The following is a 114,192-nucleotide window of genomic DNA, read 5'->3' on the forward strand; positions in this document are numbered from 1 at the left end:
CGGTCGATCTCCTCGGGGTGCTCGGCAAAGCCCACCAGCAGGATCACGTAGTCCGGCTTGATCTCGGCAAAGCCGGCGCCCACGGCGGCGGGCTCCCACTTGTCGTTGGCCTTGTACCGCAGCTCGCCGGGCTCGATGGCGGTGACCACCGGCTCATGGCCGGGGTAGATCCCCATTTCGCCGTCCACCGCCGGCAGGATCAGGGCCTGGGCCGGGCCGATGTAGAACTGGCGCTCGGGGGTGATGATCTCCAGGGTAAAGATGCCGGGCTCCGCCATTTATACCGCCCCCATCTTCTTGGCCTTGGCGATGACCTCATCCACGTTGCCCACGTTGCTGAAGGCGGCCTCGGGATATTTGTCCAGCTCGCCGCCCAGGATGGTCTCGAAGGAGCGGAGGGTGTCCTCCAGCTTCACGTAGCGGCCCTCCAGGCCGGTGAACTGCTCGGCCACCGAGAAGGGCTGGGAGAAGAACTGCTGGATGCGGCGGGCCCGCTCCACGGTGCGGCGGTCCTCCTCACTCAGCTCCTCCATACCCAGGATAGCGATGATGTCCTGGAGCTCCCGGTACCGCTGGAGCAGCTCCTGGGTGCCCCGGGCGATCTTGTAATGGCGCTCGCCCACCACGTCGGGCTCCAGGATGCGGGAGGTGGACTCCAGGGGGTCCACGGCGGGGTAGATGCCCTGCTCCACGATCTTACGGGAGAGGACGGTGGTGGCGTCCAGGTGGGCGAAGGTGGTGTCGGGGGCGGGGTCGGTCAGGTCGTCGGCGGGGACGTACACCGCCTGGACGGAGGTGATGGACCCGTCCTTGGTGGAGGTGATGCGCTCCTGCAGAGCGCCCATCTCGTTGGCCAGGGTGGGCTGGTAGCCCACGGCGGAGGGCATGCGGCCCATCAGGGCAGACACCTCGGAGCCGGCCTGGACGTAGCGGAAGATGTTGTCGATAAAGAGCAGCACGTTCTGCTTCTCCTGATCCCGGAAGTACTCGGCCATGGTCAGGCCGGTAAGGGCCACCCTCATACGGGCTCCCGGGGGCTCGTTCATCTGGCCGAAGACCAGGGCGGTCTTTTCAATGACGCCGGACTCGGTCATCTCACGCCACAGGTCGTTGCCCTCACGGGTACGCTCGCCCACGCCGGTGAAGATGGAGTAGCCGCCGTGCTCGGTGGCAATGTTGTGGATCAGTTCCTGGATCAGCACGGTCTTGCCCACGCCGGCGCCGCCGAACAGGCCGATCTTGCCGCCCTTGGCGTAGGGGGCCAGCAGGTCGATGACCTTGATGCCGGTCTCGAAGATGTCCACCACGGGGCGCTGGTTCTCAAACGTGGGGGGCTGGCGGTGGATGGACCAGGTCTCCTTGGTGTCCACCGGGCCCTTTTCATCAATGGCGTCGCCCAGCACGTTGAACATGCGGCCCAGCACGCCGTCGCCCACGGGGACGGAGATGGGGGCGCCGGTGGCGGTCACCTCCATGCCCCGGCCCAGCCCCTCGCTGGGGGAGAGCATGATGCAGCGGACCGTGTCGCCGCCGGTATGCTGGGCCACCTCCATGACCTGGCGCTGGCCGTTCAGCCGGACCTCCAGGGCCTCCTTGATCTCCGGCAGCTCGCCGTGCTCAAAGGACACGTCTACCACAGGTCCCATGACCTGTACAATGGTTCCTTTATTCTCACTCATATACGATCTTATCCCCTTTCGGGCGTTCATCATCGAAAAAATGGAATCCGTGCGGAGCAGGACATGCGCCTGCGCAGCACACCTTAACCTGCGGCCGCGGCGGCCGCAGCCACCCACGCCGGGCGTGGGTGAGGGGGGTATCAAAACCGTTGTGCTGTCTTAGACAGCGCGGCGGTTTTGTATCTAGGGGGGACAAGGTCCCCCCTGGACCGTTACAGCGCGGCCTGGGCGCCGCCCACCACCTCGGTGATCTCCTGGGTGATGGCGGCCTGCCGGGCGCGGTTATAGGACAGATTCAGGTTCTGGAGCATGCTGCGGGCGTTGTCGCTGGAGGACTTCATGGCGGTCATCCGGGCATTCTGCTCCGAGCAGTAGGATTCCACCAGGGCGCCGAACAGGTCGCCCTTCAAGTAGCCGGGCACCAGCCGGTCCATGACCGCCTTGACGGAGGGGACATAGGTCACGTCCCGGTTGTACTTGTCCCGGTTCTCCTCATATTCGGGGAACACGTCCGGGTCCAGGGGCAGCAGCTTGTGGACGGTGGGCTCCATCTGGAAGGAAGTCACCATCTTGGTGAAGAGAATGTACACCTCGTCCAGCTGCCGGTTCAGATAGAGGTCAATGATCAGCTCCGATATGTCCCGGGCCCGGGCCACGGTGGGATTCTGGGCGGTGTAGAGAAACTCCACATCGATGGGGATGCCGTGCTCCTGGAAGTAAGAGCGGCCCACCTGGCCCACCACGAACAGGCTGGGAGTGGCCGTCCTGGCCAGCTTTTCCTCCGCCAGCTTCAGAATGTTGTGGTTATAGGCTCCCGCCAGTCCCTTGTCGCCGGTGACCACGATGTAGCCCACTTTTCGCTTTTCCGCCGGGATCTCCGGCCGCTTGTCGAAGAAGGGGTGGGTGATCTTGGAGGAGTGGTGGAGGATATCGGAGATGGTGGTCTCGATCTTCTGGAAATAGGGCTCCACATCATTGAGCTGCTTGCGGGCCTTCCGCAGGTTGGAGGAGGAGATCAGATACATGGCGTTGGTGTTCTTCAGGGTCTGCTCCACGCTCTTGATGTGGGTGCGGATCTCTTTTATGCTTGCCATGTGGCGCTCACCCGCTTTTTGGCGTCCTCCAGCACCGAGCGGATGGTCTCGATGGCGGGACCGCTCAGATTGCCGGTGGACTGGATCTCATCGGTCACGTCGGCGTGCTCATTCTCCATCTCCTGGGCGAAGTCCAGCAGGAAGTCCCGCACCTTGTCCAGGGGCACATCGTCCACCAGACCGCTGGTGGCGGCATACAGGATGATGGCCTGACGGCTCACCGGCATGGGGTGGTACAGAGGCTGCTTCAGGATCTCCAGCAGCCGCCGGCCGTGGTCCAGGGTCTGCTGGGTGGCCGGGTCCAGATCGGAGGCGAACTGGGTGAACACCTCCAGCTCCCGGAACCGGGCCAGGTCGATCCGCAGGGTGCCGGCGGTCTTTTTGATGGCCCGGGTCTGGGCGGAACCGCCTACACGGGACACAGAGAGGCCCACGTTGACGGCGGGCCGCTGGCCGGCGAAGAACAGGTCGCTCTCCAGGTAGATCTGGCCGTCGGTGATGGAGATAACGTTGGTGGGGATGTAGGCCGACACGTCGCCGGCCTGGGTCTCGATGATGGGCAGGGCGGTCATGGAGCCGCCGCCGTATTCGCGGGTCAGGCGGCAGGCCCGCTCAAGCAGCCGGGAGTGGAGGTAGAACACATCGCCGGGGTAGGCCTCACGGCCGGGGGACCGCTTGAGGAGCAGGGACAGGGTCCGGTAGGCCACCGCGTGCTTGCTCAGGTCGTCGTACACGATGAGCACATCCTTGCCCTTGCTCATAAAGTACTCGCCCATGGCGGCGCCGGAGTAGGGGGCGATGTACTGCAGGGGGGCGGACTCGCTGGCGGTGGAGGACACGATGATGGAGTAGTCCATGGCGCCGTGTTTTTTCAGGGTATCCTGGATGCGGGCCACGGTGGAGGCCTTCTGGCCGATGGCCACGTAAATGCAGATCACGTCCTGGCCCTTCTGGTTCAGGATGGTGTCCACGGCGATGGCGGTCTTGCCGGTCTGGCGGTCGCCGATGATCAGCTCACGCTGGCCCCGGCCGATAGGCACCATGGCGTCGATGGCCAGAATGCCGGTCTGCAGGGGCACGTTTACCGGCTCCCGGCTGACCACGCCGCTGGCCTCATGCTCGATAGGGCGGGTCTCGGTGGTCTCGATGGGGCCCAGTCCGTCAATGGGCTGGCCCAGCACGTCCACCACACGGCCGATGAGGCCGTCGCCCACAGGCACGTCGGCGGCACGGCCGGTGCGCTTGACCACGGTGCCCTCTTTCACGCCGGCGTCGCTGCCCAGCAGCACCACACCCACGCTGTCCCGGGCCAGGTTCATCACCATGCCCTTGACGCCGGTGTCCAGCTCCACCAGCTCGCCGTACACCGCCTTGTCCAGGCCGTAGACGGTGGCGATGCCGTCGCCTACCTCCAGCACGGTGCCGGTCTCATCCCGCCGCACGCGGGTATCATATCCCTGGATCTCCTCCTTCAGGATGGAGACGATCTCTTCCGGGTTGCTTTTCATGCCATTCGCCTCTCTTCCAGTTGCCGGGTCAGGCCGGCCAGCGCCCCGCGGACGCTCTTGTCATAGGTCACGCCCTCGATCTCCAGCGTGAAGCCCCCCAGCAGGGACGGGTCGGTGCGGATCTCAAAGACCACGTCCTTTTTGTGGTGGAGCCGGCACAGGGCCTTTTTCAGCTGTTCCAGCTGGCCCGCATCCGGCGTCCGGACGCAGGTCAGGCGGCACCGGGCCGCCCGCCGCTGGGCCAGGGCCTGATCGTGATAGGCCTCCAGAATGTCGGGCAGCAGGGCCATGCGGCCCTTTTCCGCCAACAGGCGGTAAAAATTCAGCAGCAGGCCGTGGCCGTCCAGCAGAGGCAGCCGGGTCAGCACCCGGTCCTTCTCCCAGGCCTGGACGGCGGGGGAACACAGGCTCTCCCACAGGGGAGCGTCGTCCATGATGGCCTGGGCGGTGGTCCTCAGGGTCTCCTCGTCGGGGGAGACGGCATAGAGAGCCGCCGCGTAACGGCGGGCCAGCTCGCTCATGCCTGCTCACCCACTTCCGACAGGAACGAATCCACCAGGGCCTTGTCGCCGGCCTGATCCATGGAGCGCTGGGCCACCTTGGCGGCGGCCAGCAGGGCCAGAGAGGCCACCTCGTTCCGGGCGCCCCGCAGCATGGCGTCCCGCTCGGACGCGATCTGGGCCTCTGCCTCGCCCCGCAGCCGCTTGGCGTCGGTCTCGGCCGCGGCCATCTTGCCCTCATACACCCGCTGGGCCCGGTTCTGGGCGTCGGCCACGATCTTGGCCGCCTCCTGACGGGCGTCGGTCAGCTTGTCCTCATACTGGGTCTTCAGCTCCTGGGCCTGGCGGTTGTTGTCCTCGGCGGAAGCGATCTCGCCCTGGACCAGGGCGGCCCGCTGCTCCAGCACGGCGTTGACCCGGCCGAACAGGAACTTTCTCAGAATGAAATAGAGCACCAGCAGGTTGATGATGGTGAACACAATGGTGGAAAGATGGAACTCCAGCATCGGGGACGCCCCCTTTAACCCACGAAGATGATCAGCAGAGCGGTAATGAAGCCGAAGATGGCGGTACCTTCTGCCAGAGCGCAGCCCAGCAGCAGCGCGCTGTTGATCTTGCCGGAGGCCTCGGGCTGACGGGCAATGGCCTCGCTGGCCTTGCCGGTGGCAAAGCCGATGCCGATTCCGGCGCCGATACCGGTGAACACTGCGACAGCAGCAGCAATGATAGCCATAGACATGATAATTTCCTCCTGTAAATCAAGTGTTTTGGGTTACTCTTCCTCTTTGATGCCCTCACCGGTGAACAGGGTGGTCAGGAACACAAAGACGACAGTCTGAATGAGCCCGTCAAACAGGTCGAAATAGATGCTGAACACCGCCGGCAGCACCACCGGAACGATGAACTTGAGCATCTCCATGATGATGAATGCGCCCAGCACATTGCCGAACAGACGCATACACAGGGCCAGGGGCCGGATGACCACCTCCATCAGGTTGATGGGGAGCAGCAGCGGCATGGGTGCGGCGAACCGCTTCAGTCCGCCCAGCAGTCCGTTGTAGCGGAACTGGGCGCCGTAGATGAGCAGCATACTCATCAGGGCCAGGGCCGCGGTCACGCTGATGTCCTTGGTGGGGGGCGTCAGGCCGAAGATGCCGATGATATTGGCAAGGCCTATGTACAGCGCCACCGTGCCCAGCCAGGGGGCAAAGGGCTTCCAGTGCCTGCCGATGTTGGTCTTGACGAAGCCGTTGAGGAACTGCACGGCGCTCTCCAGGGCGATCTGCACCTTGCCGGGGCTGCGCACGCTCAGATTCCGGGTCAGCAGCAGAGCGGCCGCCAGCAGCACCGCCATGACGATCCACGTCACCACCACCGATTCCGACACCGGGATGCCGCCGAACAGCGGAATGGTGAACACGGTGTGGGTCCCCAGCTCATCCACCAGGGCTTCCTTGAATGCATCCAAACACATCACCTCGTTTTCGCGTGGACCATCTTACTCCCGCCCCCCGCCTTTGGGTAACCCTTTCGAAAGTAAAAAAAGTATTGAAAATCCGCCGGCTCCTTTTGTTTGACAGTGCCGGGGATTTTTCCTATACTGAATACGAATAAAAAGGAGGCGGGTATCCATGCCCACACGGCCCAAACGCTCCATCCGCGCCCAACTGATGCGGCTCAGTCTGACCATCGTCCTGGTGTCCATTGCCCTCTCTCTGGCCGGGACGCTGTATTTTACCCTCAACAGCGAGCAGGATGCCCTGGACAACAACCTGCTCAACTCCGCCTCCATCCTGTCCCAGGCCCCCCTGATCCAGGAGGCCCTGCTGGGTGAGCGTTCGGAAGCGGAACTGGCGGATTACCTGGACCAGACCACCAGGCAGACCTCGGACATCGATCTGATCCTGGTGGGGGACACCAGCTCCACCCTGCTCTACGTGCCCGACCGGGACCTGATCGGCACCTCCTACTCGGGCACCGCCCAGGCGGGTGCCCTGGCGGGCCACGCCCCCTACACCTCCAATGAGACCGGCCCCATGGGCTCCGACCACTCGGCCTACGCCCCGGTGCGGGACGGGGAGGGCAGGGTGATCGGCTTCGTCATCGTGGGGGTGTACTTCCGCAGCATGGCCCGGGTGTTGGTGCGCATGGTGGTGCGTCTGGTGGTGGTGGGCCTGGTGGCGGCGGCCCTGGGCTCCCTGCTGGCCCTGCGGCTGAGCCAGCGCATCAAGCAGTCCCTGATGGGGTACGAGCCCGATGTCTTTGCCCGCCAGTTCCACCAGCGGGAGGACATCCTGGACGCCCTGGAGGAGGGCATCCTGGCCATCGACAGTGAAAAGAACGTGATCTTTCTGAACAACTCGGCGGCGGAGATGCTGTCCATGGACCGGCAGGCCGTGCTGGGCCGCCCCCTCCATGAGGTCTACCCCCGCTCCACCCTGGACCGGATCCTGGAAACCGGCCAACCGGAGTACAACGTGCCCATGAAGTCCCTCCAGGACATCCGGGCCCTGGCCAACCGCCTGCCCCTGTATGAAAACGGCAAGCTGGCAGGCGCTGTGGGCATCTTCCGCAACCGCACCGAGCTGACCCGGATGGCGGACGACCTGACCGGCGTACAGCACCTGGTGGACGCCATGCGGGCCTACACCCACGAATTCATGAACAAGCTCCACGTGATCCTGGGCCTGCTCCAGATCGGGGAGCCGGAAAAGGCCCAGCAGTACATCATGGACACCACCCAGACCCAGCGGGTGGCGGTGAGCCGGATCATGAACCAGATCCACCAGCCCTCGGTGGCCGCCCTGCTGGTGGGCAAGACCAGCCGGGCCAACGAGCTGGGCATCCGCCTGCGGCTGGACCGAGAGAGCTTTCTCAGCGAGGAGAGCCCCTGGATGCCCCCCGACGCCTACGTCACTGTGCTGGGCAACCTGATCGAAAACGCCATAGAGGTGCTCAACCAGTCCCGCAGCGCCACCAAGGAGATCTCGGTCAGTATCCGGGACAACGAGGACGGCCTACTGCTCTGCGTGGAGGACACCGGCCCCGGTATCTCCGCCGCCCTCCGCCGGACCATGTTCCAGCGGGACGTCTCCACCAAGGGGCGGGGCCGGGGCACCGGCCTGGCCCTGGTCCAGGAGGTGGTGGAGGCCTACCACGGAGAGATCCGGGTGGAGTCGGAGAGCGGCGTGGGCACGTCGTTTTTCCTCAGCTTTTGCCGGGAGGATGACCCGGAGGACAAGGAGTGATGGCTTTGTACCGTGTTGTGATTGTGGAGGACGACCCTATGGTCTCCCTGCTGGACCGCACCTTTACCGAGAAGGACCCCCGCTTCCGGGTGGTCCAGACCTTCCAGGACGGCCGAGCCGCTCTGGAGTGGCTGGCCCAGAACCCCGCCGACCTGGTGGTGCTGGACGTATACATGCCCCTGTTCACCGGCGTGGAGCTGCTCCACGCCCTCCGGGCCCAGGCCATCCCGGTGGACGCCATCATGGTCACCGCCGCCAATGACGCCCCCACGGTGGATGAGCTGCTGAAAATGGGGGTGGTGGACTACCTGGTGAAGCCCTTTACCTTTGAGCGCTTTCAGCAGGCGCTGGATACCTTCTGCCGCCACCGGGACGCCGTCACCGGCAGCGAGGTCTCCCAGGGAGCCCTGGACCAGCTGTTCGCTCCGCCGGACGCCAGCGACCACAGCACCCCCAAGGGGCTTCAGGAGAATACCCTGGGCCTCATTCTGGACTGTCTTCGCTCCGCCCCGCCCCAGGGCCTGCCCAGCGAGGCCATCTCCCGTCAGACCGGCCTGTCGGTGGTGACGGTGCGCCGCTACGTCAACTACCTGGTGGAGCGGGGGCAGGCCTCCAGCACGGTGAACTACGACACCGGCGGCCGGCCCTGCCGGCTGTATAAATTGCAAGTTTGATTGCATTTTTATGAATTGTAAACAAGTGTACTTCTCTTTTATTTTTATTTTTTAAGTAAAATGTACATATTCCTCTTGCCCTTTTGGGTTTTATACGCTAGAATATAGTTAGCGTGCACAAAACATTTCAGGATGATCGTGCACGAACTATTTTTGCGGCAGAGGAGGTGACATGCTTTCGCATTCCCCAACAATAAATAGAGAGGTTGTGTTGCACAATGACTGAGCAAAAGACGAAGGCAGCCAGACTGCCCAACAAAGTGGAAGCGCTGATCCCCATCGTGTTCCTGCTGGCCATCATGATCTCCAACTATGCCCTGGGCTGGGGGCAGGATCCCCACATCCCGGTGCTGCTGGCCTGCGCGGTGGCCATGCTCGTGGGCAAGCTTTGCGGCCATTCCTACGCTGAAATGCTCAAGGGCGCTCTGGACGCGGTAAGTCAGTCCCTGGAAGCCATCATCATCATCCTGTGTGTGGGATGTCTGATCGGCTCCTTCGAGTGGTCCGGCACCATCCCCGCGGTGGTGTACTACGGCCTGAAAACGCTGTCGCCTCAGCTCTTCCTGCCTATCGCCTGCATCCTGTGTGCTGTGGTGGCCATCTCCCTGGGCTCCGCCTGGACGGTGTCCGCCACGCTTGGTATTGCCTTCATGGCCATCGGTGAGACCATGGGCATCAACCCCGCCCTCACCGCCGGCATGGTGCTCTCCGGCGCCTGCTGCGGCGATAAGTTCTCGCCCCTGTCCGACTCTACCAACCTGGCGGCCGGCGCCGCCCAGACCGGACTGTTTGACCACGTGAAGGCCATGGTGACCACCACCTTCCCCAGCCTGGTGATCGCCATTATCCTCTATACCATCATCGGCCTGCGGGGCAATGCGGGTTACGATCCCCAGATTGCCACCGATCTGTCCAACGCCATTGTGAATCACTACAACTTTATGAGCCCCGTGCTGCTCATCCCCATCCTGCTCATCGTGGTGGTGTCGGTAGCCAAGATGCCCGCCCTGCCCGCGGTGCTGCTCATCTCCCTGGTGGGCTGCGTATTTGCCGTGATCTTCCAGGGGGCCACCCTGCCCGACTGCCTCACCATGCTTCACTACGGCTACTCCGCCGAGACCGGCAACGAGCTGTGCGACACCCTGCTGAACAAGGGCGGCATGGACAGTATGCTGTGGACAAACAACCTGGTCATTGTGGCGGTGGCCTTCGGCGGTATCCTGCAGAAGATCGGCGCCGTAGAGTCCGTACTGGGCGGCCTGATCAAGAAGGTCAAGACCCCCTTCCAGCTGGTGCTGGTGACCATGGTCACCTCGGTGTTCTGCATCACCACCATGTGCGACCAGTATCTTGGCCTTATCATCCCCGCCTCCATGTATAAGGATAAATACGACGAGATGGGCCTGGGCCGCAACATGCTCTCCCGCACCCTGGAGGACAGCGGTACCCTGTGGTCCCCCCTGGTGCCCTGGTCCTCCTGCGGCGCCTACCACACCGCCACTCTGGGTGTGCCCACCCTGCAGTACCTGCCCTTCTGCTTCATGAATATCATCAACCCCATTCTGGCCCTGATCACCGTCAGCTACGGCGCCAACCTGCTGTACGCCGACGGCTCCCGCACCACCATCTTCCGCCACCTGAAGAAGGGCAACGGCCCCGCCGGCGCGCCTCCCGAGGCCCACGAGAAGGCCATGGCCGCCCTGGAGCGGATCCGCGCACAGAAGAAGTAAGTTTAACGTGACAAGGAAGTGTCTGCCATGCCCATCAAAGGAATCCAGAAGGCCCGGGCCCGCTGGGTGAAGCCGGTGGCCGCCATCCTGGCGGCGGCCATCGTGGTCTACGAGATCACCCGCCGGCAGTGGTTCTATGTGCCCATCGGCCTGCTGGTGATCCTGGCCTGCTTCTTCAGCAAGGAGCACCTGGTCTCCGACGAGGGTGTGGACATCCAGTACACCCTGTTCGGCGTGGTCTCCCACAACCTGTGGCGGTGGGACGAGGTCACGGCCATCCATGTGGACCGGAAGCGGGCCATGCCCGACGTAGCCCTCCACATCGGGAAGGACGTGGCCACCCGCCTGTTCGTCTTCTCTGCCCGGGACGCCGACGCCGTGCTGGCCCTGGCCAAGGAAAAGAATCCCGCCATCCGGCTGGGCCGTGTGGCCGGCTCCTGAACCATAAAAAAGCAGACGCCCCGCGGGGCGTCTGCTTTTTTATGGCCAGAGGGAGGTGTAGCTGCTGTATCTATCGGTTAGCTTTGAAAACTCCGCCAGGGGGCACACATACTCCACCCCATCCCGGACAAAGCCTGCCGACAGGGTGAATTGAGAGAGCAGAGTAAGGTCGGCGTCCTCCACCCGGGCGGTGTACACCCCGGGGGCCTCCGGGACCATGACGGCCTCCGCCCGCCGGGACTCCTGCCTTTCGTTGACGATCAGGAAGAATACCTCCATCTCCTCCGCCGGGTCATACCGGGCGGTGGTCACCTGAAACTCCACCGTCCGCCCCGCCGAGGAGAAGGAGAGGACCTCAGCTCCCCAGTCGGCCACCAGCTCCGCGGGGTCCAGCTCCTGCGCCTGGCTTTGGAGGGCGGCCACCTGCTCCTCCAGCGCCCCCACCCGGAAGGTGAGCCAGAGGTTCAGCCCCGCCAGCAGCACCAGCGCCGCCGCCAGTGCCGCCGGGAGGATCACGCGCCGCCGGGAACGGCGGGCAGGTACGGGGGCCTCCGGCTGAACCGGCCCCTCTACCTGGAGCAGTTCATTCAAGGTGATGCCGAACAGTTTGGACAGGGCGATCAGCTTGTCGGTATCGGGCACTGCCCCGTCGGCCTCCCACTTGCTCACCGCCTGGCGGGATACCCCCAGCTTGACCCCCAGCCCCTCCTGAGACAGCCCCAGTCTGGTTCTGTGGGTCTGGATCCGCTGGCCCAATGTCATACGCACCGCCTCCTTTTCTGCCTCTATCCTAACTCATTTCCCTCCGGGCGGCAAGATTTGCCCCCTTCCATTTCGTCAACCGCCGGTTGACAGGGAGGATCTCCCTGTTTTGGGGAACAAATCATCACAAATCCTTACAATTTCCGTTTTTCCATTTACGGTTTGGCTATCCGATGTTAAAATGAAAGCACGGGCCGGGTATGCTCCGGCCTTCCATCCCGCCCCATGAAAAGGAGTTTTCTATGAAAAAACGTATGCTGTCCGGGCTGCTGGCCGCAGCGCTGATCTTCAGTCTGAGCGCCTGCGCCAAAGACGACCCGACACCTTCCGGCTCCCCCTCGGCGGAGCCCGACCCGTCCGCCACTCCCTCCGCTGAGCCGGTGGTGACCGCCACCCCCACTCCCTCCCAGCCGCCGGTGTGGGGGGATCAGGCCTTCGCCCGCACCTTTACCGCCGGGGACGGCACCACGGTGCTGTCGGTGAACTACGTGCTGCCCATGGTGCAGAATACCGACACCTGCCCCGCCGGCGCCGCCATCAACGACTGGTACAAGCAGGAGGGCTCCGACCTTCTGACCAGCGCGGAGGACAACTACGAGGCCGCCGTCTCCGACTACGAGGTATCCAAGACCGCCGGTTATTCCTTTACCCCCACCACGGAGGAGATGAGCTACGAGGTCACCTATACCGACAGCATGGTGTACAGCATCCGCCGGACCTGGAACGTCACCGGCGGCATGCCCTACCCCAGTACCTTCGCGGTGGCCGAGCAGTTTGACGCCCGGACCGGCATCAAGCTGGGCTTTGCCGACCTGTTCTCCGACTCCGACAAGGTGCAGGAGCGGGTGGTGGCCGCCTTCCTGAAGCAGGACGAGATCGTGGCCGGGCAGTTTACCGAGGCCCAGATCATCGCCGTCTATCAGCCGGAGAACTTCTGTCTGACGGAAGACGGGTACACCTTCTGGATCCAGGGCAACGACCTGCCCGCCCTCCACAGCCCGGTGGAGGTCACTCTGCCCTACGACAGCATGAAGGATGTGAGCCTGCGTGGATAAACCCGCCGAACAGCAGATCCACCGTCTGACCATCGAGGGCTATTCCAGCGACGGCTCCGGCGTGGCCCGGCTGGAGGGCATGGTGGTCTTTGTCCAGGGAGGCATCTGGGGCGAGGTGTGCGACGTGCGCCTGACCCATGTGGGCCGCAGCGCCCTGTGGGGCAAGGTGGCAAAGGTCATCACCCCCGCCCCGTCCCGCATCGTTCCCGACTGTCCCCATTACGCCCGGTGCGGCGGCTGCCAGTTCCGGCACATGGACTATGGCCAGGAGCTGGAGGCCAAGCACACCCGGGTATATGACGCCCTAACCCGGCTGGGCGGGGTGGAAAACCTGGAGCTGCCTCCGGTGCTGGGCTCCCCGAAGGTGGACCGCTACCGGAACAAGGCCCAGTTCCCCGTGTCCAAAGGACCCCGCATCGGCTTTTACCAGCTGCGCACCCACCGGGTGGTGGACGTGCCCGACTGCCTGCTCCAGAGCGGGGCTGCCGGCCGGCTGCGGCAGGCGGTGAAGGAGTGGATGACCGCCTGGAGCATCCCCGCCTACGACGAAAAGAGCCGCCTGGGCCTGGTGCGCCACCTGTATGTGCGCACCAACCGCCGGGGGGAGAGCCTGTGCTGCCTGCTGGTCAACGGCAGGGGAATCCCCCGGGAGCATGAGCTGGTGTCCGCCCTCCGGGCGGCAGAGCCCCGTCTCACCGGCGTGGTGCTGGGGATCAACCGGAGCCACAGCAACGTGATTTTAGGGGAGAGCTACCGCACCCTGTGGGGACAGGACTTCCTGTCCGACCAGCTGTGCGGCTACACCTTCCAGCTGTCCGTGCCCTCCTTCTACCAGGTCAATCCCGACCAGGCGGAGGTGCTGTACAACAAGGCCCTGGAGTTCGCCCAACTGGCCAAGGAGGACACCGCCCTGGACCTGTACTGCGGCATCGGCACCATCTCCCTGGTGCTGGCCCGGCAGGCCGGGATGGTATGGGGGGCCGAAGTGGTTCCCCAGGCGGTGGACGATGCGGTGGAAAACGCCCGCCGGAACGGGGTGACCAACGCCCGGTTCCTGTGCGGCGACGCGGGGGAGGCAGCCCGACGGCTGGCCGCGGAGGGAATCAATCCCGCCGTGGTGTGCGTGGACCCGCCCCGGAAGGGGCTGGCGGAGGACGTGGTGGACACGGTGGCCGCCATGGCGCCACGCCGGGTGGTCTACGTCTCCTGCGACCCGGGCACCCTGGGCCGGGATGTAAAACGCTTTGCGCAGCACGGCTATGACCTGACCCGGGCGGCGGCGGTGGATCTGTTCCCCCGCACCGCCCATGTGGAGACGGTGGTTTTGCTGTCCCGGCAGACAGCCGAATAAAACGCGGCAGGGAGAGAAATTCTCCCTGCCGCTCCTTATTGCGCATGATACAGGAGCGAGAACTTTATGCCTATCATACTCGATTACCAACTGCGGGAACAAATCCCGCACAACGCAGCAGCATTTCCTGTCAGCTATTATCACGATGAGTTGGCTGACTTGCCAAATTGGGCAGGGCCTGTCCATTGGCATCCAGACTTTGAACTGGCGACTGCTGCAAGACATGTTTTGGAGTACCAGGTCGGGCAGCAGCATATCACTCTGGAGCCGGGCGACAGCATATTTGTCAACGGAAATGTGCTGCACAGAGTGAGGCAGCTGTCCGGCGACAGTCCCGATCCCATCCCCATTATTCTCTTTTCCGGTGCCGCCATCGCTCCCGAACACAGTGCAATTTATCAAAAATATATTCAGCCCCTTGCCCAGTGTGATTCATTGCCCTTTCTCGTATTCCGGCGGGAAAATCCTGCTCACAGTGAAGTGAACGGGCTGATCCAGGATACCTGCCGCTGTCTGAGTGAACAAACGCAATGTTATGAACTGGCGGTACAGCGCAGTATAAGCCGCATATTTGAGTATCTATTTTGTAATCTTGATCGTTTCCCAAAATCTGAAGCCACACGGATACAGATGAAAAGTCAGATACGGCTCCAAAAAATGCTCACTTACATCTATGCGCATTATACGGAAACCGTTACCCTGGAAGAGATTGCGCAGGCGGCTCATATCAGCCGCAGCGAAGCGGGGCGCTGCTTCCATGCCTATATGGGGTGTTCCCCTGTTGAGGCGCTGATCCAATACCGGCTTCAGACTGCCCGCAGATTGCTGAGCGAAAAAACGCTTACCCTTCAGGAGATCAGCTCTGCCTGCGGATTTCATTCCGTCAACTATTTCAGCCGCAAATTTAAGAACGCCTATGGACATGCACCCAGTCAGGACTGCAGTTCGGGTAAATAGTGCTTTCTTCTGACGGTTTTGTGGCTTTGCTTTGCCATAGCACGATGATATAATGCAAACCCGAATGATTCGTTTGGGTTTGAAGGAGATCATCATGACAAAGCAAAAAAACTACAAGAAAACACTGATAGCCTGCTACCTCGGCTTTGTAACACAGGCCATTGCCGCAAACTTTGCCCCGCTCTTATTTTTGACATTCAAGAGCGCTTACGGGATAACCCTGGAACAAATCGCAATGATTCCCATGGTTTTTTATCTCGCCCAATTGCTTATTGACTTTGCGGCTACCAGATTTGCCGACAAAATCGGATACCGCACCTGTGTGGTGGCATCCCAGGTATTGTCAGCAGCAGGTCTTGCATCCATGGCATTCCTGCCGGAGCTGCTGCCCATCCCCTTTGCGGGGATTCTGATCTCAGTCGTACTTTATGCTATAGGCAGCGGCCTGATCGAGGTTTTGGTGAGCCCTATCGTGGAAGCCTGTCCCTTTGAGCATAAGGACGGCGTGATGAGCCTTCTGCACTCCTTCTACTGCTGGGGCGCGGTGGGGGTCGTTTCAGGCTCCACCCTCTTTTTCGCCGTCTTTGGCGTGGAGAACTGGAAGATCCTCACGATCATCTGGGCGTTGGTGCCGCTCTGTAATACATTAAACTTTATAACCTGCCCCATTGAGCGCCTGGTGGAAGAGGGCAAGAGCATGGGCATCGGTCAGCTGCTCAGGTTGCCGCTTTTTTGGCTCATTATTATCCTTATGATCTGCTCCGGTGCATCGGAAGCAACGATGGCTCAATGGGCGTCTGCTTTTACCGAGTCCGCGCTGGGCGTTTCCAAAACGGCGGGCGACCTGGCAGGCCCGGGCCTGTTTGCCATGTTTATGGGGATATCCCGTATGCTGTACGGTAAATTCAGTGAGAAGCTGGATCTGACCAGGGTCATGCTGATCTGCGGCGTACTGTGCGCCGGTTGTTATCTGCTGGCTTCCCTGTCTGCATCCCCCATTCTAGGACTTGCAGGCTGCGCCCTTTGCGGTCTGGCTGTGGGCATTATGTGGCCGGGTTCCATCAGTATCTCTTCTCAGGAATGCCCAAGGGGCGGTACCGCCATGTTTGCATTCCTGGCCCTGGCCGGAGATCTGGGCGCTACAGTAAGTCCTGCTATGGTGGGCAGTCTTTCCCAACTGGCAGGCGGTAACCTGAAAACAGGCCTGTTTGCTGCAACGGCATTTCCCGTGGTGCTCGTATTCGGATTGCTGATTCTGAAAAAGAAGGTTAATAAAGTGGCAAGAAGAAAATAGCAGGCTATGAAAGGATCATGATTGCTTCGTTTATCAAAAATTTCTTAGCACATTTAAGCATATTCTGATATACTACAAAAGGACGGCTTTTATGCTGCGCCATATCATCTAACGGTTGCCGCCGGAGCGGCATAAGGCCTGACGATCCATTAAACTACAAGGAGCAAAACAGACCCTATGAAACTGATCTTAAGCGACAAGCCGCTTAACCTCACTGTCAACGACCCACAGCAGATCAAAGTGATTGATCTCTCAGCCCTGAACATCCACAACTGCGTGGGCTGCTTCGGCTGCTGGACCAAGACGCCGGGCCGGTGCGTCATCCGGGACGACGCGGTCACGGTGTATCCTCTGATCGCCCGGAGCGACGCCGTGGTCTACGTCAGCCGGATCAAGTACGGCGGCTACGACACGGTGATGAAAACCATGCTGGAGCGGGCCATTCCCGTCCAGCAGGCCTTTATCCGTCTGGTGGACGGGGAGACCCACCACGTCCAGCGGGCCGTGGTCCCCAAGGACGCCCTGATCCTGGCCTACGGGACAACTTCCCCGGAGGAGCAGGAGCTGTTCCGGCAGCTGGTGGCCCGGAACGCCCGCAACATGAGCTTCAAGAGCTACAAGATCCTGTTCCCCGCCGAAGCGGCGCTGGACAATCTGGTACAGAGCGAGGTGGCAAAATGGGAAGCATCCTGATTCTGAACGGGAGCCCCAGGCCCCCCCGCTCCAACTCCAAGCGGTACGCCAAGCTGTTTATGGACTGCTGCAAGGCGGACTACTGCGACATCACGAAGGCCAACCACCAGGCCCTGTGCGCCAAAATGGAAGGCTATTCCGACCTGGTCTTTGTGTTCCCCCTGTACGCCGACGGCCTGCCCGTCACCCTGCTGAACTTTCTCAAGGCGCTGGAGGCTCACCCGCCCCGGCACAAGCCCACCGTATCCGTCCTTATCAACTGCGGTTTCCTGGAGTACACCCAGAACGACGCGGCGGTGAGCATGATGGCTTTGTTCTGTAAACAGAACGGCTATCGCCTGGGCTCCGTGCTGAAGATCGGCAGCGGCGAGGCCATTCTGGACTCCCCCTTCCGCTTTCTGGCGGCGGGGAGCATCAAAAAATTCGCCAGGTCTGTGGAACGGGGCCGGTACGCCTCCTTCCACACCACCATGCCTCTCCCCAAGTCCCTGTTCCTGAAGGCGTCCACAACCTACTGGACCAACTACGGAAAGCGGAACGGGGTCACCAAAGAGGAGATGGAGACCTTGAAAATCGAATAAGCAGGCTTTCGCCCGCAACTGGAGACGGTGGCCCGGCCGCCAGGCTCCCCTCCGCCCCCAAATTTTATGCCCCTGTTCGGGGAAGGAGGTTCTTTCTGTTGTCCGGCACTACTATTTCCAACCTGAAACACATTCCCGCCCGGTGTGTCTGCCTGGCGGTGGGTCTGGCCATTATGGCCTTCGGAGTGGCCTTCTCCATTACCGCCGCCCTGGGCACCTCGCCCATCTCCAGCGTGCCCTATGTGACCAGCTGTATCTCCGGGCTGAGCGTGGGTACCACCACCATTATCATGAACTGCATCTTCGTGCTCATTCAGATCCTGATTCTGCGCAAACGCTACCAGTGGTTCCAGCTGCTCCAGATCCCCGCCGCCGTCCTGTTCGGCCTGATGATCGACGTGGGGGAGTGGGTGCTCCGGGGCATCTCCTACTCCAATTACATCCAGCAGTGGGTGCTCTGCGTCATCGGCATCGTGCTGGTGGCTCTGGGGGTGAGCATCGAGGTCATGGCCAAGCTGATCACCACCGCCGGAGAGGGGATCGTGCTGGCCATCTGCCAGGTGACGCCCCTGAAATTTGGCAACATGAAGGTGGCCTTCGACGTGACCCTGGTGTGCATCTCCATTGTCACCGGCCTGATTTTCCTGGGCCGGGTGGAAGGCGTCCGGGAGGGCACCGTGGCCGCCGCCATCTGCGTGGGGCTCATCACCAAGCAGTTCAAAAAGCCGGTGGGCAGGTTTGAGGAAAAGTTCCTGCTGTGATCCCAGCGCCGTGTACCCGTGAGGTACACGGCGTTTTTTCTTGACGGCGCATACCCCCCAGGGTATAATGTACCTATACCCCCATTGGTATAAGGAGGCATGGTTATGGCGCGTCTGGAATCTCTGCTGGCGTGGGGCGGCATCAAGCGGGACGTCCTCTTCCTGGTCCTGTCCGGTCTGGCCCTGGCGGCCAGCATCTTTGATCTGCTCCCCCTCCCCTTTGATCCGGCCTGGGTGGCCATTGTGCTGTGCGGCATTCCCATCCTGCTGGAGGCCTTCATCGGCCTGGTCACCGCCTTTGACATCAAGGCCGACCTGCTGGTGTCCATTGCCCTGGTGGCCTCGGTGTGCATCGGGGAGGACTTTGCCGCCGGAGAGGTGGCCTTTATCATGCAGCTGGGGGCTCTGCTGGAGGAGCTGACGGTGGCCCGTGCCCGGGCGGGCATCGAGAAGCTGGTCAAACTCACCCCCCGCACCGCCCGGCGGATCACGGCGGCGGGAGAGGAGATCATCCCCGCCCAGCAGGTGCGGGTGGGGGACCTGCTGCGGGTGCTTCCGGGGGAGACAGTGCCGGTGGACGGCGTGGTGCGGGCCGGACAGACCGCCATTGACCAGGCGGTGATGACCGGGGAATCCCTGCCGGTGGACAAGGGCCCCGGGGACCCGGTGTCTAGCGGCACGGTGAACCAGTTCGGCTCCTTTGACATGACGGCGGAAAAGGTGGGGGAGGACAGCTCCATCCAGCGGATGATCCGGCTGGTCCAGTCCGCCGACGCGGGCAAGGCCAAGATCGTGGGGCTGGCCGACCGGTGGGCCACCTGGATCGTGGTCATCGCCCTGTCGGCCGCCGCCCTCACCTGGCTGTTCACCGGGGAGATTATCCGGGCGGTGACCATTCTGGTGGTGTTCTGCCCCTGCGCCCTGGTGCTGGCCACCCCCACCGCCATTATGGCGGCCATCGGCAATGCCACCCGCCGCGGCTTTCTGGTGCGGGAGGGGGACGCCCTGGAGCGGCTGGCCCTGGTGGGGCGGGCGGCCTTTGACAAGACGGGCACCCTGACCCAGGGTGTGCCTCGGGTGACCCGGATTATCTCTTGCCACCCCCAGTGGCCGGAGGATAAGCTCTTTGCCGCCGCCGCGGGAGCGGAGGAGCGCTCAGAGCACCCTCTGGGCAAAGCGGTGGTGCGCTACTGTAAGGAACGAGGGCTGGCGATTCCGGAGGCGACGGACTTCCGGATGCGCCCCGGCCGGGGCGTGGAGGCCTGGGTAAACGGCGCGCATCTGCTGGCGGGCAACGCCGCCCTGCTGGAAGAGGCGGGGGTGCCCCTGACCCCGGCGGCGGAGCAGGCCGCCCGGACCTGTCAGGAGGAGGGATGCACTGTCATCTATCTGGCCTCCGGCGGAGCGGTGGCGGGCCTGCTGGCCCTGGCAGACACCCTGCGCGCTGACGCCGCCGAAACGGTGGCCCGGGTGCGGCAGGCGGGGGTGGAGCCGGTGCTCCTCACCGGCGACCATGAGAACGCCGCCCGGCACATCGCGGCCCAGCTGGGCATCACCCAGGTACAGGCGGGCTGTCTGCCGGAGGACAAGCTGGACTGGATTTCCCGCAGCCAGGCGGAGGGGGTGCCGGTGTGCATGGTGGGGGACGGGGTAAACGACGCACCCGCCCTGAAAAAGGCCATGGTGGGCATTGCCATGGGGGGCGTGGGCAGCGACATCGCCGTGGATGCCGCCGACATCGCCCTGGTCAGCGACGACATCAGCCAGCTGCCCCACCTGCTGGGCCTGGCCCGGCGGATGATGACCACCATCAAGGTCAACCTGACCTTCTCCATGGCGCTGAACTTTGCTGCTATCGCCCTGGCCATCACCGGGGTGCTGAACCCGGTGGTGGGCGCCCTGGTCCACAACGCCGGCTCGGTGGCTGTTATCGTCAACTCCGCCCTGCTGCTGGCCTGGCGCCGGAAGTGACAAAGGACAGGGGTGTTTTTTGGCCGGATTTTGGTATCGTATTCGAAGAAGTTGTGTGATATAATAACCGCGGAGCGGGCCTGCGGGACCGCTCCGCAGGTGCTCTGACCGCAGTTATGAGACTGCCGCCCTGCGCGGCGGTCTTTTTTATTCCGATTTTTTATTTTCGCCGATTTTACGTCAACTTTTTCACCGGCCCTTCCGTCTGTGGGATAGCTCCCCGCCCGCTGCCCGGAAAGGAGGCCGTTTTGTGGGTTCGGAAAGGGTGTGCTCTGTTTGGAGCTTGACTATAACAAGCTGCTTTGCCTGGTCAGCGAAATGGGCTACCGGCTGATGGAGAGCGGCGCGGAGATCTACCGGGTGGAGGAATCCATCCGCCGGCTGCTCCAGGCCTATGGGGTGGATCAGGGAGAAGTCTTTGCCATCCCCAACTGCATCATCATCAGCCTGACCTCCCCCAAGGGGGAACCTCTGACCCAGATCCGGCGGATGCCCGCCCACGGCACCGACATCTACCTGTTGGAGCAGTATAACGGCCTGTGCCGCTCCCTGTGCAGGCAGGCGCCTCCCTTTGACGAGGCGCTGGAGCAGATGGAGCAGATCCAGCGGAATCACCGGGTGTATCCGCTGTGGATCCAGCTGCTGGCCTATTTCCTGGGCTGCGGCATGTTCTCCCTGTTTTACGGCGGCTCTCCGCTGGACGGCGTGTGCGGCGGAGTGTGCGGAGTGGTCATCGGGCTGTGCCTCACCATCACCTCCCGGCTGGGGGCCAACCTGTTCTTCAAGACCGTGGCGGGCGGAGCCGCCTCCGCCCTGGCGGCAGTGATCCTCACCAGCCTGGGCGTGGGGGAGAAAATAGACCTTATCATCATCGGCGCCCTGATGGCCCTGGTGCCCGGCATCGCCATCACCAACGCCATGCGGGACATCATGGCCGGCGACATGGTGGCGGGCATCAGCAAGGGGGCGGAGGCCCTGCTCATCGGGGCGGCCATCGCCCTGGGCACCGCCCTGTCCCTGGGCCTGACCCGGATGTTTATGGGAGGTTAAGATGGACGAGCTGACCTATTACCTTCCCTGCATCTGGGCCTTCCTGGCCTGCATCGGGTTCTCCCTGCTGTTCAACATCCACGGCGTGGGCATGTTCATCTGCGCCGGCGGCGGGGCCCTGGGCTGGCTGTGCTACCTGCTCACCGCCCCTCTGGTCCACAGCGATATCATCCAGTCCTTTTTTGCCGCTCTGGTCATCTCCGCCTGGTCGGAGCTGATGGCCCGGCTGCGGAAATGTCCGGTGACCAGCTATCTGCTGGTGGCGCTCTTCCCCCTGGTACCTGGCGGCGGCATCTACTACACCATGGAGTACGCCATGAGCGGAGAGACCTCTCTGTTCCTCTCCTCCCTGCTCCACACTCTGGGCCTGGCGGGCGCGCTGGCCACCGGAGTGCTGATGGTATCCTCCCTGATGCGGCTGTTTACCGTCTCTCAGGAGAAGCACCGCGCCCAAGAGGAGAAACCGCATGGCAAACTTTGATTTTATTTTGTTTGACGCGGACAACACGCTGTTCGACTTTGACAGGGCGGAGCATGAGGCTCTTCGGGGCGTGCTGGAGGCCAGAGGCTACCCCTTCAACAACCATACCCGGGACCTGTACCTGTCCATCAACCGGGAGCTGTGGGCCCGGCTGGACCGGGGCGAGGTCACCCAGTCCTGGCTGGTGGTGGAGCGGTTCGCCGCCTTCACCCGGGCCATGGGCGGCTCCGACGACCCGGTGGAATTCAACCGGGACTACCTGGACCGGCTGGCTCAGGGCTCCTTCCTGCTGCCCGGCGCGGAGGAGCTGTGCCGCCATCTGGCGCCCCACTGTACTTTGGCCATCATCACCAACGGCGTGGCCCGCGCCCAGCGGGGCCGGTTTGCCCGCTCCCCCCTGGCCGGGGTCATCCCCCATCTGTTCATCTCTGAAGAGGTAGGTGCCTCCAAGCCCTCCCCCGCCTTTTTTGAGCCGGTGCTCCGGCAGCTGGGAAGCCCTTCCAGGGCGCGTGTCCTGGTGGTGGGGGACAACGTGGCCACCGACATCCGGGGCGGGCTGGACTGCGGCCTGCCCACCGCCTGGTACAACCCCGGCCATCTGCCCAACGCCACCCCCTGGACCCCCAGGTGGGAAGTGGCATCCTATCCTCAGCTGGAGGACCTGATCCTGGGTCCTGCCTCTCCATGATACATAGAATATAGAAAAACGAGGTGTCTTACCCTTGTCCTCTTCTCAATACCGACCCAAACGGGTATATCAGGAGCGGCGGAAGCGGCGTCCGCCCCTTCTTCCCCTGATCGTCGCCGCCATCGCGGTGTGCCTGGCCCTTATCATCATTCCCACTCTGGGTCAGTCGCCGGAGGAATCTCCCGCGGCGGACAACCGGTCCGCCCCTCCTGCGGCCGAGACAGCCACGCCTGCTCCCACCCCCACGCCTACTCCCACACCTACCCCTACGCCCACACCTACTCCGGAGCCCACCCCCGTGGCCTTTGACTTTACCCAGCCCGCTCCCGCCGGCGAGGCGGTGGAGATGGACTACTTCTCCGACGCGCTGTTCATCGGCGATTCCCGCACCGACGGCCTGCGGCTGTACAGCGGCATCAAGGGGGCCAGCTTCTACTGCTACAAGGGCCTGACCATCTTCGAGATGGACACCAAGAAGGTCATTGAGCTGAACGGCGGCAAATATACCGTGTCGGAGGCCCTGGCCAAGGGTCCCCAGTACAAGAAGATCTATGTCTCCCTGGGCGTCAACGAGCTGGGCTACTACAACGACGATTCCTTCCACAAGACCTTTGGCGCTTTTCTGGAAAAAATCCGGGAGCTGCAGCCCGATGCCATCATCTATCTGGAGAATCTGGTGCCGGTGAATCCGGAGAAGTGCAAGGCCAATGATCAGGCCTATTATGTCAATAATGACCGGGTGGCGGCCTACAACGCCATCTACCCCCAGCTGGCCCAGGAGGAACATGTGGTACTCCTGGACGTGGCCGGGGCCCTCAGCGATGAAAACGGCATCCTGCCCGCCGACGCCACGGTGGACGGGGTCCATTTCACAAAAGCCTGGTATCAAAAATGGCTGGCCTTCCTGATGGAGCACACCGTGGATCCGGAGGTGTACCAAGCCGGGATCGCCGCCGCGGAAGGAGCAAATACATAATGATGAAACACGTTCTCACCCGCATGGTCCCCGCCGTTCTGGTGCTCTGTCTGGCCCTCACTGCCTGCGGCAGCAAGGATACCGGCAGCACCGGCTATGACCCCGCCGCCACCGCCCAGGCCCTGCTGGACAGCGGCGCCTTTACCGACACCCTGGAGGAGGTGGACAAGGACACCGCCGCCATGCTCTACGGTGTGGAGGCCGACAGCATCACCGACTGCGCCTGCTATACCTCCCTGTCCGCCGGCGCCGAGGAGATCGCGGTGCTCACCATGGCGGACGCCGACAGCGCCAAGGCCGCCATGGACGGTCTGGAGGCCCGGGTGGCTGACCAGAAGGCGGTGCTGGAGAGCTATCAGCCCGACGAGGTGAGCAAGCTGGACAAGGCCATTCTCACCCAGTCCGGCAGCACGGTGGTGCTGGTGGTGGCCGCCGATGCGGACAAGGCCCAGTCCACTCTGGACAGTCTGAGCAAGTAAATACCCCGGCGGGACCCGCAAGGTCCCGCCGATTTCTTCTCCCCATCAACTTTTTGCCTTTCCCATCCGTCTAAGAATCAGAACCAGGAAGGAGCGCTCCCATCTTGGACCAGACCACCCACCAGCGGCTCACCGAGTATATCGTGGCCCACCAGGAGGATTTTTACCGCCTGGCGTACAGCTATGTCAAAAATCGGGATGCCGCCCTGGATGTGGTGCAGGAGAGCATCGTGAAGGCCCTGTCCAAGTCGGACTCCCTCCGCAATCCGGAGTTTCTGAAAACCTGGTTCTACCGGATTTTGCTCAATGAGAGCATGAACTACTACCGGCACAACCGGCGGCTGGTGTCTCTGGAGGACAGCGGCCTGCCGGACACCCCTGCGCCCCAGGGTGACCACGCCGCCCGGCTGGACCTCCGGGCCGCCATCGACCGGCTGGAGCCCCGGGAGCAGGCCATCATCCGCCTGCGCTTCTTCCAGGACATGAAGCTGGAGGAGATCGCTCAGGTGACCGAAACCAACCTGAACACCGTGAAATCCCGGCTGTACAAGAGCCTGCGCCGGCTGCGGGAGCTGACGGGAGAGGAGTATTCCTATGAATGACCCATGGAAAGAGGCACGGACCGCCTATGAACAGACCCCCATTCCGGAGGAACTGGAATTTGCGGTGGCCAGCGCCATACGCTCGGGCAACCGGCGGCGGAACCGCCGGCGGGCCGTCCGCCGGAGCCTGACCGCCGCTCTGGCAAGCTGCGCCTGCTTTGTGCTGCTGGTCAACGCCAGTCCCACCTTTGCCCAGGCGGTGTCCAACGTGCCGGTGCTGGGCAGTCTGGCCCGGGTGTTCACCGTGACGGAGTACACCGTGGAGGACCGGGAGCACCTCATCGACGTGCGCCTGCCCGCCCTGGAGCTGGAGGGGGCCACCGATCTGGAGCAGCGGATCAACACCGAGATCCAGAGCCGCATCGACCAGGTGCTTCAGGAGGCGGAGGACCGGGCCCGGGAGACCAAGGCCGCCTTTGTGGCCACCGGCGGGGACCCGGACGAGTTCATGCCCATTATGATCAGCGTGGACTATGAGATCAAGTGCCAGACCGACCAGTACCTCTCCTTCATTATTACCAAGACCGAGACCCTGGCCAGCGCCTATACCGAGTACTACGCCTACAACATCGACCTGCAGGCTGGGAAGGAGCTGACCCTGAAAGACGTGCTGGGCCCCGACTATATGGAGATCGCCAATGAGGCGGTGCGGGAGGGGATCGCCCAGCGCTCCCAGGACCCGGACAACGTCTATTTTGAGCCGGGTGAGGGGGGCTTTGAATCCATCTCGGAGGATCAGACCTTCTACCTGAACCAGGCGGGCAACGCCGTGGTGGTCTTTGAGAAATATGAGATCGCCCCCGGCTATATGGGCATGCAGGAATTTGAGATCCCGCTGCCCGAAGCGCAGTGACGGACACACAAAAAAGGAGACGGCTGACGCCGTCTCCTTTTTCATATTCAGCTCTGCCGGGGCACCAGCAGCCACCCGCTGAGGGGGGGCAGCAGCCGCCGGCCGGGGGCGATCTCCCTGCCGGTCATCCAGTCCACGGCAGGCCAGGGCACCTCCACCGCCGCCGCCTTCCGGCCGGCGTTGACGGCGGCCAGCACCGGCTCTCCCTCCCCCTGGCGGAAGAAGGTGAGCAGCCGGCCCTGGGTCTGGCCCCAGCGCAGGTCGCCCCGGCGCAGGGCGGGCAGCTCCCGCCGGGCCTTGCCCAGGGAGGTGTACCACTCCAGCAGGGCCTGGTCCTCGCTGCCCCAGGGGTAGGTGCGGCGGTTGAAGGGGTCCTCAAACCCCTCCATGCCCACCTCGTCCCCGTAGTACACCGTGGGAGAGCCGGGGAAGGCAAAGAGCACCAGGGCCCCCAGCATCAGCTTGGTGCGGCCCAGCAGGTACTGGCTCTCGGTCATGCGGTAGGCCGCCCGCCAGTCCTTGTCATGGTCCTGGCCGTCCCCGCCGTAGCCCAGCAGGGTGAGGATGCGGGGGGTATCGTGGGTGCCCAGGAAATTCATGGCGGTGCGCCAGGCGAAGGGGGGATAGTTCTCCCGGATAGTCTCCATGGCGTCCCGGAAGTCCTCCGCGTTGCCCCCCATCAGATAGGCCAGCAGGGAGTTGCGGAAGGGGTAGTTCATCAGCCCGTCGCAGTGGCCTCCCAGGATGTGCTTGCGGCGGACGCCGTAGGCGATCTTCGTGGAGCCGTCCTCCCACACCTCGCCGATGATGGTGGCGTTGGGGTCGGTCTCCCGGGCGGCCTGGTGGATGCCGTGGACGAAGTCGTCGGGCAGTTCGTCGGCCACATCCAGCCGCCAGGCGTCGGCGCCCGCCTTCAGCCAGCGGCGGACAATGCTGTTTTCCCCGCCGAAGATGTACTCCCGGTAGGAGGGCTCGGACTCGTTGACGGCGGGCAGGGAGTAGATCCCCCACCAGGAGTCGTACTTGTCCGGCCAGTGGGAGAAGTTGTACCACTTGTAGTAGGGGCTGTCCTGGGACTGGCAGGCCCCCGGCTCCGGATAGGAGCCGTCCCCGTTGAAATAGCGGCTGACGAAGCCCTGGTGGTTGAACACCCCGTCCAGCATCACCTTCATCCCCAGCCGGTGGGCGGATTCACACAGGACCTTGAAGTCCTCCTCGGTGCCCAGCATGGGGTCGATCTTCTCATAGTCCCCGGTGCCGTAGCGGTGGTTCTCCGGGGCCTCAAACACGGGGCAGAAGTAGATGGTCTCCACCCCCAGGTCCTGGAGGTAGGGCAGCTTCTCCAGCACCCCCCGCAGGTCGCCGCCGAAGAAGTCCCGGTTGCGCACCTCTCCCTTGGCATCGGGGCGGTACTCGGGGGCGTCGTTCCAGTCCTGGTGGACGGTGCGCCCCCCCACCATGCCGGTGGGGTCCGGGATGCGGGAGCGGCGGAAGCGGTCGGGGAAAATCTGGTAGGTCATGCCCTCCCCGAACCAGCCGGGCACCCGGTCGGTGCCGTCGTACACGGTGAGCTGATAGGGACCCAGCTCCTCCTGGCGGCCGTCCAGGCCCATGAGCCGGAAGGAGTACCACACCAGGCCCACATAGTCCCCGGTGGGCAGCACCACGCCGAACACGTCCCGGTCCCCGTCCATGCCCTTCCACTCCATGGGGATCTCCAGCCGCTCCTCATTGCGGCTCTCAAAATAGGCGATGAGCAGCCCCTCGGAAAAGCCGCAGGTCCGCAGGGGCCGCAGGGCCAGATTCACCCGGGTGCCGGCTGGCACCGCGCCGTAGGGCTGTTTATACCGGATATCCCGGCTGTCAAAGGTCTGTGCGTCCAACAAATGGAAGACTCCCTTCAATGGAGTAGTGTATTCTCGGTCCCCACCGATTCCATGGTATTCTCGGCGCTGAAATAGTAATCCACGATCTCCGCGGTGGCCTGGGCCAGGTTGCTGCCCGAGGCGCCCCGCTCCACCACCATGGAGATGACGATCTGGGGATCGTCATAGGGGGCGAAGCAGACGAACAGGGCGTTGGCCTCCACATTGGAGGCCACCTGGGCGGAGCCGGTCTTGGCGCCCACCTCCACCGGCAGGTCCTTGAAGTAGGCGGAGGAGCTGCTCTTGGGGTCGTTGGCCACCTCCCACATGCCCTTCTTCACCGCCTCCACGTTTGCCGGGTCCAGGTCCAGGGTATTGAGCAGCTTGGGCTCATACTCGTAGACGGTGGAGGAGTAATCGCTGGACTTGACGGTCTTCAGCAGGTGGGTGGCGTAGTGATTGCCCCCGTTCACCAGGGTGGCGATATAGTTGGACAGCTGCAGGGGGGTGACCATGTTGTTGTCCTGGCCGATGGCGGCGTTCAGCAGGTTGCCGCCGTACCACTCCATGCCCAGGGCCTCGCTGGTTGCCGGACCGGCCACCCAGCCCTTCTCCTCCCCCAGCTCCAGGCCGGTGGTCTGGCCCAGGCCGAACTGGGCGGCGTACTGGTCGATCCGGTCGATACCCAGCCGGTGGCCCAGGGTAAAGAAGTAGATGTTGCAGGAGTCCCGCAGGGCGTCGGCCAGGTTCTCCCAGCCGTGGGTGCCCCGGTACTGACGGTAGTACCAGCACTGGGGATGCCAGTCGCCGTAGGGGTAGTGGTCCTCCTCCGGCAGCTGGAAGGTGCCGGTGTCCTGGATCTTCTCCCCCGGGGTGACCAGTCCCTCCTGCAGGGCGGCAATGGCCACCAGTGGCTTGAAGGTAGAGCCGGGGGGATAGGTGCCGTTGGTAGCCCGGTTGTTGAATGGCTTCAGGGGGTCGTTGAGGGCGGCGTTATAGGCCTCGGTGTCCTGATAGATGGTGGACAGGTCAAAGGTAGGGTAGGAGGCCATGGCCAGCACGCTGCCGTCGTTGACGCTCTGCACCACCACGGCGCCGCCCTGGGTGTCCTCCGACTTCAGGTTCTCGATGGTGGAGGCCAGCACCTCCTCCACCTTCTCCTGCAGCCGCAGGTCCAGGGTGAGCATCACGTTGTCTCCCGGCTTGGGCTCCAGGGCCTCGCCGGTCTCGCTGTCCGTCTTCCAGTACTCGCTGACCACCTTGCCGCTGGTGGACAGTTCCTGGACCAGGGTGCCCGACTCGCCCCGCAGATAGTCCTCAAAGGCCCCCTCCACGCCGCCGATGCCCACCTTGTCGTTCATGTTGTAGCCCTTGTTCTTGTAGTTGTCCCAGTTTTCAGCCTGGATCACGCTCACCCGGCCCAGCAGATGGGCGGCGCTGGTGGTATTGTACTGCCGGACGGTGGTGGCGCTCACCGTCACGCCGGTGAGGCTGTGTTCTTTAATGCCGGAAATAGCGTCGATATTCACGTCTTGCGCAAAGACATACTCCGTCTGGCGGATGTCCCGGCTGCGCAGGTTCACCTCGTAGAGCACCCCGATGAGGGCACGGGCGTCGGTGTCGGACAGGGACTCGTCAATGAGGAAGTACTGCCGCAGGCCGTCGATGACCTCTTCCGCCGTCAGGCCCGTCCCCAGGTCCGCCACGGAGGAGGCGCTGTCCAGATCCTTCTGGCTCCAGCGGCCGGGCAGGATGTCCTTGCCCAGGGGCAGGGCGTCCAGCAGGGCCCCCAGATAATTGAACTGCACCTTGCCCTCACTGTCGGTATACACCAGCGGGCTGTCGCTGGTGTAGGTGAAGGGGGCGTCCTCCGAGATGGGCAGGGTGTCCGTCCAGGTGATGCCGGTGTCCTGACAGATGTGGATCAGCTCCAGCAGGATGGCGTTGCGCTCCGCCTCCTCCCCCATGACGGAGGTGTTCAGGGTGATCTCATAGGTGGCCCGGTTGCCCACCAGGCTGCGGCCGTACCGGTCCACGATCTCTCCGCGGGCGGCCTCCACCGTCTCCGTGTTGGCGATCTTCACCGTGGAGGCGGCCCGGTAGTCCTCCCAGTGGAGGACCTGCAGCTGGTAAAGCGCGCCGGCAAAGACCAGCAGCAGCAGGGCCAGGATGCCGGCCACCACCAGAGTGCGGATGTGAAACTGTTTTCCTTCCATGGATCTTTCCCTCCTCGGGGGTCACTGGGACAGGGAGACGCTGTCCTTATGGTAAAACATACGCATCAGATTGTTCCGCCAGTCCGCCGGGTCGGCGGTGATGTCGGAATTGTACAGCAGGGGCGGACGGGACCGGATGGGGTCAAACACCGGGTCGGTGACCTCGGGGTCCAGCAGATCGTCCATGCGGGCGGTCTGCTCCTGGTAGAAGGCGGCGGCGGAGCCGTCGGCCAGGGATCGACAGGCCCGGACGCAGGTGAGGGAACCCCAGCACCGGCCCAGGCCCACCACCACCAGCAGCACCAGCACCACCGGGATCAGCCGCCGGCACCGGCGCAGCAGCTGTTCCGGCTCCCTGATCCGGGGCAGCACCGCCCGGCGGAGCCAGCCCAGCCAGTACCACAGGTTGAGTACGATGAGCCAGTAAAAGGAATAGTACACGATGCTCCGCAGCCGCTCGGGGCCCGCCTGGGACAGGGCGTAGTAGTGGGGGGCGTTCTGGGCGGCGAAGAGCAGGAAGGTGAACACGGAAAAAATCAGAGGCAGGGGGAAAGAGAACTTCACCTTGCCGGTGAGGCCCCACACCGCGGGGATGAGCAGCAGCAGGGCGAAAATATCCACCCAGTTGGGCCAGGTCAGGCAGTCCTTTCCCGCCTGGAGAATGGACATGACCACCGCCCCCACCGCGCCCAGGGGCTCGGCGGCGGAATCCTGCCGCACCTGGTTGCCGGGGGCCAGGAAGCTGACGGCAAAGGGGATCACCAGGGCGAGGAAGAGTACCAGGCCGGGGAAAAACTTCCCCCGCTCCTTCCACAGGAACCACAGCAGGAACAGCCCGCCGATGAGGGTGGCCAGCAGGGCGGAGACGTAGTTGCTCCCCCCCACCAGGATGCCCGCCAGGATGCCGGGGAGCACCGCCCACAGGGTCTGCCGCCGGGTCTTTGCCAGCCTGAGGGCGGCAAACCGCTCAACCAGCAGCAGCATGATGCCGTAGGTAAAGGTATAGTACACCGCCCCGTTCCACCAGTAGAGGCTGTCCTTGGGGGAGGGGATGAACTGGATGGAGAGGAGCAGCATGGGAGCAGCCACAAACACCGTCTGCCGCCAGGTGCCCCCCAGGCCCCGGCGCACCAGGGTGTCGGCGAGCTTGAAGGTGCCGATGCACAGGGAGGCCAGCATCACCACCGGGGTGAGCCAGTAGAGGTACTCAGAGAAGGCGAGGGGAGTGACCGACATGAGCCCCAGGGCCATGAAGGTGCCCTGCCAGCTCTTGTAGTAGCCCCACATGGTGTGCCACACCTCGCCCCAGAAGCTGCCTCCCTGGAGCAGCGCCTCGTGGGGCAGGTAGGCGTAGCAGTAGTCGTCGGAGGAGGGCCAGTCATACCGGCCCAGCAGCAGGATGGGAATCAGGCTGGCAATGAGCAGGGCCAGCAGCAGCCAGGGCCCGTACTTCTGCCAGCATGTACGGATGGTATCCATGGTTCTCTCTCTTTCTACAAAACGGTTTTCTTGGGCACCCGATGGTATACCCACAGGAACAGGGCGTACACCGGGAACACAAAAATCATGGAGATCAGGATCTCCCGTCCGGCCAGGGAGAGCATGGCGCCCAGTTCCCCTTTTCCCAGGAGCAGCCGGACCAGAATACGCACGCCGTCGATGGCAGCCAGAGCCAGCAGGGAGCACAGCAGGCAGCCCAGCAGGTTCTGCCGCAGCAGGTTCTGGGCCAGCGCACCGGCCAGCATGCCCGCCACGCAGATGCCGATGGTCATGGCGCCGTTGGTGCCGAAATATACCGCGTCGCACAAAATGCCCACCGCCAGGCCAAAGCCGGCGCCGGCCACCGTCCCCTCCAGCACCGCCACGGCCACGGCGGCCAGTGGGAGCAGCATGGGGATCACCCCCAGGATGGGGATCCGGTTGAGCAGAAAGCACTCGCAGAACCACACCGGCAGCAGCGCCAGGCCGTATACCCCCCATTTGATGAAAAAGTCCTGGGTCGTCACGGAACGCTGTCCCTCCTTACGGGCTCACTCCACAATGGTGAAGTCCTTGATGATAAAGACCTGCTTCAGATTGTCCAGGTCGGTCTCGGGCACGATGACGGCGTACTGGCCGATGCCGGAGGCGTCGGTGCGCACTTCCTCCACATGGCCGGCCACAATGCCGGAGGGGTAGACGCCGCCCCGGCCGGAGGTGGTCACCAGGTCGCCTGACATGAGCTGGCTGTTCTCCGGCAGGAAGGTCAGCTTCAGCTTGCCCTCGCCCATCAGGGCCAGATCCCCTTCCAGAATGGCGGCGCCGCCGGTGCGGGAGATGAGCCCGCCCATCTCGGTGTCCGAGTCGATGAGGGTGCGCACGGTGCACCAGTTTTCCCCCACCGTGGCCACCACACCCACCAGGTTCCAGTACTCGTCCACCACGCAGTCGTCCACCGCCACTCCCTGGGCGGAGCCCTTGCTCAGGGTGAGGGTGGAGGCCCAGTTGGAGGTCTCCCGGGCGGTGACCATGGCGGATTCCAGCTCGTCAAAGCTGCGCTCCTTGGGGCGCAGCTCCAGCACGTTGCGCAGCCGTTCGTTCTCCTGGAGGGCGGCCTCGTACTCCCGCTCCTTCTCCTCCAGCTCGGAAACCCGCTGCTTCAGCTCCTCGTTCTCCTGCTTGAGCTGCTCCTGCTCAAAGGCGTCGGAGTACTTCTCCTCCGTCCAGTTTACCAGGGCGTTGATGCCGCCCCGCACCGGGGTGGTGAGGATGTTGGCCAGATTGGAGAAGGGCGCCGCCGTCCCGCCCAGCAGGGCGGACACCACCGCCGTCACCAGGGCCAGCAGGATGGCTGCGATGAGGATGAGCAATCCGTTGCGCCGGAAAAAGTCTTTCACAATTCTGTCCCCTTATCCCTGCCCGGCGGCCAGGGACAGGCAGTCCACCCCCAGCTGACGCAGCAGGCAGCCCAGCCGGCACACCGGCAGGCCCATCACGTTGTAATAATCGCCCTGGATGCCCTCCACCAGCAGGGCGCCGTAGCCCTGGATGCCGTAGGCCCCGGCCTTGTCCATGGGCTCCCCCGTGGCGATATAGCGGTCTATCTCCTCAGAACTCAACTCCCGGAAGGTGACGGTGGTCTCCTCGCTGACGGTGTGGCGCTCCTCGCCCCAGAGCACCGTCATACCGGTGTACACCTGATGGCGGCAGCCGGACAGGGTGGAGAGCATCTTGAAGGCCTCCAGCTGGTCCGCCGGCTTGCCCAGCACCGCCCCGTCCAGGGCCACCACCGTGTCGGCGGCGATGATGATGGGGCCGTTTCCCTCCTGGGCCTGTACCGCCAGGGCTTTCTCCAGGGAAATGCGGCGCACCAGCTCCTCGGGCGGCAGGTTCCGGTCCATATGCTCGTCTATGTTGGGGGTCACAATGCGGAAATCCCGCACCCCCATGCGCTCCAGAAGCTCCCGCCGCCGGGGGCTCTGGGAGGCCAAAATGATATCCATGTGACTGTTATTCCTTTCTGCACCGCCTTGACGGCGGCGGGCGGCCACAAAGGCCGCCCCTACATGATTTTGCCGGGGGCGCTTACCGTCCGGTGGAACCGAACCCGCCGGCCCCCCGGCCGGTGTCCTCCAACTCCTCCACGACCTCCAGCTCCGGGGTCACCACCGGAGTCACCACCAGCTGGGCGATCCGGTCCCCGGGCTGGACGGTATAGAGGGTGTCGGACAGGTTGGTGAGCCCCACCTGGATCTCCCCCCGGTAGTCGCTGTCGATGACCCCCACCCCGTTGGACAGGGAGATGCCGTGTTTGATGCCCAGCCCCGACCGGGCGAACACCAGGGCCACGTACTCCGGCCCCGGCAGGGCGACGGCGATGCCGGTGGGGATGCGCACCAGCTGCCGGGGGGCGATGCTCACCGGCTCGTCCAGGCAGGCCCGCAGGTCCAGCCCGGCGGAGCCTTCCGTGCCCCGGCTGGGCAGCGGGATCTCGGTCCCCACCTTGGGGGACACCGCTTTGATCTTCAATCTCATAGGTAAAATTACTCCACGTCTCGATAATACAGACCTCTGGTGTACTCGTTGGGGCTCCAGCCCCCCTGATCCAGATACCGCTGGGCCACCTGGACGCACTCCCGGGGATTTTCGGTGGTGAACAGCAGCCGCTGCGCCCACAGGCCCAGCCGCTTATAGTCGGCGGTCTTGTCCGCCAGAAACAGCTTTTGGGAATTCAAAAGCTCGTTGCGGCAGCCGGGGGCCTTCACCACCGGGAACCGGGCGCCCTTCCGGTCGGTGAGGATGTTGGTGTTCTGACAGTTGCAGGAGCCGGTGCGGTTCTTGATGATGCAGTTCTCCATGATCATCAGGGGCAACCGGCCGTAGGTAATGAGTTCGGTATCCAGGCTCTTGGAGATGTCCCGGATCTGGGGGAATTTCAGCTCAAAGGACAGGGTGAGGGAGGAGAGGCCCAGTCTCTTATATTCTTTCACCGCCTGGGAATTATAGACCTCCAGGCCGAAATCTCCCCGGAGGGTGAAGCCCAGCTCCTTTGCTACGGGCAGCATCCCCAGGTTGCCGATGAGGGCGTCGGTCACCCCCAGGTCCTTCACCTGCCGCAGCTGCTCCTCCACCCGCCCCATCTCCCGGTCCCAGGCGATCCGGGGCAGGATGACCCCGATTTTCGTGCCCGCCGGGGCCTGGGCCTTCTCCGGGTGGGCGGCCAGCTCCTCCAGGGGGATATACACCATGGCCGGACCCAGGTCCAGCAGCTCCTTTGTCACCTGTTCCGCCGTGCGCACCGAGACGGTGAGCACCGGCGGCTCCTTCTGATTTTCATACCGGGCGCCGGGGTGATACTCCCCGTGCCGGCGCTTGGGGGGCTCCTCCCGCTGCTTCGTCAGGCCGTCCAGGGCCTGCCGCCGCAGGGCATTGAGGGCCGCCAGGGGGAGGGACAGGTCGTCCTCCACCAAAGCCCGCACCTTAGCGCAGCGGTAGGGGGTGCCGCCGGTGCGGGAGAGCTGGGTCTCCACCGCCTCAGGCGTCAGGGGCCGGGTGCGGGCGGCCTCGGGCACCTGGCCCTCCACCGTCACCACGCGCCCCTGGGGGTCCTCCACCCCCACGTGGGCGGGCTCGCCGGGGCGGATCATGGCGTAGAAGGTCACCGGCACCCGCTGGGCCTCCCCGCTCTGGTAGGTGTTGCGGGCGGCGGCAAAGAGCTCGCGGGGCTCCTTCTCCTCCTCCCGGACGCCGAACATGTCGGGACCCTGCTGGTCCAGGTAGTAGCCCTGGGTGAAGCCCTGCCGGGAGAAGGCGGCCCGCAGCTGCTCCAGCTCCTCCGCCGTGGGCTCCCGGTCCTCCTTGATGGCTCTGGAATAAATCCCGGTGACCACCGCCACATACTCCGGCCGCTTCATCCGGCCCTCCAGCTTGACGCAGGCCACCCCCATCTTCCGCAGCTCCCGCAGATGGCCCGCCAGGGACAGGTCCTTCAGGGACAGGGGGTTGCCGTCGGCCTTGTCCATCCAGCCGTACTTCAGCCGGCAGGGCTGGGCGCACAGGCCCCGGTTGCCGGAGCGGCCCCCGATGACGGAGGACAGGAAGCACTGGCCGGAATAGCACATGCACAGGGCCCCGTGGGCGAACACCTCGATCTCGATGGGGGAGCGCTCACAGATATACTCGATCTGGTCCCGGCTCAGCTCCCGGGAGAGCACCGCCCGGCTCATACCCAGGTCGGCCGCCATCTTCACCCCGTCCAGGTTGTGAATGGTCATCTGGGTGGAGGCGTGGACGGGCAGGTCGGGGGCCGCCTGCCGCAGCATACGCACCACGCCCATGTCCTGCACCAGCACCGCGTCGGCCCCGATCTGGCTGGCCCGGACGGCAAACTCCGCCGCCTTCGGCAGCTCCCGGTCGGTGAGCAGGGTGTTGAGGGTCAGGTACACCTTGGCCCCCCGCACATGGCAATAAGAAACCGCCGCCGCAAACTCCTCCTCCGAGAAATTTTTCGCGTTGCGGCGGGCATTGAAGTCCCCATATCCCAGATAGACGGCGTCAGCGCCGTTCTGTACGGCCGCCGCCACGGCCTCCATGGACCCGGCGGGGGCGAGCAGTTCCAGCATGGTATCCCTCCCAAAAAGGGGGCACAGGCCCCCTTTTTACTGTTTCTTGTTCTGCAGCTTGAAGATCTCCCGCTTGGCCTCGGACAGCTCCAGCTTCATCTTGGTGGCTTCCTCCAGGTACTCCTTCAGCTGGCGGCGCAGGTTCTCCGCCGTCTCCACCTCTTTGAAGTACTCATCGGCGATGTTGACCGCCGCCAGCACCGCTCCGTCCACCAGGGATACTCTGGACCCATCCAGGACCTCCTGCACCTTGGCGTCCACATGGGCGGCCACCTTCTCGGTATAGCTGGGCTCCTCGCTGCCCACCAGGGTGTATTCCTGACCGGCGATGGTGACGGTGACGCGGTTTTTCATGGTACCCCTCCTGACCATAGTCATAATAAGTTACCCTATTATATCACACATACAGGGAGATGAAAAATAAATTCTTCGTGAATTTTCGGGGGATGCAGGAAGCCCGCGGACAGAATGACCTCTCATTCCGCCTGCGGGCTTCTGTCGTCCGGAACCGCCCCTTATGGGCTAACCGGCGCCGTTGTAATAAGTGATCTCTTCCCGGGCCTGGGCAAACAGGTCGGCCACGTAGGTTTCCTGGGCCTGCAGCAGTTCCGGCGGCGGGTTGACTTTCGTAAAGGTCAGCCCGTTTTCTTCGCAGAACTCCTCCCCCACCGCGTTCAGGAGCTTCTGCCGCGCGATGGTGCTGGATGCCTGGGCCTCCAGCTCCACAAAGTACTCGTCCACCGTGATGCCGGCCCACTGGCAGTACTCCTCCAGCAGGGCTTTGCCTTCGGGGAGCGCATAGCCCTGTTTCGCATTCTCCACCATGGCGTCGATCTCGTCCTGGGTGGCAGCGTATCCAAGCCGCTGGGCTTCCTCCAGCAGAACCGTGTTTTGCAGGAGCTCCGTCAGAATCTCCCGCTCGGTTGGAAGCTCGGCGCCCTCCCCGGCAAGAAACCGGGCCGTGTCGGAATAGGTCTCCACGTCCGCCTGGTACACCTTTTTCCCGTGATATTCGGCCAAAAGACCGGGTTCATCTGCTGCCGTCCCATCCCCGTGAGACCCGCGGCCTCCGAGGAGAAGGGCGGCAAGCAGACAGACGCAAACGGCAGCCGCAAGGAAAAGAGATCTCTTTTTCATATTAGCGCCTCGCTTTCCAGTCGCACAGCACTTTCTCACCATCATTGTATCCTATTTGCTCTGTCCCCGCAATCCTGTTCTGCCGGAAATGTCTGCTGTGGGATTGTGCCCTCCCCCCGGCATGTGGTATGATATAAAATACGATATTATGGGGAAAGGGGGATGCCCTATGCCGGAGCTGCTGCTGCCGGGCAATATCATATCCATGGACCGCCGGGCGGCCGACCGGCTCATCGCCGCCGGCAGCGGGGACGGGGCGCTGCTCTATCTGTGGCTGTTGGGCCACGGAGGGGAGCTGGTGCCCTCCGCCGCCCGGAAGGCCTTGAAGTGGGACGAGATCCGGCTGGAGGAGGCGGTGGCCGCCCTCAAGTCCCTGGGTCTGTCCGACGGCAGCGCCCGACAGGAGGCGCCGCCCCCCGCCGCTCCCGACGGGCCCCCGGACTACACCGCCGCCGACATCACCCGGGAGCTGGAGCAGGCGGATTCCTCCTTCCCCAGCCTGGTGAATGAGGTGCAGCGGCGGCTGGGCAAGATTCTGTCCACCTCCGACCTGAAGAGCCTGTACACCCTGTACGACTATTTGGCCCTCCCCGCCGAGGTGATCTGCCTGCTGGTGAGCTGGTGCGTGGAGGAGTTTGAGCGGAAATACGGCGCCGGCCGGAAGCCCCGCATGTCCCAGATCCAGAAGGAGGGCTTCGTGTGGAAGCGGCTGGGGGTGGACACTGCCCAGGCCGCCGAAGCCCACCTGAAGCGGCAGGCCCTCTACCGCACCCGGGAGGGGGAGATCCTCAAGCTGCTGGACCTGCCTCCCCGGCCCCTGGTGGAGGGGGAGCGGAAGAAGGTGGCCGCCTGGACGGACATGGGCTTCGAGGACGGAGCCCTCCGGATGGCCTACGAAAAGACGGTGTACAAGAAGCAGAAGATGGACTGGGACTATATGAACGGCATCCTGGTCCGGTGGCACCGGAACAACCTGCACACCCCGGCGGAGATCGAGGCGGGGGACAAGCCCCGCCGGAAGGCCGCCGCCCCCGCCATGCAGGATCAGCCCGCCGTCCCCGGCGATGCCGACCGCCGGGTGCGGGAGGACCTGGCGCGGATGCGGGAATTCATGCGCAAGCAGAACAGACAGGAGGGGAAGTAAGCCATGGGATACGAACCTGCCGTCCTCCGGCGGGCCACCCGGCGGCTGGAGGAGCAGCGCAAGCTCCGGGCCGTCCGGCAGGAGCAGACCCGGCGGGAGATCTACGCCCGGCTGCCCCGGGTGGCGGAGATCGACAAGGAGCTGAAGGGCACCATCTACCAGATCATTGCCGCCTCCCTGAAGGAGGGGCGGGACCCGGTGCCCGCCATCGGGGTTATCAAAGACCGGAACCTGGACCTGCAGGCGGAGCGGACCCGCTTGCTCACCGACCACGGCTATTCCCCCGACGCCCTGGACGACCGCCCCGCCTGTCCCAAGTGCAGCGACACCGGCTGGGTGGGCAGCCAGATGTGCTCCTGCCTCCGGGCCCTGTGCACCCAGGAGCAGATCAAGGAGCTGTCCAAGCTGCTGGACCTGGGGGAGCAGTCCTTTGACAGCTTCTCCCTGGACTGCTACTCCCCCCTGCCCTGGCCGGGGGAGAGCGTGCCGCCCCGGGAGAACATGGAGTTCATCTACGAGGTGTGTTTGAACTACGCCCAGAAATTCGGCAAGTTCTACTTCCGCAACCTGTTCCTCACCGGGGCCCCGGGGCTGGGCAAGACCTTCCTGTCCGCCTGCATCGCCCGCACGGTGTCGGAGCTTGGCTTTTCGGTGGTGTACGACACGGCGGTGAACATCTTTACCCAGTTTGAGGAGCAGAAGTTCGCCCGGGACCGGCTGGAGGCGGGGGAGGCCAGGGACGAGACCAAGCGCTACCTGGGCTGCGACCTGCTGATCCTGGACGATCTGGGCAGCGAGCTTACCACGCCTTTTGTCCAGTCCGCCCTGTACACCCTGGTCAACTCCCGGCTGTCGGCAGACAAGCGGACGGTGATCTCCTCCAACCTGAGCATGGATCAGGTCCGCCAGCGGTACACCCCCCAGATCGCCTCCCGGCTGGAAGGCGAGTACCGGGTGCTTCCCTTCTACGGGGAGGACATCCGCCTGCTGCGGAAAAAACAGCTGTGACCCCGGGAGGCGGCCGCCGGAGGGCGGCCGCCTCCTTTTATCTTGCTTTCCGGGGAATTTATGATATACTATTTGGGCTTATCTTTCACCTTTTTGTTTTTATAAGGAGTTCTACATGATCACAGTTTCCGATTTGACGCTGGCCTACAGCGGCCAGCCCCTTTTTTCCCACGTGGATCTGCAGTTCACCAAGGGCAACTGCTACGGCATCATCGGCGCCAACGGCGCGGGCAAGTCCACTTTTCTGAAAATCCTCTCCGGCCAGCTGGAGCCCACCTCCGGCGAGGTGTCCATCCTGCCCAACACCCGCATGTCGGTGCTCAAGCAGGACCAGAACGCCTATAACGCCTACTCCGTCATGGACACCGTCATCATGGGCAACAAGCGTCTGTACGACATCGGCAAGGAGAAGGACGCCCTCTATGAGAAAGAGGAGATGACCGAGGAGGACGGCATCCGGGCCTGCGAGCTGGAGGAGGAGTTTGCCGAGCTGGGCGGCTGGGAGGCCGAGAGCGACGCCTCCCGCATCCTCCAGGGCCTGGGGGTGGGCACCGAGTTCCACCAGACCTCCATGGAGACCCTGGATCCCCGGCTGAAGGTGAAGGTGCTGCTGGCTCAGGCCCTGTTCGGCAACCCGGACATCCTGATGATGGACGAGCCCACCAACAACCTGGACATCGCCGCCACCAACTGGCTGGAGGACTTTTTGCTGGACTTTGAGGGCACCGTCATCGTGGTGAGCCACGACCGGCACTTCCTCAACACCATCTGCACCCACATCGTGGACATCGACTACAACAAGATCAAGCTCTACGTGGGCAACTACGACTTCTGGTACGACGCATCCCAGCTGATGCAGAACCTGATGAAGAACCAGAACAAGAAGAACGAGGAGAAGGCCCAGGAGCTGAAGGAGTTCATCTCCCGGTTCTCCGCCAACAAGTCCAAGAGCAAGCAGGCCACCGCCCGGCGCAAGCTGCTGGAAAAGATCACTCTGGAGGAGATCCCCGCCTCCTCCCGCCGCTATCCCTGGGTGGCCTTCTCCCCCGACCGGGAGGTGGGCAAGGACATCCTGTTCGTCACCGACGTGTCCAAGACCATCGACGGGGTGAAGGTGCTGGACAAGGTGTCCTTCATCGTGGGCCATGGGGACAAGATCGCCTTCGTGGGCGACAACGAGAACGCCCAGACCGCCCTGTTCAAGATCCTCACCGGGGAGATGGAGCCCGACGAGGGCACCGTGAAGTGGGGCCAGACCGCCACCTTCTCCTACTTCCCCAAGGACAACACCGAGTTCTTCAAGGACTGCGACGACAACCTGGTGGAGTGGCTGCGCCAGTGGTCCTCCGACCCCCACGAGGCCTATCTCCGGGGCTTCCTGGGCCGGATGCTGTTCTCCGGGGACGAGGTGTACAAGCCCGTCAAGGTCCTCTCCGGCGGCGAGAAGGTGCGGTGCATGCTGTCCCGGATGATGCTGTCCGGGGCCAACGTGCTGCTGCTGGACCAGCCCACCAACCACCTGGATCTGGAGTCCATCGCCGCCCTGAACAACGGCCTGGAGGCCGTGAAGTGCAACGTGCTGGTGGCCTGCCACGACCACCAGCTGATCCAGACGGTGTGCAACCGGGTGTTTGACTTCACCGACGACGGCAAGCTCATCGACCGGAAGATGACCTATGACGAATATCTGGAGAGCATGAAGGAGGGCTGACACCCTCCTTCTTTTTATGCCGGTTTTCTGCGGTAGAAGATCAGTCCCGCCAGGTCGGCCAGGGCCCAGCCGATGGGCACCGCCCACCAGATGCCCTTCAGGCCGATGGCCGGGATGGGGGAGAGCAGGTAGGCCAGGGCCACCCGGGTGCCCAGGGAGACCACGGTGAGCACCACCGACACCCCCGGCCGGCCCAGGCCCCGGAACAGGCCGTAGAGCAGGAAGAGGATGCCGATACCGCAGTAGCACATGCCCTCGATGCGCAGGTACTCCACACCCACGGCCACGATCTCCGTCTCCGCCGGGTCCACGAACAGGCCCATCAGCGGGGCGGCAAAGAGGCAGACCAGCAGGGAGCTGATGATGCAGAATCCCACGGACACCCACACCGCGGAGCGGATCCCCCGGCGGATGCGCTCCGCCTTCTGGGCCCCGGTGTTCTGGGCCACGTAGGTGGAGAAGGCGTTGCCGAAGTCCTGAACGGGCAGGTAGGCGAAGGCGTCGATCTTCACCGCCGCGGCGAAGGCCGCCATCACGTTGACCCCGAAGGAGTTCACCAGGCCCTGGACCATCAGGATGCCGAAATTCATCACCGACTGCTGCACACAGGTGAGGGTGGAATAGCTGACGATGCGGCCCAGCTCCCCCCGGCTGGCGGTCAGGTGCCGCCGCTCCAGCCGGAGCAGATCCACCCGTTTCCAGCAGTAGGCGGCGATGCCGGCGGCGGACACCCCCTGGGCCAGCACCGTGGCCCCGGCGGCCCCCGCCACCCCCCAGCCCAGGCCCAGCACGAACCACAGGTCCAGGCCGATGTTCAGCACCGTGGACACCGCCAGAAAGACCAGGGGCGCGGTGGAGTTGCCCACCGCCCGCAGCAGGCAGGCAAAATAGTTGTAGAGGAAGGTAAAGCACACCCCGAACAGCACCACCCGCAGGTAGGACCAGGTATCCGCCCAGGCCTCCGGCGGAATCTGAAGCAGGGCCATAATGGGCGCCAGAAAGACCTGCACCCCCACGTTGAGGACCACCGCTGCCCCGCCGATCAGCAGGAACGAGGCGAACAGGCACCGCTTGAGGGCGTCGGTCTCTCCCGCTCCGTAGAGCATGGACCACAGGGCCCCGCTGCCCATGCACAGCCCCAGCAGCACCGAGGTCAGGAAAGTCATCAGGGTAAAGGAGAAGCCCACCGCCGCCAGGGCGGTGGGACCCAGGGCCCGGCCCACGATGAGGGTGTCGGCGATGTTGTAGCACTGCTGGAGCAGATCTCCGGCGATCATGGGTCCGGCAAAGAGCAGCATGGGGCGGGTGATGCCGCCCCGGGTCAGGTCAATCCGCATGGTCCTTCCACATTCCTTTCTCAGGCATGATAACAGGCTACAGGGAAAAATACAAGTGCCCGCTTGCCTTTTTGCCGGGGAGACGGTAAGATAGACTGTAAAGGGCGGGGATTCTGAGAAAATCCGTGCACTTTTTTCCAGGCTGTGCTATACTATATACTCGAACTCATTTCATCCGGAAAGGATGCTGACAATGCGGAAAGAAATTTTGGTTCCGGCCGTGGCCGTCATCGGCGGCGGCGCGGGATTCGCCCTGCGGCGGTGGGGTCTGGACACCGGATTTGAGCCGGATACCGGCCTGGCCGTCCCCGGCGCCCCGGCCAATCTGGCCCTGATCGCCCTGTCGGTGGTGATGGTGGTCCTGCTGGCTCTGCTGTGCTGGGGGAAGAAGGGAAACCTCTCCGGCTACAGCCAGGCCTTCCAGGCCCAGGGAAACACCCTGTACGCCACGGCGGGGGTACTCTCCGGCTTTCTGCTGCTGGGCGCCGGCGCCCTGATGGCCGCCGAGCCCCTGATGGGCGGCGAGCTGGTATACACCCGGCTCATCACCGCGGTGCTGGCCCTCATCGCCGGGGTGTGCGTGATGCTGACGGTGCGGGACAACCTGCGGGGCCTCAGCAACGGCAAGTACAGCTTCAAGCTGCTGATGCCGGCCTACGCCTTCTGTGTGTGGCTCATCGCCGCCTACCAGGTGCGGGCGGGGGACCCGGTACAGCTGGACTATGTGTACGAGCTGTTCGCCATCATTGCCGGCCTGCTGGGCCTGTACAGCGCCGCCAGCTTCTCCTTTGAGCGGGGCCGGCCCTTCCTCACCTGCCTGTTTTCCCTGCTGGGGGTGTACTTCTCCCTGGTGACCCTGGCGGACGGCCACCAGCTGGCCGATATGCTGCTGTACGCCTTCACCATCCTCTACCTGCTGACCAATACCGTGACACTGCTGCACAACGCCGCCCGGCCGGAGCTTCCCGCCCAGGGCGAGCACGATACGGAGGGATCCTCTGATGCCTGAAAAGAAAAAGTTCTATATCACCACCCCCATCTATTACCCCTCGGACAAGCTCCACATCGGACACACCTACTGCACCGTGGCCACCGACGCCATGGCCCGGTACAAGCGGCTCCAGGGCTATGACGTGATGTTCCTCACCGGCACCGACGAGCACGGCCAGAAGATCGAGGACAAGGCCAAGGAGGCCGGCGTCTCCCCCAAGGAATTTGTGGACCGCATTGTGGAGGGGCCCCAGGGCGTCAAGGATCTGTGGAAGCTGATGAACATCTCCAACGACCGGTTCATCCGCACCACTGACGACTACCATGTGGCCGCCATCCAGAAGATTTTTAAGAAGATGTACGAGAAGGGGGACATCTACAAGGGCAAGTACGTGGGCAAGTACTGCAAGCCCTGCGAGTCCTTCTGGACCGAGAGCCAGCTGGTGGACGGCAAGTGCCCCGACTGCGGCCGGGAGGTCCAGGACGCCGAGGAGGAGGCCTACTTCTTCCGTCTGTCCAAGTACGCCGACCGGATCCAGCACCTGCTGGAGGACACCGACTTTTTGGAGCCCCGGAGCCGGGTCAACGAGATGATCAACAACTTCATCAAGCCCGGCCTGGAGGACCTGTGCGTGTCCCGCACCTCCTTCCAGTGGGGTATTCCGGTGGACTTTGACCCCGGCCATGTGGTCTATGTGTGGATTGACGCCCTGTTCAACTACACCACCGCCCTGGGCTTCATGAACGACAAGTATGACGACTACGACAAGTACTGGCCCGCCGACGTCCACTTCATCGGCAAGGAGATCATCCGCTTCCACTCCATCATCTGGCCCGCCATGCTGATGAGCATGGACATGCCCCTGCCCAAGAAGGTGTTCGGCCACGGCTGGCTGCTGCTGGACGGCGGCAAGATGAGCAAGTCCAAGGGCAACGTGGTGGACCCCTACCTGCTGGCCCAGCGCTACGGCGTGGACGCCCTGCGGTACTTCCTGCTGCGGGAGTTCCCCTTCGGCACCGACGGCAACTTCTCCAACGAGGCCCTCATCGGCCGGATCAACACCGACCTGGCCAACGACCTGGGCAACCTGGTGAGCCGCACCACCGCCATGGTGGGCAAGTACTTCGGTCAGAACCTGCCCGCCGACAGCGGAACCACCGAGGACGAGCGGGACCTGGCGTCCATGCTGGCCCAGGCCCATGGCGATGTGGGTCTGTCCATGCAGTTCCCGGAGGACGACCCCCGCAAGTTCGACGTGGAGCTGATCTCCCTGGCCGCCGTGCTGCGGGATGCCTACGAGGACAGGATGGAGCAGTACGCCTTCCAGGACGCCCTGATGGAGGTGTTCAAGCTCATCGGCCGGGCCAACAAGTATATCGACGAGAACAAGCCCTGGGTGCTGGCCAAGGATGAGGCTCAGAAGGGCCGCCTGGCCCACGTGCTGTACAACCTGCTGGAGTGTGTGCGCATCTCCGCCGTGCTGCTCACCCCCTTCATGCCCGACACCTGCGGGAAGATCTTTGAGCAGATCGGCGCCGGCGCGGACCTGCGGACCTGGGAGTCCGCCGGAACGTGGGGCCTGCTGCCCGCGGACGCAGCGGTAACCAAGGGGGCCAACCTGTTCCCCCGCATCGATATGGAGAAGGAGCTGAAAGAGTTGGAGGAGCTGGAGAAGAAGCCCGCTGAGGCTGTTGAGAAGAAGGCCGAGGCCCCTGCCGAGCCTGAGTATATCACCATCGACGACTTCAACAAGGTGAAGTTCGTCACCGCCAAGATCCTGGCCTGCGAGGCGGTGCCCAAGTCCTCCAAGCTGCTGCGGTTCACCCTGGACTGCGGCGAGGCCTTCCCCCGCCAGATCCTCTCCGGCATCCACGAGTACTATGAGCCCGAGGAGCTGGTGGGCAAGACCGTGGTGGCCTGCACCAACCTGAAGCCCCGGAAGATGATGGGCCTCATGTCCAACGGCATGCTGATCTCCGCGGTGAAGGAGGAGGCCGACGGCTCCGAGAAGCTCCACCTGATCATGCTGGACGACAAGGTACCCGCCGGCTACGGCCTGTGCTGAGTTACGAATCAAAAAAGAGGCGCTGCATGGCAGCGCCTCTTTTTTATTCCTCTGTCCGCTCCAGCAGCTTCTTGTAGCTGGCGTCGATGGCCAGAGCCCCCAGGGGTGCGGTGACCAGGATGGCGATGACCGCCACGGTGAGCACCACCTGCCCGCAGCTCAGACCCATGGCCAGGGGCACGCCGCCGATGGCGGCCTGGACGGTGGCCTTGGGCAGGTAGGCCAGCACGGCGAAGAGCCGCTCCTTTTTGGTGAGCCTGCTCCCCGCCACGCAGAGGAGCACACCCAGGGCCCGGAAGCACAGCACCCCCAGCACGGTGGCCACGGCGGCCAGTCCGGCGGCAGCGGCGTAGCTCAGGTCCACCTCGGCGCCCACCAGAACAAAGAGCATGACCTCCGCCCACACCCACAGCTTGCCGAACTTGGCGGTGAGCCGGTCGGCCACCACCGGACGCCACCGGCGCAGACCCAGGCCCATACCCAGCACCGCCAGCAGGCCGGAGAAGGGCACCGGGATCACGTCCTCCAGGGCCACCAGCAGAAAGGCCAGGGCCAGCAGGATGACCACCTTCACCGAATCCCGCATGTGGAGCCCTTCAAAGAACCTGGCCAGCAGGAGGCCCACCACCAGGCCCAAGGCCGCCCCCAGGACGATGGACACCGGCACTCCCGCCAGGGCGGCAGGGGAGAAGGAGCCCCCCTGGGCCATGGAGGTAAAGGAGGTGAACAGGACGATGACGAACACGTCGTCCACCGAGGCCCCCGCCAGAATCATCTGGGGGATGCCCTTGTCGGTCCCGTATCCCTCGCTCATGAGCTTGAGCATCCGGGGCACGATGACGGCGGGGGACACTGCCCCCACCACCGCCCCCATGATGGCGGCGTCCAGCAGGCTCACCCCCAGCAGCCGGGGGGCCAGCACCACCATGCCCAGCACCTCAAAGCTGGCGGGCACGAAGCACATGAGCACCGCCGGCCGGCCCGCCCGGCGCAGGTCGTCCAGCTCCAGGCTCAGGCCCGCCCGGGCCAGAATGATGATGAGGGCCAGCTGCCGCAGGTCGGCGGAGATGTTCAGCAGGTCGGGGGACAGCAGGTTGAGGACACATGGCCCCAGCAGGATGCCGGCCGCCAGCATCCCCACCAGGGGCGGCAGGCGGACCAGGCGGGCCAGGGCTCCCAGCCCCAGGCCCAGCAGCAGGACATAGGCGATACTTGTTAACATAACTTTCTTCCTCTCCGGGGGCGAAGCGTAAAAAAATACTGATGCCCCCTGCAAAATCTGCAGAAGTCATCAGCCAACCGGCGGTTCGGGCAAACGCCCCGGGAGGACCTCATCCCCGTATTCCTCGGGCAGTATACCACAGCCCTCGCCCCTTGTCAACGGGTCAAAAAGGGGGTATGATAAGAAAAACAGCAACAGGAGGCCCCTATGATCTTCGACACCCACGCCCATTACTATGACGACGCCTTTGACGCCGACCGGGACGCCCTGCTGTCCGCCCTGCCGGAGCAGGGGGTGGACCTGGTGGTCTGTCCCGGCTGCGACCTGGACAGCTCCCGGCAGTCCATGGCCCTGGCGGAGCGGTACGATTACCTCTACTTTGCCGCCGGGCTCCACCCGGAGAACCTGGAGGGGGCGGCCCTTTCCGACCTGGACCAGGTGAAGGCCCTGTGCGCCCATCCCAAGTGCGTGGCGGTAGGGGAGATCGGCCTGGACTACTACTGGGTCAAGACACCGGAGGACCGGGCCAACTCCCGGGACTTCTTCGACGCCCAGCTCTCCCTGGCGGAGGAGCTGGATCTGCCCGCCATCGTCCATGACCGGGACGCCCACAGGGACTGCATGGACCTGGTACGGGCCCACCCCAGGGCCCGGGGGGTGTTCCACTGCTACTCGGGCAGCATCGAGGACGCCAAGGTGCTGGTGAACAAGGGCTGGATGCTCTCCTTCACCGGCAACATCACCTTCCGCAACGCCCGGCGGGCGCCGGAGATCATCCGCTGGCTGCCCATGGAGCGCCTCATGCTGGAGACCGACGCCCCCTATATGGCCCCAGAGCCCTATCGGGGCCGCCGGTGCGACTCCTCCCTCATCCCCCTCATGGCTCAGACGGTGGCCCAGCTGAAAGGGCTGACCACCGAGGAAGTCCTGCGCATCACCCTGGAAAACGGCAAGCGGTTTTTTGCCATCCAATAAAGGAGGTATTTTACACATGGAGACCATTTCCTATGAATACGAGGGCGCGCTTTATGTCAACCTGACCAACAAGTGTGACTGCTCCTGCGTATTCTGCCTGCGGCACAACGGCCACAAGGGGTCCATCTATGCCGACGACCTGTGGCTGGAGCACGAGCCCACCCGGGAGGAGGCTCTGGAGAACCTGCTCTCCCGGGACTACTCCAAATACCGGGAGCTGGTGTTCTGCGGCTTCGGGGAGCCCATGTACCGCACCGACGACATCCTGTGGCTGGTGGATCAGCTGAAGGCGAAGGTGCCCAACCTGCCCCCGGTGCGCATCAACACCAACGGCCACGCCAACGCCATTCTGGGCCGGGACGTGACCCCCGAGCTGAAGGGCCGCATTGACACCATCTCCATCTCCCTCAACGGCTCCACGCCGGAGGAGTACTGCGCCGTCACCCGGCCCCGCAGCGGGACCAAGGCCTGGGACGACATGCTGGACTTTGCCGGAAAGTGCCGGGCCTATGTGCCCCACGTGGTGATGACCATTGTGGATAAGGACAAGACGGAGGAGGACATCGCCCGCTGCCGTGCTATCACGGAGAAGCTGGGGGTCACCCTCCGCATCCGGGCCTACATCCCCGACTGATTGTCAAGAAAAGGCCGCCGCCTGTTTTCCAGCAGGCGGCGGCTTTTTTTACCCTTTTTTCTCGGCCAGCTCCGCTCTCCGGTGCTCCAGAATGCGGGGGAAGCGCCAGAGGAACATGCTGCCGGTGGTGATGGCGGCGGCAATGTCGGCCACCGGCTCGGCCAGGAACACGGCGAACACCTGATCGCTGAAGATGTGGGGGAGAATCAGGATCAGGGGAATGAGCAGGATGATCTTCCGCAGCAGGGCCAGGAAGAGGGACACCTTGGCCTGCCCCAGGGCCACGAAGCTCTGCTGGCAGGAGGTCTGGATGCCCAGAATGAACATGCCCCCGGCGTACACCCGCAGAGCCCACACCGCTGTCTCCACCAGCTCCGGCTTGTCGTTGAACAATCCCACGAACAGGCCGGGGAAGAGCTCAAGTGCGGCGCAGGCGGCGCAGCTGAAGGTGAGGGCGCAGGTGACCAGCAGGCGGCAGGCCTTCTTCACCCGGTCCAGCTGGCCGGAGCCGTAATTGAAGCCGATAATGGGCTGTGCCCCCTGGGCGAGGCCCTGGAGCAGCAGGAAGAAGATCTGCATGACACTGGAGCAGATGGTCATGGCTCCCACGGCGGGGTTGCCGCCGTAGGCCTTCAGGGAGGAGTTGAAGGCGATGTTCACCAGGCTCTCGGTGGAGTTCATGATGAAGGGGGACACACCCAGGGCCAGCACCGGAGCCAGCACCCTGAAGTTGACCCGGAAGAACCGTCTCTGGAGTTTCAGCTTGGTGCGCTTGCCGGTGAGGAAACGGACCACCCACACCGCGGACACCGCCTGGGCGGTAATGGTGGCCAGGGCCGCGCCCTTCACCCCCATGTTGAAGCCGAAGATCAGGATGGGGTCCAGCACGATGTTGGTCACCGCGCCGATGAGCACCGTGGCCATGGACATGGTGGAAAAGCCCTGGGCGGTGATGAAGAAGTTGAGGCCCAGGGAGAGCTCCACAAAAATACTGCCCCACAGATAGATGGTGAGATAGTCGCTGGCGTAACCGATGGTCTCCGGCGTGGCGCCGAACAGCAGGAGCATGGGCTCCTTCACGACCTGGAAAAATGCCGTGGCCGCCACCGCCAGAACGATGAGCAGCGCGCTACAGCTGCCCAGGATGGCGTTGGCCTGGTCCTCCTTGCCCTCGCCCATGCGCACCACCGCCCGGGAGCCGCCCCCCATACCCACCAGGGAGGAGATGGCGGAGACGAACATGAGCACCGGGAAGCACACACCCAGGCCGGTGAGGGCCAGGTCGCCCACCCCCTCGATGTGGCCGATGTACATCCGGTCCACGATGTTGTACAGGGCATTGACCAGCTGGGCGGTCACCGACGGCACGGCCAGCCGCAGCAGCAGCTTGCCTACCGGATCCCGGCCCAGGTCATTTTCCCGCTTTGCCACCGCTTACTCCTCCTTCTCCAAAAAGTACGTGGCCTCCATGTCCGCCACGCTGAGGGCAAAAGCAAGGGGATACTGCTGGAGCGCCTGGCCCACCAGGCGCTTGTCCTCGTCGCCCGAAAAGCCCATGTGCCAGCGGATGGCCATGGCCTCCTCCCGGGTGAGCCGCAGGAAGCCGGAGAGGATGTACACGCTCTTCTCCCCGTGGCCGTAGGGCAGCTCATCCTTGTAGTAGAAGGTGGGCACCGCCTGCCACTTGCCGTCGGAGCCCTTCACGTTGCGGGAGCCAGCCTGGTAGCAGCCGATCTTGCACACGTCGTGGAGCAGGGCCACCAGGGCAACGCTCTCCTGGGTGTACTCCAGACCGTACAGCTCCCTCACCCGCTCCCGCTCCAGGTAGGCGCTCAGGCACTGATAGACGTTGACGCTGTGCTGACACAGGCCGCCTGCGTAGGCCCCGTGAAACCGGGCCGAAGCGGGGGCAGTAAAAAAGTCGCTCTTGTGCTCCAGGTAGTCCAGCAGGGCGTCAGCGCCGTCCCGATGGATGTTCTCCCGGTAGATCTGCAGAAATACTTCCTTGGCGTCCATGACCGTTCTCCTCATTTATTTCAGTTTCGATTAAAGTAGAGTATATCACACCTATTCCAGAAAAACCACCCCATGCACCGCTGATTCGTGTTCCGAATAGGATGGCCGGTACAGGAGGTTTCCTATGGAATGGCTTTCACTTTTGGGCGCGGCGGCGGTGTTTGCCGCCGCCTGTAATCTGGACACGGTGCTTCTGGCCATGGGCTGGGCCGTCCGGGGAGTGCGGCCCGGACGGGCCCAGCGGCTGGTCATCGCCGGGCTCACCACCCTCATCACCTGGCTGTCCCTGGCCCTGGGAAAACAGGCCGCGGCGGCGGGGGTGGTTGCCCCTCTGGGCGGGCTGGTGCTGGTGGGCATGGGGCTGTGGTGCGTACTGGACTGGCTGCGCGCCGCCGGCGGCCCCGAGGCCGCCCCCAACGCCCGGGGCTCCAGCCTCTGGGACTGGGTGGCCCTGGCTGCTGCCCTGGCGGTGAACAACGCGGGCATGGGGGTGGCCGCCGGGGTGTCGGGGGTCAGCCCCGGCCTGGCCGCCCTGGCCAATCTGGTGTGTACTCTGGCCGCCCTTCCCCTGGGCCGGGCCCTGGGGGACGGGCTGGCAGGGCGGCTTCTGGGCCGGTTCGCCCTTCCCCTCTCGGGGGTGCTGTTGGTGGCGCTGGGGGTGTGGGAGATCCTGAACCCCTGAGTGTATTTTCAGGTGCAAAAACGCCGGGGCCGTGGTACAATACTCCCAAAGGATGTGATATACCATGACCATGACGCTGCTGGAGCGACTGGGCGGCCGCCGGGCCATTGCGCAGGGCGTGGAGGATGTGTTCCGCCGGCTCTCCCGCCATCCCCACCCCTCCCACGGGGAGGCTCTCACCAGTGAGGACTATACCGCCTTCCTGCGGGAACGGCTGGGCGGCCTGCCCCTGCGGGACGGGGCGGGCAATCTGCTGTGCCGTCTGCCCGCCTGCCACGGCCGGGAGGGGCGGCCCCGGCTCATTCTCCAGGGCCACATGGATATGGTGTGCGCCGCCGCCGGAGACTTCCGGCCGGAGACAGACCCGGTGACCATTGTGGTAAAGGACGGCTTCCTCCGCAGCGACGGCCGCTCCTCCCTGGGGGCGGACAACGGCCTGGGCAACGCGGCGGTGCTGTGGCTGCTGTCCACCGGCCAGGTGGCCCACGGGCCCCTGACCCTGCTGTTCACCACCGCGGAGGAGGTGGGCCTGGCGGGGGCCAAGGAGGTGGACCCGGCCTGGCTGGCCGACGGCGGCTGCCTGCTGAACACCGACGGCTTCCACCTGGGCCGGGCCATTGTGGGCTCCGCCGGAGGGCGGCGGGAGACCTGGACCCGGCACCTGGAGACCGAGCCCGCCCCCGATCTGCCCGCCTGGCGCATCACCCTCACCGGCGGGCTGGGAGGGCACTCGGGGGACGACATCCACCGGGGGCGGGGCAACCCCATCCGGCTGCTGGCCGGATATCTGGCGGGCCTGCCCGGCGGGCGGATCGCCGGCCTGTCCGGCGGACTGGCCCACAACGCCATTCCCGCTCAGGCGGAGGCGGTGGTCTTTGCCCCCAGGGAGCCCGATCTGACCCTGCTCCGGGACGCGCTGGAGCTGTATCGGGAGACCGACCCCGGCCTGCTGGCCGGCTGTGTCCCCATCCAGGGGCCGGAAACGGTATGGACCGCCTCCTTCCAGGCCCACACCCTGGCCTTCCTCAACGGCCTGTACCACGGGGTGTACGCCATGGATCCGGCCTTCCCCGGAGTGGTGGGGGCCTCCGCCAATCTGGGCCGGGCAGATGCGGAGGGCGGCGTCTTCCGGGTGTGCACCTTCCTCCGGGCCGCCCATCAGACGGATGAGAAGGAGCTGGCCGCCCGGCACGAGGCCCTGGCCAAGGCCCACGGCTTTACCGGCACTGTCACCGGCTACCCCGGCTGGCCGGGGGACCGGAACAACCCCCTGGCGGCCACCATGGACCAGGTTTGGCGGGCCCAGACCGGCCACAGCCTGGAGATCAGCGCGGTCCACGTGGGGCTGGAGCCCTCCATCTTCCAGGCCAAGGCCCCGGGGCTGGTGATGGCCAGCACCGGGCCGGACATTCTGGACGCCCACTCGGTGGATGAGCGGGCCCCCCTGGACACCATCCCCGACTATGTGCTGCTGCTGGCGGGCACCCTGGAGGCTCTGTGACAAGCAAGGACCGGACGGCTCAGGCCGTCCGGTCCTTTTTTATCCTACGCCGCCTTACGCCGCGGCAAAGTCCTCCAGCTCGGCCAGCGCCTCCCGCTCGTTGTCTCCGGAGCAGCAGAAGCGGCCCGCCTGGTCGTAGACCTCCACATGTCCATGTACATACCGGATCTCATAGTTCATCGTTCAGCGCTCCTTTCCGCTTGTTCTGGATACAGAATAGCAGAGGCGCTGTCCAATAAACCGGACTATTCTTGCAGATCCGCCAGGAACTGCTCCCACTCCTCCGGGTGGTCCACAAAGGACTTGGGGCAGATCTTGCCCGTCACGTCGTAGTGGCGGATGACCTGGCTGGTGTCCAGGCCGTAGTAGTCCATCAGCCAGCGGGTGAGTTTCACCAGGGAATCGTAGGTGGCCTGGTTGAATTCCCCGGTGTCGTCGGGGTGGCAGCACTCGATGGAGATGGTGTCCTCATTGCGCTGGTTGGAGCAGTAGGCGATCTCGTCCAGGGGGACGTTCTGGAGGATCTCCCCGTCCAGCCCCACCAGGAAGTGGCTGGAGGCGTAGGTCTCCCCGGTCCGGGCCAGGTTCTCGAAGTAGCTGTGGTTCTGCTCCGCCGTGGTACCCGGATTGCCCACGTAGTGGATGACAATGCCGTTGACCTGCTCCAGGGCGATGCCCGGCCGGGAGTAGGGGTTGACGGGCAGCAGGTCCACGGTAATCCAGTCGGGCACATCCTGGGGGGCCTCCTTCTGCCGGGGGGCGAAGGGGTCCATCCACTTGACGACAGCCAGTACCGCCACCAGCACCACCAGAACGGGGAGCAGGGGGAACCGCCGGCGGCTGCGTTTTCTCCTCCGGCGGCGGGTGGGTGTGGTCTGTGCGGGCATGGCTGGGACCTCCTTGGTTTTTGAGTTCCTGTCTATTATAGCAGGATTCGACCCCATCGTCTCTTACAGATTTCTTACGTTAAAAGAGACAGCCCCCGCGCCTGCGGCGCGGGGGCTGTGTTCATTCCGTCTGTGCCAGGGCCTGGTCGTAGGCGTCCTTCACCTGCTGGGAGAAGCAGACGAAGATCACCTGCTCCACCTGGGGGTGGTCCGCCAGAAAGTCCCGGACGGCCCTGACTGCGATGGGGGCGGCCAGCTCCAGGGGGAAGCGGTACACTCCCGTGGAGATGGAGGGGAAGGCCACGGTCTTGCAGCCGTACTCCGCCGCCAGCTCCAGGCAGCTGCGGTAGCTGGAGGCCAGCAGCTCCCGCTCCCCGCTGCTGCCACCCTTCCAGATAGGGCCGGGGGTGTGAATCACGTATTTTGCGGGCAGTTTATAACCCTTTGTAATCTTGGCCTGGCCGGTCTCGCAGCCGTGGAGGGTGCGGCACTCGGCCAGCAGCTCCGGTCCCGCCGCCCGGTGGATGGCGCCATCCACTCCGCCGCCTCCCAGCAGTGTGCGGTTGGCGGCGTTGACGATGGCATCCGCCGCTACCCGGGTGATGTCCCCCAGCATGGTCTCGATCTTACTCATCGTCTGTTTCCTCGTCCTCAGGCTGATCCGCTTCCGGCTGCTCCCTGGCCTCGGCCTCCACCGCCTGGTAGGAGGCGGGGGGCTGCACGGCGTCGGGGTTGGTGAACACCAGCTCAAAGTCGGCGGCGTCCATGTTCTCATACTTCAGCAGGTAGTCGGCCACAAAGTCCAGTTCCTTCCGCCGGGCGGTCAGGATCTGCTGACAGCGGGCGTAGGCGCTGTCGATGAGGGACTTGATCTCCTCGTCGATAAGGGCGGCCACCTCTTCCGAGTAGTTCTTGGTCTGGGCCATGGACCGGCCGATGAACACCTCGTCATGGCCGGAGTCGAACACCACGTTGCCCAGCCGGTCGCTCATGCCGTAGCGGGTGACCATGTTCCGGGCAATGGAGCTGGCCTTCTGCAGGTCGCTGCCCGCACCGGTGGAGATGTCGCCCAGGGCCATCTGCTCGGCAGCCCGGCCGCCCAGGCAGACGGCGATGCGCTCGGTGAGCTGCCGCTTGGACTGGAAGGTCACGTCCTCCTGGGGCAGGGAGATGGTCATGCCGCCCGCCATGCCCCGGGGGATAATGGTGATCTGATGCACCGGGTCCTGGGTGTCCAGGTCGTGGATCACGATGGCGTGGCCCGCCTCGTGGTAGGCGGTGAGCTTCCGCTCCCGCTCGATGACCACCCGGCTCTTCTTCTCCGGACCGGCGATGACCTTGATGACGGCCTCGTTCAGGTCCTTCATGGCGATGAACCGGTGGTGCTGCCGGGCGGCCAGCAGGGCCGCCTCGTTCATCAGGTTCTCCAGATCGGCGCCGGTAAAGCCGCCGGTGCCCTTGGCCAGCTCCGCCAGGGACACGTCGTCCCCCAGGGGCTTGTTGCGGGCGTGGACCTTCAGAATGGCCTCCCGGCCCTTGATGTCGGGATAGCCCACGTACACCTGCCGGTCGAACCGGCCGGGACGCAGCAGGGCGGGGTCCAGGATATCCTGCCGGTTGGTGGCCGCCATGACCACCACGCCCTCGTTGTTGCCGAAGCCGTCCATCTCAACCAGCAGCTGGTTCAGGGTCTGCTCCCGCTCGTCATGGCCACCGCCCAGGCCGGCGCCTCTCTGGCGGCCCACGGCGTCGATCTCGTCGATAAACACGATGGCAGGGGCGTTCTTCTTGGCCTGGTCGAACAGGTCCCGGACCCGGCTGGCGCCCACGCCCACATACAACTCCACAAAGTCGGAGCCGGAGATGGACAGGAAGTGGACCCCCGCCTCGCCGGCCACAGCCTTGGCCAGCAGGGTCTTGCCGGTGCCCGGAGGGCCCACCAGCAGCACGCCCTTGGGGATGCGGGCGCCCAGCTCCAGGTAGCGCTTGGGGTCCCGGAGGAACTCCACGATCTCCTGCAGCTCCTCCTTCTCCTCCTCGGCCCCGGCCACGTCGTCAAAGGTGACCTTCTTCTGCTCGTCGGCGCCGGTGCGGGTACGGGCCCGGCCAAACCGGGCGGTGCGGTCCACGCCGCCTCCTCCGCCACCGCCGCCGGCCTGCCGCAGGAACATGAAATACCACAGCAGGCCGAATACCACCAGAATGGCCACCCAGGGCAGGTAGGCCGTCACCCAATAGGGGGGCTCCCAGGCCTTGGGGTAGTCGTAGTCGGAGATGATCCCCAGCCGCTGCTGCTCCACGATGGTGTCGTTGAAGTCGTCATAGAACCACTGGGGGTTGCCCACGTCGTAGCGCACCGTGGCCTGACCGTCCACCGGCTCCTTCAGCCAGAGGGTCAGGGTCCCGTCATCCTGGAGGGACACCTGGGACACCTGCTGTTCCTCCAGCAGGCGGCGGATCTGGCCGTAGGTGACCTCCTCCTGGCCGTCCAGCCCGCCCCGCAGGGCGAACATGGTGAGCACCAGGATCAGCGCGATGAGCAGGTAAAAGCCCACATCGCGTAAGCTTCCGTTTCGTTTCAAAAAATGGCCACATCCTTTCCGGGCAAGATCTGCCGGTGATTACCCGCCGTACACGGAGGGCTTGAGCACCCCGATATAGGGCAGGTTGCGGTATTTTTCCGCGTAGTCCAGCCCGTAGCCCACCACGAAGTAGTCGGGGATGGAGAAGCCGGAGTAGCTGACCGTCACTTCCTTGGTGCGGCGGGAGGGCTTATCCAGCAGGGTGCACAGCCGCACGGAGGCGGGCTTCCTGGCCTGGAGCAGCTGGAGCAGATAGCTCAGGGTGTTGCCGCTGTCCAGAATGTCCTCCACTACGATCACGTCCTTGCCCTCGATGTGCTCGGACAGGTCCTTGATGATCTTCACCTGGCCGGAGCTGGAGGTGCCCGCCCCATAAGAGGACACCGCCATAAAGTCCACCGTGCAGGGCAGGGTGATCTGCCGCACCAGGTCGGCCATGAATACAAAGGAGCCCCGCAGCACGCTGACCAGCAGCGGCTCCTTCCCGGCGTAGTCCCGGTCGATCTCGGCGGCGATCTCCGCCACCCGGTTCTTCAGTTCCTCCTCGGAGAAGAGGACCCGCTCCACGTCCTTGTCCAGAATGTGTTCCATACCTTGTCTCCTCACTCTTTTTTCCAAAAAATCAGTTCATAGGCGCTCTGCCCCGGCTGGGCCAGGCGGCTCTTGTCCGGGCCGAAGCCCGCCACCGCCAGCACCCCCCGGCCGTCGGCCAGGATGGGTACCCGTTCCCGTTCCCGGCGGGGCACTTTTTCGTCGATGAACAATTTTTTTACGGTCTTGGTCCCGCCCCGGCGGGGCAGGGCGATTTCATCCCCGGTCTGCCGGGGACGGAGCACCAGCGGCTCCTCCAGGCCCGCCCGGGCCAGGTAGAAGGCCCCGGGGACCTCTTCGCCCGCAGGCGGACAGTCTGCCGCCCGGCAGCTGCACCGCCAGGGCGTCCCCTCCGGCGCCGTCTCCCCCTCCAGGTTCAGGGGGGTGGGGACGAAGGGGGGCAGGGGGTCGGACTGGGTGGTGAACAGCAGGTCCTTGTACACCCGCTGCACCAGCCGCCCATTGGGCAGGAAGGCCACTGCCGACGGGTCATCCCCCGTTGCCAGGTCCACAATGGCCTTCAGATGGGCGGCGGAGCAGTCGGTGTTGCCGTCCCCCATCATCTCCAGCATCCGCCGGGCCGCCCGGGGGGCGATGGCGGCGGGGAGCTGGGCGATATACTTTGCCTCGATCACCAGGTCGTCCTCCGCCCAGCGGGCGTGGGAACAGGCCGCGGCGGCCTGGGCGTTCATATAGTCGTTGTCGGCCCGGAGATACCCCATGGTCTCCGCCGCGCTCTCGGTGAGCCGGGGGTTGAGCTGCCGCAGCACCGGCACCACCTGATGGCGGATGCGGTTGCGGGCGTAGCTGTCGTCGGAATTGGTGCAGTCCTCCACATGGCCCAGCCCGTGTTCGGCCAGATAGGCCTCGATGGCCGCCCGGGAGGTGGTGAGCAGAGGCCGGACGACCGCGCCCCGCCGGGGCGGGATGCCTGCCAGGCCGTGGAGCCCGGCCCCCCGCACCAGGTGGAGCAGCAGGGTCTCCAGATTGTCGTCGGCGTTGTGGGCGGTGGCGATGCGGTCACAGCCCAGCTGTTCCGCCGTCCGGCGGAGGAACTCATACCGCAGCTGGCGGCCGGTCTCCTCCACTCCCAGGCCAAGGCGCTCCGCCTCGCCGTACACGTCCCCCCGCTCCACCACGCAGGGGATGTTCCGCTCCTTGCAGAAATGTTCCACAAAGGCGGCGTCGGAATCGGCGGCCTCGCCCCGCATCCCGTGGTGGTAGTGGGCGGCGGCCACGGTGAAGCCCCCCTCCGCCGACAGGCTGTGGAGCAGGTGGAGCAGGCAGATGGAATCCGCCCCGCCGGACACGGCGCACAGCACCCTGCCGCCCCGGGGGAGCATATCGTATTCCGTTGTCAGGGCTCTGACGGTCTCCAGCATAGGTTCTCCTTAATACTCACTGTGTCTCCGGTCGATGGAGGAGAAGGTGGTGTACTCGGGCAGCCACTGCAGCTCCACCGTCCGGGTCTCGCCGTGGCGGTTTTTGGCGATGATGCACTCGGCCAGGTTGTGGTTCTCGCTGTCCTCATTATAATAGTCGTCCCGGTAGAGGAACATGACGATATCGGCATCCTGCTCGATGGCGCCCGATTCACGCAGGTCGGACAGCATGGGCCGCTTGTCCGACCGGCTCTCGGGACCACGGGACAGCTGGGACAGACAGACCACCGGCACGTTCAGGTCCTTGGCCATGATCTTCAGGGCCCGGGAGATGTCGGACACGATCTGCTGCCGGTTGTCGCCGCTGCGCTGGGGGCCGCCGGCGGAGGTCATCAGCTGCAGGTAGTCGATGACCACCAGCCCCAGGTTGTCCACCCGGCGGCACTTGGCGTTCATGTCGGCCACGCTGAGAGACGGGTTGTCGTCGATCAGGATCTGGGTCTGGTTCAGGGCGGCGGAGGCGGCGGCGATCTTGGTCCAGTCCTCCTCCCCCAGGTTGCCGGTGACCAACTTTTTGTTGTCCACAAAGGATTCGCTGGAGATGAGGCGCATGGCCAGCTGCTCCCGGCTCATTTCCAGGGAAAAGAACACCACCGTTTTGCCGGAGAATTTACCGGCGTGGAGCAGCAGGTTGAGGGCGAAGGAGGTCTTGCCCATGCCGGGCCGGGCGGCCAGTAGGATCAGGTCGGACTTGTTCAGGCCGGAGATGGCAGCGTCCACGTCGGGCAGGCCGGTACTCAGGCCGGGTACCGCCTGGCCGCTGGCGGCCAGCTCGTTCAGCCGCTCATAGACGTTCAGGATCACGCTGGAGATGTGGGTCAGGCCCTGGGCGGCCCGCCCCTGCCGGATGGCGTAGATCCGCTGCTCGGCGATGTCCAGCACCGTCTGGGCGGTGTCCGCCCCTCCCTGCACCAGGGCGGTCAGCTCCCCCGCCGTCTCGGCAATGCGCCGCAGCAGGGCTTTGTCCTTAACAATGGTGACATATTCCTTCACATTGGCTGCCGTGGGGGTGATCTCCATCAGCTGCAGGATGTAGTTCCGGGACGTGTTCTCGTCGTACACCCCGTTCTGCTTCATGTGATCCAGCACCGTCACCGGGTCGATGGTGAGGGAAAAGTTGAACATGGAATAGATGGTCTCGTAGATCTCCCGGTTGGTGCGCAGGTAGAAGTCATCCGGCTTCAGTTCCTCGATGACCTCGGGCACACACCGGGCGTCAATGAGCATGGAGCCCAGCACGCTCTGCTCGGCCTCCACGCTGTGGGGCATCTGCCGCAGCAGCAGCTCCTCTTCCGTTGCCATACGCTCCACCTCCCTGGTGTGCGGGCCGATGGGGACATCGGCCCCTGCATGCTTTTACTGTTCGGCCACGACCACCTTCAGGGTGCCGGTGACCTCGTAGCCCAGCTTCACCTTCAGCTCGTAGGTGCCGAAGGCCTTGATGGGCTCGTCCTGGACGATCTTGGTCTTCTGGATGTTGATGCCGTGCTGGGCGTTCAGGGCATCGGCGATCTCCTTGGAGGTGACGGCGCCGAACAGACGGCCCCCGTTGCCCCCCTTGGCCACTACCTTCACGCTCAGCTCCTTCAGCTTGGCGGCGGTGGCCTCGGCCTCCGCCTTCTCGGCGGCCTCCTGGGCCTTCTTGGCCTTCTCCTGCATCTTCATGGTGTTGATGTTCTCAGCGGTGGCCGGCACAGCCAGCTTGCGGGGCAGAAGGAAATTGCGGGCATAGCCGTCGCTGGCCTCGATGAGCTGGCCCTTCTTGCCCTGGCCCTTCACGTCCTGCTGTAAAATCACTTTCATGGTTATTCGATCCTTTCTTTGGGTTGGTTAGTCATTTTCAAGATATTGGTCAATGGCCTGGAGCAGCATCCGGGTCACCTCGTCCACAGTCTTGCCGGACACCTGGGCCCCGGCGGTGGCGGCGTTGCCGCCGCCCCCCAGCTTCTCCAGCACCACCTGGACGTTCACGTCTCCCATGCTGCGGGCGGACAGGATCACCCGGCCCTCGGCGTCGGGAAACAGCACGAAGGAGGTGTCGATGCCCGAGATGTTCAGCAGCTCGTCGGCGGCCTGGGCGGCGGTGATGCGCCCCACGGTGTGGTCCACCCGGGCGACGGCGATGCCCGCCTTGTACATCTTGGCGTTCTGGATGATGTCGTACTTGGCGATGGTGCCCTCCAGGTCGTTCTGGAACAGCTTCTTCACGTCGCCGGTGTCGGCACCGCTTCTCCGCAGGAAGGCCGCCGCCTCAAAGGTGCGGCTGCCGGTGCGCATGGTGAACTGCTTGGTGTCCAGGGTAATGCCCGCCAGCAGGGCCTCCGCCTCGATCTTCAGCAGGTCCGCCGGCTCCAGCAGGTACTGCAGCAGCTCGGTGACCAGCTCGCTGGCGGAGGAGGCATAGGGCTCGTGGAAGTTGAGGGCGGCGTCGGCGATATAGGAGGACGCCCGGCGGTGGTGGTCGATGACCGCCACCTTGTGGACCGCCTCCAGCAGGTCCTGGCTCACCACCTGCTCCGGCCGGTTGGTGTCCACCACCACCAGCAGGCAGTTGGCGTCGGCCAGCAGGATGGCGTCCTGGGGGGAGACGAACACGTCCTTGTACTCGGGCACCTGGGCCAGCCGGTCGCACATCTCGCTGGCCGGGTTCACCCCCGGCTCCCGCACGATGTGGACGGGGGCGCCCTTCTTCCGGGCCATGGCGCACACACCGGAGGCGGCGCCGATGCAGTCCAGGTCGGGGTACTTGTGGCCCATGACAAACACCGTGGAGGCAGAGGCCATCAGCTCGCCCAGGGCGTTGGCCATCACCCGGCTCTTCACTTTGGTGCGTTTCTCCAGCTCCTTGGTGCGGCCGCCGAAGAACTCGAAGTTGAACTTGTTCTTCACCACCACCTGGTCGCCGCCCCGGCTCAGGGCCATCTCCACCGACAGGGCGGCGAACTGGAACAGCTCGCCCAGGCTGTCGGCGTCCTTGCCGATGCCGATGGACAGGGTGGCCTGGATGCCGGAGGGGCTGGTCACCTGCCGGACGCTGTCCAGCACGGCGTACTTGCCCTCCTGGAACTGGGCCAGGAATTTTTCCTCAAACACGAACAGGTAACGGTCCCGCTCGTACCGGATGAACACGCCCTGAGCGGGGGCCACCCACTGAGCAAGCCTCTCGTCGATCTCACTGCGCATGGCGGATTTGGCGTTGTCGGTGGCGCCCTTCATCAGTTCCTCGTAGTTGTCCACCGTCAGGATGGCAACCACCGGGCGGCTGGAGTAGAACTCATCCCGCACCTGGGCAAAATCGGTGACGTCCACCCAGTAGGTGGTGGCCAGGTAGCCCCGGGCACCCTGCTCCTCCGTGCGGACCAGGTGGCCGTACACCAGGAACCGCCGGTCCCCGATGCGCACCTCGGTGGGGCACTCGGTCTTGCCCTCCATCAGCCAGCGGGAGGAGAAGTCGGGCACCGCCGCGGTGATCTTGGTGTCAAACAGGTGGTCCCGCTCCCCGGTGATCTGGAGAAAGCGGTCGTTGGACCAGATCACCTCGTCGTTCTCCGGCCGGAAGATCACCATGGGCAGCGGGGCATTGACCATGGTGTCCTTGGTGGCTGAATCCATGTTGCAGGTGACGTTCTCAATGTATTTCAGGATTTCCTTCTGGCGCACCGCGCTGCTGCGGCGGAAGTACAGGTAGAGGATAAAGACCACCGTCAGCTGGATCACCGCCACCGGAATGGAGAACAGGGCGGTCACCACGGCAAACAGGATCAAAAACACAAAATACAGTCGAAAACTGGGCTCTACCAGGTGAGATAGTTTATTTTTCCGCATGAGACACCTCCCGGCGGCAGATTGCATAGCGACCCATAATAAGAGATATTATTATATCAAAGAACCCGTCCGAATACAAGGGGCGTCTGTGCCGCCGGAGGCCTGTGTCTCCAAAGCCACAAAAGAGGACGCCGTGAGTAGTCACGGCGTCCTCTTTGCTTATATGGTTTACTCGCCCACCACGGCGGCGCAGCGGTCGCACAGCTCGGCGTGATGTCCCTCGGTGCCGATGTGCTCGTTGTGGTTCCAGCAGCGGGGGCACTTGGGTGCCTCGGACAGCTTGACGGCGATGGTGCAGGGGATCAGGCAGTCCTCATTCTTCTCGCCCTCCACGGCCTCGGTGGTGACGGTGACCTTGGAGACGATGCACAGGCTGGCCAGATCCTCGGCGGCCAGGGCGGCAGCGTCCTCAGCAGACACGGAGATGGTGACCTCGGTATCCTGGGCCTTCTTGAACACGCCGGCATTGCGGGCGTTCTCCAGGGCCTTGTTGACGGCGTCCCGCAGGCTGACCAGCTTGTTCCACCGCGCCTGGGCGGCCTCGTCCAGGGTAAAGGCGGCGTTGTCATCCGGCATGTCGTTGAGGAGCACGCTCTCGGCGTTCACGTCCTTGGCGTGCTTCATGGCGTGCCAGATCTCGTCGGAGGTGAAGGCCAGGATGGGGGCGATGAGGCGGGTCATGCCGTCCAGGATATGGTACAGGGCGGTCTGGGCGGAGCGGCGCTCGGCCTGGTTGCCGCAGTACAGGCGATCCTTGATGATGTCCAGATAGAAGTTGGACATATCCACCACGCAGAAGTTGTACACGGCACGGTAGACCCCGTGGAACTCGTACTTGTCGTAGGCGGCCCGGGCGGTCTTGACCAGCTCGTTGAAGGAGGACAGGGCGAACCGGTCCAGATCCATCAGCTGGTCCACCGGCACCAGGTCGGCATCGGGGTCGAAGTCGCACAGGTTGCCCAGCATATACCGGGCGGTGTTGCGGATCTTCAGGTAGGCCTGGCTCAGCTGCTTCATGATGTCCTTGGAGATGCGCATGTCCTGGGTGTAGTCGGCGGAGGCCACCCACAGCCGCAGCATATCGGCGCCGTACTCCTTGATGACCTCGTCGGGGGAGACGGCGTTGCCCAGGGACTTGTGCATGGCCTTGCCCTCGCCGTCCACGGTCCAGCCGTGGGTGGCGATCTGGTGATAGGGGGCCACGCCGTTGACGGCGATGGAGGTGAGCATGGAGGACTGGAACCAGCCGCGGTACTGGTCGCCGCCCTCCAGGTACAGGTCGGCGGGGTACTTCAGGTAGGGACGCTCGGCGGCCACGGCGGCCCAGGTGGAGCCGGAGTCGAACCACACGTCCATGATGTCGGTCTCTTTGGTGAAGTGGGCCTTGCCGCACTTTGGGCACACGAAGCCCTCGGGCAGCAGATCCTTGGGCTCCTTGTCAAACCAGATGTTGGAGCCGTGCTCCCGGAAGAGCTGGGCCACGTGGGCGATGGTCTCGGGGGTGACGATGTCGGCCCCGCAGTCGTCGCAGTAGAAGATGGGGATGGGCACGCCCCACACGCGCTGACGGGAGATGCACCAGTCGGAGCGCTCGGAGATCATGGAGATCATGCGCTCCTTGCCCCACTCAGGCTTCCACTGGATGGAGTCGCAGGCCTTGACGGCGGCGTCCTTGATGGCGTCCACGGAGCAGAACCACTGCTCGGTGGCACGGTAGATGATGGGGTTCTTGCAGCGCCAGCAGTGGGGGTAGGAGTGGGTGATCTTCTCCTTGGCTACCAGGAACCCCTCCTTCTCCAGGTCCTCCACCACCATGTCGTTGCCCTTGGCGTAGAACTGGCCGTTGTAGCGCTCGTCGGTCATGACGCCCTTGGCGTTGACGGGCACGGGCACGCCGATGTGGGTCAGGCCGGCCTTGTCGTACTGCTGGCAGATCTGGAAGTCCTCGGCGCCGAAGCCGGGGGCGGTGTGGACGCAGCCGGAGCCGGCGTCCAGGGTCACGTGGTCGCCGTTGAGAATCACGCTCTCCCGGTCGAACAGGGGGTGGGTGGCGGTCATCAGCTCAAACTCGGACCCCTTCAGGGTAGCCAGCACCTGGCAGGCGTCATAGTCGATGTGGGCGGCCTTGCACACGCTCTCGGCCAGGTCCTTGGCCAGGATATACACATCCCCATTGGGCACCTGGAGCAGCACGTAGTCGAACTCGGCGTTCAGGCAGATGGCGAAGTTGCCGGGGATGGTCCAGGGGGTGGTGGTCCAGATCACGAAGTAGGTTTTCTTCAGGTCGGTGTACTGGCCCAGCTTGCCCTTGTCGTCCCGGACGGGGAATTTGACAAAGATGGTGGTACAGGGGTCGTCGGCGTACTCGATCTCGGCCTCGGCCAGAGCGGTCTGGTCGGAGGGGCACCAGTACACCGGCTTCATGCCCTTGTAGATGAGGCCCTTCTCGGCCATCTTGCCGAAGACCTCGATCTGCTTGGCCTCAAACTCGGGCAGCAGGGTGATATAGGGGTTCTCCCACTCGCCCAGCACGCCCAGGCGCTGGAACTGCCCGGTCATCTTGGCGATGTAGCCCTCGGCGTACTCCCGGCACTTGGTGCGGAACTGGGCAGTGGTCATCTCGTCCCGCTTCACCTTCTTGTCCTTCAGAACGGCGGACTCGATGGGCAGACCGTGGGTGTCCCAGCCGGGCACATAGGGGGCATAGTGGCCGGTCATGTTCTTGTGCTTGACGATCATGTCCTTCAGGATCTTGTTCAGGGCGGTGCCGATGTGGATGTTGCCGTTGGCATACGGAGGGCCGTCGTGGAGGACGAAGCTGGGCTTGCCCTCGTTGCGGGCAGTCATCTTGTGGTACAGGTCGTGGTCGTACATCTCCTTGAGCATGTCCGGCTCACGCTTGGGCAGCCCCGCCCGCATGGGAAAGTCGGTCTGGGGCAGATGGACGGTCTGGTTGTAATCCATGGGTGGTTCTCCTTCTATCGTAAATTTTTGTTTTTGGGGTAAACAAAAAGCGCCTCCGTCTCCCAAGAGACAAAGGCGCACACCTCTGCGGTACCACTCTCGTTGTCCCGGACGTGCCGGGACCACTCAAAGGCCGGTAACGGGGCCAGCCGTGCCCGCTTACTGTGTTCGGCGGGCCGCTCCGAGGTGATCTTCGCCATCCCTCCTGACCGCCTTGCACCAAACGGCGGCTCTCTGGGCAGGTGCGGGGTGGGTACTCGTCCTCATCACAGCATTTTCTGATGAAAAAATCCACTGGGAGACGCCAAAAACGGCGTCTCCCAGTATCTTACCTGTTTGCAGGGTTCCTGTCAAGGGGATTTACCGGATTTCGTAATCCTTGCCGAACTGCAGATGATCAAAGTCGATGCGGCGGGTGGGTTCCTCTACCTCATCCTCCGCCTCCGGCTTGTCCTGGGCCTCCCCGCCGTTCCGGTTGAGCTCCATCAGCTCGGCGTACAGCCCGCCCTCCGCCTGGGGCGCGGGCTCCGCCTGGGGGGCGCTCTCCTCCTGCCGGACCAGCTTCTCCACGTTCTGCTCAATGTCCTTTACGGCGGTATCCACCGGGTCAGGCTGCTCCACAGGCGCGGTGAGCTTGGACAGGCCGCTCAGGTAGTCCATCTCATGCTGATAGAGCTCCTTCAGCTTGGCCACATAGGCGTCGGTGGCGTTCTGGGCCGCGGCCAGCCGCAGCTGCTCGTCCCGGATCTCCTGCTGGATCTCCCCGATGCGGGCCTTGGCGTCCGCCTCGGCGTTCTGCAGCAGCTTGTCCCGCTTCTGCTTGGCCTCGTCCACCAGATCATCCGCCATCTTCTGGGCGGTGAGCAGGGCCTTGCGCATGGCGTCCTCGGTGGAGCGGTACTCCTCCACCTTGTCCACCAGCACCTTCATCTTGGCCTTCAGGGTGGCGTTTTCCTTGTACAGGGCGGTATAGTCCTCCGTCAGTACGTCCAGGAATTCGTCCACCATGGCCATATTGTATCCGCCGAAAGACGCCTTGGCAAAGGCGTGCTCAGAGACTTCCTGCGGTGTCAGCATAGTTGATTCCCCTCGCTCCGTTTAGAAATACAGGCCGTTATTTTCTAACTCGTCGATTAAATCGCCTAAAATATCGACGTTATACGGCGTGATGATGTAAGTGGAGATGGCCACCTTCTTGATCTTGCCCTCGTTGGCGTAGGCCACGCCGGACAGGAAGTCCAGCAGGCGGCGGGCAATGTCCTTGTTGGTGGACTCCAGGTTGAGCACCACCGTGCGCTTCTCCCGCAGGTGGTCGGCGATCTCGCTGGCGTTTTCAAACCGCTCGGGCTTCACCAGCACCACCTGCAGCTGGGTGGTGGTGTGGATGTTCACCACTTTGTTGCTCCGGCGCTCCGGCTCCGGGGTGAACATACCGGCGTTGGTGTCCTGGAGCTTGCTGCTCCGCCGCTCCGCCCGGTCGCCGCCGGTGCGGTCCATCCGCTCGCTGCGGGAAACAGGCTCAAAGTCGTCAAACTCCTCGTCCTCTTCCTCATCCTCGTAGGGGCGGGCCAGACGCTTCAGCTCATCAAAAAATCCCATTTCGGTTTACCTCCCGAATTTCTGTCCTGGGTTATCCTTTTTTCATCGGCGGGCGGGGTCCGAACAGGGCGGTACCCACCCGGACCAGGGTGGCGCCCTCCCGCACGGCGTCCTCATAGTCGCCGCTCATTCCCATAGATAGACAGTTTATAACAGTCCCATTATGGTCCAATTTCGTTCTTATGTCAACATAAAGCTGATACATTTTTGCAAAAAATGGCCGGTTTCCGCCGGGATGGTCCACAATGGGGGGGATGGCCATCAGTCCCCGCAGCCGCACATGGGGGCAGGCCGCCGCCTTCTCCGCCAGGGCCAGTACCTCCTCCGGGGCCACACCGCTCTTGGATTCCTCGCCTCCAATATTTACCTCCAGCAAAATGTCCTGCACCAGGTCCAGCTTGGCGGCCTGGGCCTCGATGGCGTCCAGCAGGTGCTCCGAGCCCACCGACTCGATCAGGTCCACCCGGCCCACCACCTGCCTGACCTTGTTGGTCTGCAGATGGCCGATGAAGTGCAGGGCCGCGCCGGCGTAGGCGTCGTCGTCCAGATGGGCGGTCATCTCCTGCACCCGGTTCTCCCCGCAGATGGCCACGCCTCCGGCGATGGCCTGCCGGATGGTATCCGAGGTCTGCACCTTGGTGGCCGCCACCAGGGTGACCTCCGCCGGGTCACGGCCGGCCTCCCGGGCGGCCCGGGCGATATTCTCCTTCACCTGGGCGATCTTTTCTTCCAGCGTCATTTGGAATTCCTCCCCCATGCTCTTTTTTCTATTGGATGACCTTGCCGTCATACAGGTCCTCCGAGGCCACAATGACGATGTCCCCGGCCCGCAGGCCCTTCCGGTCGGTCATATCGGCCGCCTCCACCAGGGCGAAGCTGTCGCTCTGGCTCAGAATGGTCACAGGCTTGAACTCCGCCTGCTCGCCCACCAGGGCGTACACCCCGGGGACCGACACCTGGGATTCCTCCCCGGTCTCCTCGTCGGTAACGGTCCGCTGCTCCACCCGCAGGGCCTCCTTGGGCACCCGCACGCCGGTAATGGAATCAAACACCAGCTCCACCGTCTGGCGGCGGAGGAGGGTGGTGTCGGACAGATATTTGTCGGTGGACAGCACCACCACACACTGGCTGTCCGTCGGATCGCCGATCCGCTCCACCGTCATGCTCACCTCGCCGGACCAGTCCCGGGAGAAGCGGACGGTCACCTTCCGCCCCTCCACCAGCCGCCCGGCGTCCTCCTCCGGCAGGGTGCAGGCGAAGTACCAGGTGGTGTCGGTGATGAGCTTGCCGATGGCGGTATTGTCCTCCGCCGGCCGCTGCCGGGCCAGCTGGGCCAGCTGGTCGGCGGTGATGGTCCCCAGCATGTCCGGGGTGAGCAGGCTCTCATATCCGTCCACATAGCCGGAGAAAACCCCCGACTGGCTGGCGGTGACGCGGTTGGTGCTCTGGGCTGCCTGGGAGGACAGGGCGGAGATCTGGCTGTTCACACTGTCCAGGGCCGCCTGGATGGAGGCCGCGCTGTCCTCCCCCTCCCCGGTCGTATCCGTATAGGCGTACTCCCGCTTGTACACCAGGCTCTTCAGATCCATTGCCTGGCTCTCCAGGCCCGTCAGATCCCCTGAGGCCACCGAGGCGCGCAGGGCCACAATGGCGTCCAGCACCTGCTCACTCAGCTGACCGGAATCGCCGCCCCCCACGTCCGAGCGCTCCAGGGCGTACTCCAGCTGCTCCTTTTCCAGCTGGAGCTGCTGGAGCTGCTGCTTCTGCTCCAGGCCGGAGGAATCCTGGTAGAGCAGGGCCACCGTCCCCCCCTTGGCCACCTTCTCCCCCTCCTGGGGCAGCAGCTCCACCACGCCGCCGGTGTTGGTGAGCACCTGCTCCTGCCGCACCAGAAAGCCGGTGGCCTCCATGCTGTCGTCCACCGTGTAGGAGTAGGTCACCGCCGTGGTGAAGGGGTCCCGGAAGCTGTGCCACGCGGACACGCCCAGATAGATCACCACCGCCGCCAGCAGCGCCAGCATCACGATTCTACTGTTCAGGGTACCTTGCTTCATGGGTCGCTCCTTCTGTTACCGCGCCTCCTCCGTTTCCAGGGAAATGGCCCGCTCGGGCACGACGGTGGAGATGGCGTGCTTGTAAATGACCTGCTGCTTGTCCCCTGTCATAAGTACCACCACAAAGGCGTCAAAGCCGGTGATCTGGCCCTTCAGCTGGTAGCCGTTCATCAGGAACAGGGTGACGTTGGCCCGGTCCCGGCGGGCCCGGAGCAGAAACAGGTCCTGCAGATTGTGTGTCTTTTGCATGTGGATGCACTCCTTTTTTCTCTGAGATGCATCCAATATATACCAATTATAAAGGGAATTTGGTCGAATTTCGGCCCTCACGCCCGACCGAACCGCTTTTCGATCTGGCCCCGGGTCAGCTCGATGGCCACCGGCCTGCCGTGGGGGCAGTATTTCACTTCCCCATTCATCACCGCCGTCGCCACCTTCATCAGCTCCGCCTGGTCGTTCTTCTGGCCCCCCTTGATGGCCGCCTTGCAGGCCATGGTGTGGAGCAGGGCGTCCCGGGCGGCGTCCGGGTCGGCGGTGCCGCAGGTCAGCAGCTTGCCCGCCAGCTCCAGCAGCAGGTCGGGGATGGCCCCCGCCGCCACGTCGGACGGGGCGGAGCGGACGATGAGGGTGCCGCCGCCGAAGTCCTCCGCCTCAAACCCGAAGCGCTCCAGCAGAGGCAGGTGGGAGAGCAGGGCCGCCCCCTCCTCCGCAGGCGGGGTGAATACCACAGGGGTGAGCAGGGCCTGGACCATAGGCTGGTAGCCCTCCGCCTTCAGGCGGTCAAAGTTCATCCGCTCGTGGGCGGCGTGCTTGTCGATGAGGAGCACCTTGTCCCCCTGCTCCACGATGATGTAGGTGTTCAGAACCTCCCCTGCGATGCGCCACGGGATCTCCTCCGGCACGGGCTCCGGCTGGGGGGCGGGGGAAGCCGCCGGAACGGGTGCGGGCTCCGGTTCCTGCACGGCGTCGGGCTTCGGCGCCGGTTCCGGGGTGGGTGCGGGCACAGATTTGGGCTCCGGGCGGATGGGAACATCAGCCTTTGCGGAGAGTGTGGGTTCCGGCGCCGGACGTACCACGGGTTTTTCCACCGGCTCCTCCCGCTTTTCCGGGCGGACAGGGGCCTTCCATGCGGGGGCGGTCCTTGTGACCGCCGGCTGAATGGGTTTTGCCGTAAAGTCCCGCAGAGGCAGGGTGGTCTGATTGGGGGTCACCGTGTCCCTGGCGGCCTTGGGAGCCAGCCGGGGGGGAGGGGCCTCCGCCATGGCGGAGGGCCGGGTGCGGTCGGCCTCCAGGGTGGACTTGACGGCGTAGTACACCGCGTCAAATACCTTCTTGTCGCTGCCGAACTTGACCTCCTGCTTGGTGGGGTGGACGTTCACGTCCACCGCGTTGAGCCTGGTGGTGAGATGGAGGACGCAGCCGGGGAATTTGCCCACCATCTTCTGGTTGGCGTAGGCCTCCTCCAGGGCGGCCATCATGGTGCGGCTCTTCACATACCGGCCGTTGACAAAGAAGTGCTGATAGCCCCGGCTGCCCCGGCAGCAGGTGGGCAGGGAGACAAAGCCGGACACGCTCATGTCCTCCCCGGAGCCCTTCACCGGTACGAAGCCCAGGGCCATGTCCCGGCCCAGCACGGCGTACAGGGTGGACTTCAGCTGTCCGTCCCCGGGGGTGAGCAGCTCCTGCTTGCCGTCCCGGAGGAACTTGACCCCCACCTCCGGGTGGGACAGGGCCACCCGCTGGACCATGGCGAAGCAGGCGGCTCCCTCGGCGGAATCCTTCTTCATGAATTTCAGCCGGGCGGGGGTGTTGTAGAACAGGTCCTTCACCACCATGGTGGTGCCCTGGGGGCAGCCCGCCTCCTCGTGGCTCACCACCACGCCCCCCTCCAGGGACAGGGCGCAGCCCAGCTCATGCTCCCTGGTGCGGGTGAGCAGCTCCACCCGGGATACGGCGGAGATGGCCGCCAGGGCCTCCCCCCGGAAGCCCAGGGTGCCGATGGCCTCCAGGTCGTACTCGGTGCGCAGCTTGCTGGTGGCGTGGCGGAGGAAGGCGGTCTCGGTCTCCTCCGGGGCGATGCCGCAGCCGTTGTCGGTGACCCGGATGAGGGTCATGCCCCCGTGCTGGATCTCCACCGTCAGCTTGTCCGCTCCGGCGTCGATGGCGTTCTCCATCAGCTCCTTCACCACGCTGGCGGGCCGCTCCACCACCTCGCCGGCGGCGATCAGGTCGGCCACATGGGAATCTAGTTGTTGAATATGCGGCATAGAAGTACCAACTTTCTAAGCAAGAGGCTATAGGGCCCGTACCAGGGTAACGGTATTGATGACCATATGCAGGGCGATGGGGCTCCAGATGGAGCCGCCGTTGTCGTAGCACCAGGTCAAGGCCAGGGACATGGGCAGATATTCCACGAACAGCAGCAGGTAGCGGAAATCCACCGTGCCGTAGGCGTAGACGAACTGCCACACGCAGTAGAAGGCGTACACGAAGGCGGAGAGCACGTAGCCCAGCGCCCGGCTGTATTTCCGGCTGGTGCCGAAGAGCAGGCCCCGGAACAGGGGCTCCTCCACGATGGGCATGAGCACCACCAGGATGACCACCGTGGCTTTGGGGGCCAGGGCAAACTGCTCCGGGTAGCTCATCAGGTTGGGGTTCTGTACCGGCAGGGGGATGAGCCCCGCCAGCAGGGACAGCACCAGCCACCCCGCCAGGCCGGTGCAGAAGGCAAACAGGTTTTCCGGCAGCCAGTCCAGCAGCAGATAGAAGCCGTGCTTCAGGAAGGTCCAGAACACCAGAAACACCAGGGTGGCGGACAGGAGATAGTACACCACGTTGGCCTCGGCAATGGGCAGCTCTCCGTCAAAGGACCGCTGGACCCATCCCATCACCCAGGGGAACAGGAGGACGTACAGGGCAAAAAACACCCACCCCCGGCCCATTTCGGCCCGGGTCAGCTGAGGCCGCCAGGGGCGGCGCTGCCGGTTGGTCATGGTGTCTGCCTCCTTATTCCGTTATACCATCTGTTTCAGTTCAAAGAGCAGGTTCATGGCCTCGATGGGGGTGAGGGTGTTCAGATCCACCATCTGGAGCCGCCGGACCACCTCGCCGCCCCCCATGTCGGTGAGGGACACCTGATCGGAGGCCGGGACCGCGGGCGCCGCAGGAGCGGCCAGGCCTCCCGCCTCCAGCTCGGCCAGAATCTGACGGGCCCGGGTGATGACCTTGCCCGGCACCCCGGCCAGCTTGGCCACCTCGATGCCGTAGCTCTGGTCGGCGCCCCCCCGGACGATCTTCCGCAGGAAGAGGATGTCGTCCCCCTTTTTCTTGGCTGCAATGTTGTAGTTCTTCACCCCGGGGATGACCCCCTCCAGGCCGGTGATCTCGTGGTAGTGGGTGGCAAACAGGGTCTTGGCCCCCAGCTTTTTCTTGTCGGCGCAGTACTCCAGCACCGCCCGGGCGATGGACATGCCGTCATAGGTGGAGGTGCCCCGGCCGATCTCGTCCAGGATGAGCAGGCTCTTGGAGGTGGCGTTTTTCAGCAGCTCCGCCACCTCGGTCATCTCCACCATGAAGGTGGACTGACCGGCACTCAGGTCGTCGCTGGCCCCGATGCGGGTGAACACCCGGTCCACCACCCCCACCCGGGCGGACCTGGCGGGGACGAAGGAGCCCATCTGGGCCATCAGGACGATGAGGGCCACCTGCCGCATGTAGGTGGACTTGCCCGCCATGTTGGGGCCGGTGATGATGGCCACCGTGTTCTCCCCGCCGTCCATGTGGGTGTCGTTGGGGACGAAGAGGGAATTTTTCAGCATCTTCTCCACCACCGGGTGGCGGCCCTCCACGATCTCCAGGCAGTCGGACTGGTCCACCTCCGGGCGGCAGTAGCCGTTTTCGGCGGCCACGTTGGCAAAGGAGGTGAGCACGTCCACCTGGGCGGCGGCGGCGGCGGAGCGCTGGATGTCCCCCACCCGGGCGGCCACCTGCTCCCGCACGTCGCAGAACAGCTGAAACTCCAGGGCGCAGATCCGGTCCTGGGCGGAGAGGATCTCGTGCTCCAGGTCCTTTAATTCCTGGGTAATATACCGCTCGCAGTTCACCAAAGTCTGCTTGCGGATGTAGGTGTCGGGCACCTGGTCGTAGTAGGACTTGGACACCTCGATGTAATAGCCGAACACCTTGTTGAAGCCCACTTTCAGGCTCTTGATGCCGGTCTTTTCCTTTTCCCGGGCCTCGATACCCGCCACCAGGTCCTTGCCGTTGGTGAGGATGTTCCGCAGGCGGTCCACCTCGGAATCATAGCCCAGGCGGATGAAGCCGCCCTCCCGGACGGAGAAGGGGGGCTCGTCCACGATGGCGGAGGAGATGAGCTGCCGCAGTTCCGGCAGGTCGTCCAGGGCCTTGGAGAGGGAGGACAGCAGCACGGAGGAAGAGCCCTCCAGCAGCTCCCGCAGCCGGGGCAGCCTGCCCAGGCCGGCCGCCAGGGACACCAGGTCCCGGCCGCCGGCGGTGCCGTAGACGATGCGGCCGATGAGCCGCTCCAGGTCGGTGACCTCCCGCAGGGTGGCGGTCAGCTCCTCCCGGCGGATGGGGTCGTTCACCAGCTCCTCCACCGCCCCCAGCCGCTTACCGATGGCCACGGGGGACAGCAGGGGCCGCTCCATCCAGGAGCGGATCAGCCGGTGGCCCATGGGGGTGCGGGTCTTGTCCAGCACCCACAGAAGGCTGCCCTTCTTCTCCTTGGAGCGGAGGGTCTCGGTAAGCTCCAGGTTCCGCCGGGCCGTCAGGTCCAGCTCCATATACTGCCCGGCGGCCAGCCAGGTCAGGGTGGTGATGTGGGAGAGGTCGGTTTTCTGGGTCTCGTACAGGTAGCTCAGAAGGCCGCCCACCGCCTGAATGGCACCCTCCGCGCCCTGGGGTACATCCTCCAGGCCGGCGGTAAACTGTTTTTCGGCGGCGGGACGGGCGGTATCGGCCCGGAAGCGGGCCTCCCCGCCGTTTTCACAGCGGCAGTCCAGCTTCTTGGTCAGAAAGTCCACCAGGGCAGCGTCGCTGTACGCCCCGTCGGACAGCATGGCCTCCCGGGGGGCGAACCGACCCAGTTCGTTGTACAAATGCTCCTCCCCCTCCGGTCCGTTGGGGAAGAAGGCGGCGGAGATCTCGCCGGTGGAGATGTCGCAGATGCACAGGCCGGTGCCCGCAGAGTCCCGGTAGATGGCGCAGATGAAGTTGTTCCGCCCCTCCTCCAGCATGGAGGCATTCATCACCGTGCCGGGGGTGACGATGCGGATGATGTCCCGGTCCACCAGGCCCTTGGCCAGAGCCGGGTCCTCCATCTGCTCGCAGATGGCGATTTTGTACCCCCTGGCGATGAGCCGGGCGATATAGGCGTCGGCGGAGTGGTAGGGCACCCCGCACATGGGGGTGCGCTGGTCCGCCGGCTTGCCCCGGTCCCGGGTGGTGAGGGTCAGGTCCAGTTCCTTGGACACCAGCTTGGCGTCCTCCTGGAACATCTCATAAAAATCCCCCAGCCGGAAAAACAGGATGCAGTCCGGGTGGAGCTCCTTCATTTTCACATATTGGCGCATCATGGGGGTCAGTTCCGACGGCATAGCGGTTCTCCTGTTCTAAACAATAAAATACGGGGCGGTCCTTATTCCGCCAGCTCCCCGGTCAGGGACCACTTGTTGGCCCCGGTGATCTTCACATTCACAAACTGTCCGATGAGGGCTTCATCCCCCATCAGCCGCACCAGCCGGTTGCCGGGGGTGCGGGCGGTAAGGCCCTTGTCGTCGGTGCCGTCCACCAGGCAGCGCACCGTCTTGCCGATATAGGCTTTGTGCTTTTCCTCGGAAATCTGGTCCTGCCGCTCCACCAGCCGCTGGAACCAGGCCGCCTTCTCCTCCTTGGAGACGGGGTCGTCCATCTTGGCGGCGGGGGTGCCCACCCGGGGGGAGTAGATGAAGGTAAAGAGGGCGTCGAAGCGCACCTCGTCCAGCAGGGTCATGGTCTGCTCAAAGTCCTCGGCGGTTTCCCCGGGAAATCCCACGATGACGTCGGAGGTGATGACCACGTCGGGGATGGCCTGACGCAGGCGGCGCACCTTGTCCAGATAGCCCGCCCGGTCGTACACCCGGTTCATGGCCTTCAGCACCCGGTCGCTGCCCGCCTGGAAGGGCAGGTGGAAGCAGGGGGCAATCTTGGGGGAGGATGCCATGGTGTCGAAAAGCTTCTGGGAGGCGTCCTTGGGGTGGCTGGTCATGAAGCGGAGCAGAAAGTCCCCAGGGATCTCAGATGCCGCCTTCAAGAGGTCGGCGAAGTCCATGGGCTCCTCCAGATCCTTGCCGTAGGAGTTGACGTTCTGGCCCAGCAGGGTGATGTCCTTGTACCCCTCTTCCGCCAGGCCCCGGATCTCCTCCAGAATGACCTCCGGCTGGCGGGAGCGCTCCCGGCCCCGGACGTAGGGCACGATGCAGTAGGTGCAGAAGTTGTTGCAGCCGTACATGATGGACACCCAGGCCTTCACCTTGTCCTGGCGCACCACCGGGATGCCCTCGGCGATGGAGCCGGGCTCGTCGGCGATGTCGAAGATGCGGCCCCGGCGGGTCACCAACCGGTACAGCAGTTCCGGGAAGCGCCACAGGGCGTGGGGCCCGAACACCAGGTCCACCTGGCGATAGCTCTCCTTGATCTTCTGGGCCCGGTGGGGCTCCTGGGCCATGCAGCCGCACACGCAGATGAGCTGGCCCGGCTTGGCCCGCTTGGTGTGCACCAGCGCGCCCACATTGCCCAGCACCCGCATCTCGGCGTGCTCCCGGATGGCGCAGGTGTTGATGAGAATCAGGTCGGCCTCCGCCTCGCTGTCGGTAAACGCATATCCCATCTCCCGCAGGTAGCCCCGCAGCCGCTCGGAATCGGCCTCGTTCTGCTGGCAGCCGTAGGTGTCCACAAAGGCCAGTGGCGGGGTGGGTCGGGCGGCGTTGCGCTCCTGGAGCTTGTGGCAGAAATCCCGCTGCCGCTCCACTTCCTGGGGGGTGATTTTCGTGGTCTGTCGGTTCAAAGCAGTTCCTCCAAAAAATACGGTCTCAATTCTGAAATCATACCACTTTTCCCGGGAAAACACAAGCGGGAAGCCCTTTTCATTGACGGAAACTTTGCCAGCGTATATAATAGGAATACTCAGCATCCCCAGGGCATAGAAAGGCGGCGGAGCCATGAAAACACTGGTCATCGAGCGGGACGGGCTGAAGCACAATATCTCGGTGGTGAAGGAGCGGGCGGGGGAGGCCGTGATCTACGGCGTCCTCACCGGGGACGGTCAGGGAGCCGGTCTGGTGGAGCTGGCCCGCACCCTCCGGGAAGAGGGCATCGGCCGCTTCGCCGTCAGCGAGGTGGCGGAGGCCGCCGCCCTGCGGAAGGCGGGGTTTGTAGAGGAAGAAATTCTCATGCTCCGGTGCACCACCGACCGGGAGGAGCTGGACCAGCTGCTGGACCTGAACGTGGTATGCACCATCGGGTCGGTGGACACCGGCCTGGCCCTCAACTCCGTGGCGGAGGGCCGCTCCACCGTGGCGGAGGCCCACATCCAGATCGACACCGGCATGGGCTTCGGCGGCTTTCTGGCGGAGGAGCCGGAGAAGATCCTGTCGGTGTACCGGAACCTGCCCAATGTGGCGGTGTCCGGCCTGTGCACCCAGCTCCACACCTTAAAGCCCAACGGCAAGGATCTGGACGGCCAGCTGGCCGACTTCACCCAGGCGGTGGACGCCATCCGCGCCGCCGGATTCGAGACGGGCATCGTCCACGCCGCCGGGTCCTACGCCCTGCTCCACTGTGCCCAGGCCCGGCTGGACGGGGTGCGGGCGGGCTCGGCCCTGCTGGGCCGGTGCCGCCGCCGGAGAGGGGACGACCTGCGCCGGGTGGGCTACGGCGAGGTGGGTATCGAGGAGACCCGGTGGCTGCCCAAGGGCCACAGCGTGGGGGGCGACCACCCGGTACTCATGAAAAAGCCCACCCGGGTGGCGGTGCTGCCGGTGGGCTACCAGAACGGCTTTGGCCTGACCCGGCCCCGGGTGGACGGTCTGCTGGCCGCCTTCCGCCGCTGGCGGGCCCGTCGGAAGATCACCGTCCGGGTCAACGGGCAGAAGGCCCGGGTCATCGGCGGTATCGGCGCCATCGAGACCATTGTGGACGTCACCGACCTGAAATGTTCCGCCGGAGACAAGGCGGTTTTCGATATCGACCCCATTTTTGCCAAGGGGTTTGTCCGGGAGTACCGGTAAGAACGCTCAGAAAGGAATCTTTATTTATGCGCGCAGTTGTTACCAGAGTGAAGAACGCCTCCGTGGTCATTGACGGCAAGGTGAACGGAGAGATCGGCCAGGGCTTTCTGGTGCTGCTGGGGGTAGCCCCCACGGACACCGAGGCCCAGGCGGTGAAGATGGCCGACAAGGTGTGCGGCCTGCGGATCTTTGAGGATGAGAACGAGAAGATGAACCTGAATCTGGCGGCGGTGGGCGGTTCTCTGCTGGTGGTGAGCCAGTTCACCCTGTTTGCCGACACCAAGTCCCGCCGGCCCGGCTTCACCGGGGCCGCCAAGCCGGACATTGCCATCCCCCTGTATGAGAAATTCATGGCCGAGTGCGCCGCCAGGGGTTTCAACGTCCAGCACGGCGAGTTTGGCGCAGACATGCAGGTATACTCTCAGAATGACGGCCCGGTGACCATTTTGCTGGACACCGATCAGATGTAAGAGAAAGGGGCAATGACCCGTGAAAATTCGCGTATTGCAGGTGGGGCCCATCGGCACCAACTGCTATCTGCTGGAGGACGAGACCACCAATTCTGCCGCCATCGTGGACCCCGGCGGAGAGGGCAAACGTATCCTGGACTTGGTCCAGAGCGACGGGATGGATGTGAAGCTCATCCTGCTGACCCACGCCCACTTTGACCACACCGGCGGGGTGGCCGAGCTCCACAAGGCCCTGCCTGACGTACCGGTGTACCTCCATCCCGCCGACGCCGAGCTGCTGGGCTCCCAGGTGTTCCCCGCCATCGGCGTGCCCACCGTGCCCTATGACGAGGGAGACACCCTGAAGCTGGGGAGCCTGACCATCTCGGTGCTCCACACCCCCGGCCACACCCCCGGCGGGGTATGCCTGAAGGTGGGGAACGCCCTGTTCACCGGGGACACCCTGTTCCAGGGCTCCATGGGCCGCACCGACTTCGCCGGCGGCTCCTATGAGCAGATCATGGCCTCCCTCAAGCGGCTGGCCGCCCTGCCCGGGGACTATCACGTGCTCCCCGGCCACATGGGCACCTCCACCCTGGAGGCCGAGCGGAAGAGCAACTACTATATGCAGGAGGCCATGGGGTAACCATTTCCCAGGAAAGGATTTTCCACACCATGAAGCTGTACTTTCACGGCCACGACTATAAATACGCCGCCGAGCAGATGTTACTGACGCTCTTTCCCGACCAGCGGCCGGAGTATCCCGCCGGGAAGCCGGAGGCGGGGGAGGACCATCTGGTGCTCTCCCTGGGCCTGGGCAAAACATGGGCCACCGCCTCCGCCGCATTGACCTGGCGGGGGCAGACCTGCCGGAAAGTGCGGCGGTGCCCCCTGCCCCGGTCGGGGGACAAGGTGGTGCGGGACCGGGCTTTTCAGCAGATCCTGAAACTGGCCTTCTATGAGGCGGGCACCACCCTGCTGGGAAAAGAGCCCCCCTGGGGAGCCCTCACCGGGGTGCGGCCGGTGAAGATCCCCACCAAGGCCATGCTGGCCGGGGCCACCCCCGCCCAGGCGGAGCGGGTGTTGAAGGACACCTATCACGTCTCCCCCCTCCGGCGGAAGCTGGCCATGGGCTGTGCCCGGGCCTCCCTGGCGGCAAAGGCGTCCCTGAAACCCCATGAGGTGTCCCTCTATGTGGGCATCCCCTTCTGTCCCACCCGGTGCGCTTACTGCTCCTTCGTGTCCGCCGATGTGGGCCGCTCCCTGAAGCTCATTGAGCCCTTCCTGGACGCCCTCTCCAAAGAGATCGCCGCCACCGGCAGGGTGCTGGAGGCGGCGGGGCTGCGTGTGCGCACCATCTACTTCGGCGGCGGCACACCCACCACCCTCACCGCTCCCCAGCTGGACCGGGTGATGGGGGAGCTTGCCGGCCACATGGACCTCTCCGACTGCACCGAGTACACGGTGGAGGCCGGACGGCCGGACACCATTACCCGGGAAAAGCTGGCGGTGCTGGCAAAGCGGGGCTGCGGCCGGGTGTCGGTAAATCCCCAGACCATGCAGGATCACGTGCTGACCGCCATGGGCCGCTCCCACCGGGCGGCCGACATCCTGCGGGCCTACGGCATGGTGCGGGAGAGCGGCATCCCCTGCGTCAACATGGACCTGATCGCCGGTCTGCCCGCCGACACGGTGGACGGCTTCCGCGCCTCCCTGGACCAGGTGCTCTCCCTGGCCCCGGAGAATATCACCGTCCACACCCTGGCCCTGAAAAAGGGGTCGAGGCTGATGGAAGAGGGCTCCGCCATCCCCTCCGGGGAGGACGTGGCGTCCATGCTGGACTATGCCTGGTCCGCCCTGCGGCAGGCGGGGCAGGTGCCCTACTACCTGTACCGGCAGAAGTATATGTCCGGCTCCTTTGAGAATGTGGGCTGGTGCAGGCCGGGCACGGAAAGTCTCTACAACATCTGCATGATGGAGGAGCTGCACACCATATTGTCTCTGGGGGGCGGCGGCATGACCAAGCTGGTGGACCCCGCCGCCGGCCGCATTGCCCGCATCGCCAACCCCAAATACCCCAAGGAATATCTGGAGCGGATCGACGCCGTCTGTGCCGAAAAGGAGCAGGTGGTCCGCTTCTACCGGTCAGAACAGGAGGTTTGACGTGCCCTATCAGCTCAGTGACATCAACAGCGGCCTGCGGGCCGATCCCAAGGGCTTTCTGGCGGAGTGCGACGCCGCCTACCAGAGCCGCATCGACGCCGCCGTGGACCGTATCCTGGAGCGGATGAAGGTCAGCCCCATCGTGCTGCTGTCCGGCCCCTCCGGCTCAGGCAAGACCACCACCGCCCTGAAGCTGGAGCAGGAGCTGGAGCGCCGGGGGGTGAATACCCACACCATCTCCATGGACAACTACTTCAAGACCCTGAACCGGAAAACGGCCCCCCGGACGCCGGAGGGGGACATCGACTTTGAATCTCCCAAGCTGCTGGACATGGACCTGCTGGACGACACCTTTACCAAGCTCTCCCGGGGGGAGTGGGTGGTGGTGCCCAAGTTCGAGTTTGCCCGGCAGATGCGCAACGACAGCCGGGGCACTTTTCTGAAGCTGGACAAAAACGAGATCGCCATTTTCGAGGGCATCCACGCCCTGAACGACGACATCTTCGGCCGCCATCCGGAGGCCACGGGGCTGTACATCTCCGCCCGCTCCAACGTACTGGAGGGGGAGGAGCTGCGGTTCAAGGGCACCTGGATGCGCATTTCCCGCCGGGCGGTCCGTGACTATAATTTCCGGGGCACAGACCTGTTGGAAACCCTGATGATGTGGTATAATGTCCGCCGGGGGGAGAAGCTGTACATATCCCCCTTCAAGAACCGGGCCAATGTCATTATCGATTCCTCCCTGCCCTACGAGCCGTCGGTGTTCGCCAACTACGCCGACGCCCTGGGCAAGGCGGTGGATCAGGTGCCCAAGGACAACCCCCGGTACAAGGAGTTCCACGACCTGGTGGATTCCTTCCGGTACTTCGAGCCGGTGGACCCGGCCTTGATCGCCCCCGAATCCCTGATCCGGGAGTTTATCGGCGGGGGCAGCTATCACTATTAAACCTACAATGTACGAAAGAAGGAAATCATATGTCAGAATGTACCCACAACTGCTCCACCTGCGGCGAGAGCTGCGGGGAGCGCACCGCGCCCCAGGACCTCCACGTCCCGGTGAACGGCCTGTCCCACGTGGGCAAGGTCATCGCCGTGGTCAGCGGCAAGGGCGGCGTGGGCAAGAGCCTGGTGACCTCCTCCCTGGCGGTGGCCATGCGCCGGCTGGGCAAGAAGGTGGGCGTGCTGGACGCCGACATCACCGGCCCCTCCATCCCCACCGCCTTCGGCATCCACACCCGGGCCGAGGGCAGCGAGCTGGGCATCTACCCCGCCCAGTCCAAGACCGGCATTGAGATCATGAGCCTGAACCTGCTCACCGAGCACGAGACCGATCCCGTGGTATGGCGGGGCCCCGTCATCGCCGGCGCGGTGAAGCAGTTCTGGACCGACGTCATCTGGGGCGACGTGGACTATCTGTTCGTGGATATGCCTCCCGGAACCGGCGACGTGCCCCTGACCGTGTTCCAGTCCCTGCCGGTGGACGGCATCGTGGTGGTCACCTCTCCCCAGGACCTGGTGAGCATGATCGTCACCAAGGCGGTGAAGATGGCCGAGATGATGCACATCCCCGTGCTGGGCCTGGTGGAGAACTACTCCTACTTCCAGTGCCCCGACTGCGGCAAGCGCCACGCCATCTTCGGCGAGAGCCACATCGAGCAGGTGGCCAAGGACCTGGGCCTGCCGGTGCTGGCCCGTCTGCCCATCGACCCCGCGGTGGCCGCCGCCTGCGACAGCGGCCGCATCGAGGACTTTGAACCCAACTATTTGACCCAGGTGGCCCAGGCCCTGGCGGATCAGGAAGGATAAGGGAGATCTTTTCACAGTTCGTTCACATCCGGTTCAAAACAGGTTCACAGCCGGGTCTTAGGATAGGACCGTGGTCAGAAAAGACCACACTCCCTCTCTTTCCTCTCTTCTTTCAATTCCGGAAACACAGGCCCGCGTAGGCGGCGGGCCTGTGTTTCTGCGTATCGGGCAAAAAAAGCGGGCGGCCTGCGGGCCGCCCGTTTTTACGCGAAAATGGTCTGTACCAGAACCATATACAAAATGGTGCCGCCGAAGATGCTCAGCAGGTTGTTGTGCCTCCACAGGTGGAGGGCCACCACCACCGCCACCGACACCAGCTGGGGGACCCAGCTTCCCGGGGACAGGAAGGACAGGTCCTTCAGGCAGTAGATGATGAGCATGGCGATGATGGCCGGGGGGAGCACCCGGCCCAGATAGAGCACGATCTTGGGGGGCGAGGAGCCCCGGTCAAAGAGCAGGAAGGGGAGGGCCCGGGTGAGAAAGGTGACGACTGCCATCACCGCGATGGCGGCGATGGCTCCGGCGGTGGTCAGCATGGCGTTTCCTCCTTTTCCTCCAGCTTGTCCCGCAGCACCAGCAGCAGCAGGACGATGACGCCCAGGGAGACGATGAGCATCTGCTGCTGGCCGAAGAACTGCCCCAGGATCAGCAGGCATACGATGGTGACGATGCCGCCGATAAAGGCGGGCAGGTGCTTTTGATAGGCCTTCCACTGGTCCACGGCGATGACCACGAACAGGGCGGTCATGGCGAAGTCGATGCCCTTGGTGTCGATGGGGAGCACCGCCCCCGCCACCGCGCCGATCACCGAGCCCAGGATCCAGTAGCTCTGGTCCAGCATGGCGATGGCGAAGTAGAAGTTCTTGGGGTCCACCCCCACCGGGGCCTGGGCGGAGGACAGCAGGGCATAGGTCTCGTCGGTGAGGGAGAAGATCATATAGAACTTCCGCCAGCCCATGCCCCGGAACTTCTCCAGCATGGACAGCCCGTACACCAGATGGCGGAAGTTGATGAGCAGGGTCATCAGGGCCACGGTGCCCAGGGAGGCGGCGGTGGCCAGCAGGCTCACCCCCAGATACTGCCCCGACCCGGCGTAGATGGTCAGGCTCATGAAAAAGGCCCATATAAAGTTATATCCGATGGCCTGGAGCATAAAGCCGAACGCCATGCCGATGGCCAGATAGCCCATCAGCACCGGCACCGTCACCGGAAAAGCGGCGGCAAGCGCTTTGCGGTCCATGGACGGTCACTTCCTTCTGTTTTGTCGGTTTTTCATTTTACACACTTTAGCTGGGAAAAGCAATACCGGCGGCACATTTTTGTCCCTCCGCCCCAGACCGCATTGTATTTTCCCGAAAAATCTGTATAATACTCAATAAACCATACTGAGGAGCGAACCTATGGACAAACTTCTGTTTCTCTACAATCTCCATGCGGGGAAGGGGATGCTGCGGGGCAAGCTGGCCCCCATCCTGGACGCCCTGACGGAACACTGGGACGTAACGGTCCACCCCACCCGGGGCCCCGGGGACGCCGCCGCTGTGGCTCATGACCGGGCGGGGGAGTTTCAGCGCATCGTGTGCTCCGGCGGAGACGGCACTCTCCACGAGGTGGTGAACGGACTGATGGCCCTGCCGGAGGGGGCGCGGCCGCAGGTGGGCTATATCCCGGCGGGCACTACCAACGACTTCGCCAAGAACCTGAGCCTGCCCGGCACCCTGAACGAGGCCGCGGTGGTGGCCGCGGCAGGGGTTCCCCGGCCGGTGGACATCGGCTCCTTTAATGAGAAGAACTTCATCTATATCGCCGCCTTCGGCGCCTTTACCGACGTGGCCTACAACACCCCCCAGCAGGTCAAGAATGTCTTCGGGCACCTGGCCTATGTGATGGAGGGGGCCACCCGGCTGGGCTCCATCCAGCCCCACCCCATGACGGTGGAGCACGACGGCGGGAGCATTACCGACAGCTTCTGCTACGGCATGGTGTCCAACACCATCTCGGTGGGGGGCTTCAAGGGCACCCCCGCCCAGCCGGTGGCCCTGGACGACGGTCTGTTTGAGGTGGCCCTGGTGCGCCAGCCCCAGAACCCCCTCCAGCTCCAGGGCATCTTCAAGGCTCTGGCCAACATGGCCCCCGACGAGGGGGGCCTGGTCACCTGCTTCCGCACCAGCAAGCTGACCCTTACCAGCCAGGAGGACCTGGACTGGACCCTGGACGGGGAGTTCGGCGGCAGCTGCCGCCGGACGGAGATCGTCAACCACAAGCGGGCGGTGACCATCGTATACGGGAAGTAAGAAGGAATACACAGAGATGGACTATCAAGCGGGAAGTTATGACATCGCGGTGATCGGCGCGGGCCACGCGGGCATCGAGGCGGCCCTGGCCGCCGCCCGGCTGGGGCTGAAAACCCTGTGCTTCACCGTCAACCTGGACGCGGTGGGCAACATGCCCTGCAACCCGGCCATCGGCGGCACCGGCAAGGGCCACCTGGTGCGGGAGCTGGACGCCCTGGGGGGCGAAATGGCAAGGGCCGCCGACCAGGCCTGCATCCAGTACCGGCTCCTGAACCGGGGCAAGGGCCCGGCGGTGTGGTCCCTCCGGGCCCAGGCCGACCGGCGGCGGTATCAGGAGATCATGAAGCATACCCTGGAGAAACAGGAAAACCTGTGGGTGAAGCAGGCGGAGGTCACCGATATTTTGACTGAAAACGGCCATGTGTCCGCCGTGCGCACCGTCTACGGGGCGGTGTATCAGGTGAAGGCCGCCGTCATCGCCTCGGGCACCTATCTGGGGGGCCGCACCATTGTGGGCGAGGTGACCCGGGATTCCGGGCCCGACGGCCTGGCCGCCGCCAACTCCCTCACCGCCTGTCTGGAACAGCTGGGCCTGTCCCTCCGCCGGTTCAAGACGGGCACGCCTCCCCGGGTCAACGCCCGCAGCGTGGACTTTTCCAAGATGGAGCTCCAGCCGGGGGATAAAGAGGTGCTGCCCTTCTCCTTTGAGACCAAAATTCCCCCGAAAAATCAGGCTGTGTGCTGGCTGACCTACACCAACGAGAAAACCCACGAAGTGATCCGGGCCAACCTGGACCGCTCCCCCCTGTACGACGGCACCATCGAGGGGGTGGGGCCCCGGTACTGCCCCTCCATCGAGACCAAGATCGTCCGCTTCCCCGACAAGGAGCGGCACCAGCTCTTTGTGGAGCCCATGGGGCTGAACACCGAAGAGCTGTACATCCAGGGCTTTTCCTCCTCCCTGCCGGAGGACGTGCAGGTGGAGATGCTCCACACCATCCCCGGCCTGGAGCACGCCGAGATGACCCGGCCTGCCTACGCCATCGAGTACGACTGCGTGGACCCCACCGAGCTGCTGCCCACCCTGGAGCACAAAAAGGTGCCCGGCCTGTATGGAGCCGGGCAGTTCAACGGCTCCTCCGGGTATGAGGAGGCCGCCGTCCAGGGCTTTGTGGCGGGGGTGAACGCCGCGCTGAAGATCCTGGGCCGTGACCCGCTGATCCTGCGGCGGGACCAGGGGTACATCGGGGTGCTCATCGACGACCTGGTGACCAAGGGCACCGACGAGCCCTACCGGATGATGACCTCCCGGACGGAGTACCGGCTCCTCCACCGGCAGGACAACGCCGACCGGCGGCTGTGCCCCATCGGCCACGCCATCGGCCTGGTCAGCGATGAGCGGATGGCGGCGGTGGAGGCCAAGTACGCCGCCGTGGACAAAGAGATCAAACGGCTGGAGCATACCGGCACCAAGGACGGCCGGCTGTGCGACCTGCTGCGCCGGCCGGAGAACAGCTATGATTCTCTGGCTGACGTGGACCCCGACCGGCCCGCCCTGCCCCATGAGGTGACGGAAGCGGTGGAGATCGCGGTGAAATACCAGGGGTACATCGACCGGCAGCTGCGCCAGGTGGCGGAGCAGCGGAAGATGGAGGACAAGCCCCTGCCCGCCGACCTGGACTACCTGCACATGGAGGGCCTGCGGCTGGAGGCCCGGCAGAAGCTGGACCGCATCCGGCCCCTGAACCTGGGCCAGGCCTCCCGCATCTCCGGGGTCAGTCCGGCGGACATCGGGGTGCTGCTGGTATTCTTGGAGAAATAATAAGGAGTATTTATGAAGGAACCCATTGTTTTGGGCTTGTCCGGCGGAGTGGACTCCGCCGTGGCGGCCACCCTGCTGCAGCGGCAGGGCTTTGCCGTCACCGGCCTGTACCTGGACATCGGCCTGGGGGGCTCCGGCAAGGAGGACGCCGCCGCCGTGGCGGACCGGCTGGGCATCCCCTTTCAAACCGCCGACATCCGGCAGGAGCTGGAGCGGGAGGTGTGCGCCCCCTTTGCCGCCGGGTATCTGGCGGGCCGCACGCCCCTGCCCTGCGCCATGTGCAATCCCACGGTGAAGTTTCCCGCCCTGTTCCGCCTGGCGGAGGAGCTGGGGGGACGGTATGTTTCCACCGGCCACTATGCCAATGTGGACAACGGGGTGCTGAAAAAGGGGCGTCCCGCCAACGACCAGTCCTATATGCTGGCCCGGCTCACCAGGGAGCAATTACAGAACGTAATTTTCCCTCTGGGAAATTACGAAAAACGGGAGGTACGGGCCCTGGCAAAGGACTTCGGCATCCCGGTGGCCGACAAGCCGGACTCCATGGAGATCTGCTTTATCCCCGACGGGGATTACGCCGCCTGGCTGGAGGAGCACGGATTTTCCACACCAGAGGGGAATTTTGTGGATAAAGAGGGCCATGTGCTGGCCCGGCACAAAGGTATCCACCACTACACCCTGGGCCAGGGAAGAGGGTTAGGGGTCTCCGGCCCCCACCGGTACTATGTGTCGGCCATCCGCCCCGAGACCAACGAGGTGGTGCTGTCCGACGGGTCCGACCTGGGCCGGGAGGTGGTGCACGGGGTCCAGCCCAACTGGATCGCCGTTGAGGGACTGACGGAGCCCATGGAGGTGACCGTGCGCCTGCGCCACTCCCGCACGGAACAGGCGGCCGTCCTCTCTCCCGAGGGGGAGGGGATCCGTCTGGACATGAAAAATCCCGCCCGGGCCCCTACGCCGGGCCAGCTGGCGGTGTTTTATCAGGGGGACGCCGTGGTGGGCTCCGCCTGGATCGTATAGAGAGAAAGGAAGTCTTTTGCATGAAAAAGCTGCTGCTGGTGCCCCTGGCCCTGGCCGTCCTGCTGTCCGGCTGCGCCGGACGGGGGGACAAGAACCCGGAGGAGAGCGCCGCCGCCTATCAGGTGGCCCCTCTGACCCTCACCGAGGACGAGAGCGCCCTGCTGGATCTGGTGGCGGGCACCGAGGGAGAGTACGGCCTGTACTCCTGCACCATGGGGGAGGACCTGACCGGCTGCACCATCGAGGTGCTGTCCTGGGAGGACGGCGCGTGGCAGACCCTGGCAGAGGGCGGCCTGTCCTCCAGCGGGTCGGAGGAACTGCGGCTGGGCATCGTCCTCAGCGGCAACAAGATCACCGTCAACTTCCAGAACGGCGGCTCCAAGTACAGCTACGCCCCTCAGGTGGAGGGCATGGACCGGGATCTGGAGACCGGCCGGAGCGGGGTGTGGATGGACGCCCCCCAGGAGCTGGTGCCCGGGGAGCGGGTGCCCCTCTACCTGGAGGTGTACGACAGCGGCAGCGGCGTCCGCTCCGCCGCTCTGCCCGACACCTTCAGCGACGCCGGGCAGCTGAACAGCTACGACCGGGCCTACGCCGTGGCCCTTACCGTAGAAGGCTAAAAAATGAGCCTGTCATTTTTTAATGACAGGCTCATTTTTTATTTCAGCTCCAGGCCGGTGAGGTACCGCCGCACCAGGTCGAAGCCGTGGCTGGCGGCGATGTGGCGGATGCGCTCCCGGCCCCGGGTCAGGTGGACCTGACGCACCCAGGTGCCGTCCGGGGCGGCCAGGCCGATGAACACCAGGCCCACCGGATTGTCCCGCTCGTCAGGGTCAGGCCCCGCCACGCCGGTAAAGGAGAGGGCCAGGTCGCAGCCCAGCACCTTCCGGGCACCCTCCGCCATGGCCCGGGCCACCGGCTCGCTGACGGCGCCGTACTGGTCCAGCAGATCCTGGGGGACCCCCAAAACGGTGTGCTTCACCTCGGTGGCGTAGCTCACCACGCCCCCCCGGAAGACGGCGGAGGCCCCGGGCAGGTCGGTGAACCGCTTGGCCGCCAGGCCGCCGGTACAGCTTTCGGCGGTACCCAGGGTGAGCCCTTTCTCCTTCAGCAGGGCAAAGGCCGCCGCCTCCAGACTGGGCACGTCCACCCCGTACACCAGGGGACCGAAGTGGGCCTTCAGGTCGGCCTCCACCGGGTCGATGAGTGCGTGGGCCGCCTCCTCGGTGTCCGCCTTGGCGGTGATGCGCAGCTCGCACTCCCCCTCCTTGGCGTAGGGGGCCAGGGTGGGGTTGGTCATGGCGTTCATTTTGTCCCGCAGCTGGGCCTCCATGGCCGACTCCCCGATGCCGAACAGCTTCAGGGTGCGGGAGGCGATGACCCCCTCGCTCAACCCCTTCAGGTAGGGGATCACCCGGTAGGTGAACATGGCCTTGCACTCCCGGGGCGGGCCGGGCAGCATGATGACCCGGACGCCGTCGGCCTCAAAGGCCACGCCGGGGGCGGTGCCCCAGTCGTTGTCCAGCACGGTGCAGCCCTCGGGCAGCATGGCCTGCTGGTAGTTGTTGTCCGTCATGGGCCGCTCGGGGTGGAGGGTGCGGAAATAGTCCTCGATCCACTTGGCGGAGGGCTCATGGAACACCAGCTTTTTGCCGAAGCACTGGGCCAGTACGTTTTTGGTCAGGTCATCGCAGGTGGGGCCCAGGCCGCCGGTGGTGAGGATGATGTCCGCCCGGCCCTTGGCGGTCTCCACGGCGGCGCGAAGCCGCTCCGGATTATCCCCCACCACGGTGTGGTAGTAGACGTTGATGCCCAGGGCGGACAGGCCCTGGGAGAGCATCTGGGCATCGGTGTTGGCGATGTTGCCCAGCAGCAGCTCGGTGCCCACCGCGATCAGTTCAGCGGTATGAGACATGGGGATACACTTCCTTCTATTACACTTGAATGCGCTCGATGCCCTCCACGGCGGCGTCTACCAGACCCTCCACATCCAGGGCGGACTCGGCGGCCTCCAGCTCCCCCAGCACGGGGCGCAGACGGGGGTGGCGGGGGGTGAACACGGTGCAGCAGTCCTCATAGGGCAGAATGGAGGTCTCAAAGGTGTTGATCTTCCGGGCGATGCGGACGATCTCCTCCTTGTCCATGCCCACCACGGGCCGCAGGATGGGCAGGGAGCAGACGGCGGTGGTGGCCCGCATGGCCTCCATGGTCTGGCTGGCCACCTGGCCCAGGCACTCGCCGGTGACGATGGCCCCGGCGCCGCAGCGCTGGGCCACCCGCTCGGCAATGCGCATCATGAACCGGCGCATGAGGATGGTGAACAGCTCCTCGGGGCACTTGCGCCGGAGCTCCTCCTGGATGGCGGTGAAGGGCACCACATGGACGGTGAGCCGGCCGCACCAGGGGGTGAGCAGCCTGGCCAGGTCCAGCACCTTCTGCTTGGCCTCCTCGGAGGTGTAGGGGTAGGAGAAGAAGTGGACCATTTCCAGGGCAATGCCCCGCTTGGCGATCATCCAGGAGGCCACAGGGGAATCAATGCCGCCGGAGAGCAGGCTCACCGCCCGGCCTCCCACCCCGACGGGCAGGCCGCCGGCGCCCGGCTCCGGGTCGGCGTGGACATAGGCGGCGTAGTCCCGCACCTCCAGATACACCGTCAGCTCCGGATGGTGGACATCCACCTTCAGGTTGGGATATTTCTCGTCCAGCTCGCCCCCCACGTACTGGGACAGCTGGATGGAGGTCATGGGGAAGGACTTGTCCGCCCGCTTGGACTCCACTTTAAAGGTACGGGCGGCGGCCAGCTTGTCGCCCAGGTACTCGATGGCGGTATTCAGCATGGCGTCGGCGTCCTTCTCGCAGGCACGGGCCCGGCTGAGACCCACCACGCCGAACAGCTTGGTCATGGCCTCCCAGGCCCCGTCCAGGTCACACTCGTCGTTCTTGGGCTCCACATACATGGTGGACTGCTTGGAATACACCTTAAAGTCCCCGTGAGGACGCAGGCGGCGCTTGGCGTTGGCAATGAGCCGGTCCTCAAAGGTGCGGCGGTTCAGGCCCTTCAGGACCAGCTCTCCCAGCTTCAGCAGAATGATCTCGTTCAATGGTAGGTCTCCTTTATACATATAAAATATGGAATCGTTCAACAAAAGGGATCAGCGCCGCAGATGGGCGCTCTCCCGGTACTGGATGGCCTCAGCCAGGTGTTCCACCCCGATGGCCTCCGCCCCATCCAGGTCGGCAATGGTGCGGGCCACCCGCAGGATGCGGTCGTAGCTCCGGGCGGTAAGGCCCATGCGGTCAAAGGCGTCCTTGATGAGGGCGGTGCCCGCCCCGTTCAGAGCGCAGAAGTCCGCCAGTTCCTTCGGCCCCATGTGGGAATTGCACGCCGGGCCGGCGGGACCAAAGCGGGCGGCCTGGATGGCCCTGGCCTTGTCCACCCGGGCCTTGATGGCGGCGGAGGATTCGGCCTGGGGCCGTCGGGACAGCTCGTCAAACTCCAGGGGCGGCACCTCCACATACAGGTCGATCCGGTCCAGCAGGGGCCCCGACAGCTTGCCCAGATACTTCTCCACCGACTGGGGGGAGCAGCGGCACCGGCTGCCGTAGCCGTACCAGCCGCACTTGCAGGGGTTCATGGCGCACACCAGCATAAAGCGGGCGGGGAACTTCTCGCTGCCAGCCGCCCGGCTGATGACCACCTGGCCCTCCTCCATGGGCTGACGCAGAGTCTCCAGCACGTCCTTGTGGAATTCCGGCAGCTCGTCCAGGAAGAGCACCCCGTTGTGGGCCAGGGAGATCTCCCCCGGCCGGGGAATAGGGGAGCCGCCCCCCGCCATGCCGGTGGCCGAGATGGAGTGGTGGGGCGCGCGGAAAGGCCGTTTAAGCAGGAGAGGATGCTGCGCATCGGTGAGTCCCATCACCGAGTGGACGGCGGTGGCCTCCATAGCTTCCCTCCGGGACAGGTCGGGCAGGATGGAGGGCAGGCGCCGGGCCAGCATGGACTTGCCGGACCCGGGCGGGCCCACCATAGCAATATTATGCCCCCCGGCGGCGGCAATCTCCAGGGCCCGCTTGGCATTTTCCTGCCCCTTCACGTCGGCAAAGTCGGGGCAGGCCAGGTCCTCCGGGCCGGGCGTCCAGGTCTCGGCGGGGGAGAGGAGGGCCTCTCCCCGCAGGTGGGCGGCCAGCTGGCCCACGTCCTCCACCGGGTACACCGTCAGCCCCCCGGCCAGGGTGGCCTCGGCGGCGGAGGGCGCGGGTACATATAAGGTAGTGATCCCCGCCGCTTTGGCGGCCAGGGCCATGGGCAGCATGCCGGGTACCGGCCGCAGCCTGCCGGACAGGGACAGCTCTCCCACGAATGCGCTGTTGGGGTCGGTCAGCTTCAGCTGCCCCCCGGCGGACAGGATGCCCACCAGGATGGGCAGGTCATACATGGTGCCCCCCTTTTTCCGGTCGGCGGGGGCCAGGTTCACCGTGATGCGGGAGACGGGGAAGGAGAAGCCGCAGTTTTTCACGGCGGCGCGCACCCGGTCCCGGGCCTCCTTCACCGCCGCGTCGGGCAGGCCCACGATCTCAAAGGCAGGCAGACCGCCGGACAGGTCGCACTCGGCCCGCACCTCATACCCCGCGATCCCGGACAGGCCCAGGGAGCGCACCTCACACAGCACCAAAACCACCGCCTTTCCGCTCTCCGGATTTCTTGCTGATGGTTGATTATACCACATCCCCAGCCCGGTGGAAAGCCTTCCGCAGAGGGGTGCTTTTTCCCTTCATTCACCTCAGCTTATTGTACCATTAGCGCCGCTTCTTAAACTGGCCATTTCAGTACGTTCAGTTTCTTTTTTCAACCAGCCCGTTATCTCTGTTTTTACTCATTTTGGTAGCAAAACTCACAAATTTCACCCGAGTTTTGGGACAGAACAGAAAATTTTTGTTTTGAAGTAAGAATGGATTTACAAACCGATTGGATGGTGATAAAATGAAGGCGTTTCGGGGGGCTGTCCCTGTAAACAAATGGGAACTACCAGGGTAATGGGAATCGGGCCCGGTCCGGTCAATCGGGCGGGGACAGATTCCCATTGCCCTGGAAAAACGAATAAGGAGGAATCGTTTCTATGGCGAGAAAGCTGAAAACCATGGACGGCAATACCGCTGCCGCTCATGTGTCCTACGCCTTCACCGAGGTCGCGGGCATCTACCCCATCACCCCCTCCAGCCCCATGGCCGATAACGTGGACCAGTGGGCTGCTCAGGGCCGCAAGAACATCTTCGGCACCACCGTCAAGGTCGTCGAGATGCAGTCTGAGGCCGGCGCCGCCGGTACCGTCCACGGCTCCCTGGCCGCCGGTGCTCTGACCACCACCTACACTGCCTCTCAGGGCCTGCTGCTGATGATCCCCAACATGTACAAGCTGGCCGGTGAGCTGATGCCCGCCGTGTTCCACGTGTCCGCCCGTACCGTGGCTACCCACGCTCTGAACATCTTCGGTGATCATTCCGACGTCATGGCCTGCCGCCAGACCGGCTTTGCCATGCTGTGCGAGTCCAACCCCCAGGAGGTCATGGACCTGGGCGCTGTTGCCCACCTGGCCGCCATCAAGGGCCGCGTCCCCTTCCTGAACTTCTTCGACGGCTTCCGTACCTCTCACGAGATCCAGAAGATCGCCATCTGGGACAACGACGACCTGGCCGATATGGTGGATATGGACGCTGTGGAAGCCTTCCGCAAGCGCGCTCTGAACCCCGAGCGGCCTGTGATGCGCGGCTCCCACGAGAACGGCGACATCTTCTTCCAGCACCGTGAGGCCGCCAACCGCTACTACGACGCCATCCCCGGCATCGTGGAAGAGTACATGGGCAAGGTCAACGCCAAGCTGGGCACCAACTATCAGCTGTTCAACTACTATGGCGCTCCCGACGCCGACCGCGTCATCATCGCCATGGGCTCCATCTGCGACGTGGCTGAGGAAGTCATCGACTACCTGAACGCCCACGGCGAGAAGGTGGGCCTGGTGAAGGTCCGCCTGTACCGGCCTTTCCGCGCCGACAAGCTGCTGGAGGCCATTCCCGCCACCGCCACCAAGATCGCTGTGCTGGACCGCACCAAGGAGCCCGGCGCTCAGGGCGATCCTCTGTACCTGGACGTGGTCACCGCCTTTGCCAACGCCGGGCGTCAGGCCACCATCATCGGCGGCCGCTACGGCCTGGGCTCCAAGGACACCCCGCCCAGCAACGTGTTCGCCGTGTATGAGGAGCTGACCAAGGATCAGCCCAAGCGTCAGTTCACCGTGGGCATCGTGGACGATGTGACCCACACCTCCCTGGAGGAGAAGCCCGCTCCCAACACCGCTGCTCCCGGCACTATCGAGTGCAAGTTCTGGGGTCTGGGCGGCGACGGCACCGTGGGCGCCAACAAGAACTCCATCAAGATCATCGGCGACCACACCGACAAGTACGTGCAGGCTTACTTCCAGTACGACTCCAAGAAGACCGGCGGCGTGACCATCAGCCACCTGCGCTTCGGCGATCAGCCCATCCGCGCTCCCTACTACATCAACAAGGCCGACTTCGTGGCCTGCCACGTGCCCGCTTACATCGTCAAGGGCTTCCCCATGGTCCGCGACGTGAAGGACGGCGGCGTGTTCCTGATCAACTGCCAGTGGAGCGACGAAGAGCTGGATCACCACATGCCCGCCGCTGCCAAGCGCTACATCGCTGAGCACAATGTTCAGGTCTACACCATCGACGCTATCGATCTGGCCATCGAGATCGGCATGGGCAAGCGTACCAACACCATCCTGCAGTCCGCCTTCTTCAAGCTGGCCAAGGTCATGCCTGAGGAAGAGGCCATCCAGTACATGAAGGACGCCGCCACCCACTCCTACCTGAAGAAGGGCCAGGACGTGGTGGATATGAACCACAAGGCCATCGACATCGGCGCCACCGCCTTCCACAAGTTCGAGGTTCCCGCTTCCTGGGCCACCGCCGAGGACAAGCCTGTGACCGAGCACCTGGAGGGCAAGCCCGAGACCGTGAAGATGGTCAAGGAGATCATGGAGCCCGTGGGCCGCATGGACGGCGACAGCCTGCCTGTTTCCGCCTTTGCTTACGGCCATGAGGACGGCACCTTCCAGCAGGGCGCTGCCGCTTACGAGAAGCGCGGCGTGGCCGTGAACGTGCCCGAGTGGGACGCCACCAAGTGCATCCAGTGCAACCAGTGCTCCTACGTCTGCCCCCACGCCACCATCCGTCCCTTCGCCCTCACCGAGGAGGAGGCCAAGAACGCTCCCGCTCAGGCCAAGATCGTGGACATCAAGGCCGGCAAGGGCAAGGGCGTGTACAAGTTTGCCATCGCCATCAGCCCCCTGGACTGCATGGGCTGCACCGTGTGCGTGAGCACCTGCCCCGTGAAGGCTCTGACCATGAAGCCTCAGGAGTCCCAGGCCGATCAGCAGGAGGTCTTCGACTACATGGTGGCCAAGGTTGCCCCCAAGGCCGACGTGGAGGACACCACCTCTGTCAAGGGCTCTCAGTTCAAGCAGCCTCTGCTTGAGTTCTCCGGCTCCTGCGCCGGCTGCGCCGAGACCGCCTATGCCCGTCTGATCACTCAGGTGTGCGGCGACCGGATGTTCGTCTCCAACGCCACCGGCTGCTCCTCCATCTGGGGCGGTCCTGCCGCTACCTCTCCCTACACCGTCAACAAGGAGGGCAAGGGTCCCGCTTGGGCCAACTCCCTGTTCGAGGATAACGCCGAGCACGGCCTGGGCCTGTATCTGGGCCAGAAGGCCATCCGCGACCGTCTGGCTGACCAGACCCGCAAGCTGATCGCCATCGACTACGTGGACGAGGGCATCGCTGCTGCCGCTCAGAAGTGGCTGGACACCATGGATGACGGCGTGGCCAACGCCGAGGCTGCCAAGGCCTACATCGCCGCCATGGAGGGCCACAAGGCCCAGGCCGACGGCTGCACCTGCGAGGCCTGCACTCTGGTGCGCGAGATCCTGAAGGAGAAGGAGTACCTGAACAAGAAGTCCATCTGGATCTTCGGCGGCGACGGCTGGGCCTACGATATCGGTTACGGCGGCCTGGATCACGTCATCGCCTCCGGCGAGGATGTCAACATCTTCGTGTTCGATACCGAGGTGTACTCCAACACCGGCGGACAGGCTTCCAAGTCCTCCAACATCGGCCAGGTGGCTCAGTTCGCCGCTGCCGGTAAGACCCAGCCCAAGAAGAGCCTGGCTGAGATCGCCATGCAGTACGGCTACGTCTACGTGGCTCAGATCGCCATGGGCGCCAACCCCAACCAGACCCTGAAGGCCATCACCGAGGCCGAGAGCTATCACGGTCCTTCTCTGGTCATCGGCTACGCTCCCTGCGAGATGCACAGCATCAAGGGCGGCATGGCCAACTGCCAGATGGAGATGAAGAAGGCTGTGGAGTGCGGCTACTGGAACCTGTTCCGGTACAACCCCGCTCTGAAGGCCGAGGGCAAGAACCCCTTCATTCTGGACTCCAAGGCCCCCGCTGGCGGCTATCAGGAGTTCCTGATGAACGAGGCCCGTTACTCCTCCCTGACCCGCGCCTTCCCCGAGCGCGCCAAGGAGCTCTTCGCCCGCAACGAAGAGGCCGCCAAGGAGCGGTACGAGCATCTGACCCGTCTGGTGGAGCTCTACAAGTAAGAAATACCGCAAAGGACCCCGGGTTCATCCCGGGGTCCTTTCTGTTTGGCGGCCTCTTCGGGGGCCCCACCGCAGGTGGGGCGGCGCTCCGCGCCGTCCAAGCGTTTTGGGCGCAGGTCCAAAACCTTGATGCCGGCGGAATTCACTTCCGCCGAGCAAATCAAATCAATGGGGTCCCCACGGGGCTATAGCCCTGTGGGGCCTGGCCGCCAAGGAGCGGTACGAGCATCTGACCCGTCTGGTGGAGCTCTACAAGTAAGAAATACCGCAAAGGACCCCGGGTTTATCCCGGGGTCCTTTCTGTTGGCGGCCTCTTCGGGGGCCCCACCGCAGGTGGGGCGGCGCTCCGCGCCGTCCAAGCGTTTTGGGCCGCAGGTCCAAAACCTTGATGCCGGCGGAATTCACTTCCGCCGAGCAAATCAAATCAATGGGGTCCCCACGGGGCTATAGCCCTGTGGGGCCTGGCCGCCAAGGAGCGGTACGAGCATCTGACCCGTCTGGTGGAGCTCTACAAGTAAGAAATACCGCAAAGGACCCCGGGTTTATCCCGGGGTCCTTTCTGTTGGCGGCCTCTTCGGGGGCCCCACCGCAGGTGGGGCGGCGCTCCGCGCCGTCCAAGCGTTTTGGGCCGCAGGTCCAAAACCTTGATGCCGGCGGAATTCACTTCCGCCGAGCAAATCAAATCAATGGGGTCCCCACGGGGCTATAGCCCTGTGGGGCCTGGCCGCCAAGGAGCGGTACGAGCATCTGACCCGTCTGGTGATGCGGCACCTCATATCGCCTGTCTCCCCGCAATACATATAAAAACAGGACGCCGCAGGCTTTCAGCGAGCCTGCGGCGTCCTGTTTCCTCTCTTTTCTCTTGTCAATCAGTCAGTCGACCTGGGCGTCCACCGTATCGGGGGAGAGCTCCACCGGCGCCCAGCCGGCGGGATAACGCTTCTGCATGTACTTGGCATAGGCCCACAGCACCACACCCAGCACGGCATAGATGATGAGCACGATCCAGGCGCCCATATCCATGGCGATGGCGGAAGAGTAGATGACCCATGCGCAGAAGGCCACGGCCAGGATGCCCAGCAGGGTGCCGGCCTTGATCTTATAGGGGCGGGGCCACTCGGGATGGGAGCTGCGCAGCTTGAGGAAGGACACGGCCACCAGCAGATAGACCAGGCCCGCCGCCAGGCCGTAGATGGTGTAGATGTAGTTTACCCATGCGTCGGGGGCGAAGATGGTGAAGTAGATGGACAGGATACCCACCACGATGTTGGCCACCTGGGGCTGGCCGTTCTTGTTCAGCTTGGCGAAACGGGGGGTCATCTGGTGCTGCTGGGCGGCGCCGTACAGGATACGGGAGGCGCTCAGCCAGAAGGAGGACAGGGTGGTGATGCAGGTGAGGGCGCCCATCACCACGATGACCACGCCCAGCCAGTGCATACCGATGATGTCGGCCACCCGGGGATCCACGATGTCGGTCTGGGCGATCCACTCGTTGGACACGATGCCGCCCACGCCCACCACGGCCATGCCGTAGATGAGCACGGTGCAGCCCAGGGCGCCCAGGAAGGCCTTCCACAGGTTCTTCTTGGGGAAGTTGGCCTCCTCAGACAGCTGGGGGATCAGATCGAAGCCCACGAACTTCATGATGAGCAGAGCCACGGCGGCGGTATAGCCGTTGAAGCCGTTGGGGAAAATGGGCTTCATGTTCTCAATGCTCCACTGGCCGCTGAAAATAAAGATGACGGAGGCCGCCAGAGAGACCACCAGGGTGCTCCAGAACAGGATGTTCTGGATCTTGGCCAGCACCTTCAGCTCCTTGTTGGTCAGGAAGAACCAGATTACCAGGATGATGGCCGCCACGATCTTGGTCTGGAGGGCGGTGATGGGGGTCAGATAGCCGATCATGCTGGCGATGCCGTAGGCCACGGTGGGCATGGCCATGACGTAGAGCAGCATGACCAGCCAGCAGGCCACAAAGCCCATGTTCCAGCCCAGGGCGTTGGTGACCCAGATATTCTGGCCGCCGGCGTAGGGCATCATGCTGGTCATTTCCGAATAGATGAAGCACAGGGGCAGGACCAGAATGGCGCAGGTCAGCAGGGAGAGCACCGATCCCACGCCGCTGAGCTCAAACCAATACTTGATCTCCACCATCCAGGCGGCGATCATGCCGCCGGCCGCCATGGCGATCATGCTGGAAAGCTTCAATTCTTTCCGCAGGCCGTTTTCCATTGTCGATCACTCCTCTATTACAATAAATTTGGACAGGAAAACCGGGCAGCCAGTTCGGCTTTCCCTCCATCTCGTGCCTAAGCTACAATAAGAGGAGCAACTGGCTGACCAATCACTCCTTGGGCTTATATGTCCGTGCGAAAGACTGTTAGCCATCCTCTTGTTGTAGCGTTCGATTTAAGCAGGTTGAGCCACCGAATGTCGGAGAGTTCGCGTCACATAATAGATTGAATCGGCAGCGAGAAAAGATGGATTCCGGTTGCAGATCCTTGGTATTGGAGGAACGCGAATGAACTGTGTTGGCATTGATGTTTCCAAAGGGAAAAGCATGATCGCCGTCATGCGGCCCTTCGGAGAAGTGGTGGTTTCACCCTTTGAAGTGCGCCACACCGCCAGTGAACTGAGCAAGCTGGCAGGGTTGCTCAAAAGCCTGGACGGTGAGACCCGTGTGGTGATGGAATCCACGGGTAATTACCACGCGCCGGTGGCCTGGCTGCTCCACGACGCGGGGCTTTATGTCTCCGTAGTCAATGCAATGCTGGTGCATGACTACGGGAACAACAGTTTAAGACGTGGCAAGACCGACAAGAAGGATGCCGTGAAGCTGGCCAACTACGGCCTTGACCACTGGCTCACACTGCCGAGATATGTCCCGGAAGAGGACACCCGGCTCATGCTGAAGACCTGCTACCGGCAGTACCAGCAGTATTCCAAAGTACAGACCATGCTGAAGAATAACTTAATCTCCCTGCTGGACACTACTTTTCCAGATGCAAACCGCCTGTTTACCAGTCCGCCCCGCACCGATGGCAGTGAGAAATGGGTAGACTTTGTGGCTGCTTTTTGGCATTGCGAGTGCGTCTGTGGCCTGTCTGAGAAGGCCTTTGCCGCCAAGTACCAGAAGTGGTGCAGAAAGCACGGCTACCATTTCAGCGAAGATAAGGCGCTGGACATTTATGCCTCCGCCTGTGGACATTTCGGAGTTATGCCGAAAACGGATACAGCAAAACTTTTGGTAGAACAGGCCATTTTCCAACTCCGGGCAACTTCTGCCGCATTAGCTGCTCTCAAGCAGGAGATGCAGTCCCTGGCGGCTTCTCTGCCGGAGTATCCTGTGGTGATGGAGATGTTTGGTGTTGGTCCAACCCTCGGACCTCAACTCATGGCTGAAATCGGCGATGTGCGCCGATTCCACTCCAAGAAGGCTTTGGTCGCCTTTGCGGGCATTGACGCCCCACCTTACCAATCCGGACAAATGGATGTCCGTAGCCGCAGCATCTCCAAGCGTGGTTCCGCTGCTTTACGCCGGACATTATTCCTTGTGATGGGCGTTTATCTGCAAAGCGCCCCTATGGGCGAACCTGTATACCAATTCATGGACAAAAAACGTTCCGAGGGAAAGCCTTACCGGGTCTACATGATGGCGTCTGCTAACAAGTTCCTGCGTATTTATTACGCCTCGGTAACTGCTTACGGGAACGCATATCCCCGCCCCTGGGCGGTGAACAGCAGCCCCAGAATGCCGCCTACCAGGCCGAAGACCACCGGCGGGGCAAAAAGGCACGGATCACCAGACAGAAAAAGAGCTGCATCGCGGAGGCCGAGCCTGTGCCAACAGGGATACCATGGCGGGATCCCGTACCTGGATGTTCCCCAGGCGGTTCCCGGTACCCAGAATGGCGGGGAAAATGGGCAGCACCGGAAAGGCCAGTCACACGGTGCTTTGCAGGACGGGCATCCTGGTTGGCTGCGAGAATACCCTCATGGTCCACATCCGCCGCCTGCGGGAGAAGGAGGAGGCGGATCCCTCCCGTCCGCAGTTTCTGCTGACGGGGCGGGGCTGGGCTATCGGCTCCGGCGGGAGGGTACCGCGGCGGGAAGGCTGCCGTCCTTGGGCAGCACGCAGGACTGGATGATGTCGGCAATCATCTCTACCTCATCCGCGCAGTCCTGCCGCAGCCACTCCTTAACGATGGCGGCAATGCCCTCCACATAGTAGGCGATATAATAGGGACGGTGGGAGGCTGGGATCTCGAACCGCTCCAGGACGGGGCCGATGATGCGCTGCTTCAGGTCCCCGTACCGGGCATAGGCCTGCATGCTGCCTGGGTTCCGGAATGCCGCACGGTAGATCTTTTTGTTGTCCTTGATAAAGCGGAGATAGGGGAGAAGATACTCCCGGGTGACCAGAACCAGCTTTTCCCGCTCCCGGCTGCCCATATTGCCCAGAATCTCTTCTTCCTGCTGGGGGAAATAGGAGAGAAAGCGCTGGTTGATCATCTCCAGGGTCTCATTCACCAGGTCGGCGATGGTCTCGTAGTGCAGGTAGAAGGTGGACCGGTTTACGCCGGCCCGGTGACAGATCTCCTTCACCGTAATATATTCCAGATCCTTCTCCTCCAGCAGCGCGATAAGCGCCTCGTTCATCCGCAGGGCGGTATTGAAGTATTTGCTTTCGGACTTGTTCATCTGCCGCCCTCCTCGTGTTTATTCTGCCGATTCGCTGATCTCCCGGGCCAGCTGCATGATCTCAAAGGCGTACTTTTCCTTGCCGGTCCGGAGAAGCTTTTTGTAGATGGGGTAGTTCAGGCCCACTCCGACAATGCCCAGGATGCCCAGAAGGATCCCGGCACCCGTCATCAGCATGCCGCCTTCTCCGATCACCTGCATGGAGAGGCACATCCCCAGGCCGAGGATCAGAGCCGCCCCAATGCCGAAACCATAGGCGAAAACTGTGGCCGGGCGCTTCGCTTTCCAGTCCAGCTTTCGCAGGGCGACCACCTTGGAGGTATCCTTGGGGGCATATTCGTTGGCAACGGCTTCCGCAAAAATTTTATCTGTGTTCATGGTACTATTCTCCTCTTATAATCATTGATTCTCTGCAGCTGCTGATATGATCATAGAGGATGTAAGGCCAAAAGAAAACGACACGGTTTGTGATTCGTGCTGAGTTCAAACTTTTATACTTTTTTCCTTGTCAGACAAACTCCGACGATTGCCGCAATCAGGACAATGGGTGCCAACCTGACAAACAGCCATTCAAACGCGTGGGAGACCGTGCCTGCGACGGCAATTTCCGGGTCACTGAAATCCCAACCCAGGTAAGGACTGTTGACGACCACTAAGGCCGCGGAAACTGCCACGATAACCACGCATAATGAAATCAGCGACCAATGAAGGATTTTTCTTCTCAGTGCCTTCCTTCGTGCGAACTGCAAATTGATGATTTCCAGCTTTTCGGAGAGCACTTTTACGGTATCTGCCTCCGATTCCATTACAGTCTCTCCCAGCAACGTGCTAACGGGCGTCTCAAGCGCTTCCGACAGGGAGATCAGCAGATCGGAATCCGGGACTGACAATCCCTGCTCCCATTTTGAGATGGTTTGCCGCACCACATTCAGCTTTATGGCAAGCTCTTGTTGGGAAAGCCCCTTTGATTTTCTAAGCGCTTTTATGTTTTCGTTTAACATGTGGGCTCACTCCTATTACAATAAATTTGGACAGGAAAGCCGGGCAGCCAGTCCGGCTTTCCCTCCATCTCGTGCCTAAGCTACAATAAGAGGAGCAACTGGCTGACCACTCACTCCTTGGGCTTGTAAGTCCGTACGAAAGACTGTCAGCCATCCTCTTGTTGTAGCGTTCGATTTCAGCAGGTTGAGCCACCGGATGCCGGGGAGTTCGCGTCACCCAATAGATTGAATCGGCAACGAGAAAAGATGGATTCCGGTTGCAGATTCTTTAGTATTGGAGGAATGTGGATGAACAGCGTTGGCATCGATGTTTCCAAAGGGAAAAGCATGATCGCCGTCATGCGCCCCTTCGGTGAGGTGGTGGTTTCACCCTTTGAAGTGCGACACACCGCCAATGAACTGAACGAACTGGCAGGGCTGCTCAAAAGTTTGGACGGTGAGACCCGTGTGGTGATGGAATCCACGGGTAATTACCACGCGCCGGTGGCCTGGCTGCTCCACGACGCGGGACTTTATGTCTCCGTAGTCAATGCAATGCTGGTGCATGACTATGGGAACAACAGTTTAAGACGAGGCAAGACTGACAAGAAGGACGCCGTGAAACTGGCCAACTACGGCCTTGACCACTGGCTCACACTACCGAAATATGTCCCGGAGGAGGACACCCGGCTCATGCTGAAGACCTGCTACCGGCAGTACCAGCAGTATTCCAAAGTACGGACCATGCTGAAGAACAACCTAATCTCCCTGCTGGACACCGCTTTCCCTGATGCAAACCGCCTGTTTACCAGTCCACCCCGCGCCGATGGCAGCGAGAAGTGGGTGGATTTTGTAGCCGCTTTTTGGCATTGTGAGTGTGTCTGTGGTTTGTCTAAAAAGGCCTTTACCACCCAATACCAGAAGTGGTGCAGAAAGCACGGCTACAATTTTAGCGAGGATAAGGCACTGGACATATACGCCTCTGCATGTGGACACTTCGGTGTCATGCCGAAAACGGATACGGCAAAACTTTTGGTAGAACAGGCTGTTTCCCAACTCCGGGCAACTTCCGCCGCGTTAGCTGCTCTCAAGCAGGAGATGCAGTCCCTGGCCGTTTCTCTACCGGAGTATCCTGTGGTGATGGAGATGTTTGGTGTTGGCCCAACCCTCGGCCCCCAACTCATAGCTGAAATTGGCGATGTACGCCGTTTTCATTCCAAGAAAGCGCTGGTGGCCTTTGCAGGCATTGACGCCCCACCTTACCAATCTGGACAAGTGGATGTCCGTAGCCGTAACATTTCCAAGAGAGGATCTGCCTCACTGCGAAGGACGCTCTTTCTGGTGATGGGGGTCCTCCTGCAATGCGCTCCAATGGATGAGCCGGTCTACCAGTTCATGAACAAGAAACGCTCTGAAGGTAAGCCCTACCGTGTCTACATGATGGCCTCCGCCAACAAGTTCCTGCGCATCTACTACGCTTCTGTGAAAGCCTACCTGGATTCTCTGGAGCATGGCTGATTTCCCAGCTCTATACTGTCTGGCTGACCGCCATTTTTTGAAATGCACAGCGGTTTAATTTGGTGCACCCTTTTCCTTTGCTCGTTTCCTTTGAAAGTTTTACTTGACTTTTGTTAGCAGGTCTNGGAGCATGGCTGATTTCCCAGCTCTATACTGTCTGGCTGACCGCCATTTTTTGAAATGCACAGCGGTTTAATTTGGTGCACCCTTTTCCTTTGCTCGTTTCCTTTGAAAGTTTTACTTGACTTTTGTTAGCAGGTCTTTTTCTCACACACAAAAAGAACGGTTACAGATTCTTTTCGATCAGGGCGATGGTCTCGTCGGTGGAGAGCACATCGCAGTAGATGACATTCATGATTTTCAGCTCGGCATCGTGGAGCTCCATGCTGCCGGCGGCGCAGGCGTCCTCCACGCAGATCACCTTGTATCCGGCGTCGGCCAGGCCGCGGATGGTACAGGCCACGCACTGGTCGGTGACGATGCCGGTGACCACCACCGTCTCGATGCCCATGAACTGCAGCAGGGTCAGATAGTTGGTGCCGGTGGTGACGCTGTCGGTGGTCTTGTTCACCACGATCTCATTCTCTATGGGCTTGAGCTCGTCAATGATCTGGGCGGCATAGCTGTTCACCGGCAGGAGCATGCCGTTCCACCCCTCGCTCTTCTGCACCGGGGAGCGGTCCTCACCGTCCTCCCGCAGGCAGGCGATCCGACCGTAGGTAACGGTCATCTTGTTCTTGCGGAAGAAGTCCAGCAGCTTCTTGTTGTTGGGGATCACGATGTCGTCCAGACGGTCGTGGAAGGGAATCCAACGCTCCCACTCGCCCTGGGCCTTGAACTGAAGGGCCTCGCCGAAGTCCCGCAGCACGAATTCGTTCTGCAGATCCACCAGCAGCAGAGCGGTCTTCTTGGGGTCAATTTTGGGCTCAGGCACCTCATCCATGGTCTCATAATAAAAGCTGCGGTATTTTTCCTTGATCTTCATGCCGGATCCTCCTTTTTGTATGAAGCAGCATACAAAAAGGGCGCACCACGACCGCTTGTCGTAGTACGCCCTTGTACCACCCCGGAGCCGTTGCGGATGTTACATTTCTTGTATTCCGCTGTATAAATATACTTCTTTATACCACAGCAGCCAGGCCATTGCAAGAGAAATATTCACTTTTGTTGTATCTTCCAGCTTTTATCCGTTTCCTTGGGTGTATTTTTATTCTACTTCACCAAGGTAAACCGCAAAACACACCGGCCAGCACCGCGAAGCAGGGGAGGGTAAGGATACAACACAGGGTGGTGAGGGTGACCAGCTGGGCGGCAGTTCCGGTATCCCGGCTGTAGAGCTGGGAAAAGATAGAGGTATAGCCGGCGGTGGGAGTTGCAGCCAGGATGACCAGCACGGTATACATCACCGGGTCCAGGTTCAGGGGGAGCAGGACCAGGGCCGTAAGCAGCGGGACCGCCGCCAGCTTGGCCAGGGCGGCGGAGTAGAGCAGGGGATTGCGGAAGGTGGCGCCCAGGTCGGCGGACGCCATCTGGGAGCCGATGACCACCATGGCCAGGGGAGAGTTCATGCTGCCCAGGAAGGCCACACCGTCTCCCAGGAAGGCGGGCAGGCGGAGATCCAGCAGAAACAGACCCACCCCCGCCACCGCGCCGAAGATGCCGGGATTAAAGAACATCTTCTTGACGGAAAACCCCTCTTTGCCGCCCATGAGCAGCACACCGTGGCTCCAGGCGAAGATGGTAAAGCCCACCTGGCCCATGATGGCGAATACCATGCCCTCATCGCCCAGCACCGCCTGGATCAGGGGCAGGCCCATAAAGCCGATGTTGCCGTACATGACGCCGTAGCGCAGCACCGGGCGGGTATCCGCCGGCTGGCGGCGGAACAGAAGGCACACGGCCAGGGCCATGAGCAGGTAGAGTCCCAGGGTCAGGGCCATGCACAGGCCCATGATCTGCATCACCTGCACACTGCGGGGGATCTGAAGGGTATCGATCATCAGGCAGGGCACCACCACATACATCAGCAGATAGGTGACCTGGGACAGGGTCTCCCGGCTGAATTTGCCGGTCTTGGTGAGCACATAGCCCACGCCCATCATCAAAAACAGCGTTCCCACCTGGGAGGCAACCAGCAGGAAGTTTTCCGCCACATCCAACAGCTCCTTTTTTCAAACAGTACCATTATACTGATTTCCCCGGAAATTGCAAACAGGTTGACAAAGTATTCCGGTGGGAGATATACTGAGCTTTGCCTCCTTCAAAGGAGATTTCATAATATATAAGGAAAGGAGGGCCGCCCATGGCCGGAAATAAGGACGGATATCTGAAGATTTTCGTCTCCTACTACAAGCCCCACTGGAGGCTCTTTTTATTGGATATGGTGTGCGCCCTGTGCATCTGTATCGTGGACCTGCTGTTCCCCATGGTGTCCCGCTGGTCCATGCAGACCCTGCTGCCCCAGAAGCTGTTCACTACCTTCTTCGCCGTCATGGCCGCTCTCATCGGGGCCTATGTGCTCAAGGGAGTGCTCTACTACATCGTCACCTACTGGGGCCACCTGCTGGGGGTGCGGATGGAGGCGGACATCCGCCGGGACCTGTTTGCCCACATGCAGGACCTGTCCTTCTCCTTCTACGACAAGAACCGCACCGGCCAGCTGATGAGCCGGGTCACCGGCGACCTGTTCGAGATCACCGAGTTGGCCCACCACGGCCCGGAGGACCTGTTCATCTCCTCGGTGACCATCCTGGGGGCCTTCTGCATCATGCTCACTGTCCAGTGGAAGCTGGCCCTGGTGGTGTTCGCCGTCATTCCCATCTTCATTCTCTATACCGCTCTTACCCGCAAAAAAATGATGCGGGCCTCCACCGAGGTAAAAGCCAAGCTGGCGGGCATCAACGGGGAGGTGGAGTCCTCCATCTCCGGCATGCGCACCGCCAAAGCTTTTGCCAATGAGCAGGCCGAGAGCGCCAAATTCGCCGCCGCCAACGACCAGTTCCGCTCCGCCAAGCGGGGCTACTACCGCACCATGGCCTTCTACCAGTCGGGGATGGAGTTCTTTATGGGCATCCTGTCCGCCCTGGTCATCGCCTTCGGCGGCTACCTCATTATGAAGGGGCAGATGGACTTCATCGACCTGACCACCTTCGCCCTGTACGTCACCACCTTCATCACCCCCATCCGCAAGCTGTCCGCCTTCGTGGAGCAGTTCATGCAGGGCATGGCCGGCTTCAAGCGGTTCGTGGAGCTGATGCGGGTGGAGCCCGACATCAAGGATTCCCCCGACGCCAAGCCCCTGGAGCACGTGAAGGGGGACATTCTGGTGGACGACGTGACCTTCCGGTACGAATCCTCCCCCGAGCCGGTGCTGGACCATGTGTCCCTCCACATCAGCCCCGGGGAAACGGTGGCGGTGGTGGGCCCCTCCGGCGGCGGCAAGTCCACTCTGTGCCAGCTGATCCCCCGGTTCTACGACGTCACCTCCGGCCGGGTGCTGGTGGACGGCCAGGACGTGCGCACCCTCCAGCAGCGCTCCCTCCGGGAGCACATCGGCATCGTCCAGCAGGACGTGTTCCTCTTTGCCGGCTCCATCTACGACAACATCCGCTACGGCCGGCCCGACGCCACCGAGGCGGAGGTGGTGGAGGCCGCGAAGCGGGCGGAGATCTACGACGACATCATGCAGATGCCCGACGGCTTCCAGACCCAGGTGGGGGAGCGGGGCGTGCTGCTGTCCGGCGGCCAGAAGCAGCGGGTGTCCATCGCCCGGATCTTCCTCAAGGACCCGCCCATCCTCATTCTGGACGAGGCCACCTCCGCCCTGGACAGCGTCACCGAGGCCCGCATCCAGTCCGCCTTTGAGGAACTGGCCCAGGGCCGCACCACCCTTATCATCGCCCACCGGCTGTCCACCATCCGCTCCGCCAAGCACATCATCGTCATCGACGGCTGCGGCATCGCCGAGGAGGGCACCCACGAGGAGCTGATGGCCAAGGGCGGCGAATACGCCAAGTTATACAGCATCCAGAAATCAATTCCCGTATAAGAAAAAGGAGGAGCGGCGCTGCCGCTCCTCTTTTTTATACCGCCTGATAGCGGTTTTGTCCGTCCTCCACCTTGCAGGTAATCCGGCCCTCCACCATCAGCCGGTCCAGGTGGGACATGCACTCACCCACGGCAAACCACTTCTGGGCCACCGGGAACTCCGCCCAGTTTCTGGCCCGGATCTTCCAGGTCATATGGCCCGCCAGCTCATAGGCCCCGGCGCCGGGGTGGGTCTTGACCGCCTGGAAGGCCTCCTCCAGCCGCTGGCGGTGGTGCTCCTTCAGCTGGTCCACCCGCTGGGCCAGGTCTCCGCTCTCCCGGTGGCCGGGGAGGGAGCGGACAGGGGCGTAGGCCCGGATGGCGTCCAGGCTCTCCAGATAGGAGCCCAGAGCGTCGGGCATGTCCGTCCAGGCGGTGATATTGGGGGTGATGTCGAAGAGCACATGGTCACCCAGAAGCATCAGCCCCTCCTTTTCCAGCCAGAAGCACATCTGGCCGGGGGTGTGTCCGGGCATCAGCAGGGCCCGGAGCTGGAAGCCGCCGGCCTCCAGCACCTGGCCATCCTCCAGGCTCTCATAGTGGCCGCCCTCCGGCGGAGCCATGGACCGGGCGGGGTTGGTGTGCTCCATATCCTTTAACAGCTCTGTGGGAAAGCCCTCCTGCTGGAAACGGAGGGTCAGCTTGTCCCACTGGGCGGCCCGCTGCTCCTTGGTGCAGTCCAGGGCGGGTCGGTCGATGGCGCTGACAAAAATGGTGCCCTTTTCTCCCGCCGCCTCAGGGGCCAGGCCGGAGTGGTCGGAGTGGAGGTGGGTGAGCAGCACATCTACGTCGCCGGGGGCCAGCCCCAGCTCCTTCAGCTGGGAAAAGAGGGCCTGACGGCAGGGCTCCTGGCGGAAGCCGGTATCCACCAGCAGGCAACGGTCCTTGCCCCGGATCAGATAGGCGTTGAGCTCCTTCAGGGGGTTGCCCGGCAGGGGCACGGGCAGGCGGTACAGATTGGGAATGATCTCCTGTGGCATGGGGTATAGTCTCCTTGTTGTGTTTTTTGTATTTGATTATATACGATTTCTCCCGGATATGCTATACTGAGTTTCCGAAGGAGGGAGAACATGACCAAGACGGAACTGCTGAACAAGCTGGCCGGAGACGGGGAGGAGCGCATGCTGCTGGCCCGGGCCCTGGACAAGCTGGAGCTGGCCCAGAACCGGGGCATCCCCAGCCACACCGGCTTTCTCTCCCCCCATGAGCGCTCGGCGGTGGAGGGCCTCATCCACGCCTCCGGCTGGCCCCGGCATCTGTTTTACGGCGGCTTTGCCGACGCGGAGCGGACGGTGTGCGCCTTCCTCCCCGACTGGCTGGAGGAGGAGGACTGGCGGACCGGCCCTGAGTACTGCCCCATCCGGGCCATCCGGTGCACCTGGACCGGCGGCAAGCTGACCCACCGGGACTTCCTGGGGTCCATTCTGGGCCTGGGCCTGGACCGGGAGAAGGTGGGAGACCTGCTGGTGGGGGAGGGCACCTGCGACGTGCTGGCCCTGGAGGATGTGGCGGAGTTCCTGCTGCTCCATCTGGACCAGGCGGGCCGGGTACGGCTGAAGGTAAGCCCCATCTCCCTGGAGGAGATCTCCCCCCCGGCGGTACAGGTCAAGACCGTCCGGGACACCGTCAGCTCCCTGCGGCTGGACGCGGTGGCGGCCTCCGGCTTCTCCATGTCAAGGGGCAAGGCCGCCGACCTGATCTCCTCCGGCAAGGTGCAGCTCAACCACCAGGAGTGCGTCAAGCCCGACCGGCCGGTGAATGAGGGGGACACCATCTCCTGCCGGGGGTTCGGCAAGTGCGTGGTAAAACAAGTGGGCGGCCCGTCCAAAAAGGGGCGCATTATGATTGAATTGGAGCGGTATGTATAATGGATCAGGAAAAAATCAAGCGCATCAACGAGCTGGCCAAAAAGGCCAAGACACCCCAGGGTCTGACCCCGGAGGAGATGGTGGAGCGGGACCTGCTGCGGCAGGAGTATGTGGCCGCCTACCGGGAGAACCTGGTGGCCCAGCTGGAGAACACCGTCATCGTGGAGCCCGACGGCACCCGGCACAAGCTGGGCAAAAAGCCGTAAGCACGCAAAAAAATACCGCTCTCCGGTATGCCGGAGAGCGGTATTTTTGATTCTGTTACCAACCGAAGGGGAAGTTGTAGTAGTAGTTCCCGCCCTGCTGCTGAGACTGCTGCTGGCTCTGCTGCTTGGAATTGTAGTCTTCCTCCAGCTTCTCCATGGCCTCCTGAGTGGTCTGGTTGTCCTCGTCCAGGGTGACGGTCACATCCATGGTGTCACCGTCCCGGTAGATGGTGAAGGTGACCTGATCCCCGGCCTTGTAGCCCTTGACCGCGGAGGAGAGCTGGTTGGAACTGGTGACCTGGGTATCGCCGATGGCGGTGATGATGTCGCCCTCCTTCAGGCCGCCCTTCTGGGCGCCCGAGTTATCCAGAACGGCCAGCACCTCGGCGCCGGCGGGCACGCCGTAGCGCTGGGCGGCGGAGTCCACATCGCTCATCAGGATGCCCACGCTGGGCTTGCCGGTGACATAGCCGTTCTCCATGATGGAGGTGACCATGTCCTTCACGTCGTTGATGGGGATGGCGAAGCCCAGGCCCTCCACGGAGGCCTCGGAGCTGGAGCCGCTGCTGGACAGCTTGGCGGACACGATGCCCACCACCTGGCCGTACTCATTGAACAGGGGGCCGCCGGAGTTGCCGGAGTTGATGGCGGTATCGGTCTGGATCATGTTCATCACGGTGCCGTCGCTCATGGTGACGGAGCGGTCCTTGGCGGAGACATAGCCGCCGGTAAAGGTGAAGGTCAGCTCACCCAGGGGGTTGCCGATGGCGTACACGTTCTCGCCCACGTTCAGGCTGTCGGAGTCGCCCAGCACCACGGTCTGCAGGTTGCCCACATCGATCTTCAGCACGGCGATGTCGTTGTCCTCCTCGCCGCCCACCAGAGTGGCGTCATAGCTCTTGCCGTCGGAGAAGAACACGGTGATGTCGCTGACGCCGTCGATCACGTGGTAGTTGGTCAGAATGTAGCTGGTGGTGGAGTTGGAGCTGATGACAAAGCCGGAGCCGGACACGGCGTTCTTCACGGTGTAGCCCCACACGTTGGTGGTCACGTTGCCGTTGACGCCTACCACGGCGCTCAGGTTGGCGGCGTAGATCTGCTCCGGGGTCAGGACGGTCTGGCCGTCCACATTGGACAGGGTGACGGCGGTGGTGCCGCCGGTGCCCTCGTAGATGACGGAGTGGCTGCCGCCCATCCGGCTGGCTGCCCACACGCCGCCGCCGCCCACCAGGCCGCCTACGATGGCACAGCACAGGCCCAGGGCCACAAACTTGGCGGCGCCGCTCTTTTTCTTCTTGGGCGGCTCGGTCTCATGGACGTGGAACTGATCGGTCTCTATGATAGGCTCCCGTTCCTCAGGGGGTCTGTTATAATCGCTGTAATACATAACGCTTCGCTCCTTTGACGGGTTTGTATTTCTCTTTGGAACGGTTCATAGGATAACCGGAAATTGTGTATAAAAAATGAAGAAACTTTGCATCTTTTTTAAATTCCATCCAGAACCGGCACAGACAATTTCAGCAGATACTGGTCATACCCTTTACAGCACAGCTCGTCCAGCAGCACGTCCTCCAGCACCCAGGGACCCAGCCGGAGCCTCTGTTTGTCGGCGTGGGCCAGCAGGCGGACATATCCCTCCCGCACGGTGTCAAAGCTGCCGGCGTGGCAGTAGGTGAGATACCGCCCTGCCGGGGCGGTGAACAGCTCCACCCCCTCGGTCGGCCGGTCCACCTGGGTGTAGCAGCTGGTGTAGCCGTCCCAGTCCCCCCGCCGGGCGGCGGCGGTGGGCATGAGGGCCCCCAGGGCGTAGGGGCTGTCCACCCCGTGGGCGGCGCAGTAGTCCAGGTGTCGGGCCATCACGCGGGCGAATTTCTCCTGGTCGGTAAGGCCGTCAGCGGGGGTGACCACATACCACCGGTCGGGCTGCTCCTCCAGCTCCACCCGGCCGGGGGTGAGGACCATGGCCCGGCGGGTCAGCTCCGCCTTGCGGCCCATCAGCCGCCGGATGTGTCCCAGCCGGGCCAGTTTTTGGGTGAGGGCCGCCTGCTCCCGGTCCAGCAGAGCCACCAGCTCCTCCGGGCTCCGCCGGTCCAGGTAGGAGCGGATCTCCGCCAGCGGCACGCCCAGCTCCTTCAGGGCGGCAATGACGTTGAACACCTCGATCTGGGCGGGGGCATAGTACCGGTAGCCGTTCTCCCCCCGGAGGGCGGGGGAAAAAATGCCGATCTCGTCATAGTGGAACAGGGTGTGCTTCTTCACCCCGCACAGCCGGGCAAATTCCCCGGTGGTAAATCCCATCTGCTTCCGGTACATTTTTGCGTCCTCCCTCTTGACTTTCGGGTTACCCGATAGTTTATCATAAACAGCATCTGTTGAAAAGGAGGGACCGCCTGTGAAAAACCGGCTGGATCAGGACTTTTCCCTGGGTGGTCTGCTGCGCTTTGCCCTGCCCACCACCATTATGATGCTGGTGACCTCTTTCTATACCATCGTGGACGGGGTGCTCACCTCCCGGCTGGTGGGGGAGAACGCTCTGGCCGCCATCAATATCGCCTCCCCCGCCATCAGCGTCACACTGGCGGTGGGCATCATGCTGGGCACCGGCGGCAGCGCCGTGGTGGGCCACCGGATGGGGGCGGGGGACATGGAGGGTGCCCGGCGCACCTTCGGCTTTCTGGCCCTGGCGGCGGGGTGCGCCGGGGGCGTGTTTGCCCTGATCGGCGGCCTGTGGCCGGAGGCGCTGGCCCGGCTGCTGGGGGCCAGCGACCTGCTGGTGGCCGACACCGCCGTCTATCTGCGCATCCAGCTGCTGTTCGCCCCCATGGCCATGCTCCAGCTGCTGTTTGAGAGCTTCTTCGTCACCGCCGGGCGGCCCGGTCTGGGGCTGGGGCTCACCATCGGGGCCGGGGTCACCAACGGAGTGCTGGACTGGCTGTACATGGGCCCGCTGAACATGGGCATCGCCGGGGCGGCCATTGCCACCGTCACCGGTTACTGCATTCCGGCGGTATGCGGGGTGGCCTTTTTCCTGCTGCGCAGACAGGGGCTGCGGTTTGCAAAGCCGGAGCTGCGGTGGCGGCTGTTGGGCCGGGCCTGCTTCAACGGCTCGTCGGAGATGGTCACCAACCTGTCCACCGCCGTCACCACCTTCTGCTTCAACGCCATCATGCTCTCCCTGCTGGGGGAGCCGGGGGTGGCCGCCATCACCATCGTGCTCTATGCCCAGTTTTTGCTGGTGGCCCTCTTTCTTGGCTTCTCCATGGGAGTGGCCCCGGTGTTCAGCTTCAACCACGGGGCGGAGCGGTACGACCGGCTGCGCCGGACCTTTTCCCACTGTATCCGGTTCATCCTGCTGGGGGCGGCCGCCATCTTCGCCGCCGCCCAGCTGCTGGCCCCCGTCATCGTGGGGGTGTTCTCCCCGCCCGGATCCCAGGTGTTTGACCTGGCCCTGGGGGGCTTCCGGCTCTTCGCCCCCACCTTCCTCTTCGCCGGGGTGAATATCTTTGCCTCCGCCCTGTTCACCGCCCTGGGAGACGGAAAACGGTCCGCCCTCATCTCCTTCGCCCGCACCTTCGGCTTCCTCATGGCCGGGCTGCTCCTGCTGCCCCGGGTGCTGGGGGTGCCCGGGGTGTGGCTGGCGGTGCCGGCGGCGGAGGCCCTGAGCTGCGTGTTGTCCGTGTTTCTGCTGCGGCGCAACCGGGGGATGTACGGCTGGAAAAAGACATGAAAAACGGGTGGCTTTACAGCCGCCCGTTCCACATTTGAAAGAGCCAGATACCCAGGGCCACCTGGGCCACAAGGATGGCCGGCAGACCCCACTTGAAGTACCAGTGCCTGGTCTTGTGGTGAAAGGTCCACATGCCCAGGATGGCGCCGGGAGTGCCCCCCAGGATGGCCACCAGGAAGAAGGTCTTTTCCGGCACCCGCCAGGTGCCCCGGCGGGCCTTCCACTTGTCCACACCCATGAGCACATAGTCCGCCATGCTGAGAAGCAGGATCCACAGCCCGATCCATTTCATCATGGTTCTACCCCCAGGGCGGCCACCAGGCCGCCCCTCTTTTTGCTGGTCTCGTACCACAGCCGCAGGCTGATCTCCAGCTCCGCGCCGCTGTCCAGAATGGTGACGTTGTCCCCGTCCAGGGCGGTGATGGTCACCCAGTGCCACCAGTCCAGCCGCTTTTCCAGGCCGTTGTGGAGGTTGAGGAAGGCCACCGGGCAGTCCTTCTCCAGGCTGGCGGCCACGAAGGCGGCGGCTTCCTCATAGGGGGGCCGCTTGGTGCGGGCGGCGGGCACGGCAAACAGAGCGGGGGACAGGTCCAGCCCCACCGATTTTCCATAGGCCGCCATACCGTCCGCCATCAGCTCCGGCCTGTTCAGGCCGTGGGACACCGGGGTCACATAGTCCCACACCCTGCACATCAGCCCCACAAAGGCCTCCCGGCCGGTCACATCCAGAGGGCACAGGGGGGCCAGATGGGCGTGGGTGCGGGCCAGATAGGCGAAAATCACCGACGCGGCGGTAGGGCCGCAGCCCGCCCGCCTCTGCCAGGGGTCGGGGTACCAGTCCTGGTCGGCACCCCGGGTGATTTCCCCCTCCGGCCCCGTGATATCCAGCCGTTCCGGCTGGGAGAGAGATGCGCGGCAGGTCATCTCACACGTTGAACCGGAACAGGACGATGTCCCCGTCCTTCATCACATATTCCTTGCCCTCGGAGCGGACCAGGCCCTTCTCCTTGGCGGCGTTCATGGAGCCGCAGGCCATCAGGTCGTCGAAGTTGACCACCTCGGCCCGGATGAAGCCCCGCTCGAAGTCGGTGTGGATCTTGCCGGCGGCCTGGGGGGCCTTGGTACCCTTCTTGATGGTCCAGGCCCGGCACTCGTCCTCGCCGGAGGTGAGGAAGGAGATGAGGCCCAGCAGGGCGTAGCTGGCCTTGATGAGCCGGTCCAGGCCGGACTCGGCAATGCCCAGGTCGTCCAGGAACATCTTCTTCTCGTCGGCGTCCAGCTCGGCGATTTCGGCCTCCAGCTTGGCGCACACCGGGATCACCTGGGCCCCCTCCTTGGCGGCCAGGTCCTCCACGATCTTGTAATAGGCATTGCTCCTGCAGTCGGCGAAGCCGTCCTCGTCCAGGTTGGCGGCGTAGATGATGGGCTTCAGGCTCAGCAGCTCGGAGGTGGCGATGATGGCGGCGTCGTCCTCGTCACACTCGAAGGAGCGGGCGGAGTTGCCCTCGTTGAGCCAGTCCTTCAGGGCGGTGAACACCTCCACCTCGTGGAGGTACTTCTTGTCCCCCTTGGCGGCCTTCTGGGCCTTGTCGATGCGGCGCTCCACCATCTCCACATCGGCCATAATGAGCTCGATGTCGATGACCCCGATATCTCCGGCGGGGTCCACCGGCACGTTGGTGCTGGTGTCGGCCACCACGTGCATGATGTTCTCGTCGTCAAAGCAGCGGACCACGTGGACGATGGCGTCGCACTCCCGGATGTTGGCCAAAAACTTGTTGCCCAGACCCTGGCCCTGGCTGGCGCCCTTCACCAGACCAGCGATGTCCACGAACTCCACCACGGCGGGGGTGGTCTTCTTGGGGTGGTACATCTCGCTCAGCGCGTCCAGCCGCTTGTCGGGCACCGCCACCACGCCCACGTTGGGGTCGATGGTGCAGAAGGGGTAGTTGGCGCTCTCGGCGCCGGCGTTGGTGATGGCGTTGAACAGGGTGCTCTTGCCCACGTTGGGCAGGCCCACGATACCTAATTTCATCTATCTCCACAGCTCCTTTATTTCCAGTGCGGCAAAGCAGTCGCTCACATAACATTGTATTATAACATAGGATTTTGTTATCCTCAATATCCATTTACCAGTTATATCCCCACTTTTTCTTCCTGGACGCCGCCGCCGGACAGCGTGTCCCGGAGCAGAGCCAGAAACCGCCGCAGAGCCGGGCTCCGGCGGTCGCTGAGCCAGGCCGCCCCATAGGACAGGGCCTGACAGCCTTCCAGAGGGACCCGGCACAGTCCCGGCCGATGCAGCTGGGGGAAATCCGCCATCACCGCAAAGGCGTATCCCGTCTCCACCAGGGTGAGCAGCACCTCCAGGCTTTCGCAGAACATCACCTGATCCGGCGGACTGGCGGTGACGACCTGCCCCTGAATGGCGAACAGGGAGGGGGGACAGGCGGGGGGCCGGCAGGCGGCGGTGGGGGCCCCCCCCCTCCCCGGCCCCCGAGGGGGCCCTTTTAACCCATCCCCCACCCCCCAGACGCGGCCCTATATTCGTATTTGTCTTTTGTCTTACAAAAAAAAATACCTACATACCCAGTAGCGAAATACGA

At 63.5% G+C, this 114,192-nt stretch carries 104 protein-coding genes, 2 pseudogenes, 1 riboswitch and 1 other annotated feature (1 of these 108 cut by a window edge); of the genes and pseudogenes, 46 read left to right on the plus strand and 60 right to left on the minus strand.

Going from position 1 to position 114,192, the window contains the following annotated elements:
- From atpC to E0E41_RS10485, 8 genes are all read right to left on the minus strand, one after another.
- On the minus strand, positions 1 to 278 hold the 5' portion of the coding sequence (atpC, locus tag E0E41_RS10450; protein WP_130869847.1) for an ATP synthase F1 subunit epsilon. It extends 127 nt beyond the left edge of the window; 278 of the gene's 405 nt are visible here — the first part of the coding sequence; the start codon lies at positions 276 to 278; its stop codon lies beyond the left edge, outside the window.
- Positions 279 to 1,679, minus strand: coding sequence for a F0F1 ATP synthase subunit beta (atpD, locus tag E0E41_RS10455; RefSeq protein ID WP_130869848.1), 1,401 nt, complete (start codon positions 1,677 to 1,679; stop codon positions 279 to 281).
- 212 nt (positions 1,680 to 1,891) lie between these two features.
- Positions 1,892 to 2,773 (minus strand): ATP synthase F1 subunit gamma, encoded by an 882-nt coding sequence (gene atpG, locus E0E41_RS10460; protein WP_130869849.1) that lies wholly within the window; start codon positions 2,771 to 2,773, stop codon positions 1,892 to 1,894.
- On the minus strand, positions 2,761 to 4,281 hold the full coding sequence (atpA, locus tag E0E41_RS10465; protein WP_130869850.1) for a F0F1 ATP synthase subunit alpha: 1,521 nt from the start codon (positions 4,279 to 4,281) through the stop codon (positions 2,761 to 2,763). Before atpA ends, atpG begins: the two co-directional genes overlap by 13 nt.
- On the minus strand, positions 4,278 to 4,802 hold the full coding sequence (gene atpH, locus E0E41_RS10470) for an ATP synthase F1 subunit delta (protein ID WP_130869851.1): 525 nt from the start codon (positions 4,800 to 4,802) through the stop codon (positions 4,278 to 4,280). The genes atpA and atpH overlap by 4 nt, the downstream gene beginning before the upstream one ends.
- Positions 4,799 to 5,287 carry a F0F1 ATP synthase subunit B gene (gene atpF, locus E0E41_RS10475; protein WP_130869852.1) on the minus strand — a complete coding sequence of 163 codons (489 nt, stop codon included), beginning with the start codon at positions 5,285 to 5,287 and terminating at the stop codon, positions 4,799 to 4,801. The genes atpH and atpF overlap by 4 nt, the downstream gene beginning before the upstream one ends.
- 14 nt (positions 5,288 to 5,301) lie before the next feature.
- Entirely contained in the window at positions 5,302 to 5,520 is a 219-nt protein-coding gene (atpE, locus tag E0E41_RS10480) for an ATP synthase F0 subunit C (RefSeq protein ID WP_207754525.1), read from the minus strand.
- Positions 5,521 to 5,553: 33 nt separating this feature from the next.
- Entirely contained in the window at positions 5,554 to 6,255 is a 702-nt protein-coding gene (locus E0E41_RS10485; protein ID WP_130869853.1) for a F0F1 ATP synthase subunit A, read from the minus strand.
- Positions 6,256 to 6,412: 157 nt separating this feature from the next.
- On the opposite strand from E0E41_RS10485, the gene E0E41_RS10490 reads away from it, so the two are divergent.
- The 4 genes from E0E41_RS10490 (at position 6,413) to E0E41_RS10505 (ending at position 10,874) form a co-directional block, all read left to right on the plus strand.
- Positions 6,413 to 8,029, plus strand: a complete 1,617-nt coding sequence (locus tag E0E41_RS10490) for an ATP-binding protein (protein ID WP_130869854.1) — start codon at positions 6,413 to 6,415, stop codon at positions 8,027 to 8,029.
- Positions 8,030 to 8,034: 5 nt separating this feature from the next.
- Positions 8,035 to 8,703 carry a response regulator gene (locus E0E41_RS10495; RefSeq protein WP_130869855.1) on the plus strand — a complete coding sequence of 223 codons (669 nt, stop codon included), beginning with the start codon at positions 8,035 to 8,037 and terminating at the stop codon, positions 8,701 to 8,703.
- Between the two features lie 218 nt (positions 8,704 to 8,921).
- Positions 8,922 to 10,433 (plus strand): Na+/H+ antiporter NhaC, encoded by a 1,512-nt coding sequence (nhaC, locus tag E0E41_RS10500; protein WP_130869856.1) that lies wholly within the window; start codon positions 8,922 to 8,924, stop codon positions 10,431 to 10,433.
- 27 nt (positions 10,434 to 10,460) lie between these two features.
- Positions 10,461 to 10,874 carry a hypothetical protein gene (locus E0E41_RS10505; protein WP_130869857.1) on the plus strand — a complete coding sequence of 138 codons (414 nt, stop codon included), beginning with the start codon at positions 10,461 to 10,463 and terminating at the stop codon, positions 10,872 to 10,874.
- 39 nt (positions 10,875 to 10,913) lie between these two features.
- Here E0E41_RS10505 and E0E41_RS10510 read toward each other — a convergent pair whose 3' ends face one another.
- Positions 10,914 to 11,636: a helix-turn-helix domain-containing protein gene (locus tag E0E41_RS10510; RefSeq protein WP_130869858.1), complete on the minus strand. Its 723-nt coding sequence runs from the start codon at positions 11,634 to 11,636 to the stop codon at positions 10,914 to 10,916.
- Positions 11,637 to 11,878: 242 nt separating this feature from the next.
- Here E0E41_RS10510 and E0E41_RS10515 point away from each other — a divergent pair, with 242 nt between their 5' ends.
- The 15 genes from E0E41_RS10515 (at position 11,879) to E0E41_RS10585 (ending at position 25,428) form a co-directional block, all read left to right on the plus strand.
- Positions 11,879 to 12,691 (plus strand): hypothetical protein, encoded by an 813-nt coding sequence (locus E0E41_RS10515; protein ID WP_130869859.1) that lies wholly within the window; start codon positions 11,879 to 11,881, stop codon positions 12,689 to 12,691.
- Positions 12,684 to 14,042 carry a 23S rRNA (uracil(1939)-C(5))-methyltransferase RlmD gene (rlmD, locus tag E0E41_RS10520; RefSeq protein WP_130869860.1) on the plus strand — a complete coding sequence of 453 codons (1,359 nt, stop codon included), beginning with the start codon at positions 12,684 to 12,686 and terminating at the stop codon, positions 14,040 to 14,042. The genes E0E41_RS10515 and rlmD overlap by 8 nt, the downstream gene beginning before the upstream one ends.
- Before the next feature lie 66 nt (positions 14,043 to 14,108).
- Entirely contained in the window at positions 14,109 to 14,999 is an 891-nt protein-coding gene (locus E0E41_RS10525) for an AraC family transcriptional regulator (protein ID WP_130869861.1), read from the plus strand.
- Positions 15,000 to 15,093: 94 nt separating this feature from the next.
- Positions 15,094 to 16,293, plus strand: a complete 1,200-nt coding sequence (locus E0E41_RS10530) for an MFS transporter (protein WP_130869862.1) — start codon at positions 15,094 to 15,096, stop codon at positions 16,291 to 16,293.
- A gap of 177 nt (positions 16,294 to 16,470) precedes the next feature.
- Complete coding sequence (locus E0E41_RS10535) at positions 16,471 to 16,986, plus strand: NAD(P)H-dependent oxidoreductase (protein WP_130869863.1); 516 nt, start codon at positions 16,471 to 16,473, stop codon at positions 16,984 to 16,986.
- A complete protein-coding gene (locus tag E0E41_RS10540; RefSeq protein WP_130869864.1) occupies positions 16,971 to 17,567 on the plus strand; it encodes a hypothetical protein in 597 nt (198 codons plus the stop codon). The genes E0E41_RS10535 and E0E41_RS10540 overlap by 16 nt, the downstream gene beginning before the upstream one ends.
- Before the next feature lie 98 nt (positions 17,568 to 17,665).
- A complete protein-coding gene (locus E0E41_RS10545; protein WP_207303212.1) occupies positions 17,666 to 18,328 on the plus strand; it encodes a YczE/YyaS/YitT family protein in 663 nt (220 codons plus the stop codon).
- A gap of 105 nt (positions 18,329 to 18,433) precedes the next feature.
- Positions 18,434 to 20,299 carry a heavy metal translocating P-type ATPase gene (locus E0E41_RS10550; RefSeq protein WP_130869865.1) on the plus strand — a complete coding sequence of 622 codons (1,866 nt, stop codon included), beginning with the start codon at positions 18,434 to 18,436 and terminating at the stop codon, positions 20,297 to 20,299.
- Positions 20,300 to 20,566: 267 nt separating this feature from the next.
- A complete protein-coding gene (locus E0E41_RS10555) occupies positions 20,567 to 21,349 on the plus strand; it encodes a threonine/serine ThrE exporter family protein (RefSeq protein ID WP_438819458.1) in 783 nt (260 codons plus the stop codon).
- A gap of 1 nt (position 21,350) precedes the next feature.
- The gene (locus E0E41_RS10560; RefSeq protein ID WP_130869866.1) at positions 21,351 to 21,830 is read left to right on the plus strand and encodes a threonine/serine exporter family protein; all 480 of its coding nucleotides are present in this window, start codon (positions 21,351 to 21,353) and stop codon (positions 21,828 to 21,830) included.
- Entirely contained in the window at positions 21,817 to 22,518 is a 702-nt protein-coding gene (locus tag E0E41_RS10565; RefSeq protein ID WP_130869867.1) for a YjjG family noncanonical pyrimidine nucleotidase, read from the plus strand. The genes E0E41_RS10560 and E0E41_RS10565 overlap by 14 nt, the downstream gene beginning before the upstream one ends.
- A gap of 34 nt (positions 22,519 to 22,552) precedes the next feature.
- Positions 22,553 to 23,494 (plus strand): GDSL-type esterase/lipase family protein, encoded by a 942-nt coding sequence (locus E0E41_RS10570; RefSeq protein WP_130869868.1) that lies wholly within the window; start codon positions 22,553 to 22,555, stop codon positions 23,492 to 23,494.
- The gene (locus E0E41_RS10575; protein WP_242623755.1) at positions 23,494 to 23,973 is read left to right on the plus strand and encodes a DUF4358 domain-containing protein; all 480 of its coding nucleotides are present in this window, start codon (positions 23,494 to 23,496) and stop codon (positions 23,971 to 23,973) included. Before E0E41_RS10570 ends, E0E41_RS10575 begins: the two co-directional genes overlap by 1 nt.
- Before the next feature lie 104 nt (positions 23,974 to 24,077).
- Entirely contained in the window at positions 24,078 to 24,575 is a 498-nt protein-coding gene (locus E0E41_RS10580) for an RNA polymerase sigma factor (protein WP_130869869.1), read from the plus strand.
- Entirely contained in the window at positions 24,568 to 25,428 is an 861-nt protein-coding gene (locus tag E0E41_RS10585) for a DUF3298 and DUF4163 domain-containing protein (RefSeq protein ID WP_130869870.1), read from the plus strand. The genes E0E41_RS10580 and E0E41_RS10585 overlap by 8 nt, the downstream gene beginning before the upstream one ends.
- Before the next feature lie 47 nt (positions 25,429 to 25,475).
- On the opposite strand, the gene E0E41_RS10590 is transcribed toward E0E41_RS10585, so the two are convergent.
- The 10 genes from E0E41_RS10590 to E0E41_RS10635 form a co-directional block, all read right to left on the minus strand.
- Positions 25,476 to 27,314 (minus strand): glycoside hydrolase family 13 protein, encoded by a 1,839-nt coding sequence (locus E0E41_RS10590; RefSeq protein WP_130869871.1) that lies wholly within the window; start codon positions 27,312 to 27,314, stop codon positions 25,476 to 25,478.
- Positions 27,315 to 27,328: 14 nt separating this feature from the next.
- A complete protein-coding gene (locus tag E0E41_RS10595) occupies positions 27,329 to 29,509 on the minus strand; it encodes a penicillin-binding transpeptidase domain-containing protein (RefSeq protein WP_130869872.1) in 2,181 nt (726 codons plus the stop codon).
- 21 nt (positions 29,510 to 29,530) lie between these two features.
- Positions 29,531 to 30,988, minus strand: a complete 1,458-nt coding sequence (locus E0E41_RS10600) for a DUF6056 family protein (protein WP_130869873.1) — start codon at positions 30,986 to 30,988, stop codon at positions 29,531 to 29,533.
- Between the two features lie 14 nt (positions 30,989 to 31,002).
- Positions 31,003 to 31,515 carry a rod shape-determining protein MreD gene (mreD, locus tag E0E41_RS10605; protein ID WP_130869874.1) on the minus strand — a complete coding sequence of 171 codons (513 nt, stop codon included), beginning with the start codon at positions 31,513 to 31,515 and terminating at the stop codon, positions 31,003 to 31,005.
- 24 nt (positions 31,516 to 31,539) lie between these two features.
- The gene (gene mreC / locus E0E41_RS10610; RefSeq protein WP_130869875.1) at positions 31,540 to 32,385 is read right to left on the minus strand and encodes a rod shape-determining protein MreC; all 846 of its coding nucleotides are present in this window, start codon (positions 32,383 to 32,385) and stop codon (positions 31,540 to 31,542) included.
- Positions 32,386 to 32,397: 12 nt separating this feature from the next.
- Positions 32,398 to 32,991: a Maf family protein gene (locus E0E41_RS10615; RefSeq protein WP_130869876.1), complete on the minus strand. Its 594-nt coding sequence runs from the start codon at positions 32,989 to 32,991 to the stop codon at positions 32,398 to 32,400.
- An 82-nt stretch (positions 32,992 to 33,073) separates the two neighbouring features.
- Positions 33,074 to 33,523 (minus strand): dUTP diphosphatase, encoded by a 450-nt coding sequence (gene dut / locus E0E41_RS10620; protein WP_130869877.1) that lies wholly within the window; start codon positions 33,521 to 33,523, stop codon positions 33,074 to 33,076.
- Between the two features lie 8 nt (positions 33,524 to 33,531).
- The gene (locus E0E41_RS10625; RefSeq protein ID WP_130869878.1) at positions 33,532 to 35,610 is read right to left on the minus strand and encodes a U32 family peptidase; all 2,079 of its coding nucleotides are present in this window, start codon (positions 35,608 to 35,610) and stop codon (positions 33,532 to 33,534) included.
- 36 nt (positions 35,611 to 35,646) lie between these two features.
- Positions 35,647 to 35,964 carry a cell division protein ZapA gene (locus E0E41_RS10630; RefSeq protein ID WP_130869879.1) on the minus strand — a complete coding sequence of 106 codons (318 nt, stop codon included), beginning with the start codon at positions 35,962 to 35,964 and terminating at the stop codon, positions 35,647 to 35,649.
- Between the two features lie 168 nt (positions 35,965 to 36,132).
- On the minus strand, positions 36,133 to 36,630 hold the full coding sequence (locus tag E0E41_RS10635) for a hypothetical protein (protein ID WP_130869880.1): 498 nt from the start codon (positions 36,628 to 36,630) through the stop codon (positions 36,133 to 36,135).
- 286 nt (positions 36,631 to 36,916) lie between these two features.
- Here E0E41_RS10635 and E0E41_RS10640 point away from each other — a divergent pair, with 286 nt between their 5' ends.
- The 3 genes from E0E41_RS10640 to E0E41_RS10650 all read left to right on the plus strand — a co-directional run bounded on the left by E0E41_RS10640 (position 36,917) and on the right by E0E41_RS10650 (position 40,610).
- Positions 36,917 to 37,891, plus strand: coding sequence for a DnaD domain protein (locus E0E41_RS10640; protein ID WP_130869881.1), 975 nt, complete (start codon positions 36,917 to 36,919; stop codon positions 37,889 to 37,891).
- A gap of 3 nt (positions 37,892 to 37,894) precedes the next feature.
- A complete protein-coding gene (locus E0E41_RS10645; RefSeq protein ID WP_130869882.1) occupies positions 37,895 to 38,899 on the plus strand; it encodes an ATP-binding protein in 1,005 nt (334 codons plus the stop codon).
- A 115-nt stretch (positions 38,900 to 39,014) separates the two neighbouring features.
- Positions 39,015 to 40,610, plus strand: a complete 1,596-nt coding sequence (locus tag E0E41_RS10650) for an ABC-F family ATP-binding cassette domain-containing protein (RefSeq protein WP_130869883.1) — start codon at positions 39,015 to 39,017, stop codon at positions 40,608 to 40,610.
- A gap of 14 nt (positions 40,611 to 40,624) precedes the next feature.
- On the opposite strand, the gene E0E41_RS10655 is transcribed toward E0E41_RS10650, so the two are convergent.
- Entirely contained in the window at positions 40,625 to 41,947 is a 1,323-nt protein-coding gene (locus E0E41_RS10655) for an MATE family efflux transporter (RefSeq protein WP_130869884.1), read from the minus strand.
- A gap of 193 nt (positions 41,948 to 42,140) precedes the next feature.
- Between E0E41_RS10655 and E0E41_RS10660 the strand changes: the two genes are divergently transcribed.
- Both E0E41_RS10660 and metG read left to right on the plus strand, forming a co-directional pair.
- Positions 42,141 to 42,956 carry a hypothetical protein gene (locus tag E0E41_RS10660; RefSeq protein WP_130869885.1) on the plus strand — a complete coding sequence of 272 codons (816 nt, stop codon included), beginning with the start codon at positions 42,141 to 42,143 and terminating at the stop codon, positions 42,954 to 42,956.
- On the plus strand, positions 42,949 to 45,003 hold the full coding sequence (metG, locus tag E0E41_RS10665) for a methionine--tRNA ligase (protein WP_130869886.1): 2,055 nt from the start codon (positions 42,949 to 42,951) through the stop codon (positions 45,001 to 45,003). The genes E0E41_RS10660 and metG overlap by 8 nt, the downstream gene beginning before the upstream one ends.
- 43 nt (positions 45,004 to 45,046) lie before the next feature.
- Here the strand turns inward: metG and E0E41_RS10670 are convergent, their stop codons facing one another.
- Positions 45,047 to 46,225, minus strand: a complete 1,179-nt coding sequence (locus E0E41_RS10670) for a cation:proton antiporter domain-containing protein (protein WP_130869887.1) — start codon at positions 46,223 to 46,225, stop codon at positions 45,047 to 45,049.
- Between the two features lie 53 nt (positions 46,226 to 46,278).
- A riboswitch (Fluoride riboswitch) is annotated at positions 46,279 to 46,351 on the minus strand.
- A gap of 81 nt (positions 46,352 to 46,432) precedes the next feature.
- Between E0E41_RS10670 and E0E41_RS10675 the strand changes: the two genes are divergently transcribed.
- On the plus strand, positions 46,433 to 47,200 hold the full coding sequence (locus tag E0E41_RS10675) for a TatD family hydrolase (RefSeq protein ID WP_130869888.1): 768 nt from the start codon (positions 46,433 to 46,435) through the stop codon (positions 47,198 to 47,200).
- Positions 47,201 to 47,216: 16 nt separating this feature from the next.
- Positions 47,217 to 47,834, plus strand: coding sequence for a TatD family nuclease-associated radical SAM protein (locus E0E41_RS10680; RefSeq protein WP_130869889.1), 618 nt, complete (start codon positions 47,217 to 47,219; stop codon positions 47,832 to 47,834).
- A 48-nt stretch (positions 47,835 to 47,882) separates the two neighbouring features.
- Here E0E41_RS10680 and E0E41_RS10685 read toward each other — a convergent pair whose 3' ends face one another.
- Entirely contained in the window at positions 47,883 to 49,265 is a 1,383-nt protein-coding gene (locus E0E41_RS10685) for an MATE family efflux transporter (protein WP_130869890.1), read from the minus strand.
- 3 nt (positions 49,266 to 49,268) lie between these two features.
- Positions 49,269 to 49,850: an HD domain-containing protein gene (locus E0E41_RS10690; protein WP_130869891.1), complete on the minus strand. Its 582-nt coding sequence runs from the start codon at positions 49,848 to 49,850 to the stop codon at positions 49,269 to 49,271.
- Positions 49,851 to 49,974: 124 nt separating this feature from the next.
- On the opposite strand from E0E41_RS10690, the gene E0E41_RS10695 reads away from it, so the two are divergent.
- Entirely contained in the window at positions 49,975 to 50,532 is a 558-nt protein-coding gene (locus E0E41_RS10695; protein WP_130869892.1) for a sporulation protein, read from the plus strand.
- A gap of 64 nt (positions 50,533 to 50,596) precedes the next feature.
- Positions 50,597 to 52,033: a M20/M25/M40 family metallo-hydrolase gene (locus E0E41_RS10700; protein WP_130869893.1), complete on the plus strand. Its 1,437-nt coding sequence runs from the start codon at positions 50,597 to 50,599 to the stop codon at positions 52,031 to 52,033.
- 54 nt (positions 52,034 to 52,087) lie between these two features.
- On the opposite strand, the gene E0E41_RS19135 is transcribed toward E0E41_RS10700, so the two are convergent.
- From E0E41_RS19135 to miaB, 19 genes are all read right to left on the minus strand, one after another.
- Positions 52,088 to 52,213, minus strand: a complete 126-nt coding sequence (locus tag E0E41_RS19135; RefSeq protein ID WP_278045184.1) for a hypothetical protein — start codon at positions 52,211 to 52,213, stop codon at positions 52,088 to 52,090.
- Between the two features lie 65 nt (positions 52,214 to 52,278).
- Positions 52,279 to 52,920 (minus strand): peptidoglycan recognition protein family protein, encoded by a 642-nt coding sequence (locus tag E0E41_RS10705; RefSeq protein ID WP_130869894.1) that lies wholly within the window; start codon positions 52,918 to 52,920, stop codon positions 52,279 to 52,281.
- A gap of 121 nt (positions 52,921 to 53,041) precedes the next feature.
- Positions 53,042 to 53,554 carry an O-acetyl-ADP-ribose deacetylase gene (locus tag E0E41_RS10710; RefSeq protein ID WP_130869895.1) on the minus strand — a complete coding sequence of 171 codons (513 nt, stop codon included), beginning with the start codon at positions 53,552 to 53,554 and terminating at the stop codon, positions 53,042 to 53,044.
- Entirely contained in the window at positions 53,547 to 55,502 is a 1,956-nt protein-coding gene (ftsH, locus tag E0E41_RS10715; protein ID WP_368019914.1) for an ATP-dependent zinc metalloprotease FtsH, read from the minus strand. The genes E0E41_RS10710 and ftsH overlap by 8 nt, the downstream gene beginning before the upstream one ends.
- Positions 55,503 to 55,541: 39 nt before the next feature.
- A complete protein-coding gene (gene hpt, locus E0E41_RS10720) occupies positions 55,542 to 56,093 on the minus strand; it encodes a hypoxanthine phosphoribosyltransferase (RefSeq protein ID WP_130869896.1) in 552 nt (183 codons plus the stop codon).
- A gap of 11 nt (positions 56,094 to 56,104) precedes the next feature.
- Positions 56,105 to 57,475: a tRNA lysidine(34) synthetase TilS gene (gene tilS, locus E0E41_RS10725; RefSeq protein WP_130869897.1), complete on the minus strand. Its 1,371-nt coding sequence runs from the start codon at positions 57,473 to 57,475 to the stop codon at positions 56,105 to 56,107.
- A 9-nt stretch (positions 57,476 to 57,484) separates the two neighbouring features.
- Positions 57,485 to 58,837, minus strand: a complete 1,353-nt coding sequence (gene dnaB, locus E0E41_RS10730) for a replicative DNA helicase (RefSeq protein ID WP_130869898.1) — start codon at positions 58,835 to 58,837, stop codon at positions 57,485 to 57,487.
- Positions 58,838 to 58,891: 54 nt separating this feature from the next.
- Positions 58,892 to 59,338 carry a 50S ribosomal protein L9 gene (gene rplI, locus E0E41_RS10735; protein ID WP_130869899.1) on the minus strand — a complete coding sequence of 149 codons (447 nt, stop codon included), beginning with the start codon at positions 59,336 to 59,338 and terminating at the stop codon, positions 58,892 to 58,894.
- A 27-nt stretch (positions 59,339 to 59,365) separates the two neighbouring features.
- Positions 59,366 to 61,360, minus strand: a complete 1,995-nt coding sequence (locus E0E41_RS10740) for a DHH family phosphoesterase (RefSeq protein WP_130869900.1) — start codon at positions 61,358 to 61,360, stop codon at positions 59,366 to 59,368.
- Positions 61,361 to 61,528: 168 nt separating this feature from the next.
- Positions 61,529 to 64,324 carry an isoleucine--tRNA ligase gene (gene ileS / locus E0E41_RS10745; protein ID WP_130869901.1) on the minus strand — a complete coding sequence of 932 codons (2,796 nt, stop codon included), beginning with the start codon at positions 64,322 to 64,324 and terminating at the stop codon, positions 61,529 to 61,531.
- Positions 64,325 to 64,386: 62 nt separating this feature from the next.
- Positions 64,387 to 64,603, minus strand: a binding site (T-box leader).
- A gap of 81 nt (positions 64,604 to 64,684) precedes the next feature.
- A complete protein-coding gene (locus E0E41_RS10750; protein WP_130869902.1) occupies positions 64,685 to 65,401 on the minus strand; it encodes a DivIVA domain-containing protein in 717 nt (238 codons plus the stop codon).
- Positions 65,402 to 65,422: 21 nt separating this feature from the next.
- On the minus strand, positions 65,423 to 65,923 hold the full coding sequence (locus E0E41_RS10755; RefSeq protein ID WP_130869903.1) for a cell division protein SepF: 501 nt from the start codon (positions 65,921 to 65,923) through the stop codon (positions 65,423 to 65,425).
- A 31-nt stretch (positions 65,924 to 65,954) separates the two neighbouring features.
- Positions 65,955 to 66,662: a YggS family pyridoxal phosphate-dependent enzyme gene (locus tag E0E41_RS10760; protein WP_130869904.1), complete on the minus strand. Its 708-nt coding sequence runs from the start codon at positions 66,660 to 66,662 to the stop codon at positions 65,955 to 65,957.
- A 28-nt stretch (positions 66,663 to 66,690) separates the two neighbouring features.
- Complete coding sequence (locus tag E0E41_RS10765; RefSeq protein WP_130869905.1) at positions 66,691 to 67,977, minus strand: HlyD family efflux transporter periplasmic adaptor subunit; 1,287 nt, start codon at positions 67,975 to 67,977, stop codon at positions 66,691 to 66,693.
- Between the two features lie 15 nt (positions 67,978 to 67,992).
- On the minus strand, positions 67,993 to 68,226 hold the full coding sequence (gene hfq, locus E0E41_RS10770) for an RNA chaperone Hfq (protein WP_130869906.1): 234 nt from the start codon (positions 68,224 to 68,226) through the stop codon (positions 67,993 to 67,995).
- A gap of 77 nt (positions 68,227 to 68,303) precedes the next feature.
- Positions 68,304 to 70,244: a DNA mismatch repair endonuclease MutL gene (gene mutL, locus E0E41_RS10775; protein WP_130869907.1), complete on the minus strand. Its 1,941-nt coding sequence runs from the start codon at positions 70,242 to 70,244 to the stop codon at positions 68,304 to 68,306.
- A 27-nt stretch (positions 70,245 to 70,271) separates the two neighbouring features.
- The gene (locus tag E0E41_RS10780; RefSeq protein ID WP_242623756.1) at positions 70,272 to 70,970 is read right to left on the minus strand and encodes a CPBP family intramembrane glutamic endopeptidase; all 699 of its coding nucleotides are present in this window, start codon (positions 70,968 to 70,970) and stop codon (positions 70,272 to 70,274) included.
- Positions 70,971 to 70,991: 21 nt separating this feature from the next.
- The gene (gene mutS, locus E0E41_RS10785; protein WP_130869908.1) at positions 70,992 to 73,592 is read right to left on the minus strand and encodes a DNA mismatch repair protein MutS; all 2,601 of its coding nucleotides are present in this window, start codon (positions 73,590 to 73,592) and stop codon (positions 70,992 to 70,994) included.
- Between the two features lie 41 nt (positions 73,593 to 73,633).
- A complete protein-coding gene (gene miaB / locus E0E41_RS10790; RefSeq protein ID WP_130869909.1) occupies positions 73,634 to 75,040 on the minus strand; it encodes a tRNA (N6-isopentenyl adenosine(37)-C2)-methylthiotransferase MiaB in 1,407 nt (468 codons plus the stop codon).
- 154 nt (positions 75,041 to 75,194) lie between these two features.
- Between miaB and E0E41_RS10795 the strand changes: the two genes are divergently transcribed.
- Genes E0E41_RS10795 through E0E41_RS10820 form a run of 6 tightly spaced genes read left to right on the plus strand, consistent with a single transcriptional unit; the run spans position 75,195 to position 80,680 of the window.
- Positions 75,195 to 76,262 carry an alanine racemase gene (locus tag E0E41_RS10795; protein ID WP_130869910.1) on the plus strand — a complete coding sequence of 356 codons (1,068 nt, stop codon included), beginning with the start codon at positions 75,195 to 75,197 and terminating at the stop codon, positions 76,260 to 76,262.
- A gap of 26 nt (positions 76,263 to 76,288) precedes the next feature.
- Positions 76,289 to 76,732: a D-aminoacyl-tRNA deacylase gene (gene dtd, locus E0E41_RS10800; protein ID WP_130869911.1), complete on the plus strand. Its 444-nt coding sequence runs from the start codon at positions 76,289 to 76,291 to the stop codon at positions 76,730 to 76,732.
- Positions 76,733 to 76,751: 19 nt separating this feature from the next.
- Entirely contained in the window at positions 76,752 to 77,357 is a 606-nt protein-coding gene (locus E0E41_RS10805; RefSeq protein ID WP_130869912.1) for an MBL fold metallo-hydrolase, read from the plus strand.
- Positions 77,358 to 77,386: 29 nt separating this feature from the next.
- A complete protein-coding gene (gene hemZ / locus E0E41_RS10810) occupies positions 77,387 to 78,874 on the plus strand; it encodes a coproporphyrinogen dehydrogenase HemZ (protein WP_130869913.1) in 1,488 nt (495 codons plus the stop codon).
- A 1-nt stretch (position 78,875) separates the two neighbouring features.
- On the plus strand, positions 78,876 to 79,820 hold the full coding sequence (locus tag E0E41_RS10815; protein ID WP_130869914.1) for a uridine kinase family protein: 945 nt from the start codon (positions 78,876 to 78,878) through the stop codon (positions 79,818 to 79,820).
- Positions 79,821 to 79,849: 29 nt separating this feature from the next.
- Positions 79,850 to 80,680, plus strand: a complete 831-nt coding sequence (locus E0E41_RS10820) for an Mrp/NBP35 family ATP-binding protein (RefSeq protein WP_130869915.1) — start codon at positions 79,850 to 79,852, stop codon at positions 80,678 to 80,680.
- 203 nt (positions 80,681 to 80,883) lie between these two features.
- Here E0E41_RS10820 and E0E41_RS10825 read toward each other — a convergent pair whose 3' ends face one another.
- Both E0E41_RS10825 and E0E41_RS10830 read right to left on the minus strand, forming a co-directional pair.
- Entirely contained in the window at positions 80,884 to 81,216 is a 333-nt protein-coding gene (locus E0E41_RS10825) for a branched-chain amino acid transporter permease (RefSeq protein WP_130869916.1), read from the minus strand.
- Positions 81,210 to 81,920, minus strand: a complete 711-nt coding sequence (locus tag E0E41_RS10830) for an AzlC family ABC transporter permease (protein WP_130869917.1) — start codon at positions 81,918 to 81,920, stop codon at positions 81,210 to 81,212. The genes E0E41_RS10825 and E0E41_RS10830 overlap by 7 nt, the downstream gene beginning before the upstream one ends.
- Before the next feature lie 160 nt (positions 81,921 to 82,080).
- Here E0E41_RS10830 and E0E41_RS10835 point away from each other — a divergent pair, with 160 nt between their 5' ends.
- The 4 genes from E0E41_RS10835 to E0E41_RS10850 are packed head-to-tail and all read left to right on the plus strand — an operon-like array spanning position 82,081 to position 86,436.
- A complete protein-coding gene (locus tag E0E41_RS10835; protein ID WP_130869918.1) occupies positions 82,081 to 82,974 on the plus strand; it encodes a diacylglycerol/lipid kinase family protein in 894 nt (297 codons plus the stop codon).
- 16 nt (positions 82,975 to 82,990) lie between these two features.
- On the plus strand, positions 82,991 to 84,796 hold the full coding sequence (gene mnmG, locus E0E41_RS10840; protein WP_130869919.1) for a tRNA uridine-5-carboxymethylaminomethyl(34) synthesis enzyme MnmG: 1,806 nt from the start codon (positions 82,991 to 82,993) through the stop codon (positions 84,794 to 84,796).
- A gap of 12 nt (positions 84,797 to 84,808) precedes the next feature.
- The gene (gene mnmA, locus E0E41_RS10845; RefSeq protein ID WP_130869920.1) at positions 84,809 to 85,816 is read left to right on the plus strand and encodes a tRNA 2-thiouridine(34) synthase MnmA; all 1,008 of its coding nucleotides are present in this window, start codon (positions 84,809 to 84,811) and stop codon (positions 85,814 to 85,816) included.
- 20 nt (positions 85,817 to 85,836) lie between these two features.
- Positions 85,837 to 86,436 (plus strand): hypothetical protein, encoded by a 600-nt coding sequence (locus E0E41_RS10850; RefSeq protein WP_130869921.1) that lies wholly within the window; start codon positions 85,837 to 85,839, stop codon positions 86,434 to 86,436.
- Positions 86,437 to 86,474: 38 nt separating this feature from the next.
- Here the strand turns inward: E0E41_RS10850 and E0E41_RS10855 are convergent, their stop codons facing one another.
- The 3 genes from E0E41_RS10855 to E0E41_RS10865 are packed head-to-tail and all read right to left on the minus strand — an operon-like array spanning position 86,475 to position 90,486.
- Positions 86,475 to 87,731: a competence/damage-inducible protein A gene (locus tag E0E41_RS10855; protein WP_130869922.1), complete on the minus strand. Its 1,257-nt coding sequence runs from the start codon at positions 87,729 to 87,731 to the stop codon at positions 86,475 to 86,477.
- Positions 87,732 to 87,750: 19 nt separating this feature from the next.
- Positions 87,751 to 88,917, minus strand: a complete 1,167-nt coding sequence (gene thiI / locus E0E41_RS10860) for a tRNA uracil 4-sulfurtransferase ThiI (RefSeq protein ID WP_130869923.1) — start codon at positions 88,915 to 88,917, stop codon at positions 87,751 to 87,753.
- 51 nt (positions 88,918 to 88,968) lie between these two features.
- On the minus strand, positions 88,969 to 90,486 hold the full coding sequence (locus E0E41_RS10865; RefSeq protein WP_130869924.1) for a YifB family Mg chelatase-like AAA ATPase: 1,518 nt from the start codon (positions 90,484 to 90,486) through the stop codon (positions 88,969 to 88,971).
- A 447-nt stretch (positions 90,487 to 90,933) separates the two neighbouring features.
- On the opposite strand from E0E41_RS10865, the gene nifJ reads away from it, so the two are divergent.
- Positions 90,934 to 94,500, plus strand: a complete 3,567-nt coding sequence (gene nifJ / locus E0E41_RS10870; protein WP_130869925.1) for a pyruvate:ferredoxin (flavodoxin) oxidoreductase — start codon at positions 90,934 to 90,936, stop codon at positions 94,498 to 94,500.
- An 873-nt stretch (positions 94,501 to 95,373) separates the two neighbouring features.
- Here nifJ and E0E41_RS10875 read toward each other — a convergent pair.
- A complete protein-coding gene (locus E0E41_RS10875) occupies positions 95,374 to 96,732 on the minus strand; it encodes an APC family permease (protein WP_130869926.1) in 1,359 nt (452 codons plus the stop codon).
- 289 nt (positions 96,733 to 97,021) lie between these two features.
- Between E0E41_RS10875 and E0E41_RS10880 the strand changes: the two are divergent.
- Both E0E41_RS10880 and E0E41_RS19140 read left to right on the plus strand, forming a co-directional pair.
- A pseudogene (locus E0E41_RS10880) lies at positions 97,022 to 98,206 on the plus strand (IS110 family transposase); the annotation flags it as partial.
- 247 nt (positions 98,207 to 98,453) lie between these two features.
- Positions 98,454 to 98,573, plus strand: a pseudogene (locus tag E0E41_RS19140) (response regulator transcription factor); the annotation flags it as partial.
- 4 nt (positions 98,574 to 98,577) lie between these two features.
- Here the strand turns inward: E0E41_RS19140 and E0E41_RS10895 are convergent.
- The 3 genes from E0E41_RS10895 to E0E41_RS10905 all read right to left on the minus strand — a co-directional run bounded on the left by E0E41_RS10895 (position 98,578) and on the right by E0E41_RS10905 (position 100,202).
- On the minus strand, positions 98,578 to 99,201 hold the full coding sequence (locus E0E41_RS10895; RefSeq protein ID WP_130869273.1) for a TetR/AcrR family transcriptional regulator: 624 nt from the start codon (positions 99,199 to 99,201) through the stop codon (positions 98,578 to 98,580).
- A gap of 18 nt (positions 99,202 to 99,219) precedes the next feature.
- Entirely contained in the window at positions 99,220 to 99,579 is a 360-nt protein-coding gene (locus tag E0E41_RS10900; RefSeq protein WP_130869274.1) for a dihydropteridine reductase, read from the minus strand.
- A 113-nt stretch (positions 99,580 to 99,692) separates the two neighbouring features.
- Positions 99,693 to 100,202 carry a helix-turn-helix domain-containing protein gene (locus E0E41_RS10905; protein ID WP_130869275.1) on the minus strand — a complete coding sequence of 170 codons (510 nt, stop codon included), beginning with the start codon at positions 100,200 to 100,202 and terminating at the stop codon, positions 99,693 to 99,695.
- 288 nt (positions 100,203 to 100,490) lie between these two features.
- Between E0E41_RS10905 and E0E41_RS10910 the strand changes: the two genes are divergently transcribed.
- Entirely contained in the window at positions 100,491 to 101,699 is a 1,209-nt protein-coding gene (locus E0E41_RS10910; protein ID WP_130870730.1) for an IS110 family transposase, read from the plus strand.
- 286 nt (positions 101,700 to 101,985) lie between these two features.
- Here E0E41_RS10910 and E0E41_RS10915 read toward each other — a convergent pair whose 3' ends face one another.
- Both E0E41_RS10915 and E0E41_RS10920 read right to left on the minus strand, forming a co-directional pair.
- On the minus strand, positions 101,986 to 102,684 hold the full coding sequence (locus E0E41_RS10915; RefSeq protein WP_130869927.1) for a cysteine hydrolase family protein: 699 nt from the start codon (positions 102,682 to 102,684) through the stop codon (positions 101,986 to 101,988).
- 232 nt (positions 102,685 to 102,916) lie between these two features.
- Complete coding sequence (locus E0E41_RS10920; protein WP_242623757.1) at positions 102,917 to 103,852, minus strand: AEC family transporter; 936 nt, start codon at positions 103,850 to 103,852, stop codon at positions 102,917 to 102,919.
- Positions 103,853 to 104,001: 149 nt separating this feature from the next.
- On the opposite strand from E0E41_RS10920, the gene E0E41_RS10925 reads away from it, so the two are divergent.
- Positions 104,002 to 105,747, plus strand: a complete 1,746-nt coding sequence (locus E0E41_RS10925; RefSeq protein WP_130869929.1) for an ABC transporter ATP-binding protein — start codon at positions 104,002 to 104,004, stop codon at positions 105,745 to 105,747.
- A gap of 34 nt (positions 105,748 to 105,781) precedes the next feature.
- Here the strand turns inward: E0E41_RS10925 and E0E41_RS10930 are convergent, their stop codons facing one another.
- The gene (locus E0E41_RS10930) at positions 105,782 to 106,765 is read right to left on the minus strand and encodes an MBL fold metallo-hydrolase (protein WP_130869930.1); all 984 of its coding nucleotides are present in this window, start codon (positions 106,763 to 106,765) and stop codon (positions 105,782 to 105,784) included.
- A 90-nt stretch (positions 106,766 to 106,855) separates the two neighbouring features.
- On the opposite strand from E0E41_RS10930, the gene E0E41_RS10935 reads away from it, so the two are divergent.
- Complete coding sequence (locus tag E0E41_RS10935) at positions 106,856 to 107,653, plus strand: RNA-binding protein (RefSeq protein ID WP_130869931.1); 798 nt, start codon at positions 106,856 to 106,858, stop codon at positions 107,651 to 107,653.
- Positions 107,653 to 107,859: a DUF896 domain-containing protein gene (locus tag E0E41_RS10940; protein ID WP_130869932.1), complete on the plus strand. Its 207-nt coding sequence runs from the start codon at positions 107,653 to 107,655 to the stop codon at positions 107,857 to 107,859. The genes E0E41_RS10935 and E0E41_RS10940 overlap by 1 nt, the downstream gene beginning before the upstream one ends.
- A 55-nt stretch (positions 107,860 to 107,914) precedes the next feature.
- Here E0E41_RS10940 and E0E41_RS10945 read toward each other — a convergent pair whose 3' ends face one another.
- The gene (locus E0E41_RS10945; RefSeq protein ID WP_130869933.1) at positions 107,915 to 109,246 is read right to left on the minus strand and encodes a S1C family serine protease; all 1,332 of its coding nucleotides are present in this window, start codon (positions 109,244 to 109,246) and stop codon (positions 107,915 to 107,917) included.
- 98 nt (positions 109,247 to 109,344) lie between these two features.
- Entirely contained in the window at positions 109,345 to 110,172 is an 828-nt protein-coding gene (locus tag E0E41_RS10950; RefSeq protein ID WP_130869934.1) for a MerR family transcriptional regulator, read from the minus strand.
- Positions 110,173 to 110,251: 79 nt separating this feature from the next.
- Here E0E41_RS10950 and E0E41_RS10955 point away from each other — a divergent pair, with 79 nt between their 5' ends.
- A complete protein-coding gene (locus tag E0E41_RS10955) occupies positions 110,252 to 111,586 on the plus strand; it encodes an MATE family efflux transporter (protein WP_130869935.1) in 1,335 nt (444 codons plus the stop codon).
- A 13-nt stretch (positions 111,587 to 111,599) separates the two neighbouring features.
- On the opposite strand, the gene E0E41_RS10960 is transcribed toward E0E41_RS10955, so the two are convergent.
- The 4 genes from E0E41_RS10960 to E0E41_RS10975 form a co-directional block, all read right to left on the minus strand.
- Positions 111,600 to 111,881: a DUF1294 domain-containing protein gene (locus E0E41_RS10960; protein WP_242623758.1), complete on the minus strand. Its 282-nt coding sequence runs from the start codon at positions 111,879 to 111,881 to the stop codon at positions 111,600 to 111,602.
- The gene (locus E0E41_RS10965; RefSeq protein ID WP_242623759.1) at positions 111,878 to 112,510 is read right to left on the minus strand and encodes a hypothetical protein; all 633 of its coding nucleotides are present in this window, start codon (positions 112,508 to 112,510) and stop codon (positions 111,878 to 111,880) included. The genes E0E41_RS10960 and E0E41_RS10965 overlap by 4 nt, the downstream gene beginning before the upstream one ends.
- 1 nt (position 112,511) lies before the next feature.
- A complete protein-coding gene (gene ychF / locus E0E41_RS10970; protein WP_130869936.1) occupies positions 112,512 to 113,621 on the minus strand; it encodes a redox-regulated ATPase YchF in 1,110 nt (369 codons plus the stop codon).
- Between the two features lie 101 nt (positions 113,622 to 113,722).
- Positions 113,723 to 114,112 carry a LysR substrate-binding domain-containing protein gene (locus E0E41_RS10975; protein ID WP_130869937.1) on the minus strand — a complete coding sequence of 130 codons (390 nt, stop codon included), beginning with the start codon at positions 114,110 to 114,112 and terminating at the stop codon, positions 113,723 to 113,725.
- Between the last annotated feature and the right edge of the window lie 80 nt (positions 114,113 to 114,192).

Source organism: Intestinimonas massiliensis (ex Afouda et al. 2020), from assembly GCF_900626285.1.
Taxonomy (GTDB): domain Bacteria; phylum Bacillota; class Clostridia; order Oscillospirales; family Oscillospiraceae; genus Flavonifractor; species Flavonifractor massiliensis_A.

Coding starts and splice junctions, on each gene's coding strand:
- E0E41_RS10540 (WP_130869864.1), top strand. CDS start 16,971: ATGGGAAGCATCCTGATTCTGAACGGGAGCCCCAGGCCCCCCCGCTCC.
- E0E41_RS10900 (WP_130869274.1), bottom strand. CDS start 99,579: ATGAACACAGATAAAATTTTTGCGGAAGCCGTTGCCAACGAATATGCC.
- E0E41_RS10930 (WP_130869930.1), bottom strand. CDS start 106,765: ATGCCACAGGAGATCATTCCCAATCTGTACCGCCTGCCCGTGCCCCTG.
- E0E41_RS10750 (WP_130869902.1), bottom strand. CDS start 65,401: ATGCTGACACCGCAGGAAGTCTCTGAGCACGCCTTTGCCAAGGCGTCT.
- E0E41_RS10690 (WP_130869891.1), bottom strand. CDS start 49,850: ATGGACGCCAAGGAAGTATTTCTGCAGATCTACCGGGAGAACATCCAT.
- atpE (WP_207754525.1), bottom strand. CDS start 5,520: ATGTCTATGGCTATCATTGCTGCTGCTGTCGCAGTGTTCACCGGTATC.
- E0E41_RS10660 (WP_130869885.1), top strand. CDS start 42,141: ATGCGGAAAGAAATTTTGGTTCCGGCCGTGGCCGTCATCGGCGGCGGC.
- E0E41_RS10630 (WP_130869879.1), bottom strand. CDS start 35,964: ATGAAAAACCGCGTCACCGTCACCATCGCCGGTCAGGAATACACCCTG.
- E0E41_RS10530 (WP_130869862.1), top strand. CDS start 15,094: ATGACAAAGCAAAAAAACTACAAGAAAACACTGATAGCCTGCTACCTC.
- E0E41_RS10645 (WP_130869882.1), top strand. CDS start 37,895: ATGGGATACGAACCTGCCGTCCTCCGGCGGGCCACCCGGCGGCTGGAG.
- mnmA (WP_130869920.1), top strand. CDS start 84,809: ATGAAGGAACCCATTGTTTTGGGCTTGTCCGGCGGAGTGGACTCCGCC.
- hemZ (WP_130869913.1), top strand. CDS start 77,387: ATGAAGCTGTACTTTCACGGCCACGACTATAAATACGCCGCCGAGCAG.
- nhaC (WP_130869856.1), top strand. CDS start 8,922: ATGACTGAGCAAAAGACGAAGGCAGCCAGACTGCCCAACAAAGTGGAA.
- E0E41_RS10760 (WP_130869904.1), bottom strand. CDS start 66,662: ATGACGCTGGAAGAAAAGATCGCCCAGGTGAAGGAGAATATCGCCCGG.
- E0E41_RS10510 (WP_130869858.1), bottom strand. CDS start 11,636: ATGACATTGGGCCAGCGGATCCAGACCCACAGAACCAGACTGGGGCTG.
- atpD (WP_130869848.1), bottom strand. CDS start 1,679: ATGAGTGAGAATAAAGGAACCATTGTACAGGTCATGGGACCTGTGGTA.
- E0E41_RS10650 (WP_130869883.1), top strand. CDS start 39,015: ATGATCACAGTTTCCGATTTGACGCTGGCCTACAGCGGCCAGCCCCTT.
- E0E41_RS10600 (WP_130869873.1), bottom strand. CDS start 30,988: ATGGATACCATCCGTACATGCTGGCAGAAGTACGGGCCCTGGCTGCTG.
- E0E41_RS10585 (WP_130869870.1), top strand. CDS start 24,568: ATGAATGACCCATGGAAAGAGGCACGGACCGCCTATGAACAGACCCCC.
- E0E41_RS10655 (WP_130869884.1), bottom strand. CDS start 41,947: ATGCGGATTGACCTGACCCGGGGCGGCATCACCCGCCCCATGCTGCTC.
- E0E41_RS10625 (WP_130869878.1), bottom strand. CDS start 35,610: ATGCTGGAACTGCTCGCCCCCGCCGGGTCCATGGAGGCCGTGGCGGCG.
- E0E41_RS10505 (WP_130869857.1), top strand. CDS start 10,461: ATGCCCATCAAAGGAATCCAGAAGGCCCGGGCCCGCTGGGTGAAGCCG.
- E0E41_RS10640 (WP_130869881.1), top strand. CDS start 36,917: ATGCCGGAGCTGCTGCTGCCGGGCAATATCATATCCATGGACCGCCGG.
- E0E41_RS10825 (WP_130869916.1), bottom strand. CDS start 81,216: ATGCTGACCACCGCCGGAGCCATCGCCGCCATCGCGGTGATGGCAGTC.
- mnmG (WP_130869919.1), top strand. CDS start 82,991: ATGGACTATCAAGCGGGAAGTTATGACATCGCGGTGATCGGCGCGGGC.
- E0E41_RS10535 (WP_130869863.1), top strand. CDS start 16,471: ATGAAACTGATCTTAAGCGACAAGCCGCTTAACCTCACTGTCAACGAC.
- rplI (WP_130869899.1), bottom strand. CDS start 59,338: ATGAAAGTGATTTTACAGCAGGACGTGAAGGGCCAGGGCAAGAAGGGC.
- mutS (WP_130869908.1), bottom strand. CDS start 73,592: ATGCCGTCGGAACTGACCCCCATGATGCGCCAATATGTGAAAATGAAG.
- E0E41_RS10490 (WP_130869854.1), top strand. CDS start 6,413: ATGCCCACACGGCCCAAACGCTCCATCCGCGCCCAACTGATGCGGCTC.
- E0E41_RS10795 (WP_130869910.1), top strand. CDS start 75,195: ATGAAAACACTGGTCATCGAGCGGGACGGGCTGAAGCACAATATCTCG.
- E0E41_RS10705 (WP_130869894.1), bottom strand. CDS start 52,920: ATGCCCGCACAGACCACACCCACCCGCCGCCGGAGGAGAAAACGCAGC.
- E0E41_RS10485 (WP_130869853.1), bottom strand. CDS start 6,255: ATGTGTTTGGATGCATTCAAGGAAGCCCTGGTGGATGAGCTGGGGACC.
- E0E41_RS10675 (WP_130869888.1), top strand. CDS start 46,433: ATGATCTTCGACACCCACGCCCATTACTATGACGACGCCTTTGACGCC.
- hpt (WP_130869896.1), bottom strand. CDS start 56,093: ATGGAACACATTCTGGACAAGGACGTGGAGCGGGTCCTCTTCTCCGAG.
- E0E41_RS10695 (WP_130869892.1), top strand. CDS start 49,975: ATGGAATGGCTTTCACTTTTGGGCGCGGCGGCGGTGTTTGCCGCCGCC.
- E0E41_RS10835 (WP_130869918.1), top strand. CDS start 82,081: ATGGACAAACTTCTGTTTCTCTACAATCTCCATGCGGGGAAGGGGATG.
- dut (WP_130869877.1), bottom strand. CDS start 33,523: ATGAGATTGAAGATCAAAGCGGTGTCCCCCAAGGTGGGGACCGAGATC.
- E0E41_RS10680 (WP_130869889.1), top strand. CDS start 47,217: ATGGAGACCATTTCCTATGAATACGAGGGCGCGCTTTATGTCAACCTG.
- atpG (WP_130869849.1), bottom strand. CDS start 2,773: ATGGCAAGCATAAAAGAGATCCGCACCCACATCAAGAGCGTGGAGCAG.
- E0E41_RS10905 (WP_130869275.1), bottom strand. CDS start 100,202: ATGTTAAACGAAAACATAAAAGCGCTTAGAAAATCAAAGGGGCTTTCC.
- tilS (WP_130869897.1), bottom strand. CDS start 57,475: ATGCTGGAGACCGTCAGAGCCCTGACAACGGAATACGATATGCTCCCC.
- E0E41_RS10935 (WP_130869931.1), top strand. CDS start 106,856: ATGACCAAGACGGAACTGCTGAACAAGCTGGCCGGAGACGGGGAGGAG.
- E0E41_RS10670 (WP_130869887.1), bottom strand. CDS start 46,225: ATGTTAACAAGTATCGCCTATGTCCTGCTGCTGGGCCTGGGGCTGGGA.
- E0E41_RS10820 (WP_130869915.1), top strand. CDS start 79,850: ATGTCAGAATGTACCCACAACTGCTCCACCTGCGGCGAGAGCTGCGGG.
- dnaB (WP_130869898.1), bottom strand. CDS start 58,837: ATGGCAACGGAAGAGGAGCTGCTGCTGCGGCAGATGCCCCACAGCGTG.
- E0E41_RS10565 (WP_130869867.1), top strand. CDS start 21,817: ATGGCAAACTTTGATTTTATTTTGTTTGACGCGGACAACACGCTGTTC.
- E0E41_RS10855 (WP_130869922.1), bottom strand. CDS start 87,731: ATGTCTCATACCGCTGAACTGATCGCGGTGGGCACCGAGCTGCTGCTG.
- atpF (WP_130869852.1), bottom strand. CDS start 5,287: ATGCTGGAGTTCCATCTTTCCACCATTGTGTTCACCATCATCAACCTG.
- E0E41_RS10875 (WP_130869926.1), bottom strand. CDS start 96,732: ATGGAAAACGGCCTGCGGAAAGAATTGAAGCTTTCCAGCATGATCGCC.
- E0E41_RS19135 (WP_278045184.1), bottom strand. CDS start 52,213: ATGAACTATGAGATCCGGTATGTACATGGACATGTGGAGGTCTACGAC.
- E0E41_RS10515 (WP_130869859.1), top strand. CDS start 11,879: ATGAAAAAACGTATGCTGTCCGGGCTGCTGGCCGCAGCGCTGATCTTC.
- nifJ (WP_130869925.1), top strand. CDS start 90,934: ATGGCGAGAAAGCTGAAAACCATGGACGGCAATACCGCTGCCGCTCAT.
- E0E41_RS10945 (WP_130869933.1), bottom strand. CDS start 109,246: ATGTATTACAGCGATTATAACAGACCCCCTGAGGAACGGGAGCCTATC.
- E0E41_RS10595 (WP_130869872.1), bottom strand. CDS start 29,509: ATGGAAGGAAAACAGTTTCACATCCGCACTCTGGTGGTGGCCGGCATC.
- E0E41_RS10780 (WP_242623756.1), bottom strand. CDS start 70,970: ATGACCAACCGGCAGCGCCGCCCCTGGCGGCCTCAGCTGACCCGGGCC.
- E0E41_RS10755 (WP_130869903.1), bottom strand. CDS start 65,923: ATGGGATTTTTTGATGAGCTGAAGCGTCTGGCCCGCCCCTACGAGGAT.
- E0E41_RS10575 (WP_242623755.1), top strand. CDS start 23,494: ATGATGAAACACGTTCTCACCCGCATGGTCCCCGCCGTTCTGGTGCTC.
- E0E41_RS10740 (WP_130869900.1), bottom strand. CDS start 61,360: ATGCGGAAAAATAAACTATCTCACCTGGTAGAGCCCAGTTTTCGACTG.
- atpA (WP_130869850.1), bottom strand. CDS start 4,281: ATGAAAAGCAACCCGGAAGAGATCGTCTCCATCCTGAAGGAGGAGATC.
- ileS (WP_130869901.1), bottom strand. CDS start 64,324: ATGGATTACAACCAGACCGTCCATCTGCCCCAGACCGACTTTCCCATG.
- E0E41_RS10765 (WP_130869905.1), bottom strand. CDS start 67,977: ATGAAGCAAGGTACCCTGAACAGTAGAATCGTGATGCTGGCGCTGCTG.
- E0E41_RS10925 (WP_130869929.1), top strand. CDS start 104,002: ATGGCCGGAAATAAGGACGGATATCTGAAGATTTTCGTCTCCTACTAC.
- E0E41_RS10910 (WP_130870730.1), top strand. CDS start 100,491: ATGAACAGCGTTGGCATCGATGTTTCCAAAGGGAAAAGCATGATCGCC.
- E0E41_RS10830 (WP_130869917.1), bottom strand. CDS start 81,920: ATGGACCGCAAAGCGCTTGCCGCCGCTTTTCCGGTGACGGTGCCGGTG.
- E0E41_RS10700 (WP_130869893.1), top strand. CDS start 50,597: ATGACCATGACGCTGCTGGAGCGACTGGGCGGCCGCCGGGCCATTGCG.
- E0E41_RS10550 (WP_130869865.1), top strand. CDS start 18,434: ATGGCGCGTCTGGAATCTCTGCTGGCGTGGGGCGGCATCAAGCGGGAC.
- ychF (WP_130869936.1), bottom strand. CDS start 113,621: ATGAAATTAGGTATCGTGGGCCTGCCCAACGTGGGCAAGAGCACCCTG.
- mutL (WP_130869907.1), bottom strand. CDS start 70,244: ATGCCGCATATTCAACAACTAGATTCCCATGTGGCCGACCTGATCGCC.
- dtd (WP_130869911.1), top strand. CDS start 76,289: ATGCGCGCAGTTGTTACCAGAGTGAAGAACGCCTCCGTGGTCATTGAC.
- E0E41_RS10850 (WP_130869921.1), top strand. CDS start 85,837: ATGAAAAAGCTGCTGCTGGTGCCCCTGGCCCTGGCCGTCCTGCTGTCC.
- hfq (WP_130869906.1), bottom strand. CDS start 68,226: ATGCAAAAGACACACAATCTGCAGGACCTGTTTCTGCTCCGGGCCCGC.
- E0E41_RS10940 (WP_130869932.1), top strand. CDS start 107,653: ATGGATCAGGAAAAAATCAAGCGCATCAACGAGCTGGCCAAAAAGGCC.
- atpH (WP_130869851.1), bottom strand. CDS start 4,802: ATGAGCGAGCTGGCCCGCCGTTACGCGGCGGCTCTCTATGCCGTCTCC.
- E0E41_RS10615 (WP_130869876.1), bottom strand. CDS start 32,991: ATGGATATCATTTTGGCCTCCCAGAGCCCCCGGCGGCGGGAGCTTCTG.
- E0E41_RS10710 (WP_130869895.1), bottom strand. CDS start 53,554: ATGAGTAAGATCGAGACCATGCTGGGGGACATCACCCGGGTAGCGGCG.
- E0E41_RS10560 (WP_130869866.1), top strand. CDS start 21,351: ATGGACGAGCTGACCTATTACCTTCCCTGCATCTGGGCCTTCCTGGCC.
- E0E41_RS10525 (WP_130869861.1), top strand. CDS start 14,109: ATGCCTATCATACTCGATTACCAACTGCGGGAACAAATCCCGCACAAC.
- E0E41_RS10960 (WP_242623758.1), bottom strand. CDS start 111,881: ATGATGAAATGGATCGGGCTGTGGATCCTGCTTCTCAGCATGGCGGAC.
- metG (WP_130869886.1), top strand. CDS start 42,949: ATGCCTGAAAAGAAAAAGTTCTATATCACCACCCCCATCTATTACCCC.
- E0E41_RS10950 (WP_130869934.1), bottom strand. CDS start 110,172: ATGTACCGGAAGCAGATGGGATTTACCACCGGGGAATTTGCCCGGCTG.
- E0E41_RS10965 (WP_242623759.1), bottom strand. CDS start 112,510: ATGACCTGCCGCGCATCTCTCTCCCAGCCGGAACGGCTGGATATCACG.
- E0E41_RS10895 (WP_130869273.1), bottom strand. CDS start 99,201: ATGAACAAGTCCGAAAGCAAATACTTCAATACCGCCCTGCGGATGAAC.
- E0E41_RS10915 (WP_130869927.1), bottom strand. CDS start 102,684: ATGAAGATCAAGGAAAAATACCGCAGCTTTTATTATGAGACCATGGAT.